This is a genomic window from Azospirillum halopraeferens DSM 3675, assembly GCF_000429625.1.
Classification (GTDB): Bacteria; Pseudomonadota; Alphaproteobacteria; order Azospirillales; family Azospirillaceae; genus Azospirillum; species Azospirillum halopraeferens.
The window spans coordinates 164,464-277,132 of sequence record NZ_KE386927.1 but is presented as its reverse complement, the minus strand read 5'-3'; the positions used below and the strand labels follow the sequence as shown (position 1 = coordinate 277,132).

Sequence of the window (112,669 nt, the reverse complement as noted above, 5' to 3'; positions counted from 1 at the left end):
GTCGGTGAACAGGGTGCCGCTGCGGATCAGGTCGGTGATGCGGCCCTGATGCTCGAACGCTTCGCGCGTCACCGTGGGATAATAGACCAGCTTCTCGCGCACCGCCTCGCCGAAGAACTCGTTCGCCGGCAGCACCTCGGTGATGACCCGGCGGTAGGCCAGTTCGGCCACCGTGCGGCAGGTGTGGGTCAGCACCACCCGCTCATAGCGCTCGTACACCTCGGGGTCCTTGATGACGCTGAGGAACGGGGCCAGCCCGGTGCCGGTGGACAGCAGATACAGGGTGCGCCCCGGCAGAAGGTTGTCCACCAGCAGGGTGCCGGTCGCCTTGCGGTTGACCAGCAGCGTGTCCCCTTCCTTCAGGTGCTGCAAGCGCGAGGTCAGCGGGCCGTTGGGCACCTTGATGGAGAAGAACTCCAGCGTGTCCTCGTAGTTCGCGCTGGCCATGGAATAGGCGCGCAGCAGCGGCTTGCCCTCGACCTCCAGCCCGATCATCGTGAACTGCCCGTTCAGGAAGCGGAAGGACGGGTCGCGCGTGGTGACGAAGCTGAACAGCGTATCCGTCCAGTGGTGGACGCGCAGGACTCGTTCCCGGAGGATGTTGCTCATGGCTCCTTGTCACCTTCGTTCGATCGCTTCATGCGGGGCGGCACCCCATCGATAAACCACAACAACAACGCAAGGCCAGAGAAAAATACCCACGTTGTCAGTGTGTGATTCTATCAGATAGACATGAACTAACTGTTGTATTTCCCCGTCTCAGCGGCCCTCGCCGGCCGGCGGGGCGAACAGATAGGGCGTCAGGCCGCGCAGATTCTCGTCCACGATCAAGCGGTTGTTGAGCGGCGGGAAGGCCCGCTGCGAGCAGTCGAGACGCGGGCACAGGCGGCAATTCACACCGATGGGCGTCGCCGCCTCGGTGTTGTCCAGGTCGACGCCGTCGGCATAGGTGATCTGCGCGGCGTGCGCGACCTCGCAGCCCAGCGCCATGGCGAACTGCTGCGGCGGGCTGCTGTAGCCGCCGCTGGCCTTCACCACCGTGCGGGCCAGCGAGAAATAGGTGGTGCCGTCCGGCATCCTGGCAAGCTGGGTGTGGATCTTGCCGGGCGTGCGGAACGCCTCGTAGACGATCCAGCGCGGGCAGGCGCCGCCGAAGCGGGCGAAGTGGAAGCCGGCGCCGCTGAAGCGCTTGGACACGTTGCCGGCGGCGTCGACGCGGATCAGGAAAAACGGCACGCCGCGCGCCCCCGGCCGTTGCAGCGTGGTCAGCCGGTGGCACACCTGTTCGAACGAGGCGTCGAAGCGGCGGCGCAGGATGTCGATGTCGTAGCGCACCTGGCGCGCCGATTCCAGGAACCGGTCGTAGGGCATCAGCACCGCGCCGGCGAAATAGTTGCACAGGCCGATGCGGGCCAGCCGTCGCGCCTCGTCCCCCGACAGGGCGGCGGCGTCGACGATCCGGTTCAGCAGGTCGCGGTGGCGCAGCAGCGCCAACTGGCAGGCGAGCTGGAAGGCGCGCCCCGACGGCGCCAGCATCTCCGACAGCAGGATGCGCCGGCCGTGCCGGTCGAAGCGCCGCACGGCGTAGCCCATGACGTCCGCCGGCATCAGGCGCACGCGCACGGCGTGCTGGGTCTGCAGCAGGTCGGCCAGGCCGCGGTAGATGTCGTTGCGGTCCAGCGCGCCGTCCTTCCACAGCGCCTCGGCCGCCGCCTCCAGCTCCGGGAAGTGGTTGTGGTGGGTGTGGAAGAGGTCGCGCACCTCCTCCAGCGGGAAGGTGGCGTTCTGCACCAGGTGCAGCTTTTCGCGGTCGGCCACCCGCTCCGACAGGGCTTCCAGGTCGGCGCGCGAGTCCCGGTAGGCCTGGTACAGCGTCACCACCGCCTGGCCCAGCGTCGGGGCCACCGCGGCCAGCTCCCGGAAGTCCTGGTTCTTGATGTCGGAGGCGTTGAACAGCGGGTCGGCGAACACCTCGCGCAGGCCGGCGACCAGGCGGCTCTCCTCGTCCTCGGCGAAGGACTGGATGTCGACGCCGAAGGCGTTGCCCAGCTTCAGCAGCAGCGGCACCGTCACGGGGCGCTGGTTGTGCTCGATCAGGTTCAGATAGCTGGCGGAGATGCCGAGCTGCTCCGCCATCTGGGCCTGGGTCAGCCCCTGTTCGCGGCGCAGGCGCCGCACCTTGGGGCCCAGCATCGCCTTCTTGTCCATGATCCGCCCGGCGTGCGTCCGGCAACCCCCGGACTTTACAAGGTTTACGGATTTACAGAAATCCCTGACCGAGAGTTTACAAACTTACCACTTTACAAACAAGCACTTATTGCAGCCGCGGGGAATCCGTCATAACTGTGAACCCGGTGCTGCGGTGCACATGCCGCCACGAGAAAAAGACCCAGCCGGGTGGGGGAGGACGCGCTCCACCCGGACGCCCAGTCGGACAAAGAGGATACCCATCATGGCTCCGATCGACGACACGACCAAGGCCGCCATCCACGCCAAGCGCTGGGAAGGCATCAAGCGCGATTACACCGATGCGGACGTCAAGCGCCTGAGCGGATCGGTCAGGATCGAGTACACCCTCGCCGAGATGGGTGCGAAGCGCCTGTGGGAGCTGCTGCACACCGAGCCCTACGTGCACACCCTGGGCGCGCTGACCGGCAACCAGGCGATGCAGGCGGTGAAGGCCGGCCTGAAGGCCATCTACCTGTCGGGCTGGCAGGTCGCCGGCGACGCCAACCTGGCCGGTCAGATGTACCCGGACCAGAGCCTGTACCCGGCCAACTCGGTGCCGGCGATCGTCGAGCGCATCAACAACACCTTCAAGCGCGCCGACGAGATCGACACCGCCGAGGGCAAGAGCGACACCTACTGGTTCGCCCCGATCATCGCCGACGCCGAGGCCGGATTCGGCGGCCCGCTGAACGCCTTCGAGCTGATGAAGGCCATGATCAAGGCCGGCGCCTCGGGCGTCCACTTCGAGGACCAGCTCGCGTCCGAGAAGAAGTGCGGCCATCTCGGCGGCAAGGTGCTGCTGCCCACCAAGCAGTTCATCCGCACCCTGAACGCCGCCCGTCTGGCGGCCGACACCTGCGGCACCTCCACCGTGCTGTTCGCCCGCACCGACGCGGAGAGCGCGCAGCTCATCACCTCCGACATCGACGAGCGTGACCACCCGTTCATCGATTTCGAGGAAGGCCGCACGCCGGAGGGCTTCTACCGCCTGAAGAAGGGTGTGGGCGTCGAGCACTGCATCGCCCGCGGCCTGGCCTACGCGCCCTACGCCGACGCGCTGTGGTGGGAGACCTCCAAGCCGAACCTGGAGGAGGCCCGCCGCTTCGCCGAGGCCATCCACAAGGAGTTCCCCGGCAAGCTGCTCGCCTACAACTGCTCGCCCTCCTTCAACTGGAAGGCCAACCTGGACGAGGCGACCATCGCCAAGTTCCAGGCCGAGCTGGGCGCCATGGGCTACAAGTACCAGTTCGTCACGCTGGCGGGCTTCCACTCGCTGAACTATTCGGCCTTCATGCTGGCCAAGGGCTACGCGGAGCGCGGCATGGCCGCCTACTCGGAGCTTCAGCAGGCCGAGTTCGAGGCCGAGCGCCTCGGCTACACCGCCACCAAGCACCAGCGCGAGGTGGGCACCGGCTACTTCGACGCCGTGTCGATGGCCGTCTCGGGCGGCATGTCCTCGACCACCGCGTACAAGGACTCCACCGAGGCCGATCAGTTCCATTGATCGGACGTGCGGTTTCCGTGAGGCTGACGTTTTGACTGGCGCGGCCGGAGGGGCACCTCCGGCCGCCTTTTTTCGTGCGCCTCCCCCGCTTGGGGGCATGCCGGCCGGCCGTTGCGCCCCCACATGGTTGGTCAACCATGCTTTCCGTGAAGGGAGGAGCGACGTGACCACCCGACGCAAGGCGGCCCTCATCTCCGACATCAACCCGATGGGCACCGACGGGTTCGAGTTCGTCGAGTACGCGGCCCCCGATCCCGCGCAACTGGAGACGCTGTTCGACACCATGGGCTTCCGCCCCGTGGCGCGGCACCGCCGCAAGCGGGTCACCCTGTGGCGCCAGGGCGGCGTGAACTTCATCGTCAACGCCGAGCCGGAGAGCTTCGCCCGCTCCTTCGCCCGCGTGCACGGGCCGGGGATCTGCGCCATCGCCTTCCGCGTCGCCGACGCCGCCCACGCCTACGAGCGGGCGCAGGCGCTGGGGGCGAAGGGCGTGCCGGGGACCGCCGGCCCCATGGAGCTGAACATCCCCGCCATCCAGGGCATCGGCGGCAGCCTGATCTATCTGGTCGACCGCTACGGCGACCGTTCCATCTACGACGTGGATTTCGAGTTCGAGGAGGCCGAGCCGGAGACCCCCGACGGCGTCGGGCTGTTCGAGATCGACCACCTCACCCACAACGTTCACCGCGGCCGCATGGAGGAGTGGGCGGACTTCTACACCCGGCTGTTCAATTTCCGGCAGATCCGCTACTTCGACATTGAGGGCAAGCTGACGGGCATCAAGTCCAAGGCGATGACCAGCCCCTGCGGCAAGATCCGCATCCCCATCAACGAATCGGCCGGCCACGGCGGCAAGGACCAGATCGAGGAGTATCTGGAAGCCTACCACGGCGAGGGCATCCAGCACGTGGCGCTGGGCACCCGCGACGCCTACGCCACGGTGGAGGCCATGCGGGCGCGCGGCAACGCCTTCATGCCGCCGCCGCCCGACGCCTATTACGAGATGCTGGCCGAACGCCTGCCGGGCCACGGCGAGGACGTGGCCCGCCTGAAGCGCGACGGGCTGCTGGTCGACGGCGCGCCGGGCGGCGGGCTGCTGCTGCAGATCTTCACCAAAACGGTGATCGGCCCGATCTTCTTCGAGGTGATCCAGCGCAAGGGCGACGAGGGCTTCGGCGAAGGCAACTTCCGGGCCCTGTTCGAGAGCATCGAGCGCGACCAGGTCGCGCGCGGCGTGCTGAAGGACGCCGGCTAAGCTGCGCCCCGCGCGCAGCCGCCATGCGCGCGGGATTGCTGGCAGGGCCAGCGGTTTGCGGTAGCGTGCCCCCGTCGTGAGCTGAACCGGGCGGGGGCACATGGGGCGGGAGACGCGCAACGTCGTGCTGTTGGCGGTGTGCATGGCGCTGGGGATGAGCGCCACGGCGCTGATCTTCACCGCCGCCGCCGTGGTCGGCACCATCATCGCCCCCGACCGCGGGCTCGCCACCCTGCCCATCGCGGTGATGTTCATCGGGCTGATGGCGACGACCCTGCCGGCGGCGTGGCTGGTGCGCCGGCTGGGGCGGCGCACCGCCTTCGTGTCGGGGGCGCTGGCCGGCATGGCCGGCGGGGCCATCGCCTTCCTGGCGGTGCTGTGGGGCTGGTTCACGCTGTTCTGCGCGGGCATGCTGCTGCTCGGCGTCTCCGCCGCCTTCACCCAGCAGTACCGATTCGCCGCGGCGGAGATGGCGGCGCCCGCCCGGCGGGCCCGCGCCATATCGTGGGTGACCGCCGGCGGGCTGCTGTCCGCCTTCCTGGGGCCGGGGGTCGCCGTCTGGACCTCGGACCTGTTCCTGCCGGCCCGGTTCGCCGGCACCTTCGCCGTTCTGGTGCCGTTGCAGGCGGCCGTGCTGGTGCTGCTGGCCTTCGTCGACCTGCCGCCCCGCACCGTCCCGGGGGCGGAGGGACCGGCACGGCCGCTGCGCCGCATCGCCGCCCAGCCCCTGTTCCTGGCCGCCGTGTCCGGCGGCGTGTTCGGCTATGTCGGCATGAACCTGGTGATGACGCCGACGCCGCTGGCGGTGATGGACTGCGGCTACGCCTTCGGCGACGCCGCCTTCATCCTGCAATGGCACATCGTCGGCATGTACCTGCCGGCCTTCTTCACGGGATCGCTGATCGCGCGCTTCGGCGCAATCCGGGTGATGCTGGCGGGGGCCGGCCTCTACGTCGCCTGCGGCGTCCTCAACGTCGCCGGCACCGACCTGATGCTGTCGTTCTGGCCGTCGCTGGTGGCGCTGGGGGTGGGGTGGGCGTTCCTGTTCGTCGGCGGCACGGCGCTGCTGACCGAGACCTACACCCCGGCGGAGCGGGCGCGGGTGCAGGGGATGAACGATTTCGTCGTGTTCACCGGCGTGGCGCTCAGCGCCCTGACGTCGGGTGGCGTCTACGCCGGGCTCGGCTGGGCCGCCAACAACCTTCTGTTGATCGCGCTGGCCCTCTCGGCCACGCTGATCCTGCTGTGGGCCATGCGGGCGGGCACCCCCGCCGCCGCCCCGGCGTGAACCGAACCGACGCAGCAAGGGAGAAGGGACGAGCCATGGCCGAACTGGAGGGCAAGGTCGCCATCGTGACCGGGGCGTCGCGCGGCATCGGGCTGGCTGCGGCGGCGGCGCTGGCCGGGGCCGGGGCGAGCGTGGCCGGGCTGGCGCGCGGGGCGGCGGAAGCCGACGCGCTGCGCCGCTGCCTGGCGGCGGCGGGCCGGCCGCACCGGCTGATCGCCTGCGACGTGTCCGACCGGGCGGCGGTGGAGGCGGCGGTGCGCGACGTCACCGACACGTTCGGCGGCATCGACATCCTGGTCAACAACGCCGGCGTCATCGACCCCATCGGCCGACTCGGCGACACCGATCCGGAGGCGTGGGCCCGCAACGTCGACGTCAACCTGACCGGCCCCTACCGGATGGTGCGCGCCGCCCTGCCGGCCCTGCTGGAGCGGCGCGGCACGGTGATCGCCATCAGCTCCGGCGCCGCCCACCGCGCCATCGAGGGCTGGTCGGCCTATTGCAGCGCCAAGGCCGGGCTGGCCATGCTGACGCAGGCCCTGGCGCTGGAGTACGGCGGCGAGGGGCTGCGGGTCTTCGGCTTCCAGCCCGGCGTGGTCGACACGCAGATGCAGGTGGCCATCCGCGCGTCCGGCATCAACGAGGTGAGCCGCCTGCGGCGCGAGGATCTGGCGAAGCCCGACGACCCCGCCCGCGCCATCGTCTATCTCTGCACGGCCGCCGCCGACGACCTGCGGGGGCAGGAACTGACCATCCGCGACCCGGCCCTGCGCACCCGCGTCGGCCTCGGCTGACGCCGCACCGCGCCGCCGGGGCTTGTCGCGGGCGCTTGACCCATAGGGCCAATGGACCGACCCTGAGTGGGTCGCAAGGGCAGCGGTGCCCGCCGATATCGCCGAGATGAAGGACATGCTCAAGGCGATGTCCCCCCTCCTGGTCGCGTCGAACGCCCGGGGGGAGGAGCAGTCCAGGCGGATCGACGATCTCAGCCGCATGGTGGCCTCGCTGATTCCGAGCAAAATCGCCGCGGTTGGATGACCCCCGCGGAATTCAGGCAGGCCCGGCGCAAGCCGGGCCTTTCGGCGCAGGGTCTTGCCGGCGCGGTCGGTGTCGCTGACGGGCGCACCGTGCGCCGCCGGGAATCGGGAGAGCGCGTATCCCCGGGCCCGTGCCCGTGCTCTTCGGCATCCGCCTCGATCCCCGTTGCCCCCGGTGGGTCAGGCCGACGGGGAAAGCGCTGGGAAAGCAACGGCGCCTGCGTATACTGCGCCGATGTCACGCATGCTGTTCCTACGCGACATAGACGGCGACGTCCGGCTGCGCTGCCTCTCGTGCGGGCACGAGGGGGTGCAGACGCGCGCCGCCTTGCTGCGCAGGTTCGGCCCCGGCTATCCCGTGCTGTCGCTGGCGCCGCACTTCCGCTGCTCGCGCTGCCGGTCGCGCGACGTCGAAAGCCGCCCCATCGTGGCCCCGCCCCCCGTCCCGCCGGTGCCGGACGGGGATGACGCGGACGCCGGCGCGCTGGCGGCCATCGCCGCCCTGCGCAGCTTTGCCGCCGCCGTGCGCGGCGATGTCGGCCCGGAGACGGACCGCGCGGCGATGGACCGCGGGGAGACGGCCGGCGCGGAGATGATCCGGGCGGACGAGGAGGCGGAACCCCGGGGACGTGCATCCACCGGCGGCTGGACCGCCGACGCCCTGCTGAACGACCTGCTGGACAGCATCGCCGAGGAGGACGCCGAGCCCGAGCCGGAACGGGATGCGGACCCGGAACCCGAGCCGGAACCGGTACCCGCCCCCGAGCCGGAGCCGGCGGACGAGTCCGGCGACGAGGCGGACCCGCTGGAGAACGCCCTGGCGGCCCTGCGCGCGCTCGGCGCCGACACCGGCCCCGGCGACGTGGACGAAGCCCCCCCGGCGATGCCGGAGGAGCCGGACACCCCCGAGGCGTTCTTCCGCGGCCTCGGCCGGTTCGACGCCGGCGCGCCGGTGGAGGATGAGGACGAGGTGGACGGGGATGACGATCCCCTCGACGAAACCATCGCCGCGCTGCGGGCCCTCGCCGGCCCGGCCGATGCCGGTTCCGATGCCGAAGAGGTGCGGGACGAGGACGACGAGGAGGAGGAGTTCTCCGACGAGGAGATCCTGAGCTTCGCCATCCGCGACCCCGAGGCGGAACCCGCGGCGGAGACCGGCGATGACGGGGACGACGACGTCCTGGACCTGGTCGACGTTGTGCCGGAGCCCGAGCCGGAGCCCGATGAGACGCCTGAGCCCGGCCCCGCGCCGCCGGCCGACGTGTTCGAGGAGACGCTGGCCGCCCTGCGCGGCCTGGTCGGCGTCGACGCTCCGCCCGCCCGCCCGGCCCCGCCGGAGCCCGAACCGGAGCCGGAGCCCGAAGCGGCGCCCGAACCGGAACCGGAGTCCGAATCCGAGCCGGAGCCCGGGGACGAGCCCGAAGACGCCGCGCCGGCCCCGGTCGTGCCGGTGGCGGCGCCGTCGCGTCCCCAGCCGATGTCGATGGAAGCCAGCCTCGCGGCCCTGCGCGAGATGGTGGAAAAGGCGGCCGCCGAGGAGGAGCCGCCGGCGCGGCCCAAGCGGCCGCACAAGGCGAAGCCGGCGCCCCATCCGCCCGAACGCCCCTTCAGCGAGACCCTCGCCGCGCTGCGCGGGATGCTCGATCTCGACAAGGACGGCAACGACCGGGACGGCAACGACCGGGGCGGGGGACCGCGGCGGTGAGGCCCTCCCCCGCAGCGGGAGAGGGCCGGACCGTCAGATCGACTGTTCGACCCACTGCTTGAGGGCGCCCTGGGGCAGCGCGCCGATCTTGGTGGCGGCGACGTTGCCGTCCTTGAACAGCATCAGGGTGGGGATGCCGCGCACGCCGTACTTGTTGGGGGTGGCGGGGTTGTCGTCGATGTTGAGCTTGGCGATCGTCACCTTGCCCTCGAACTCCGCCGCGAGGTTGTCCAGCGCGGGGGCGATCATTTTGCAGGGACCGCACCACTCCGCCCAGAAGTCGACGAGGACCGGGCCGGGCGCGTTCAACACGTCCTGCTCGAAGCTGTCGTCGGTGACCTTGATGGGGTTGCTCATGGGACCTCTTCGTGGGTTCAGGGCCCGTCGCCGGCGTGTCGGACCGGCGACCCCTCCCTGACGTGAAAGCGAAGGAAAAACTTATGGCGTTCTTTGCGCGCCGGTCAAGCCACCCGCGAGCAGGTCAGCCGGCAGTTCCATCAGGAAGGGCCCGTCGGTCCACACGAGAACGCAGCGCACGGGCCGACCGGGGAAGACCGACGCCAGCGCCTCCCGGTAGGCGGCCATCTGGCGCACATAGATCGCCGGCACCCCCGCGGGGTCGCGCGGCGGCGGGCGGTTGGTCTTGTAATCGGCGATCCACACGGCATCGCCGGTGACCGCCAGCCGGTCGATCCGGCCCGACAGGGCGCGGCCGGCGACCACGCCGACCACCGGCACCTCGGCCCGGCTGCCGGGGGCGAACAGGTGGGCGAAGGCGGGGTCGGCCAGCACCGCCAGCGTCTCCGCGGCGATGGCCGCCTGCTGCTCCGCCGTCAGCGTGTGCGCCGGCCGGGCCAGGTAGCGGCGGCAGGCCGGGGCGCGGGCGTCGGGCGGCAAGTCGGGCAGGGTCTGGAGCAGGCGGTGCACCAGCACGCCGCGGCGCATGTGCAGCCCGTCGTCCCCCCCGTCCAGCGGCGAGCGCACCGCCGGCTCCACCCCGTCGGGGCGGGAGGGGGCCAGGGGGCGCGACGGTTCCGGCTCCTGCGGGGCGGCGACGGTGACCCACGGGGGCGGGGCGTGCCCGCCGTCCTGCGCCGCGCCGGCGGTGCCGTCGTCGCGCGGCGGCGCCACCTGCGGGTCGGCCAGGCGCCAGCCCGGCCCGCTCCACCCGTCGGGGCACAGGGCGGTGAAATCGAAGTCGCAGGGGACGGCGACCTCGCGCAGCGCCTCCTCCACCAGCCGGTACCAGCTTCCCTCGGCGGGGTCGCGCTTGCCCTGCCAGCCGCACACGTACAGCCGATCCTCGGCGCGCGTCAGGGCGACGTACAGCAGGCGGCGGTACTCCTGGTCGCGGCGGCGGTGGGCGCGCCCGCGCACCTCGGCGCACAGGGCGTTCTCCTGGCCGCGGCGCGGCGCGTACAGCGGCACCGGGCAGGATTCGTCGGGCCACAGGATCGACGGCCCGCGGGTCGGTGTGCCGCAGGTGTCGGGCAGGAAGACGATGGGGGCCTGCAACCCCTTGGAACCGTGGACGGTCATGATCCGCACGTGGCCGCCGCCCTGCTCCAGCTCGCGCTTGATCTCCGCCTCGCTGGCCGCCAGCCAGGCGAGGAAGCGTTGGAGCGACGGCGCCTCGGTGCGCTCGTACGCCAGGCACACCGCCAGGAACTCGTCCAGCGGGTCGCGGGCGTCGGGCCCCAGGCGGCGCAGGATCGCCCGCCGGCCCGATCCGCCGTCGGCCGGGCAGGGGGCGCTGAGGACGCCGGCGAACAGCTCGTACGGCGGGACGAAGTCGGTGCGCGCCAGCAGGTCGCCCAGATAGCGCCGGGCCGGCCGGAAGGCCGCATCCTCCTCCGCCCGGCGCACCAGGGCCGCCCACAGGGTGCCGCGCCGGCGGTGGGCCAGGGCGAACAGCTCCTCCTCCGTCAGGCCGATCAGGGGGCCCTTCAGCACGGTGGCCAGCGTCAGGTCGTCCTCCGGCAGCAGCAGGAAGTCGGCCAGGGCCATCAGGTCCATCACGGCGAGCTGTTCGGTCAGCACCATGCGGTCGACGCCGGCCACGGGAACGTTGCGCTCCTTCAGCGCCCGCACCAGTTCGCCGACGAAGGCGGTGCGCCGGCGCACCAGCACCATGACGTCGCCGGGCTGCACCGGCCGGCCGCGGGCGGGCAGGGTCTCGCCGCGCTCCAGCCAGCCGCGCACCGTGTCGGCGATCACCGCCGCCAGCCGGGACGAGGGCGAATCGGCGGATTCGCGCGCCACCGGCGGTGCCCAGGCCGGCGGGTCCGGGCGTTCCTCGGGCTTCACCGGCGGCCACAGCTCCACCAGGCCGGCCTGGCCGCGTCGGAAGGCGCGGTGGCGGATGACCGGATGCGCGTCGGACACCACGCCGTCGCGGGCGTCGGGCAAGGCGAACACGGCGTCCACCGCCTGCAGCACCGCCGCGGTGGAGCGGAAGGAGATGTCCAGGTCCACCGGCGCCCACTGCCGCTCCGCCGCCTCCACCCGCTCGCGGAAATGGCGGTGCATGCGGGCGAACTCCGCGGGGTCGGCGCGCTGGAAGCTGAAGATCGACTGCTTCTCGTCGCCCACGGCGAAGACGGTGCGCACGGTGCCGTTGGCGTCGCGCGCGCCCAGGCCCGTGAAGAAGTCCTCGGCGATGGCGGCGACCGCCTGCCACTGCTCCGGGTTGGTGTCCTGCGCCTCGTCGATCAGGATGTGGTCCAGGCCGCCGTCCAGCTTGAACAGCACCCACGGCACCGCCGGCCGCTCCGGCGTGCCGCGCAGCAGCGTGTTGGCGCAGAGGATCAGGTCGTCGTAGTCGAGCAGGGCGCGCGCCCGCTTGCGCGCCGCGTAGGTCTGCACCAGCGCGTCGGCCAGCGTCAGCAGCGCGGCGGTCGAGGCGGCGACGCCCGCCGCCTTCACGCGCTCCATCAGCACCACCAGGCGCGCCGCCTCCTCCTCCAGCGCCCGCAGGGCGCCGGGGAAGGAGGTCGCCGGCTTTTTGGTCAGCAGCGTCCTGCGCGGCTCGCCCTCGGTGGTGAGGTAGAGGCGCACGTACGCGTGGAAGGCGTCGACCCGGCTCTCCGCCGCGTCCAGCCATTGCTGGATGCCGATGCCGCGCTCCCGGTCGGTGGCGCTGCCCGAGGCCAGGGCGGCGCAGGCTTCGCGCAGGGTCGGCACATCGAAGGCGCCGTCGTGGCAAGCCTCGGCCAGGATCGTCGCCTCGTTCGCCCCCGGCGGCACGCCCAGCATCCGGTGCACCTCGGCGATGGTGCCGTCCGGCCCGCCGTGGGCGCGGAACAGCCGCTCCAGCCGGCCGCGCTCGGCGGCCAGCTCGGCCATGATGCCGGCGAAGTCCTCGGCGTTGAGGTCGGCGGTGAGGCGGGAGAGGGCGATGCCCAGCGGCGTGTCCGGCGCCCGGCGCGCCTCCAGCAGCATGGCGTCGCGCGCCTCGTTCAGCAGCGCCGCGGCGGTGCGGTCGTCCATCACCTCGAAATGGGGGGCCAGTTGCGCCTCCAGCGGGAAGCGGCGCAGCAGCGACTGGCAGAAGGCGTGGATCGTCTGGATCTTCATGCCGCCGGGGCAGTCGACGACGCGGGCGAACAGCCGCCGGGCGGCGGTCAGCGTGTCGCGCGACGGCCGCTCGCCGCACAGGTCGTACAGGCGGTCCTCCAGCGCGGCGTCGGGCAGCGTCGCCCACAGGCCCAGCGTGCGGTTGACGCGGATGGCCATCTCCGCCGCCGCCGCCTTGGTGAAGGTCAGGCACAGGATGCGCGCCGGCGGCGTGCCGGCCAGCATCAGGCGCAGCACGCGGTCGGTCAGCACCTTGGTCTTGCCCGACCCGGCCGAGGCGCTGACCCACACCGAGGCCAGCGGGTCCGAGGCGCGGCGCTGCGCCACGTTGGGGTCGAGGGGCAGTTCGATCTGCGCCGGGAGGGTCACGCCGTTCACGTCGCTCATTCCCCGTCCCCCGCGGCACCCGCCGACCATTCCCGGACCCGCGCCAGGTGCGCGTAATCGGTGTAGCGCGGCGCCATGTCCGGCCGCGGGCGGGAGCGGTAGGGGGTGGCCGGGTCGTCGAAGGCGCGGATCAGCGCCTCCAGCCCGCCGCGCGCCGCCGCCGCCATCTCCGCCACGTCACCCCGGACCGGCCGCGCCTCCCCCGCGGGGTCGCCGCCGGACAGGCGCCAGAAGGCGATCTCCGCCACCGCCCCGGCGGCCACGCCGGCAAAGCCGCCGGCGGCGGCGATGGCGGCCTCCAGCGGCAACTGCGGCGCGAAGCCCAGCGCGATCTCCCGCGCCGACGGCGGGGTGCCGGTCTTGTAGTCGATGATGACCAGGCCGCCGTCCGGCCCCACCCCGCCGGTCCGGTCGATGCGGTCGGCCTTGGCGGTCAGCACGAAGGGGCCGGCCGGCCCGGCCAGTTCCAGCCGGCCGGACACCTCGGTCGCCAGGGGTTTGACGGTCAGGCGCCGCTCGCGCTCCAGCGCCACGAACCAGGCGGCGACCCGCTCGAACCGCGGCCACCAGAAGGCCCGGACGTCGGGCTGGGTGTCCAGCAGCGCCCCGAACGAGTCGCGCCCGCAGGCCAGCAGCCGCTGCACCGCGTCCGGCGGCAGCGGGCCGGGGTGGGCGCGCACGAAGGCGTCGAGGGCGGTGTGGATGAACTGCCCGCGCTCCGCCGCACCGGGATCGGCGGCGATGGGCTCCAGCTTGTGCAGCCTGAGGATGTGCCGGGCGTAGATGGCGTAGGGGTCGCGCATCCACGTTTCCACCTGCGTGACCGACAGTTTGCGCGGCCGTACGTCGACGGGCGGGCGCGGCTCCGGCGGGGCGACGGGGCGCACCGCGTCGGGCTCGTCCAGGGTGCGGGCGTAGGCCAGCCAGCGCCGCCCCTCGCCCTCGATGCGGTCCTCCAGGCCCAGCGCCTTCAGCACCGTCTCCAGCCGCAGCAGCCAGCGCGACGGCACGGTGGGCGTGCCGTCCACACGCTCGGCCCGCGTCAGCACCACGGCGGGGGCGCCGCACGCCTGGGCGAAGTCGTGGGCCGACAGGCCGATCATGCGCTCCGGGCCGGGCAGGCCGAAGTCGCGGCGCATGGGGCGCGACATCCAGGGGTCGGCGGCGGGGTCGGGCGGCCAGGTCCCTTCGTTGAGTCCGCCGAGGATCATCAGGTCGTAGTGCTGCAGCCGCGCCTCCAGCGGCCCCAGGATGGCCAGGCGCGGGTGCAGGCCGAAGCGCGGGCGCACCGCCCGGCCGTCCATCAGCGCCTCCAGCAGGGCCGGGTAGTCGGTGCCGGGCACCGCGGGGAAGTCCGCGGCGGCGCGGCGCAGCTCGTCGACGAAGGCGGCGGCCGCCTCGCCGTCGTCATGGCGCCACAGCCGGTCGGCGCCCGCCTCGCCGGCGCCGGCGGCCAGGTCCTCGGCGAAGCGGACATGGGCGTCGATCAGCCCCTTCAGCGGCGTCGTGCCGGCCAGGGCCGCCGCGAAGGGCGCGGCGCGGCGCTCCAGATCCTCCACCCACTCCGTCAGGATGGCGCGCTGCTGCGGGTGCTCGAACCGGTCGTCGTCGGCGGCGCGCAGGGCCGCGGCGATGCCGGCGAAGCCATCGCCGGGGCGGGGCCCGCGCAGCAGCGTGCGCTCCAGCGCCCGGGCGGCGTGGCGGAAGTCCGACGGGTCGCGGCCGCCGGCGGCCAGCGGGTGCTTGGCCAGGGCCAGCAGGGCCAGCGGGTGGGCGCGGCTGGCCGCCACCTCGGCGCACAGGCGCAGGTAGGTGCCGGCCGCCGTGTCGGCCAGCGGCCGGCCGGCCGAGTCGTTCACCTCCACGCCCCAGCGCCGCAGGGCCATGGCGACGCGGCGCGCCAGGTTGCGGTCGGGGGTGACCAGGGCGGCGGTGCGCTCCGGCGTTTCCAGGGCGTGGCGCATCAGCAGGGCGATGGCCGCCGCCTCCTCCTCCGGCCCGGCGGCGTCGATGCGGGTCAGCCCGTCCGTCGCCTCCGGTCCCACCCCGTCCAGCTCCCGCCAGCCCTCGGTGGTGGCGGCCGGGCGCATGGCCTCGGCGATCAGGCGGGCGCGCGGCGCGCGGCCGTCGCGGGCGTCCGTCCACGGCCGCACCGAGTCGCGGGCGACCCCCAGCCGGTCGAGCAGGCGGGCCAGCCCGTGCTGGGGATGGGCCTCGTCGTCCTTTACAGCCTCCCACGTGGTGTCGTCGCAGTCCCGGTCGAGGCCGGGAAGGACGACCGCGCCGTCGGGCAGCCCGGCCACCGCGGCCAGCAGGTCGGCGGTGGCGGGGATGGAGCCGGTGGTGCCCGCGGCGATGACCGGGCCGGCGGGCGGCCGCTCGGTCCACAGGCGGGCCTGCGCCTCCAGCACCCGGTTGCGCCGGTCGGCCGGGTCGACGCTGCCGCGGCCTTCGAGGATGGCCGGCCAGTGGGCGGTGACGATCTCCAGGAACTTCAGGGTGACCTGCCAGTGCTCGGCGTAATCCTCCGGCACCAGGCGGGTGAGGCCGTCGAAGCTCAGCCGCTCCGTCCACACCTGGTCGATGAACCGGCCGAGGTCGCCGGCCAGGCGCACCGCCTGCGCCGTGGTGGCGGACACACCCTCGGCCTTCAGGATCAGGCGGGCCAGCAGCAACTGGCGCTCGGCACCCGCCACCGGTTCCGGCAGCTCCAGCGCCGCCGGTCCCGGCAGCTCCTCCGCCCCCAGCACCAGCGCCTCGGCGTCGAGGTCGCCCAGCGGCATCATCCGCGGCAGCAGGGTGGGCTGCCCGCCGGAACGGCGCAGGAAAGCCTCCCGCAGGGCCCGGCAGGCGCGCCGGGTGGGCAGCAGGACGGTGACCCCGGCCAGGGCCAGCGGCTCGTCCCCCGTGCGCGCGGCGATGCCCTCCGCCAGCGCGTCCACGAAGGGCACGCCGGGCGCGATGGTGTGGATGCGGCCGGCGGCACCGGCGGGAGGGCGGTCACTCATGGGGCGGGCCGCGGCCATCGCGGGTTCACGGCCAGATCCAGCGGACGCCGCCGGCGTCCAGCAGCTCCTCGGCCTCGCGCAGGGCGTCGGGGGTGCCGATGTGGAACCAGGCGCCGTCGTGGGCCAGACCCCACAGGCGGCCGGCCTCGCGCGACCGGTCCCAGACCCGGTTGGTGGAGAAGGCGCCGTCCGGCCCGTCGGCGAACAGCTCCGGCCGGATGATCTGCACGCCGGCGTAGACGAAGGGCGCGATCTCCGATTCGCCGCGGCGTTCCAGCCGGCCCAGCGGGTCCATGTGGAAGTCGCCGCGCCCGTCGTAGCCCACCGCCCGGGTGGTCGCCATCAGCAGCAGCAGGGCGTCCATGCGCCCGGGGTCCCAGTGGGCGGCCATGCGCTTCAGGGCCGGCGTCGGGCCGTCCAGCCACAGGATGTCGGCGTTGACCGTCAGGATCGGCGCGCCACCCAGGTGCGGCAGCGCCTTGCGGATGCCGCCGCCGGTTTCCAGCGGCGTGTCCTCCATGGACAGCACGGTGGCCGGCAGCTCGGCGCGCTGCGCCAGGTGCGCCGCGATCATCTCGCGCTTGTAATGGGCGTTGACCACCGCCGTCTCCACCCCCGCCGCCGCCAGCCGGTCCAGCGCGTGGTCCAGCAGGGCGCGCCCGCCGACCGGGATCAGGGGCTTCGGCCGGTGCAGGGTCAGCGGGCGCATGCGCAGGCCCAGGCCCGCGGCCAGCACCATCGCCACCTTGGGCATGAACGGTGCGTCGGTCATTGTGTCGGCTCCGGAATGACGAAGTCCGCGCGCAGGTGCGGCGGCAGGTGGCGGTCGAACCAGTCGGCCACCGGGGCAAGCGCGGGCTGGCGCAGCCGGCGGTCCAGCAGGCGGCGGACGCGCGGCAGGTGGGCAAGGTAGGCGGGTTTGCCCTGCCCGGCCAGCCGCACGAAGATGGCCAGGACGCGGGCATGGCGCACCGCGCCGAGAACGGCGCACGAGCGGCGGAACGCGGCCGGGTCGCACTCCGGCCGGGCGGACAGGTAGCGGGCGATCATCCGCTCCGCCCGGTCGTCGGGAACGTCGCGCCGGGCGTCCTCCAGCAGCGACACCAGGTCGTAGGCCACCGGCCCCACCCCGGCGTTCTGGAAGTCGAGCAGCCCGGCCGCCCGCACCCCCGGCCGGTCGAGGCGCATCAGGTTGTCGGTGTGGTAGTCGCGCAGCAGCAGCGAGACCGGCCCGGCGCAGGCCGCCGGCAACACCGCCCGCCAAGCCGCCTCAAGGTCCCGGCGCGCCGTTTGCGACAGGGGGCACCCGACGGCGGCGGGGTAGACGTCGGCGAACAGCATGACCTGGTCCAGGAACAGGCCGGCGTCGTAGACGGGCAGGGCGAGGCCGGCGGCGTGCTCCGGCCGGAAACGGCCGTGCAACTCCGCCAGCACGTCGGTGGCCAGCGCGTACAGGGCCTCCGCGTCCTCGTCCCCCGCCCCGGCCAGGCGGGAGAAGGTGTCGTCGCCGAAATCCTCCAGCAGCGCCAGGCCGGTGGCCGTGTCGGCGACGAGCACCCGCGGCACCGAGAAGCCCAGCCGGTCGAGCAGGCCGCCGATGGCGATGAAGGGCACCAGATCTCCGGCCGGGTCGGGCGTGGCGACCAGGATGCGCGTCGTTCCGCCGGCGTCGCTCACCCGTTCATAGCGCCGCGCCGAGGCGTCGCCGGCCAGGGGCCGGCGCGCGGCGGTCCCGAGTCCGTGGCGCTCCAGGAACGACGCCGGGTCGGCGGCCGGGCCGGTCACGCCGGATCTCCCGCGGCCAGCCGCGCGGCGGCGGCGCCGAATCCGGCCAGTTCGGCCCGCCGGCTGCCGGGGGCGGGGCCGGCGGACAGGGTCAGCTCCAGCCGGTCGGCGGGCAGCAGCGGCCCCAGCCGGTCCGGCCATTCCACCAGCGCCACGCCGCCGGCCGCCTCGTCCCAGCCCAGCTCCTCCACCTCGTCGGGGCCGGAAAGGCGGTAGAGGTCGAAGTGCCACACCGCCAGGGCCGGCGTGTCGTAGACCTGCACCAGCGTGAAGGTGGGGGAGGGCACCTCGGCGTCCGCGTCGTCCAGCAGGGCGCGGATCATCGCCCGGGCGAAGGCGGTCTTGCCGGCCCCGAGGTCGCCGCGCAGCGCCAGCACGTCGCCCGGGCGCAGGCGGGGGGCGAGTCGCCGCGCGAGCGCCGCGGTGGCGGCCTCGTCGGGCAGGTCGAGGGTGTGGCGGACGGTGTCCGTGGGCGTGGTCGGCATGGTCGGCGATATTGTGCGAAGCGGCACGGGGGCCGCAAGGCCGTGTTGCACGCGGCCCCGGGACATCGCGGGGCGGCGTGCCACGGTTTCACCCCAATTGGGTGCTAGGGCCGCGCCCGTCCCGATGTACAGTGGGCCCCATGCGAATCCTTTCCCTGATCCTCGTGCTGGCCCTGGCCGGCCTCGCCCACCTCGCCGCCTGGTCCCTTCCCAACCGGCCGGTGCCCCTCGACCCGCTGCCGTCCGCCACGCTGAAGAGCGTGTCCTACGCCCCGTTCCGCGACGGACAGAGCCCGCTGACCGGCGAACTGGCGACGCCCGCGCAGATCGACGAGGATCTGGAGGTGCTGTCGCGCCAGGTCTCGGGCATCCGCACCTACACGTCGCTGGAGGGGTTGCAGGTGGTGCCGGAACTGGCGCGCCGGCACGGCCTTCAGGTCACCATGGGGGCGTGGCTGTCCAGCCGCACGGACAAGAACGAGGAGGAGATCGCCTCCCTCATCGAGCTGGCCAACCGCTACCCCGACGTCATCACCCGCGTCATCGTCGGCAATGAGGTGTTGCTGCGCGGCGAACTGACGCCGGAGCGGCTGTCCGGCTACATCCGCCGCGTCCGCGCCGCCATTGCCCAGCCCGTGTCCTACGCCGACGTCTGGGAATGGTGGCTGAAGTACCCGCAGATGGCCGACGAGGTGGACTACCTGACCATCCACCTGCTTCCCTACTGGGAGGACATCCCGGCCGGCGTGGAGAAGGCGGCGGAGCACATCGTATGGTCCTACCGCGCCATCGCCGAGCGCTTTCCCGGCAAGCCCATCCTGGTGGGCGAGACCGGCTGGCCCACCGCCGGGCGCGCCCGCGGGCCCGCCGCCCCGGGGTTGGTCGCCAAGGCGCGCTTCGTCAACCTGTTCGTCCGCCTGGCCGAGCGGGAGGGCTTCGACTACAACGTGATCGAGGCGTTCGACCAGAACTGGAAGCAGAAGCTGGAGGGCACCGTCGGCGGCCACTGGGGCCTCTACACCGTGGACCGCGCGCCGAAGTTCCCGCTGGCCGGCCCGGTGGTGGAGAACCCGCGCTGGCCGCTGCACGCCGGCATCGCCCTGGCCGCCGGCTTCGGCCTGATGGCCGTGCTGGCGGCGGCCGGTCCGCCGCTGTCGCTGCCGGCCTTCGCCGCGCTGGCGGTGCTGACGCAAGGCGTCGCCGGCGGCATGGTGCACGCCGCCGCCGTGGCCCTGCACTGGAACTATTACCCGCAGGACGTGGCGCTCGGTGCCGCGATGCTGGTGCTGTCCGGCGCGCTGGCGGCGGCTCTGCTGGCGGCGGCGCGGCGTCTGGTCGGCGGCGGCACGGCCGCGGGGGCGCTGGCCGGGCTCGGCCGCGGCACCGCCGCGCTGCTCGCCCTGGTGGCGGTGGTGTGGAGCCTGCTGATCGTCTTCGACGGCCGCTACCGCGACTTCCCCGCCGCCGACTACCCGGTGCCGGTGTTCGGCCTGCTGGCGCTGGGCCTGATCGGCATGGCGGTGCGGCCGGCCGGCACCGGCCGGGCCGCCGCCTTCGCCGCCGCGACCGGCTTCCGCGACCCGCGCACCGCCGCCGCCGGCTCCGGCCGGCTGGACGCCTGGCTGGCCCGCGGCCTCATCCTGGCGGCGGTGCTGATCGTGCTGGCGGAGGGGCTGCTGCCGGTGGACGCCCCCCTGCGGGGCTGGCTGCGCGGCACCGGCGCCGCCCCGCTCAGCGCCATCGACTGGACCGCTCCCAACCGGGAGGCGCTGACCTGGGCGCTCCTCCAGGGGCTGCTGGCGGTGCCCTTTGCCGTGCGCGCCCGCCTGGCCCGCCGCGCCCGCGGCGCCGAGGCCCCGCCCGACGCGGCGGCGGCCGCGGCCCGATAGGTCCGAAGCCCGGGTGGCGTTTGAACGCGGCGGTCAGAATGGTCCTGACCGCGCGTATGAGGCCCGCCCCTACGCCACTCCGTCCAGGGTGAACGGACGGTCGTGGGTGAGGGAGGGGACCATGCGCCGCGCCTCGGCCACCCGGTCGAGGTCGAGGTCGGCGGTCACGACGCCCACCGCCTCGCCGGCATCGGCCAGCACCTCGCCCCACGGGCTGATGATCAGGGAATGGCCGAAGGTCCGCCGGCCCTGGTCGTGGGCGCCCACCTGGGCGGGGGCGATCACGAAGCAGCCGGTTTCGATGGCGCGGGCGCGCAGCAGAACGTGCCAGTGGGCGCGCCCGGTCGGCACGGTGAACGCCGCCGGCACCGTCAGGATCGACGCCCCCGCCTTGGCCAGCGCCCGGTACAGGTGGGGAAACCGCACGTCGTAGCAGATGCTGAGCCCGATGCCGCCCCACGGCGACGGCGCCACCACCGCCCGGTCCCCCGGCCGGAAGGTCGAGGATTCGCGGTAGCTCTCGCCGCTCTCCAGGTCCACGTCGAACATGTGGATCTTGTCGTAGGTGGCGACCACGGCGCCGGCGTCGTCGAACAGGTAGCTGCGGTTGGCCACCCGCTCCCCGTCGTCGAGCAGGATGCCCAGCGACCCGGCGAGCAGCCACGCCCCGGTCTCGCGCGCGAGATCGGCGAAGAAGGGGATGCCGGGGTGATCCGCCTCCGGCCGCACGCGCTCCAGCACGGCGGCGCGGCCCTGCACGATCATCGAGACGTTCTCGGGCGTGGCGATGAACGTGGCGCCGCCGTCGCGGGCGCGGCGGATCAGATCGCCGGCGGCCTCCAGGTTGGGACCGATTTCGGTCCCGGCGGAGACCTGGACGCAGGCCGCCCTCAGCACCCCCGCCACCTCACCCGATCCCCAGCATGGGGTCCAGCTTGCCGGCGCGGTCCATCGCGTGGATGTCGTCGCAGCCGCCGACCGGCGTGCCGTCGATGAAGATCTGCGGCACCGTGCTGCGCCCCTCGGCCCGCTCGATCATCTCGTCGCGCCGGCCGGGATGCATGTAGAGGTCGATCTCCTCGTACGTCACCCCTTTGGAATCGAGCAGCCGCTTGGCGCGCATGCAGTAGGGGCAGAAGGGGGTGGTGTACATGACGACGTCGGCCATGGGGGCTGCTCTCCTTGGAAACCGGGGGAACTATATGACGCAAACCCGCGACCGCGCCAGACGTCACCCCTTGATGACGCGGGCCAGGGTCAGCACCTCCACCCGCGCCGCGCCGGCGCGCAGCAGGACGCGCGCGCATTCCGACAGGGTCGCCCCGGTGGTCAGCACGTCGTCCACCAGCACCACCGTGCGCCCGGCAACCCGGTCGGCGCGGCCGGGCCGCAGGGCGAAGGCGCCGGCGACGTTGCGCTGCCGGCCTGTGCGGTCCAGCCCGCCCTGGCTGCGGGTGCGGCGCCGGCGCACCAGCAGGTCGGGCGCCGCGGCCACCCCCGACAGGCGCGCCACCGCCAGGGCCAGCAGGGCCGACTGGTTGTAGCGGCGGGCGAACAGGCGCCAGCGGTGCAGCGGCACCGGCACCAGCAGGTCGGCCCCGGCCAGGACGTCCGCCCCGGCCCGCGCCATCCAGGCGCCGAACGGCCCGGCGGCGTGGGTGCGGTCGCCGTGCTTGAATCCCAGAACCAGCGGCCGGCTGGCGTCGTCATAGACCAGCACCGAGCGGGCGCGGGCGAACAGCGGGGGGTCGGCGATGCAGGCGCCGCACAGGGTCTCGCCGGGCACCGCGTACTCGAACGGCAGGCCGCAGCAGGCGCACAGAGGGGCTGCGATGAAGGTCAGCCCCGCCCAGCACGACGGGCACAGCCCTCCCTGGCGGTCGACGCCGGTGCCGCACGACAGGCAGCGCGGCGGCAGCAGCGCGTCCAGCGCCGCACCCGCCAGCCGCCTCAGCTCCGCCGCCGCCCCCATCTCGCGCCCGGTCCGTCAGTTGAGGTTGGCGATGCGGTCGAAGATCAGCATGGTGTAGTCGTGCAGCGCGATGTAGATCGCCGGCGCCGTCACGAACAGCACGGCGATGATCGAGAAAATCTTGAGCTGCTGCTGCAGGTTCGGGTCCTGGATGTGGGTCACCGCCTGGAACAGCGTCACCACCAGGCCGATGGCCGTGCTGACCACCAGGGCGGGCATGGAGATCTTGATGATGACGATCAGGGCCTCGTAAGAGGCGGCGATGGCCTCGGGCACACCCATGCCAGCAACTCCCGGATGACGACGGGGGCAGTGTAGCACGAACCCCCCGCCGGCGCGCGGCCGCGCCGCGCGGTCGCCGGGATGTCACCGGCGGCGATCAATACAAAGCACTGTTCTGTCGGGTTTCACGGCCGGAAACCAATGGAATGGATCTTTTTCCGGCCGTATCAGCGGCGGGGAACCGACCGCAACCGTGCCAGCTCCTCCGTCACCAGCTCGGGCGGCAGGGCGTAGAAGTCGAATCGCTCATAGACCGGCGCCAGCAGGGCGTGCACCAGCTCCGGCAACCGGTCGGCGATCGCCCCGGCGGGGCAGGAGACGGCGTGCGACGCCTCGCCGGTCCGGCAGCGGTGGATGCCGGGGACGTCGCGGTAGGGGTTGGCCCAGGACTTCAGCTCGCGGCCGGCCAGGCCGGCGCAGCGCACCCGCAACCGCACCTCCGCCCCGGCCGGCGCCCCCAGCGCCTCCGCCAGGTGGTGGGCATGCAGCAGCGCCTCGCCGGCCCGCCACACCGGCAGCGTCAGATCGAAGACGGCTGCCGGGGGCAGCACGTCCGTCGAGTCCTCCCGGTAGCCGCGGCGCAGGTACAGGCGGGCGTCGCGGGTGGCGCACCAGAAATCGTTGTGGGCGGCGTCCCGGTCATCCCGCTCCGTGTCGCGGCCGAGCCAGCATTCGATCCCGTCCTCCACCGGGTAGGGAGCGATGGCGCCGCGGGTGGGAACCCAAAAAGGCGGCCAGCCGGTGTGCCCGCGGTCGGCCCGGCGCAGGGCGTCGAGCAGCGCCCGGGCGGAACCGGCGGAGGCGCCGGCGATGGCATAGTCGACGGCGTAATGGCCGTGCGGCATCCGGATGGGCGAGTCGGCCGGCAGACCGCCCGTCAGCTCCTGCCAGCGCCGTTCGGCGGCGGTGGCGAAGGCGTCCTGCGGGTCGGCGTCCGTGCGCGCCGCGACCAGCCCGACGATGTCGAGGATGGCGAACGCCTTGGCAAGCGACAGGGTGGTTTCCTTGCGGTCGAACGCGATCACCGTGGGCACGCTGACGCCGGCCAGGGCCGCGTGCTCCTTCTGCGTCAGCCGTTCGGCGCGGCGGCGGCGCAACGCCTCGTCCACCAGGGCCGGCCAGTCGAGGGGCGGGATCACGGCCCCGGAAGTCGCGCGCATGCGGCCCTCACGATGTCGGCGTAGCGGTGGACGAAGCCGTCCGGCGATTCGGGACCGCAGGACCGAACTCAAGAATACCTGATCAATCGGTTCTGAACGAGTCGCCAGTTAAATCATAGCTTCGTTATCTCACCGAACCGGGCGCGTTGCACCATAACGGTAAGATATAATTGAGCAAGCCGGGGCGCCGCGCCGGCGGCCGTTGTGGCGGCGCGCAGACAGGGTATAGTCCCGGTCATGAGCGACTCCATGACCGTCTTCGACCGCACGCTCGTGCGCCGCCGCCGCGACCGTGCCGCCCCCGGCTTCGCCGGCCATGCCTTCCTGTTCGACGAGATCGCCGACCGACTCGCCGACCGGCTGGAGGACGTGACCCGCAGCTTCCCGCTGGCCCTGGACCTGGGGGCGCGCCACGGGGCTATGCGCCGGGCGCTGGCCGGGCGCAAGGGGATCGGCACGCTGGTGGCCTGCGACCTGTCGGAGCCTTTCGCGCGCCGCGCCGGCGCCCCCGCCGTCGTCGCCGACGAAGAGTTCCTGCCCTTCGCGGCGCAGAGCTTCGACCTCGTGGTGTCCAACCTGGCGCTGCACTGGGTCAACGACCTGCCCGGCGCGCTGATCCAGATCCGCCGGGCGCTGAAGCCGGACGGCTTCCTGTGCGCGGCCATGCTGGGCGGCGAGACGCTGAACGAGTTGCGGCGGTGCCTGTACGAGGCGGAGCAGACGGTGTCCGGCGGCGTCAGCCCGCGCGTCTCGCCCTTCGCCGAGGTGCGCGACGCCGGCGGACTGTTGCAGCGCGCCGGCTTCGCCCTGCCGGTGGTCGACAGCGACACGCTGACCGTCACCTATTCCGACGCGCTGGCGTTGATGCGCGATCTGCGCGGCATGGGGGAAACCAACGCCGTGCTGGCACGGCGCCGGGTGCCGGCGCGGCGCGACCTGATCCTGGAAGTTGCCCGCCTCTACGCCGAGCGCTACGCCGAACCCGATGGCCGCGTCCCCGCGACGTTCCAGGTGCTCTATCTGGCGGGCTGGGCGCCGCACGAGAGTCAGCAGCAGCCCCTGAAACCCGGCAGCGCCACCCACCGTCTGGGCGACGCCCTGAAGGGTGGCTGCGGCTGAGCGGTCAGACGCTGAGCGATCAGACCAGGCTCCAGGCCATCCAGCCGAGCACGCCGGCGTTGACGGCCATGATCAGGGGGGCGGCGTGGGCGACGGCGGTGCGCCAGGTGCGCGCCGCGAACTGGCCGGCAAGCCCCACCATCAGCAGGCTGGGCAGGGTGCCCAGGGCGAAGGCGGCCATGCCCGCGGCGCCGGTCAGGGCGCTGCCGCTGGCCGCCGCCGCGGCTACGGCGCCGTAGAGCAGGCCGCAGGGGATGAAGCCCAGCGCCAGACCCAGCCCATAGCCGCGCCACCCCGTGGGGTTGCCGAACAGCGGCCGGGCCAACCGCGCCACCGCGTCGCTCCAGCGGTTGTGCCAGGGCAGGTCGATCCGGGGCAGCAGGGCGACGACGCCGCGCAGGGCGTAGGCCAGGAAGAACAGGGCGGCGAAAGCCAGCAGCGCCACCGAAAACCATTTCAGCCCCGGCAGGGCGGCGACGTGGCCGGCCACCGCGGCGGCGGCGGCGCCGATGCCGGCGTAGGTGGTGGCGCGGCCGAGATGGTAGGGCAGCACCGCCGCCCCGGCCAGCCGATGGAACTCGCTCATCCGCGAGGCCGGCACCTGCTCCAGCCGGGCGCCGACCTGGGCCAGGACGAAGGGGCCGCACATGCCGACGCAATGGGTGGCCCCGCCGACCAGGCCGGCGGTCAGCAGCGCCAGCAGCAGCCCGCCGTCGCGGTCCACCACGACGGCGCAGTGGTTGAGCGCGGATTCGAGCAGGGTGAGCACGGACGGGGCGTCCACGGGTCAGGCCTCCGGGTGGGAACACCCGGAAGATGGCGCCCCGGACGCCCTCTGCCCATGACGTGCGTCAATCCCCCGCGGCCTGGGGCACCTCGTGCACCTCGACCGGGCGCGCGGCGTGGCGGGCCAGGATCTCCTTGGCCTTGCCCTCAAGGGACCCGTTGCTCAGGTTCACCCACAGCAGGATGCCGCCCTTGTCCAGGTGCTGGCGCAGCGGCTCGTTGCGCTTGTCTCCCAGCCACTGGGACAGGGCCGAGCCCACGGCACCGCCGCCCACCCCGGCCGCCGCCGCGGCCATGGCCGCCGCCACCGCCGTGCCGCCGGTGGCGACGACGGCGCCGGTGGCGATGATGGCCCCCACATAGGCGGGAAAGCCGATGGCCACGCCCTGGGCGTTGCCCAGCTCCTCCGGCGCCACATAGGATTGGCGCGGCACGTCGGGATCGTGCTTGGCCTCGTCCACCGTGCGCGGCACGTGGCCGAGCTGGCTCTCGATGGTCTGGTCGTTGGCCATCAGGCTGAGGTCGGAGCGCTCGAAGCCGGCGAGCGAAAGCTCGTCGACCGCACGCTGCAACGCCTCGGCGCTATCGAAGATTCCCACGGCCTCGCGGACCACACCGCGGGTGGTCCGGTTCACATCGCTCTGGTACGTCATTCCCGCCTCCGTTGTCCTTTCGGGAAACGGCGGCGACGGCGGGGTGGTTCCCCGGCGATGGCCGGTCAGCGCGTGGACGTCGGGGGCGGCAGCAGGCCGCGCGGCTCCGGCTGCGATGCCGTGAACCACCACAGGCCCAGCCCGATCAGCAGGGCCTTGGCGGCGAGAAACAGGGCCACGTGGCGGGCGAGCGGGTTGCGAAGCATGGCGGCCGTCTGGTCAGGATGGGGCGATGCGGCTACTATGCGCGCTCCATCCCGGCACCGTCCATCCGGCGCAGTGCCATCGCGGGCGAACGGCATACACCGAGGGGGAAACGACGTGAAACGATGGATTCTGGCCAGCCTCCTGGCGATCGGCCTGAGCGGGCCGGCGCTGGCGGAGATCTCGCTGTTCTCCGGGCCCAACCTGCTGAACGCCACCGCGTCCGGCGACCTGAAGGCGGTGCGCCAGCTCCTGGTGCGCGGCGAGAACCCCAACATCACCGATTTCGAGGGCAAGACCCCCCTGATCGTCGCCGTGCTGGCTGAACGCGCCGACATCGCGCGCGCCCTGCTGGAAGGCCGCGCCGCCGTCGACCGCGCCGACCGGGTCGGCAACACCGCCCTTCACTGGGCGGCCGAGCAGGGCAACGTGGATCTGATCGACCTGCTGGCCGGCGGCGGCGCCCGCATCGACGCCGAGAACCGCCAGGGCATGACGCCGCTGATGGCGGCGGCGCGGCGCGGCAACGTCGACGCGGTGGACCGGCTGCTGAAGCTGGGTGCCGGTGTTGACAAGGCCGACTTCACCGGGCGCACCGCCCTGACCTGGGCGGAGGAGGGGCGCAACGGCCGCGTCCTGTCCGCCCTGCGCAAGGCCGGCGCGCGCTGACGCCGGCCGCCATGGGATTCGACGTCGGCGTGTCCGGGGCCGGGCCGGGGCCGCTGTTCCTGCTGCTGATCGCGCTGGTGATCGACGCCGCCATCGGCGACAGGCTGGCCCGGCTGCTGCCCGATCCCGCCGGCCTGGCGGCGCGCCTGTGCGCCGTGCTCGACCGCCGCCTCAACCGGCCGCAGCGCGGTGCCGCGGTGCGGCTGGTGCGCGGCGCCCTGGTGGTCGGCGTGCTGATGCTCGCCGCCGTCCTCGCCGGGCTGGCCGTGGGGTGGGTGGGCACCGCCGCCCCCGGCGGGTGGCTGGTGGAACTGGTGGCGCTTCTGGCCGTCCTGCGCGGCGGGGCCGCCCGGGCGCGGGTGCAGGCGGTGCGGCGGGCTCTGGAGGGGCCGGGGCTGGAGGCGGCGCGCGGCGCCCTGACCGGCCTGACGCGGCGCCCCCTGCACGGGCTCGACGGCCACGCCGTCGCCCGCGCGGCCATGGAGCACCTGGCCAAGGCGTTCGACCGCAAGGTGGTTGCGCCGGCCTTCTGGTACGCGCTGCTGGGGGTTCCGGGATTGCTGGCCTGGGCGGTGGTGGACGGCGCCGATCAGGCGCTGGGCCGTCCCGGCGTCCGGCTGGAGCGGTTCGGCCTGACCGCGGCGCGCATGGACGACGCGCTGAACGCCCTGCCGGCGCGCCTCACCGGTCTGCTGCTGGCGCTGGCGGCGCCCTTCGCGGCCACCGCCAGCCCCCGCGGCGCCTTGCGCGCCCTGACGCGTGACACGCGCAAGCACGCCTCCTTCAACATGGGCTGGCCGATCGCCGCCATGGCCGGCGCCCTGGGGATCTCGCTGGTCGGCCCCTACCGCGACGGCGGCGTCACCGTCAACGAGCCGTGGCTGGGCGGCGGGCGCGCCCGCGCCCTGCCGGCCGACGTGGGGCGGGCCCTGACGCTGACCGGAGTGGCCGGCCTGCTGCTGGCCCTGCTGGTGGGGCTGCTGATGGCCGGCGTGGCGGCGCTGTAGACGCCCCGCGCCTCATACCGTCGGCATCTGAATGATGCCGACGGTATGACCCTATCGATCAATGCAACGCATTGATCTGTCGGGTTTCACGGCCGGAAACCAATGGAACGGATCTTTTTCCGGCCGTATCACTTCACCACCATCTGCTCGATGCGCACGGCGCGCACCACGTCGCGGCCGGTTTCGCGGCGCACGGCGCGGGAGACGGAGTCCTTCACCCTCTCGGCCGAGCCGGGACCGATCAGCCCTTCCATGTCCAGGTCGCGGATGTCGTCGTAGAGGCGGTCGCCGATGCGCTCCACCGCCCCGGTGACGAACCCCGGATCGGTGCGCGGCGCCAGTTCCAGCGACACTTTGAGGTCGAGGGAGCGGTGGCCGCTCAACGCGAACTCCCAGGCGGGCAGCGAGGCCGTGGGCGGTTTCGGCCCCATGCGGGCGACCACCTGGCGGTGCTCGACGAACCGGTTCACCGCGATCACCCCGCCATAGCCCAGCAGCGACAGCGTCGTCAGCACGCCGACGATGGCGATCGTCAGGCGCAGCGGCCCGTGGTCCTTGTGTCCGGCGGCAGCCATGGCGGTCATCCCGGTGATGGATGCTCCCCCATCCTACCGGCGAACGCCGGGTGCGGCGAGTCTTGCGGGGAGGGGCGAACCGGGCCATCGGGAGAATGGACAGGAGAGCCGAGGGAGGCCGGTACTTGTGAGTTGTGGCTCCGCTGCCGGCAACTCCGGCACGGATTGCACGGATTTCGGCACGGATGACACGGATTGATCGTCTCACCGCCACCGGCGCCGGCACCATTCGTGTGGCAATCGCCTGTTCAGTGCCCAGATACGGAAGGCGTCGACAACGATACCCTCCGCAGGCCATGACCGACACCACGATGACCGACAGCGGCCGGCCGCACCCGCTGCATCCGCTGCGCCTCGCCTGGATCGCGCGCACCCTCTGGCACCGGGTGGCGCGGCCGCTGACCATGGGGGTGCGGGCCATCGTCACGGAACCGCCGGAGGCGCCGGGCGGGGTGCCCCGGGTGCTGCTGATCCGCCACAGCTACGTCGGCGGCTGGCATCTGCCCGGCGGCGGTGTCGGCAAGGGGGAGACGCTGGTGACGGCGATGCGCCGCGAGGTGCGCGAGGAGGTGGGGCTGGAGGTGGAGTGCGCGCCGCAGCCGCTCGGCCTCTACGCCCGCTTCCGCCACGGGGCCAGCGACCACGTCGCCGTCTTCCTGGCCGAGCGGTGGAGCGGGACCCCGCGCGCCGACGGGATGGAGATCGTCGAAGCGGCCTTCTTTCCCCTGGACGCGCTGCCCCGCGACACCTCGCCGGCCACCCGGCGGCGTCTGGCGGAATTCCGCGACGGCACCCCGCCGGCGGAGCATTGGTGAGGGGGAATCGGAAACAACCGGTCGCGACGGTTGACAGATCGCGTCCGGCCCGGCTGAGATGTCGTCATGCCGTGCACCCTCGCCAAGATCGTCCGCTACCCCGTCAAGGGATTGAGCGCACAGGACCTGCCCGAAACCGTGCTGGAGCCGGGGCACCCCCTGCCCGGCGACCGCCGCTACGCCCTGCTGCACGGGCCGGCGTCGCTCGACATGGACCACGAAGGGTGGCGGCCGAAGTCCGACTTCCTGACGCTGATGCGCCACGAGAAGCTGGCCGCCCTCGACACCGAGTTCGACGAGGCGACCCAGACCCTGGTGGTGTTCCGTGGCGGCAAGCCGGTGGCCCGCGGCCGACTGGACCAGCCGACCGGTCGCATGCTGCTGGAACAGTTCTTCGCCGCCTACATGGCGGGAGCGTCCCCCGGCGCGCCGAAACTGGTGGAGGCCAAAGGCAGCGCCTTCACCGACGCGGAAGAGCCGCTGGTGTCGCTGCTCAACCTCGCCAGTGCCCGTGACCTGGAAAGGGTGACCAAGCAGCCGGTGCATCCCGGCCGCTTCCGGGCCAACCTGTGGCTGGACGGGCTGGAACCCTGGGAGATGCGCCACTGGATCGGGCGCTCGCTGACCATCGGCGCGGCGCGGCTGGAGGTGCGCAGCACCATCCCGCGCTGCGCGGCAACCGAGGTCAACCCCGACACCGGGGCGCGCGACATGGGCGTGCTGCAAGCCTTGCAGCGCGGCTACGGCCACGTCCAGTGCGGTGTCTATGCCCGGGTGGTGGAAGGCGGCCGGGTCGCGCCGGGCGACCCGGTGACCCTGCTGTAACGCGCTTACGCGTTGACCTGGGCGCGCTCGTCGGCGGACTCGGACGTCTCGTCGCCGTCCTGGTCGTCGTCGCCCCGCGCGTCGGCGCCCGGCCGGTCATGGCCGTTGCCGTTGTTGTTGCCGCCGGCGCGGTTGTCGCGCTGCCGATTCTCGGCTTCCTGGATCTGGTTGATGATGCGGAAGTAATGTTCCGCATGCTGAAGGTAGTTTTCCGCCATGATGCGGTCGCCGGACGAAGCCGCGTCGCGGGCCAGCGCCTGATACTTCTCGTGGACCTGCCACGCATTGCCGCGGATTCGCACATCCGGGCCGTTGCTGTCGAAGGTCTGGTGGCGCAACGGAACGTTCTGCCGGCGGGCACCGCCGCCACCGCCTCCGCCACCGCCGCCGCCGCCACCACTGCCGCCACGGCCGCGCGAACGCCTGTTGTTCGGTCCTTGTCTCATTCGGCTCTTGAGGCCCCATCTTCGAGAATCGCAATCCCCACAACGCCCCGGCGGCTCTCTCGGCCACCGGGCCCGCCGTGGGGACGCCACGGATCGGTTCGCGGGGAGTCATAAATCGACGTCGGGGCCGCATGCGGGCAAGCCGGGCTCAAGCGCGCGCCGGGTGCCTAACGGTTTCGGCTCCCAGAGTATCGTCGATGCGTTGCACCCTACCGGCTCAACGCCGCCAATCCAACTGTTTTCTTACGGACTCCCCCCGAATTACCGGTCGTTTCGCCCCCGGACGCACCGTTCGATCCCGCCGAGGTCACGAAAGATCCCGGTTACGGACAGACCATTGCCGGTCAGCAGTGCCGCCACGTCCGCGGCCTGGCCCGCCCCCACCTCCAGAGCCGCCGTGCCGCCGGGAACCAGCAGCCGGGGAAGCCGGGGGACGATGGCCCGGTAGGCGTCCAGCCCGTCCGGCCCGCCGTCCAGCGCCCGCAAGGGGTCATGGCGGCGCACCTCCGGCTCCAGCCCGGCGATGTCGCCGCCGGGGATGTAGGGCGGGTTGGAGACGACGAGGTCGAAGCGCTCCGCCGTCCCGGTGTCCCAGTCGCCGGTCCGGAAGGACGCCCGGTCCGCCAGCCCGTTGGCGGCGGCATTGGCGGCGGCGGCGGCCACCGCATCGGCGCTGATGTCGATGCCCAGCCCCGTGGCGGCCGGCAGCTCCGCCAGCAGCGCCAGCAGGATGCAGCCCGTGCCGGTGCCCAGGTCGAGAAGGCGCAACGGCGCCGACCGGTCGGTGACGGCGTCCAGGGCCGCTTCCACCACCGTCTCGGTGTCCGGGCGCGGGTCGAGGGTGGCGGGGGTGAGCGCCAGATCGAGCGTCCAGAAGCCGCGGCTGCCGATGATGCGCGACACCGGCTCGCGGCCGGCGCGGCGCTCCACCAGCGCCGCGAAGCGGGTGGCGGCGGCCTCGGGCACCGGATCGTCGGCGCGGGCGAAGAGCTGGTCGCGCGTCAGCCCCAGCGCGTGTTCCGCCAGCAGCCGCGCGTCCATCTCCGGTGTCTCCACCCCGGCGGCCCGCAGCCGCGCCTCGGCGGTGCGGCGCAGGGTGTGCAGCGTGGTCGTCATGATCGGTCCTTTCCGGCGCCTGCGCCGATCGGGTCCTCCTCGGACTCCGGCGGGGCCGGGGGAGGGCTGCCGTTCACGACCGCAATTCGCTGAGCCGCAGCGCCTCGTCCTCGGCGACCAGGGCGTCGACGACCTCGTCCAGGGCTTCGCCCAGCATCACCTTATCGATCTTGTAGAGCGTCAGGTTGATGCGGTGGTCGGTGACGCGGCCCTGGGGGAAGTTGTAGGTGCGGATGCGCTCCGACCGGTCGCCGGAGCCCACCTGGCTCTTGCGGTCGGCGGCGCGGGCGGCATCCCTGGCGGCGCGCTCCATCTCGTAGAGGCGGGCGCGCAGCACCTTCATGGCCTTGGCCTTGTTCTTGTGCTGGCTCTTCTCGTCCTGCTGGCTCACCACGATGCCGGTCGGCAGATGGGTGATGCGCACCGCGCTGTCGGTGGTGTTGACCGACTGGCCGCCGGGGCCGGAGGAGCGGAAGACGTCGATGCGCAGGTCCTTGTCGTCGATGTGGACGTCCACCTCCTCCGCCTCCGGCAGCACGGCGACGGTAGCGGCGGAGGTATGGATGCGCCCCTGCGCCTCGGTGGCGGGAACCCGCTGCACCCGGTGCACGCCCGACTCGAACTTCAGGCGGGCGAAGACGTTGCGCCCGGTGATGTTGGCGATGGCCTCCTTGTAGCCGCCGAGCCCGGTTTCCGACACCTCCATGGTCTCGAAGCGCCATCCGTGCAAACCGGCGTAGCGGCGGTACATCTCGAACAGCTCGGCGGCGAACAGGGCCGCCTCCTCGCCACCGGTGCCGGCCCGCACCTCCAGGATGGCGTTCTTCTCATCCGCCTCGTCGCGCGGCAGCAGAGCCACCTGCACCGTGCGCTCCAGGGCGGGCAGGCGGCCCTCCAGCTCCCGCAGCTCTTCGGCCGCCAGCGCCCGCATCTCCGCGTCGGCGGCGGGATCGGCGGCCATGGCGGCGAGGTCGGCGGTCTCGGCCCGCGCCTTCTTCAGGGCGCCGATGGCCTCGGCGACCGGGGTCAGTTCGGCGTATTCCCTGGACAGGCGGGCGAACTCGCCGGAATCGGCGGTGCCGGCGGACAGCGCGTCGCGCAGTTCGTCGTGGCGGGCCAGAACCCTGTCGAACGTCTCTTCCAGGCTCACGTGCGCTCTTCCTCAGCTTTGGCGTCGGGGCCGTCGCCCTCCGCCCCCTCGTCCAATCGGAACAGCCGGAACAGCAGCCGCTCCGCCGCCACCCGCTCGGGCAGCGCCTCGCCGTCGGTCGCCGCCAGCGCCCGCAGCATCTCCGACGGGCGGTGCAGCAGCCGGTTGACCAGCAGCCGGGTGGCCGCCGCCGCGTCCAGATCGCCGTGCTCGGCCAGCAGGCGCCGCCGCTCCGTCTCGAAATGGGCGCGCAGGGCCGCCACCGCCGGCACCGCCGCCCGCTCCGCGCGGTCGCGGACGAAGGCGCTCACCGCCCCGTCGACGATCGCGCGCGCCGCCTGCAACGCCCCCTGCCGGCCGACCCGCCCCTCCAGGGCCACCCGCTCCAGGTCGGCCAGGTCATAGACGTAGGCGTCGTCCAGCCCGCCCACCGCGGGCTCCACGTCGGCGGGAATGGCGGCATCGACCACGAACACCGGCCGGTAGCGCCGGCGCTTCAGCGCCGCCTCCACCGCCGCCGCCGACAGGATATAGCGCCCCTGACCCGCCGCGGTCACCACGATATCGGCCGACTCCAGGGCCGCGGCGCTGTCGGCCCAGGGGGTGAAGTGGCCGCCCAGGCGCCGCGCCGCCGCCTCGGCCCGCCGGTCGACGGGGGCGGCCACGGTCAGCCGCGCCAGCCCCGCCTCCTTCAGCCCGTCCAGCACCAGCGTGCCCATGTCGCCCAGCCCCAGCAGCAGCGCGGAGCAGCGCTTGAGGTTGCCGTGCAGATCGCGCGCCACCTGCACCGCCGCCGCGACGATGGAGGTGGCGCCCTCGGCGATGGTGGTCTCGCTGCGCACCCGCTTGGCGGCGGCATAGGCCGATTGCAGCAGCGCCTCCAGCTCCGGCCCCGTGGTCCCCGCCGCCACCGCCAGGCGGTGGGCGCCCTTGAGCTGGCCCAGGATGTGCGGCTCGCCGACGATCTGGCTGTCCAGGGACGCCGCCACCTCGAACACGTGGCGCACCGCCGCCTCGCCGGTCAGAGTGAAGAGCTGGCCGGCCAGCGACCCGGCGTCGGCCGCGTCCACGCCCAGGCGCGCGGTCAGCAGGTCGGCGATCGCCAGCGCCGCTTCCAGCGGCCGCGGGTGCACCCCCTGCACCTCCACCCGGTCGCAGGTGCTGAGCCACAGGCCCTGTTCGAAGCCGATCGTCTTGAGGCGGTCCAGAATGCCCGGCACCTCCGCCTCGTCGGTGGCGAGCCGGTCGCGCAGGGAACCCGAACAGGTCCGGTGGCTGGCGCCGATGACGAGGTAGGAGGCGATCACCGATGGCGTTTCCGATGTTGGCCCGGTCCCCCGACGCCGCGGCGGAGCGGCGGGCCGTTACTCCGCCGCTTCCGGCGCGGCGGTTTTGGCGGCTTCGATGGCGGCCGCCTTCGCCTCGACCATGGCGACCAGGTGGTCGACGATGTTGCGGTCCTTCAGGCGGTGGTCCGGCTGGCCGGCGACGTAGATCTGGTGGGTGTTGTTGCCGCCGCCGGTCAGGCCGATGTCGGTCTCGCGCGCCTCGCCGGGGCCGTTGACGACGCAGCCGATCACCGACACGGTCATCGGCGTGGTGATGTGGGCCAGCCGCTGCTCCAGCACCTCCACCGTCCGGATGACGTCGAAATTCTGGCGCGCGCAGCTCGGGCACGAGATCACGGTGACGCCGCGCCGGCGCAGGCCCAGCGACTTCAGCATCTCGTAGCCGACCAGCACCTCCTCCGCCGGCTCGGCCGACAGGGAGACGCGCAGGGTGTCGCCGATGCCGGCCCACAGCAGCATGCCCAGGCCGATGGAGGACTTCACCGTGCCGGCGCGCAGGCCGCCCGCCTCGGTGATGCCGATGTGCAGCGGGTAGTCGCACGCCTCCGCCAAACCCTGGTAGGCGGCCACCGCCAGGAACACGTCGGACGCCTTGACCGAGATCTTGAACTCCCGGAAGTCGTGGTCCTCCAGGATCTTCGCGTGGTTGAGCGCGCTCTCGACCATGGCTTCCGGGCAGGGCTCGCCGTACTTCTCCAGCAGGTCCTGCTCCAGCGATCCGGCGTTGACGCCGATGCGCATGGAGCAGCCGTGGTCCTTGGCCGCCTTCACCACCTCGCGCACCCGGTCGGCCGAGCCGATGTTGCCGGGGTTGATGCGCAGGCAGGCCGCACCGCTCTCCGCCGCCTCGATGGCGCGCTTGTAATGGAAATGGATGTCGGCGACCACCGGCACCTGCACCTGGCGCACGATCTCCTTCAGCGCCAGCGCCGACTCGCGGTCGGGGCAGGAGACGCGCACGATGTCGACGCCGACCCGCTCCATGCTGCGGATCTGCTCCACCGTCGCCCTGACGTCGGTGGTCGGCGTGTTGGTCATCGACTGCACCGAGATCGGCGCGTCACCCCCCACGAGCACGGAGCCCACGCGGATCTGGCGGGACGGACGGCGTTGGATCTGGCGGTAGGCGCGCACACTGCTCATCGCGACGGGCCCTGGATCTCTGGATGACGGGGAACGGGGCGGCAGCGCCCCTTATAGCGCACCCGCCGCTCCGCCTGAAGTGCGCACGCCTCCCACCGATTCAAGGGAGGCGCCGGGGTCAGCGCGCGGCCGGCGCGTCCAGCGCCACGTCGCGCAGGACCTGGCCGTTGCCGCCGAGCGGCTGGCCGGCCACACCGTCGACCACCAGCACCAGCCCGCCGGCGTTGCCGGTGCGCAGGCGCAGCCCCGGCCGGTCCGGCACCCGGTACACCTCGCCGGGGCGCAGCACGCGGGTGAACAGCAGCTCACCGCTACCGTCGCGCACCTGCACCCAGCTGTCGGCCGTAGCGCGGAGCTGGATGCGCGATGCCTGGTTCTGGCTGCCGTAGACACGGCCCGCCGCCTCGCCCTCGGCGGCGGCGGGCGCCGGGGGTGCCGCGGGAACGGCGGGAGGAACCGGTGCGGCGGGCCGCAGCGGCGTCGGTCCCTGCAGGGTGCCGTCGGAATCCTCCTCCTCCGCCTCCGGTGGCGGGACGGTCGGCAAGGCGGCGTTCGGCAACGTGGCGTTCGGCAGTGCGGCGACCCGCGACTCCGGCTCCGGCGCCGCCCTCACGGCGGGGGCCGGCGGTGCGGCGGGGGCCGGTGTTGCCGGCGGCGTGGCCGGGGACGGGGTGGTCGAGCCGCCGCCGGGGGCAGGCGCCGCCGGGCCGGCGGCCGGCGCCGGGGGTGTGGCGGGGGCGGCGGCAACCTCCCTGGCCGGGGCGGCCGGGCGCGGAGCGGCCTCGGGGATCGGTTCGGTCCGGGTGACGGTCGGCGGCTGGACGGCGGGCGGGCGGTCGTCCGCCGGGGCGGCGGGGACGGCAGCCGCGTCGTTGTCCGGCGCGGGATCGGCGGCCACCTCCGGCCCGGCGCCGACCGGCGGCGTCGCGGTCGAGGTGAAGGGCAGCCCGTCGAGCAGCGACACCAGACGGTCGGGCAGTGCCGGCACCAGGTCGACCATCGAGCGGTCGGTGGCCGACAGGTAGTACCAGCCGCCGTAGACCACGCCTGCCAGGACCAGCGCGCCCAGCAGCACGGCGCCGCCGGGCACCCGCTCCTCCGGCACCGGGGTGGGGAAGTAGAGTTCCTGCTTGCGGGCGCGCCCGGCCATCTCCTCCTTGAAGCGGCGGACGATGGAGTCGGCGTCGATCCCGAGGTATTCGGCGTACGAGCGCAGGAACCCCGCGGCGTAGGCGGTTCCGGGCAGGTCGCCGTAGCGGCCCTCCTCGATCGCCAGCAGGTAGACGTGGCGGATGCGCAGCGTCTCCGCCACGTCGCGCAGTTCCACGCCCCGGCGCTGGCGTGCCTCGCGCAGCGTGGTGCCGACGCCGGCCTGCGGCCGGGCGGCATCGGGGCCCCAGCCGGCGGAATGGGGGGAGGCATCCATGCCGTCGTTCACCTTGCGCTTGCGTTCGCCCATGGGATCAGCCGTGTCGTCGCTCCGGGCATCCGGAGGCGTACGGCCGGATTCCGTTCGGACGGACCCCGTACCTGCCCCCTCGTGCGGACGTTTTACACGTCCTTCGGCACGGCCCTTGTAACAAAGCCGCGCCTGACCGGGCAACCGCTCAAATCAAGACGCCGTGGTCCCTGGCGAAAGCGTGCAATTTGGTGCGCGCGCTGTGCTCCGACCGGTCGTAGAGTCCGTTCATGTATTGGCGCAGGGCGGCCACGTCGAGGGACCGCAGCATCATCTTCACCGGCCCGACCGCCGGCGGCGCCATCGACAGGGTGCGGAAACCCAGCCCGATCAGCGCCATGGCGTCCAGCGGCCGGCCCGCCATCTCGCCGCAGATCGACAGCGGCACGCCGGCCCCGTCGCAGGCTTCGACCAGCCGCTTCAGCAGCGACAGCATGGGCGGCGACAGCGGGTCGTAGCGGGTGGCGGTGCGCGGGTTGCCGCGATCGCAGGCGAACACGTACTGCATCAGGTCGTTGGAGCCGACCGACAGGAAATCGACCCGCGGCAGCAGGGCGGGAAGCTGGAACAGCAGCGACGGCACCTCGATCATGGCGCCGACCCGCAGGTCGCCGGGCAGGGCGTAGCCGTCGGCCTCGGCGCGGGCGCACTCCATCCGCAGCAGGCGGCGGGCGGCTTCGAACTCCGCCACCTCGGCGATCATGGGGAACATCACCGACAGCGACGGCCGCCCCCCGGCGGCGCGCAGCAGGGCGCGGATCTGCTGGCGCAGCAGCATGGGGTGGTCCAGCCCGATGCGGATGGCCCGCCATCCCAGCGCCGGGTTCTCCTCTTCGCCCGCGGCGATGTAGGGCAGAATCTTGTCGCCGCCGGCGTCCAGGGTGCGGAACACCACGGGGCGGGCTTCCGCCTCGTCGAGGATGCGGGCGTACAGCTCGGTCTGCGCCGCCACGTCGGGATAGGTGGAGCGCACCATGAAGGGGATCTCGGTGCGGTAGAGGCCGATCCCCTCCGCCCCGCTGGCCTTCAGGTGCGGCAGGTCCATCAGCAGGCCGCAGTTGAGCCGGATCGAGATGGGCACGCCGTCGGCCGTCACCGACGGCAGGGAGCGCACCTCGGCGTACATCTGCTCCTTGCGGGTGCGCAGCGCCACGCTCTCCGCGAACGCCATCTGGATGTCTTCGGCCGGGCGGACGAAGACGGTGCCGTGGTCGCCGTCAACGATCAGGGGATCCAGCGGCTCGATCCGGTTCATGGCATCGGCGATCTGCACCACCGGGATGTTCAGGGCGCGGGCGACGATGCAGACGTGGGAGGAGGGGGAGCCTTCCTCCAGTATCAGCGCGCGCAGCCGGCGCTGGTCGTAGTCCAGCAGCTCCGCCGGTCCCATGGTGCGGGCCACCAGAACGGTGTCATCGGGCAGGGTGCCGCCGTCGCCCTCCGACCGCTTGCCGGCCAGGTGCTGGAGAAGCCGGTTGGTCAGGTCCTCCAGGTCCATCAGCCGTTCGCGGATGTAGGGATCGGTGAGATGGCTCATGCGGGCGCGGGTGTCGTTCTGCACCTGCTGCACCGCCGCCTCCGCCGTCAGTCCCTTGCGGATCGCCTCGCGGATGCGCGACAGCCAGCCGCGATCCTCGGCGAACATGCGGTAGGTTTCCAGGATGTCGCGCGGCTCGCCCAGGGCCGCCAGGGACGGCGAGGCCAGCAGATCGTCGATGGCGCTGTGCATGGTCGCGAGCGCGTCGGCCAGGCGCTGCTGCTCGCGGTCGGCGTCCTCCGCCACCATCTGGCGGATGGTGAGCTGGGGGCGGTGCACCACCGCCAGGCCGGTGGCCAGGCCGCCGCTGAGCGACACGCCGGACAGCCGTGCCGGCATCAGCGCGGCGTCGCCGGTGGAGAACACCTCCTGCGGGTTGATCAGCTCGCCCGCCGCCACCAGCTCGGCGACGACCATGGCGATGGTCTGCAGGGTCTCCACCTCCTCCTCGGCGTAGTGGCGCCGGGCCGCATGCTGGATGACCAGCACGCCGCGCACCTTGCCGCCGCGCAGGATGGGCACGCCCATCAGGGACTGGTACGGGTCCTCCCCCGTTTCCGGCCGGTAGGCGAAGTTGGGATAGGCGTGGACGTCGTCCAGCGCCACCGGCCGCGCCTGGGCGGCGACGTCGCCGACGATGCCCTCGCCGACCCGCAGGCGCGTCTTATGCACCGCCGTCTTGTTCAGCCCCTCGGTGGCGAACAGCTCCAGCACCTCGCCGGCGCGCATGACGTAGCAGGAGCAGACGTCGGCCCCCATCTCCGCGCCGATCAGCGTGACGATCTTGTCCAGCCGGTCCTGGCCGGTGCCGGACCCCGCCATGATGTCGCGCAGGCGCGCCAGCAGGCGCCGCGAGGCGCGGCCATCGAAGGGGGCGGTGTGCTGCTTGACGCTGTCCATGGCGCGCTCAATTCCACGCGGGGGCCGGAAATGCAAGGGCGGAGAGGGAGGGTTCAGGACATCGGGCGTACGCGACTCTCGAATGCGCCATGACCGGCATCGGACTCTCGAACAGCATGACGGTCCCGCGCGAATGGGCAGCCTGCCCGACAATGTGGTATGCCGAAGCCGCGCTCAACAGGGGGTGGCGTTTGCGTTATCCCTGAGCCGCGCCGGTTTCCAGGGAGCGGGCGCGCAGCGGCAGCGAGGCGAAACGGCGGAGCAGGGCGGCCTCCGCCTGGTCCGCAAGCTCGGCGATGATCTCCGCCGTCGGCTGCTCGCGGGTCACCATGCCCACGCTCTGGCCGGCCATCAGCGAGCCGGTCTCCACGTCGCCGTCGATGACCGCACGGCGGAGCGCGCCGGCCCAGAAATGCTCGATCTCCAACTGGGCGGCGTCGCGCGTGATCTCGCCGGCCCCGAGGCGGGCGATCAGCGCGCGCTGGGTCTCCATGAAGCGCTTGGTGCCCTCGTTGACCAGCGCGCGCACGGGGATCACCGGCAGGCGGGGGTCGAGCTGCACCGACGCCTGGGCGTCGCGGGCCGAGGCGCGGATGAACGCCTTCTTGAAGTTGGGGTGCGCGATCGATTCCGTGGCGCAGACGAAGCGGGTGCCGATCTGCACGCCGGCCGCCCCCACCTCCAGGGCCGAGACGATGGCCTCGCCGCGGCCGATGCCGCCGGCGACGAAGACCGGCACCTCCCGCACCTCCGGCAGGATCTCCTGCGCCAGCACCGAGGTGGCGACCGGCCCGATGTGGCCGCCGGCCTCCGACCCCTCGATGATCAGCGCGTCGACGCCCATGCGCACCAGGCGCCGGGCGATCACCAGCGCCGGGGCGAAGGCCATGACTTTGGCGCCGCCGTCCTTGATGCGCTTGACGGTGCCGGCCGCCGGCAGGCCGCCGGCGATGACCACGTGGCCCACCCGGTGCTCGACGCAGACCTCGACCAGCCGGTCCAGATCCGGGTGCAGGTTGATCAGGTTGACGCCGAAGGGCCGGTCGGTCAGGGCGCGGGTGCCCGCGATCTCCGCCGCCAGCCGGTCGGGGCTCATGGAGCCGCAGGCCAGCACGCCGAAACCGCCGGCGTTGGAGATGGCGGAGACCAGGGTGCGCTCCGACACCCAGGTCATGGCCCCGCCCATGATGGCGGTGGGCGAGCCGAGGAAGGCGCACCCCCGGCTCCACAGCCGGTCGAGCCGCAGACGCGCCGTGCCGGGGGGCCTCGTGCTGACGGTCATCACCGGTGTCCCTTCGGTTCGGCGCGAATGACGGCGGACGCGGCCGCTCAGGCCGCGTCGAGGCCGTAGACGGTGTGCAGGGAACGCAGGGCCAGCTCGGTGTACTCCTCGGCGATCAGGACGCTGATCTTGATCTCGGAGGTCGAGATGACCTGGATGTTGATGCCCTTGTCGGCCAGCGCCCTGAACATGCGCTGGGCGACGCCGGCGTGGCTGCGCATGCCGACGCCGATGACCGACACCTTCACCACGTTGGGATCGGACACGATGCGCTGATAGTTCAGCGCCTCCTTGTTGTCCTCCAGCACCTTCACGGCGCGGTCGATGTCCGCCTTGCCAACGGTGAAGGTCAGGTCGGTGGACTTGCCATCCTCCGACACGTTCTGGACGATCATGTCCACGTTGATCGCGGCGTCCGACAGCGGCCCGAAGATGCCGGCGGCGACGCCGGGGCGGTCGGCCACGCCGATCAGGGTGATCTTCGCCTCGTCGCGGCTGTAGGCGATGCCGCTCACCACTTCCTTTTCCACGATCTCGTCCTCGTCAACAACCAGGGTTCCGGGAAGTTCGCTGCCGGGGGCCGGCTCGAAGCTGGACAGCACCTGCACGCGCACCCGGTGGTTCATCGCCATTTCGACCGAGCGGGTCTGGAGCACCTTCGCCCCCTGCGACGCCAGCTCCAGCATCTCTTCATAGGTGATGCGCGACAGCTTGCGCGCCTTGGTGACGATGCGCGGGTCGGTGGTGTAGACGCCGTCCACGTCGGTGTAGATGTCGCAGCGCTCCGCCTTCAGCGCGGCGGCCAGGGCCACCGCCGAGGTGTCGGAGCCGCCGCGGCCCAGCGTGGCGATGCGCCCGTTCGGCGACACGCCCTGGAAGCCGGCGACCACGGCCACCTCGCCGGTCGACATGCGCTTTTCCAGCTCGGTCGTGTCGATGGAGACGATGCGCGCCTTGGCGTGGGTGTCGTCGGTGACGATGGGGATCTGCCAGCCCTGCCACGAGCGGGCCGGGATGCCGATGGACTGCAGCGCGATGGCCAGGAGGCCGGTGGTCACCTGCTCGCCCGAAGCCACCACCGCATCGTACTCGCGCGCGTCGTGCAACTTGTCGATGTCGGTGCAGTGTTTGACGAGCTGGTTGGTCACGCCGGACATGGCCGACACCACGACGGCCACCTGGTGGCCCGCCTTGACCTCCTGCTCGACCTTGCGAGCCACGTTCTTGATCCGCTCGACGTCGCCGACCGAGGTCCCGCCGAACTTGAGGACGATCCGCGCCATTTCCTCACACCATCCGAAGCCGCCCTCGCTCCACCGTTGCCGGCGCGGGGCGGCGTATCCATACTCTGTCGGCCGGGACGAAGGCAAGAACGCCCCGCATAGGATTCATGACGAACAATTTATGGGATTTGTCAGATGAGCGCGACCGCCGGCACCGTCGACCCGGACGAAATCGCCCGCTTCTCGGCCATTGCCGCCGAATGGTGGGACCCGTCGGGCAAGTTCCGGCCGCTGCACAAGCTGAACCCGCTGCGCCTGACCTACATCCGCGACACCGTCTGCCGCCGCCTGGGGCGGGAGCCCCACGCCGCCGGCGCGCTGCACGGGCTGACCCTGGTGGACATCGGCTGCGGCGGCGGCCTGCTGTCGGAGCCGCTGGCCCGGATGGGCGCCGAGGTGCTGGGCGTCGACGCGTCGGAACGCAACGTCGGGACCGCCGCCGCCCACGCGGCCGAGAGCGGCACCGCCGTCACCTACCGCGCCGCCACGGCCGAGACGCTGGCGGCCGAAGGGCGCCGCTTCGACGTGGTGGTGGCCATGGAGGTGGTGGAGCATGTGGCCGACGTGCCGCTGTTCCTGAAATCCTGCACCGACCTGCTCGCCCCCGGCGGCGTGCTGTTCCTGTCCACCCTGAACCGCACGCCCAAGAGCTTCGCCCTGGCCATCGTCGGGGCGGAATACATCCTGCGCTGGCTGCCCCGCGGCACCCACGACTGGCGCAAGTTCCTGCGCCCCTCCGAACTCGCCGCCGGCCTGCGCCCGCACGGCGTGGTGATGAAGGACCTGACCGGCGTCACCTACAACCCGCTGACCGACGAGTTCCGCCTGAACCCCCGCGACCTGGACGTCAACTACATGGGCTGGGCGGAGCGGGCATAGGGCGGCCGGGGGCGGCGGTCATCGGTACAGCGCGTCTACCGCGAAAGCCGTGTCGAGCGCGGTCAGCGTCACCGATCCGTCGCTGACCGCCTCGTGCTCCCAACCGTCGGCGGTGCGGCGGTGGATCTCGACGCGCGGCTCGTCCTGCGCGATCAGGACGTATTCCCGCAGGGAGGGGATGGTCCGGTATGCGGCCCGCCTTTCCAGCCGGTCGGTGCGCTCGGTCGAGTCCGACAGAACCTCGACGATCAGCGCCGGCGCGCGCACCACGTACGGGTCGTCGTCCGCCGGGTCGCAGGCCACGACGATGTCGGGATAGTAGTAGGCGTTCGCCGCCTCCACATGCACTTTGACGTCGGATGCCGTGATCTCGCATCCGCGCCGGTCGGCCTGCGGTGCGAGGAGCGTGAGGAGCCGCATCACGATCCGGCCGTGCCGGCGGCTCGAACCAACCATGGCGAAGACCTCGCCGTCGACGTACTCGTGCCGCACCTCGGCGGTGCGTTCGAGCGCCAGATACTCGTCCGGCGACAGACGGGGTTTGCGCAGGGCGTTGGCCATGGTTCCACCATAGAGCAATTCGGACCGCTCCGCCACGGCCCCCGACGGGGCAGGGGTGTCACCGTCTGTTCTCGGAACCGTCAAACGTCCGTCACACTGCCGCGGCTACAAGTCCTCCTTCCCGATAAGAAGTAGGAGAGGGGATCATGCGCACCCGCGTTTCGCGCGCGCGGCCGGCGTCGGCCGTGACGGCCGCCCTGGCCGCCGCCCTGGCCACCGCCGCCGCCGCGTCCGCCACCGCATCGGCGGCGTCGTTCCAGCGCGTCGCCACCTGGCCGGTCTACACAAGCCTGCCCGCCGGCACGCCGGAGGGAACGAAGACCGCCGCGGAGATCCTGGCGCGCGGCAAGGATGGCACCCTTCTGCTGTTCACCGATTCCCCCTTCGGGTCCCTCGGCTTCGTCGACATCACCGATCCCGCCGCGCCGAAGCCGCTGGGCCGCCTGAACCTCGGCGGCGAGCCCACCAGCGTCGCCGTGGCCGGCAACCGCGCCCTGGTGGCGGTCAACACCTCGCCGTCCTTCACCGCGCCGTCGGGCCACGTGGCCGTGGTCGGCCTGGACGACCGCACCGTCGCCGCCACCTGCGACGTCAAGGGCCAGCCGGATTCGGTGGCGCTCAGCCCCGACGGCCGCTTCCTCGCCGTGGCCGTGGAAAACGAGCGCGACGAGTCCCTCAACAAGGGCGCTCTGCCCCAGCTTCCGGGCGGCCATCTCGCCATCCTGACGCTGGGCGCCGACGGCATGCCCGCCAACTGCGACGCCGCGACCATCGTGCCGCTGACCGGCCTCGCCGCCATCGCCCCCGAGGACCCGGAGCCCGAATACGTCGCCATCAACGGCCGCAACATCGCCGCCGTGACGTTGCAGGAGAACAACCACATCGTCCTGGTGGACCTCGCCACCGCCACGGTCACCGGCCATTTCCCGGCCGGAACGGCCGACCTCGCCATGGTGGACGTCACCACCGACAAGGTGGTCCGCCCCGACGGCAGCCTGAAGGGCGTGAAGCGCGAGCCCGACGCCATCGCCTGGCTGGACGACGACCGGCTGGTCACCGCCGACGAGGGCGACTACGAAGGCGGCTCGCGGGGGTTCACCATCTTCGACACCGGGGGCTCCGTGCTGTTCGAGGCCGGGTCCGCCCCGGAGCATCTGGCGACCCGCGTCGGCCACTACCCGGAGAAGCGCGCGGGCAAGAAGGGCACCGAGCCGGAGGGCGTCGCCGTCGCCACCTACGGCAGCGACCGTTTCCTGTTCGTCGGCCTGGAGCGCGCCAATCTGGTGGCGGTCTACCGTGACCGCGGCCCCGGCGCCGAGCCGGAGTTCGTGCAGGTGCTGCCCACCGGGATCGCGCCGGAAGGCATCCTGCCGATTCCCGAGCGCGGCCTGCTGGCCGTCGCCAACGAGGCGGACGACCCCGGGAAGGCGGTGCGCTCCACCGTCACCTTGTACCGGCTGACCGACGCCCCGCCGGTCTACCCGACGATCGTGTCGGCGGACGTGGACAGCGCGCCGATCGGCTGGGGTGCCCTGTCGGGTCTTGCCGCCGACCCCAGGGCGGCCGGCATGCTCTACGCCGTGCCCGACAGCGCCTACGCGCAGTCGCGCGTCTTCACCATCGACGCCACGGCCACCCCGGCCCGCATCACCGCGGCGACGGTGCTGATGAAGGATGGCAAGACCGTCGATTACGACCTGGAGGGCGTCGCGGTGGCCGCCGACGGCGGCTTCTGGCTGGTGTCGGAGGGCAACCCCGAGAAGGGGCTGCACAACCTGCTGATCAGGGCGAAGGCCGACGGCACGGTGGACCGCGAGATCGCCCTGCCGGCCGAGGTGGCGGCCGGGGCCGGCAGGTTCGGCTTCGAAGGGGTCGCCGCCGTCGGCAGCGGCGCCGACGAGCGGGTCTACGCGGTGATCCAGCGGGAATGGAAGGACGACGGCAAGGGCCGGGTGCGCATCGGCCGCTACAGCCCGGCCGACGGTCGCTGGGACTTCGTGCGCTACCCGCTCGACGCCGTCGCCTCGCCGGCCGGCGGCTGGATCGGCCTCAGCGACATCGCCCCCATGGCCGATGGCCGCTTCGCCATCCTGGAGCGCGACAACCAGGGCGGCCCCAACGCGGCGGTCAAGCGCATCTACGCGGTCGACCTTGCCGGGGCCGCCTTCGCCCCCGCCGGGACGGAGCCGCCCGTGGTGGAGAAGACGCTGATCCTGGACGTGCTGCCCCACCTGACGGCCCCGGCGGGCTGGACCCCCGACAAGGTGGAAGGGCTGACCGTCGGCCCCGACGGCACCGCCTATCTGGTGACCGACAACGACGGCGTCGACGACGCCAGCGGCGAGACGCAGTTCATCGTTCTCGGCCCGCTGGTGAAGTGATACGACGCCATCGGCCGGGAATACACAAAGCCCGGGGACGGACAGGGGGGTGGCGGCGGGTGACGAACCCGACCGCCACCCCGGTGCCGTCCACCTCATCCTCGACGTCGAACCTCGGTCCCGCACGCCCAACGGCAGTCTCAACGACCGTTGGCCCTGAATCGGGGGATATCAACGGCTTGGCCGAATCCCCCGGCGCGCTCCGCGGACGCGGACACTATGTCAGTGCGGCGGAGCGAACCGAATGAGCACGAACGCCGCCCCGAAGATGGCGAAGTTCAACCCGGCAATCTGCCAGAGGGTGGGGGGCTGCGACACGCGGCCATCGAGACGGGCGACGTTCTCCTCCACCTTGCGCAGCCGGTCATCCATCTTGGCGATGTCATCCCGCGACGCGAGGCGTGCGAGTGCCGGCTCGATCCGCCGCAGGATGTCGAGCGCTTCGTCATTGCTGCCGGCCGGGGGCTTGGGTGAGGGGCTCACCATGCCAATAAGGTGCCTACGGGCCGGGCCGGTGTCAATCCGGAGGGACGAGCCGACGTCGACCCCACGAGATGAAAGGGTGTGCCGACCACCGGCGCACCGTAGCGTAGCACACACCTCTTCACAGCGCCGCCGGAGACGTGCAACATCGCTTCCTCTTGATCCCGGGAGGAAGCGATGCGCGTGTCCGTGCTCATGCAGCTGGCGATGCTGTCACTGTCCGCGCGGACGGCTGCCGACGAGCCATTGGTATCATTCGGATGCCGCCGGTAAGAGCGGCACGCCCCCTCCGGCCCGTGCGCGGTCCGAAGGACGCCGGCTCATTCGTGGATGGCGTCCGGGTCCGGCGCGGTGTCGATGCCGGCACCACCGCTCCCTTGTTCACCACCCCGTGCACCCATCCCGACGCCTCGCGGCGGTGGACGCCGACACGGCGTTCGTCCGGCGCGACCAGCCGATAGTCGCGCAGGGACGCAAGGGACAGGCCGTTCGCCCGCTTCCGGCGAAGACCTCGCCATCGACCTACGCGTGCCGCACCCCGGCGGTGCGTTCGGCATGTCCCCACCGCAGCGCGAGGGGCCGCCGGCCCTCCGGCCTATGCCGCGTGGCTGGCTTCCTGCTGGGTCAGCAGGGCGTAGATGGCATCGGCACTGTCGGTGCCGCGCAGCTTCTCGCACATGGCCTGATCGCGCAGCAGCCGCGACACCCGGGCCAGCGCCTTCAAATGGTCGGCTCCGGCGTGCTCGGGGGCGATCAGCAGGAAGATCAGGTCGACCGGCTGGTCGTCGATGGCGTCGAAGTCGATGGGACGCTCCAGCCGGGCGAAGACGCCGTAGACCCGCTCCAGACTCGGCAGCTTGCCGTGGGGGATGGCGATGCCATGCCCCACGCCGGTGGTGCCGAGCCGTTCGCGTTCCAGCAGGACGTCGAAGATCGCGCGTTCGTGCTGGCCCGTCAGCTCGGCCGCCTTGCGCGCCATGTCCTGAAGCGCCTGCTTCTTGCTCCCTGCCTTGAGGTTCGGGAGGATGGCGTGCGGTGTGATGAGATCGAGCATGACAGCGTCAACCGTTTTGCAAACACCGACCGGGGCTCACGCCCCGGCCGTCGCCGTACCCTGAGGGTCCACCCAGCCGATGTTGCCATCGGACCGCCGGTACACCAGGTTCAGCCCGCCGTGTGCGCGGTTGCGGAACATCAGCGCGGGCCGTTCCGCCAGCTCCATGCGCATCACCGCCTCGCTGACCGTCAGGGTCTCGACGGAGGTCTGCATCTCGGCCACGACGATGGGATGGTGGGCATCGTCGGCGCCCGCAGCCTCCTCGCCATCCACATGGTGTTCTTCGCGCTCCGCTTCCAGGATCTGATAGCGCGCCGGCAGGGCTTCGGCGGTATCCCCGACCGGATGATGGCCCCGCAGCCGGCTCTTGTAGCGGCGCAGGCGCTTGGCGATCTTGTCGCAGGCGGTGTCGAAGGCCGGGTAGGGCTCCGTCGCTTCCGAGGCGCTCTGCAGGACGATGCCGCGGCCGATGTGGACCTGGATGTCCGCCTTGAAGAGATGGGCCTCGCGCGAGAAGACGACGTCGGCTTCCATCGGGTTGGTGAAGTACTTGCCGACGGTGGAATTCAGGCTGTCGGCGACGTGGGTGCGCAGGGCATCGCCGACGTCAAGCTGCTTGCCTTTGACGGTGAGTTGCATTGTGTGAGGATTCCGAAATTGGCCCGCGTAAAGATCAGGTGCGTAAGGCGCCGCCACGTGCGGACGAGCACCATAGTGGTGGTGGACGGGACTGTCAACGACACCCGGCCGGAGCCACCGGACTACATGCGTGACATCTTGGCACGGCGGCGCTGCACCGACGAGGGGATGCGCATCGCCTCACGATACTTCGCCACCGTGCGCCGCGCAATGTCGATCCCCTCCTTTTGGAGAATCTCAACGATCTTATCGTCGGACAGCACGTCGGTCGGCGGTTCGGCGTCGATCATCTGCTTGATACGGTGGCGCACCGCCTCGGCCGAATGGGACGCCTGCCCGTCGGACCCGGCGATGGCGGAGGTGAAGAAGTACTTCAGTTCGAACACGCCGCGCGGCGTGTTCATGAACTTGTTCGTGGTCACCCGGCTGACGGTGCTTTCGTGCATGCCGATCGCCTCGGCGATGTCGCGCAGGATCAGCGGCCGCAGGTGCGACACGCCGTGGATGAAGAAGGCGTCCTGCTGGCGCACGATCTCGGCCGCGACCTTGAGGATCGTGGTGGCGCGCTGGTGCAGCGACTTGACCAGCCAGTTGGCGGAATGGAACCGCTCGGCCAGGTATTCCTTTTCCGCCTTGTTGCGCACCTCGCCGGACACCCGGGCGAAATAGCGCTGGTTGACCAGCACCCGCGGCAGCGTGTCGGGGTTCAGGTCGATCAGCCAGCCGCCGCCGGGGCTGGCGCGCATCAGGATGTCGGGGGTGACGAGCTGCGCCGGGGTGTGGTCGAAGGCCAGCGCCGGCTTGGGGTTGAGCGTGCGGATCTCCGCCACCATGTCGGCGATGTCCTCGGCGTCGACGCCGCACACCTTCATCAGCCCCGGCAGGTTGCGGGCCGCCAGAAGCTCCAGGTTGTCCAGCAGGGCCTGCATCGCCGGGTCCAGCCGGTTGCGTTCGCGCAACTGGATCGCCAGGCATTCTTTCAGCGACCGGGCGAACACACCGGCGGGGTCGAAGCGCTGCATGGCCGCCAGCACGCGCTCCACATGGGCCAATTCGGTGCCGAGCTGGTCGGCCAGCGCCGCCAGGTCGGCGGTGATGTAGCCGGCCTCGTCCACCAGGTCGATGAGCGCCAGGCCGATCAGCCGGTCGGCGGGGTCGGTCAGGTCGATGTTGAGCTGTTCGGTCAGGTGGTCGCGCAGGCTCTTGTCGCCCGACAGGGTGGCCTCGAGATTGGCCTCCCCGTCCTCGAAGCCGCGCCCGCCGCGCTCGTTCCACGATCCGTAGACGTCGCCCGCCCCGTCGCCGCCGTCGGAAAAGCGGTCGTCGCCGTAGACGTTCTCGAAATCGGTGTCGAGGGGCGCGTCGGCGGCGGAGCCCATGGTGTCGGAGGAGGTCAGCTCCACCGTGTCGCGGGTGCGCCCATCGGCGGCAGGCGGCGGCGCTGCGTCCGGCCCCTCGCCGCCACCGTCACCGGCCGTGCCGCGCTCGTTGCCGGCCTCGCCGCCGCCGCCATGCTCGCCGTGCTCACCCTCGTCGCGTTCCAGCAGGGGGTTCTGTTCGATCTCGCGGTCGACGAAATCGGACAGTTCCAGGTTCGACAGTTGCAGCAGCTTGATCGCCTGCTGCAACTGCGGCGTCATCACCAGGGTCTGGGCTTGCCGGAGATCGAGACGTTGCGTGAGCGCCATGAGCCTGCGGTGGTGTGCTGGAGGGTCTAAAGACTGAAGCGGTCCCCCAGGTAAACCCGGCGCACATCCTCGTGCGCCACGATCTCCTGCGGGTCGCCCTCCATTAGTACCACACCATCGTGCAAAATGTATGCCCGATCGACGAGGTCCAACGTTTCTCTCACGTTGTGATCGGTGATCAGCACCCCGATGCCGCGGTCGCGCAGGTGGCCGACCAGCTCGCGGATGTCGCTGACGGCGATGGGGTCGATGCCGGCCAGCGGCTCGTCCAGCAGGATGAAGTGGGGCTGCGAGGCCAGCGCGCGGGCGATCTCCACGCGCCGCCGCTCGCCGCCCGAAAGGGCCAGCGCCGGGGCGCGGCGCAGGTGGGTGATGGAGAATTCGGCCAGCAGCTCGTCCAGCATCGCCTCGCGGGCGTCGCGGTCGGTCTCCACCACCTCCAGCACGGCGCGGATGTTGTTCTCCACCGTCATGCCGCGGAAGATCGAGGATTCCTGCGGCAGGTAGCCGATGCCCAGGCGCGCGCGCCGGTACATGGGCAGGCCGGTGATGTCCTGCCCGTCCAGCAGGATGGACCCCACGTCGGCGGTGATCAGGCCGGTGATCATGTAGAAGCAGGTGGTCTTGCCCGCACCGTTGGGGCCCAGCAGCCCCACCGCCTCGCCGCGCCGGACGCTGACCGAGACGTCGCGCACCACCGGTCGCCGCTTGAACGACTTGCCCAGGTTGAGCGCCACCAGCCCTTCGGCCGGCGGGGTCCGCTCCTCCGGGACACCGCTGTCCCTGTCGGCGGGCGCGGCCGCCCGCGGATCGAGATCGATGGCCATGGGCGGCGGTGCGGTCCGTCTCACCGCGCCGTCCCCGAACCGGCCGGCGCGCCGGTCGGTTCGGAGCCGGGGATGAGCAGGCCCCTGACGCGCCCGGCGCCCTCGCGCCCGGAGATGACCCGGTTGATGCGGGTCCGCATGTTCATCTCGGCGGCCTCGCCGTTCAACTGGTTGTCGCCGCGGGTGAGCCGCACGTTGCCCAGCAGCACCGCCACCTCGTCGGCGGCGGAATAGATCAGCTTCTCCGACCGCGCCACGTCGGTCGGGGTGGTGATGACGACGCTGCCCGACCCGTCGATGCGGTTCAGGCGCGTGGCGCCGTCGGCACCGCCGACCAGCAGGCCAACCAGCACGTCGGCCCGCATGCGGTCGTCGCCGCGCACCGCCACGGCGTTGCCGCGCGCCACCGCCAGGCCGCGGTCCTCGTAATACTCCAGGCTGTCCTCGGCGGTGACGAGGTGATCGGACGTCACCAGGCGCAGGTTGCCGCCGGTGACCACCAGAACGCGGCGGTCGGCGTCGTAGATGGCCTGGCCGCCGAGCACCTGTCGACCCGGCCCGACGATCCGCACGTTGCCGTTGGCGACGAGCTGGAAGACCTCGTTCCCCTTCCCCGGAATCTCGCGGTAGTAGGCGGTCAGCACGTCGCCGTGCACCGTCGTGCCGCCCCGCTCGGCCGAGGCGCGGCCGCGGGCCACGTAGGCCTTGCGGTCCTGGTGCCATTCGATGGCCTGGTCGGCGTCGATGGCCACCGGCAGGCCGTCGGCCCCGTCGGGCACGAGCTGCGCCGCGGCCGGCCCGGCGGCCAGCCCCCACAGGCCGAACGCCAGCGCCACCGCGACCGCGGGTGCGGCCGACCGCACCGGCCGGCGGGAATTGGTCAGGGTCACCGCTTTCCTCCGCCCGACTCGGCCGACTGGACGCTGGCCTTGGACTGGTTGATGAAGACCACGTTCTTGCCGCGGTCGGTCATGCGGAAGCCTTCCGCCAGGATGACCCCCTGCGGCCCCTGGCCGGCGACCGAGACGTCGCCCCAGGCCGTGCCGGCTTTGACGTCGGCGAAGGCTTCGTCGGTGGTGAACTCGTTGCCATCGTCGCGCATCACCCGCACGGCGCCGCGCATCTTCAGGATGCCGGTGTGCTGATCGTACCAGCCGCGGTCGGAGCGCAGGGTCACCCAGGTGCCGTCCAGCTCGGTCATCTCCGCCTCGGGCTGGTCGAGCACGACCACGTCGGGCTCCAGCTCCGACCGCTCGGCCCGGTCGGCGATCACCGAGAAGGGCTGGTTCTTCTCGTCGGCGCTGAAATAGCGCGGCCGGATCATCTCCAGCTGCCCGTTGTCGGCGTCGATGCGGGGCTGCGGCGGCTCGGTCAGCGACGGCCAGGCGGCGATCAGCGCCAGCATCATCAGCGCCAGCGCCGGCAGCGCCACCTTCAGCAGGGCGACCAGCCGGCTGCGGGCGTGGCTGGCCGGGCGCGTGGCGCGCCGCCGGTGCACGTCGGTGTTGGGGTGCGCGTTGGCGTTGGACTGCTGCCGGGCCATGCTCGACCTCCCGTTTCCGCCTCAGACCACGCCGGCGCGCAGGCAGTCGTGAATGTGCACCACGCCGACCGGACGGCCGGAGGGGCTCTCGACGTCCAGCACGAACAGCGTGGTGATCTGCCGATCGCTCATCACACGCACCGCCTCGGCGGCCAGGGCCTTGGGGCGGATGGTCTTGGGACTCTCCGACATGATGTCGCCGGCACGCTGTGACAACAGGGCCGGCTCCAGATGGCGGCGCAGGTCGCCGTCGGTGATGATCCCCACCAGCCGGCCGGCGGCGTCGGTGATGCCGACGCAGCCCAGCCGCTTGCGCGTCATCTCCAGGATGACCTCGGACAACGGCGTCTCGGTGGTGCACAGGGGCACGTCGGCACCCTTGTGCATCAGGTCCTGCACCGTCAGCAGCGCCCGCCCGAGCTGGCCGCCGGGGTGGAGCTGGTGGAAATCCGACGCCGAGAAGCCGCGCCGCTCCAGCAGCGCGATGGCGATGGCGTCGCCCAGCGCCAGCATCATGGTAGTGGAGGTGGTGGGGGCAAGCCCCAGCGGGCACGCCTCCGGGGCCGAGGGCAGCACCAGCGCCACGTCCGCCTGCTCCGCCAGCGACGAGCCGGGGCGCCGCGTCACCCCGATCAGGGGGATGGCGAAGCGGCGGGTGTAGGCGATGATGTCGCTGAGTTCGTGCGTCTCGCCCGAGTTGGACAGGGCGATCACCGCGTCGGTGCGGGCGATCATGCCGAGGTCGCCGTGGCTGGCTTCGCCGGGGTGGACGAACAGGGCGGGCGTGCCGGTGGAGGCCAGGGTCGCCGCGATCTTGCGCGCCACGTGGCCGCTCTTGCCCATGCCGGTGACGACGATGCGGCCGGCGATGCCGGCCAGCCGGTCGAGTGCGGCGACGAAGGTGCCGTCCAGCCCCTCGGCCAGGGTGATCAGCGCCTCGGCCTCCATGCGCAGCACGCGGGTGGCGCTGAGGCGGTCGCGATCGGGGGCGGCGGGTGCCGCCGGGGCGGTGAGCGCGTCCTCGGGCTCAGCGGCGGGGCGGCGGTCGATCAGGCTGGTCAAGGCTGCATCCCGTGCCGTTCGTATGTGTCGCCGCACCCGGCGTGCGGATGCGGATCGCCGGGCGGCAGTATGCCGACCGGAGGGGCGCCGGTCAAACCGTGCCCGGTGCCCGATGGATCAGTGCGCCAGTATGTCCGGCTCGTCCCAGCCGCCGAGGTCGAGGGCGGCGCGCGCCGGCAGGAAGCGGAAGCAGGCGTCGGCCAGCTCCGTGCGCTCCTCGCGCGCCAGCAGCGCGTCGAGCTTCGCCCGCAGGTCGTGCAGGTGCAGCACGTCGGACGCGGCGTAGCGCATCTGGTCCGGCGTCAGGTCCGCCGCACCCCAGTCGGACGACTGCTGCTGCTTGGACAGCTCCACCCCCAGCAGGTCCTTGCACAGGTCCTTCAGCCCGTGCTTGTCGGTGAAGGTGCGCACCAGCTTGGCGGCGACCTTGGTGCAATAGACCGGCTGGCAGGTGACGCCGAGGAAGGCCCGCATCACCGCCAGGTCGAAGCGGGCGAAGTGGAACAGCTTCACCACGCCGGGATCGGTCAGCAGGCGCGTCAGGTTGGGGGCGTCGTAGACGCCGCGGCGGAACTGCACCAGATGGACGGTGCCGTCGCCGGCGCTGAGCTGCACCAGGCAGAGCCGGTCGCGCGCCGGGTTCAGGCCCATGGTTTCGGTGTCGATGGCCACGGCGCCGTCGCGCGCGCCGGCCGTGAGATCCAGCCCGTCGGGCAGGTCGCCCTCGTGCAACTCGATGGGCATCGCCGCCCTCCCCGCATCAACACGGGCCCCGGCCGCAAGCCCCGGAAACGACGAACGCCGCGGTGCACTTCCCTCCCCATCGGGAGGGCCTAGCACGCGGCGCGGCCGGATAGAAGAGATGGTGCCCAGGAGAAGACTCGAACTTCCACGACATTTCTGCCACAGGTACCTGAAACCTGCGCGTCTACCAATTCCGCCACCTGGGCTCTCGGTGGGCCGCTTATGTATCGCCGCCGGGGGTGGCTGTCAACGCCCTTTTTTGCACCGTCGCATTTTCCCGCGCCGGGTTCGTGCCGGCGGTTTCCGGGTGGCGGAAATCGCCGCACCACCGCGCCGCGGGCTGGCCCCGGCGGATGGCTTTGGCTATAAGCAGCCACCGGCCGGCGGCGACGGCGGTTCACGGTTTCTGGTCTGGATCGGCACGGGAGAAGGTCGATGTCCTATCGCAACAAGATCGTCACGGTGTTCGGTGGCTCGGGGTTCATCGGCCGGCACCTGATCCGCCGCCTGGCGCGCACCGGCGCCGTCATCCGCGTGGCCGTCCGCCGGCCCGCCGGCGCCAACTTCCTGAAGACGGCGGGCGCGGTCGGCCAGATCGTTCCCATCGCCTGCGACATCCGCAAGGACGAGTCGGTGGCGCTGGCGCTGAAGGGCGCCGACCTTGTGGTCAACCTGACCGGCACGCTGTACGAGCGCGAGCCCTGGACCTTCCGCACCGTCCACGTCGACGGCCCGGCCCGCATCGCCCGCCTGGCCAAGGCGGCGGGCGTGCAGCGGCTGGTGCACATCTCGGCCATCGGCGCCGACGCCAGGGGGGCGGCCGGCTACGCCCGCTCCAAGGCGGCCGGCGAGGCGGCGGTGCTGGAGGCGTTCCCCGAGGCGACGATCCTGCGCCCCTCCATCGTCTTCGGCCCCGAGGACCAGTTCTTCAACCGCTTCGCCGCCATGGCGCAGGTGTCGCCGGTGCTGCCGCTGATCGGCGGCGGCAAGACGCGCTTCCAGCCGGTCTATGTGGGCGACGTGGCCGATGCCATCGTCGGCGCGCTGACGGCCGACGACGCCGCAGGCCGCACCTACGAGCTGGGCGGGCCGGGCGTCTACACCTTCCGCCAGCTCATGGAGCGCATGCTGGGCGAGATCCGCCGCAAGCGGCTGCTGGTGCCGGTGCCGTGGGGTGCCGCCGGGACGCTGGGCGGCATCCTGGAGAAGGTGCCGCTGGGGGCGCCGCTGCTGACCCGCGATCAGGTGGAGATGCTGCGGCACGACAACGTCGTCGCCGCCGACGCGCCGGGGCTGAAGGAACTGGGCGTGACGCCGACGGCGCTGGAGGTGATCCTGCCCACCTACCTGTTCCGCTTCATCGTCGGCGGCCGCTCGCCTATGTCCAACCCGGTCGAACTGCGCCAGCGGTACCCGGAGTGAGGCAGCGCCAGGGCGTCCGATCGCGCGGGCGCCCCGCGGCCTTCCTCATCCCGCCGGCCGGTCGCTGCGCCACCACACCCGGGGCACCGCCGACGGTGCCGTGACCTGCCGCCCGCCGGAACGCGGCGCGCCGGTCGAGCCGGTGGCGGTGATCGAGATCCTCTTGCCGTCCAACCGGGGCGAGACGCTGGCGAAGCTGCCCTTCTACGGCGCCTTCGAGTCGGTGTGCGAGATTGTCCCGGTGGAGAGCGAGGCCGCGGCGATCCGCGGCCGCGGTGCTCGGCGCCGGCGACACGCTCACTCTGGACGCGGTGAGCGTCACGTTGGCCGTCACGGACATCTACCGCAACGTGCCGCTGTGACGCCTCCCGGCATCATACCGTCGGCATCGGACTGATGCCGACCAACGGAACGGATCTTTTTTCCGGCCGTGTCAGAGATACAGGAACGCCAGCATCAGCGAGCCCAGCGCGATGCGGTACCAGCCGAAGGGCGCAAAGCCGTAGCGGCCGACGAAGTCCACCAGCGTGCGCACCACCACCGCGGCGGCCAGGAAGGCGGTGACGAAGCCGACGCCGATCAGCAGGGCGTCGTCGGTGTTCAGATGCTCCCAGTTCTTGTAGAGATCCAGCACGGTGGCCCCCAGCATGGTGGGGATCGCCAGGAAGAACGAGAACTCCGCGGCGGTGCGGCGGTCCACGCCCATCAGCAGGGCACCCAGGATGGTGGCGCCGGAGCGCGACACGCCGGGGATCATGGCGATGCTCTGGAACAGGCCGATCTTCAGGGCCAGGCTTGCCGGGAACCGCTCGATCTCGTGATAGCGGGGGTGCGACAGGAAGCGCTCGATCACCAGGATGGCGATTCCGCCGAGAATGAGGGCGACGCACACCACGGTGGGGTGGAACAGCACGGCCTTGATGAAGCCGTGCAGCAGCACGCCCAGCACCGCCGCGGGCAGGAAGCCCAGCAGGATGGCGAGGACGAACCGCCAGGCCCGCGGGTCGCCGCCGCCGAGGCCCATGGTGACCCGCCACAGCCGGCCGAAGTAGATGAGGCACACGGCGAGGATCGCGCCGAGCTGGATCGCCACCTCGAAGACCCTGCCGGGCGGGCCGGCGAAGCCGAGGATCTCGATCACCAGGATCAGGTGCCCGGTGGAGGAGACGGGGATGAACTCGGTCAATCCCTCGACGATCCCGAGAAGGGCGGCTTGCAGGAGCTGTTCTGCCATGGCGTCTTTGCTGGAGAGTGGCGGGGATGCGGCGGGACGGGGGGCTTATAGCAGCGCACTATCGATTTGGCGACGGGCCATGGGGGATGCCACCGAAGAGCGCGATAGGTCCGGTTTGGGACTAAATTTTTCGCAATGCGGCGGCAATCGGTCGCGGGTGCCGCCGGGTGTTGAGACCCATTGTCACGGTTCGGTCAGTCATTGTGACCTATCGGCATTTTTTTGCTCGCAAGCCTCCCGGCGTTGCGTTATATGACACGGCGTGGCCGTGCCCCGGTGCGGCCTTTCCCTGACCCTGCGGCGGCGGCACCGGCCGCGCCCGCATGCAGACCCGCCCGGTGCGGGCCACGACCGAGGAGTTGGCGAGATGGCGCAAAAGCAGAAGATGCTGGGCTTCGTGCACACCACGCAGCGCATGCCCGACAAGCGCACCGCCGACGAGCGCCGCCGGGACTTCCGCGAGATTTACGCCCGCTTCACCGACGAGCGCGCGACCGAACAGGCAAACCGCTGCTCCCAGTGCGGCGTTCCCTTCTGTCAGGTCCACTGCCCGGTGCAGAACAACATCCCCGACTGGCTGAAGCTGACCGCCGAGGACCGGCTGGAGGAGGCGTACGAGGTCTCCCAGGCCACCAACAATTTTCCCGAGATCTGCGGCCGCATCTGCCCCCAGGACCGCCTGTGCGAGGGCAACTGCGTGATCGAGCAGTCGACCCACGGCGCCGTCACCATCGGCTCGGTGGAGCGCTACATCACCGACACCGCCTGGGAAAAGGGCTGGGTGAAGCCGCGCACCCCGGTGCGGGAGCTGGGGGCGTCCGTCGGCGTCATCGGTGCCGGCCCGGGCGGCCTGGCCGCCGCCGAGGAGCTGCGCGCCAAGGGCTACGAGGTGCATGTCTACGACCGCTACGACCGCGTCGGCGGCCTGCTGGTCTACGGCATCCCCGGTTTCAAGCTGGAGAAGGACGTGGTCGCCCGCCGCCACCGGCTGCTGGCCGACGCCGGCGTGGTCTTCCACTGCAATTTCGAGGTGGGCCGCGACGCCTCGCTGGCCGAGCTGCGCCGCCGCCACGCCGCCGTGCTGATCGCCACCGGCGTCTACAAGGCGCGCGACATGGAGGCGCCGGGCGCCGACCTCGGCAACATCGTGCCGGCGCTCTCGTACCTCACCGCGTCGAACCGCGTCGACCTGGGCGACGACGTGCCGGAGTTCACGGACGGCTCGCTGAACGCCGCGGGCAAGAGCGTGGTCGTGGTCGGCGGCGGCGACACCGCCATGGACTGCGTGCGCACCGCCGTGCGCCAGGGCGCCACCTCGGTGAAGTGCCTCTACCGCCGCGACCGCAAGAACATGCCGGGCTCGCAGCGCGAGGTGGCGCACGCCGAGGAGGAGGGCGTGGAGTTCGTCTGGCAGGCGGCACCCGAGGCGTTCCTCGGCCAGGGCACGGTGAAGGCGGTGCGCGCCGTGCGCATCCACCTGGGCGTGGCCGACGCCACCGGCCGCCAGACCCCGCAGGTGATGGAGGGGTCCGGGTTCGAGATCCCCGCCGACCTGGTGATCAAGGCGCTGGGCTTCGAGCCCGAGGACCTGCCCGGCCTGTTCGGCGAGCCGGACCTGAAGGTGACCCGCTGGGGCACCGTCACCACCGACCCGCGCACCCGCATGACCAGCGTCGACGGCGTGTTCGCCGCCGGCGACATCGTCCGCGGCGCCAGCCTGGTGGTGTGGGCCATCCGCGACGGCCGCGACGCGGCGGAGTCCATGCACCGCTACATCAAGGCGAAGACCGCCGCCGGCATCCTGGCGGTGGCGGCGGAGTAGGGAGTATAACGCGTGAGCCGGAAACCTAGACCATGGGAACGGATATCTATCCGAACTAAGGAGGAGGTTGAACCGGCTCTTGCGAGCATTGGTCTTACTGTCCCGTCACGAAAAAAAGGGACGAGGAAGCAATGGCAAAAAGAAGACTGGTGCTTGCGTCGATATATCTTAACACTGGCAAGCGGCAATCTTCTGGATTACCCAATCGAAATTATGGCATCTGAGTCTCCGGACTATTTGCTTATGTTTCCGAATCGCTTGCCGACAGAAGCAAGCATTCAGGGTATTGAGGTTACCGAAGCAACAACGAACGCTTATCAGAAATGGCTAAACGATGTAGACAATGACGTAATAATCCCGCTTCCAAATGGATTGCTTCCCGACTGTCCGGAGAAGCACAATGTCGGATCATACATAAACAAGTTATGGGTTGAAGCAGTCAACAAAGCAGCGATTCGTAAGTTTAGCAAACTTGCAAGCGGCGAATTTGATAGAGTTTCAGCCTGTGATATTCTGATTTACGACAACATGGCTAGTAGACCCCTTGGTGATTGGGGGTGGAGTGAAGTTTTAAGGATGCTTAAGGGGCTCGATGTTCAAGAGAACAAAAACTCATGCAGGTGTGGAAGCGTAAATGTGATTTCAGGTGACTTACTGTTGTGCGATATTTTTGGAGATATCAGAATGATGCGATTGATGGGTGTTGATTAACTTGATAGGGTTGCCGCGTGGTTTGAAGAGAGTGGTGGACAGGATTCTGGAGTTCTGCTGTTAACAATGTACGGAATCGCCGACGCAACGCCGCATCGCGACTTCACCGTCACCATCCGATGGAAGCACGGTGCGGTGACGACGGTCGACTTCAAGCCGACCATCGCCAAGGGCGGGGTCTTCACGCCCATGGCGGATCCGGCGTTCTTTGAAAGCAGGATGTACGTTGCCGAAGACGGCTACTATCTCGGCTGGCCCGAGGAGATCGACTTCAGTGCCGACAGCCTGTGGTACCGCACGCATCCGGATGACCTGAAGCGCGACTATCCGGACGCCGCGGCGGAGTGATACGGCCGGAACATGATCACGTGCATCATTTTCCGGCCGTGACACCCGACCGATCAATGCCATGGCATTGATCGGTATGACTGGGACCCGGGGGCCTGTGGCCTCCGGCGGGGGTCGGGTGGGCGGTGTTCACCCGGAAACGACATGACCATCGAAAGGGTCGACCGATGACCGAGATGCTGAACCAGGGTGAGCAGTTCGTCGCCGAATACCGCGCCAACGTGGAGCGGCTGACCGCTGCCAACGCCTACGATCCGACGGATGAGCGCGACAACTGCGGCGTCGGCTTCATCGCCGCGATCGATGGCAAACCCCGCCGTTCGGTGGTCGAGAAAGGCATCGAGGCCCTGAAGGCCGTGTGGCACCGCGGTGCCGTCGACGCCGACGGCAAGACCGGCGACGGTGCGGGCATCCATGTGCAGGTGCCGCAGAAGTTCTTCAAGGACCACGTCCGCGTCATCGGCCACACGCCGCCCGACAACAACCTCGCCGTCGGCCAGGTCTTCCTGCCGCGCATCAGCCTGGATGCGCAGGAAGCCTGCCGCTGCATCGTCGAGACCGAGATCCTCAACTTCGGCTACTACATCTATGGCTGGCGCCAAGTGCCGATCAACGTCGACATCATCGGCGAGAAGGCCAACGCCACGCGGCCGGAGATCGAGCAGATCATCGTCGGCAACTCGCGCGGCGTGTCGGACGAGCAGTTCGAGCTGGACCTCTACATCATCCGCCGCCGCATCGAGAAGGCGGTGGCGGCGGAGCAGATCACCGATTTCTACATCTGCACCCTTTCGTCCCGCTCGATCGTCTACAAGGGCATGTTCCTGGCGGAGCAGCTCACCTCCTTCTACCCCGACCTGCTGGACGAGCGGTTCGAGTCGAACTTCGCCCTGTACCACCAGCGCTATTCCACCAACACCTTCCCGACCTGGCCGCTCGCCCAGCCTTTCCGCATGCTCGCCCACAACGGCGAGATCAACACGCTGAAGGGCAACGTCAACTGGATGAAGGCGCACGAGACGCGCATGGAGCATGCGGTCTTCGGCGCCCACGTCGCCGACGTGAAGCCGGTGATCGGCGTCGGCCTGTCGGACAGCGGCGCACTGGACGCCGTGTTCGAGGTGCTGACGCGCGCCGGCAGGCCGGCCCCCATGGTCAAGATGATGCTGGTGCCCGAGGCGCTGACCAAGTCGGTGACCATGCCGGAGAGCCACCGCTCGCTGATCCAGTACTGCAACGCCGTGATGGAGCCGTGGGACGGCCCGGCGGCGCTGGCCATGTACGACGGGCGCTGGGTGGTCGGCGGCATGGACCGCAACGGCCTGCGCCCGATGCGCTACACCATCACCACCGACGGGCTGATCATCGGCGGTTCCGAGACCGGCATGGTCAAGATCGACGAGAGCGCGGTGGTCGAGAAGGGCCGCCTCGGCCCCGGGGCGATGATCGCCATCGACCTGGCGGAGGGGAAGCTCTACCGCGACGACGAGGTCAAGGACCTGCTGGCGGCCCAGAAGCCGTGGGGCGCCTGGGTGCGCAGCACCACGCAGCTCGACACGCTGGTCAAGCAGGCGTCGATCCAGGGTGAGCCGGCCGAGATGGAGAAGGCCGCCCTGCGCCGCGGCCAGATGGCGTTCGGCATCACCATGGAAGACATGGAGCTGATCCTCCACCCCATGGTGGAGGACGCCAAGGAGGCCGTCGGCTCCATGGGCGACGACAGCCCCATCGCCGTGCTGTCGGAGAAGTACCGCGGCCTGCACCACTTCTTCCGCCAGAACTTCAGCCAGGTCACCAACCCGCCCATCGACAGCCTGCGCGAGCGGCGGGTGATGAGCCTGAAGACGCGCCTGGGCAACCTCGGCAACATCCTCGACGAGAGCGAGACGCAGTGCAAACTGCTCCAGCTCGAATCGCCGGTGCTGACGACGGCCGAGTTCCGCGCCATGCGCGCCTACATGGGCGACACCGCGGCGGAGATCGACGCCACCTTCCCGGTGGACGGCGGTCCCGACGCCCTGCGCGACGCGCTGCGGCGCATCCGCCAGGAGGCGGAGGACGCCGTGCGCGGCGGGGCCGAGCACGTCATCCTGACCGACGAGCGCATGGGGCCGGACCGCGCCGCCATCCCGATGATCCTGGGCACCGGCGCGGTGCACACCCATCTGGTGCGCAACAACCTGCGCACCTTCACCTCGCTGAACGTGCGTTCGGCCGAGTGCCTGGACGTGCACTACTTCGCGGTGCTGATCGGCGTCGGTGCCACCACGGTCAACGCCTATCTGGCGCAGGAGGCCATCGCCGACCGCCAGCGCCGCGGCCTGTTCGGCGCCCTGTCGGTCGAGGACGGGGTGCAGCGCTTCAAGAAGGCCATCGACGAGGGCCTGCTGAAGATCATGTCCAAGATGGGCATCTCGATCATCAGCTCCTACCGCGGCGGCTGCAACTTCGAGGCGGTGGGCCTGTCGCGCGCCCTGGTGGCCGAGCATTTCCCGGCCATGGTCAGCCGCATCTCCGGCATCGGCCTGAACGGCATCCAGAAGAAGGTGCTGGAGCAGCACGCCGTAGCCTTCGCCGAGGACGTGGTCGCCCTGCCGGTCGGCGGCTTCTACAAGTTCCGCAAGTCGGGCGACCGCCACGGCTGGGAGGGCGGCATCATGCACACCCTCCAGCAGGCGGTGACCGAGGACAGCTACACCCTGTTCAAGAAGTATTCCGAGCAGGTGCACGGCCGCCCGCCGATGCAGTTGCGCGATCTGCTGGCCTTCCGCTCGCTCAAGAGCGCGGTGCCGATCGACGAGGTCGAGTCGATCACCGCCATCCGCAAGCGCTTCGTGACGCCGGGCATGTCGCTGGGCGCCCTGTCGCCGGAGGCCCACGGCACGCTGAACGTCGCCATGAACCGCATCGGCGCCAAGTCCGACTCGGGCGAGGGCGGCGAGGACCCGGCGCGCTTCCGCCCCGACAAGAACGGCGACAACTGGAACTCCGCCATCAAGCAGGTGGCGTCCGGCCGCTTCGGCGTGACCGCGGAGTACCTGAACCAGTGCCGCGAGCTGGAGATCAAGGTGGCCCAGGGCGCCAAGCCCGGCGAGGGCGGCCAGCTCCCCGGCTTCAAGGTGACGGAGATGATCGCGCGTCTGCGCCATGCGACGCCGGGCGTGACGCTCATCAGCCCGCCGCCGCACCATGACATCTACTCCATCGAGGATCTGGCGCAGCTCATCTACGACCTGAAGCAGATCAACCCGGAAGCCAGGGTCTGCGTGAAGCTGGTGGCGCGCTCCGGCATCGGCACCATCGCCGCCGGCGTGGCCAAGGCCAACGCCGACGTGATCCTGATCTCCGGCGGCTCCGGCGGCACCGGCGCCAGCCCGCAGACCTCGATCAAGTACGCCGGCCTGCCCTGGGAGATGGGCCTGTCCGAGGTGCACCAGGTGCTGACGCTGAACCGTCTGCGCCACCGCGTGCGGCTGCGCACCGACGGCGGCCTGAAGACCGGCCGCGACATCGTCATCGCCGCCATGCTGGGCGCGGAGGAGTACGGCATCGGCACCGCCAGCCTGATCGCCATGGGCTGCATCATGGTGCGCCAGTGCCACTCCAACACCTGCCCGGTCGGCGTCTGCGTGCAGGACCCCAAGCTGCGCGAGAAGTTCACCGGCACGCCGGAGCAGGTGGTCAACCTCATCTCCTTCCTGGCGGAGGAGGTGCGCGAGATCCTGGCCCAGCTCGGCGTGCGCTCGCTGAACGAGGTGATCGGCCGCACCGACCTGTTGCACCAGGTCAGCCGCGGCGCCGAGCACCTGGACGACCTGGACCTCAACCCGCTGCTGGCCCAGGTGGACCCCGGCGAGAACGCGCGCTACTGCACCATGCAGGGCCGCAACGAGGTGCCGGACACGCTGGACGCCCGCGTCGTCGCCGACGCCCGGCCGCTGTTCGAGGAGGGCGAGAAGATGCAGCTCTCCTACACCATCCGGAACACGCACCGGGCCATCGGCACGCGCCTGTCGTCGATGATCACGCGCAAGTACGGCATGTTCGGCCTGCAGCCCGGCCACATCACCGTGCGCCTGCGCGGCACGGCCGGCCAGTCGCTGGGCGCCTTCGCCGTCCAGGGCATCAAGCTGGAGGTGTTCGGCGACGCCAACGACTATGTGGGCAAGGGCCTGTCGGGCGGCACCATCGTGGTGCGGCCGACCACCTCGTCGCCGCTGAAGACCAACGAGAACACCATCATCGGCAACACGGTGCTGTACGGCGCCACCGCCGGCAAACTGTTCGCCGCCGGCCAGGCGGGCGAGCGGTTCGCGGTGCGCAACTCCGGCGCGCTGGTGGTGGTGGAGGGCTGCGGCTCCAACGGCTGCGAGTACATGACCGGCGGCACGGCGGTCATCCTGGGGCCGGTCGGCGACAACTTCGCCGCCGGCATGACCGGCGGCATGGCCTTCGTCTATGACGAGGAGGACGCCTTCGCCCGCCGCGTCAACGACGAGAGCGTGATCTACCAGCGCATCGAGGTGGCCCACTACGAGGACATCGTGAAGCGCCTGATCGAGGAGCACGTGGAGGAGACCCAGAGCCGCTTCGCCGAGCAGCTCCTGAACGATTGGGAGCGGGTGCGCGGCAAGTTCTGGCAGGTCGTTCCGCGGGAGATGCTGACCCGTCTGGAGGTGCCCGTCACCGTGCCCCGGGCCATTCCGGCGGAATAACGGCCGGCACGCCCACAAGGCTCTGCACGACCCGAGCGGCGGTCCGGACCATCCGGGCCGCCGTTTTTTCGTGCGCCCCGTGCGTCGGCCGGACCGCCGGCTCCCCCGGCCAATGGGCAGCCGGCCAATCGGCACATTGTGCGGTCGCGAGCCCATGGGGTAAAGTCGCGCCGCATGCGCACGCTTTACCATTACCCGCTGTCCCCGCTGTCGCGCCTGGCGCGCGTGGTGCTGGCCGAGAAGGGGTTGCCCTTCGAGGCGGTGATCGAGAAGCCGTGGGAACGGCGCGAGGAGCTGCTGGCCCTGACGCCGGCGGCTGAGGTGCCGGTGCTGGTCGAGGACGACGGCACCGTGATCGCCGACGGCTTCGCGCTGCTGGAGTACCTGGAGGAAGCCTACCCCGACCAGCCGCTGATGCCGCCGGAGGTGGCGGCGCGGGCCGAGGTGCGGCGCCTCGTCCACTGGTTCATGCGCAAGTTCGACCGCGAGGTGACCGAGAACCTGGTCGGCGAGAAGCTGATCAAGCGCGTGTCCGCCCAGGGCCAGCCCTTCGCCCCGGCGATCCGCGCCGGGCTGGCCAACATCCACTATCACCTGGACTACATCGCCTTCCTGGCGGAGCGGCGGACGTGGCTGGCCGGGTCCTTCTTCTCCCTGGCCGATCTGGCGGCGGCGGTGGAGCTGAGCTGCGTCGATTACATCGGCGACGTCCCGTGGGACGAGAACGAGGACGCCAAGGACTGGTACGTCCGTCTGAAATGCCGCCCCGGCTTCCGTGCCATCCTCGCCGACACCATCCCCGGCTGCCCCCCGCCGCGCCATTACGCCGATCTGGATTTCTAGAAATACGGCTCCGCCAGCCCCTCGATGCGGAAGACCTCGCGCACCGCCGGGCGGTCCATGACGCGGGCCAGGAACGGGCCGAGGTGCGGCAGGTCGCGCGCCTTGCGCGGCATGTGGCGGGTCCAGCGTGCCAGCATGAAGAGGTAGGCGTCGGCGATGGAGAACCGGTCGCCCACCAGCCATGGCCGGTCGGCCAGGGCGTCGTCGGCGCGGGCGAACTGGTCCGCCAGCCGGTCGACGATCACCGCCTTCAGCCGGTCGGCGTCGTCCGCCGTGACGTAGCGTCCGGGGTAGAAATAGAGCATGGCATCCGCCTGCACCGTGTTGGTCAGGAACGCCATCCACTGGTACAGCCGGGCCCGCTCGGGGTCGCCGACCGGCGGGGCCAGCCCGGCCTCGGGGTGGCGGTCGGCCAGGTGCAGGCAGATGGCCGCCGATTCCCAGACCGCCCGGTCGCCGTCCACCAGCGTCGGCACCCGGCCGTTGGGGTTGAGGCGGCGGTACTCCGGCGAGGCCAGCACGCCCGAGTCGCGGTCGTGCAGGACCAGCTCGTGCGCGGCGCCGATCTCCCGCAGCACGATGTGCGGCGCCATGCCGGCGGTGCTGGGAAGGGTGTGGAGGCGGTACATGGGGCGGTGGTCTCCTTGTCGGACGGCGATCGCAGGCCCGCCCTGCGCGGTTGACACGGTGCAGGCTGTTTGTCCGCGGCGGCGCGGCGGTGTAGCATCGCCCCGGTGGCTATTTTTTTAAACACCCTTTGGGCAGAACAGCGGTCGGGGATGAAACGATGACGGCGATGGGCAACTCCGCGGCGAGCCGCGACAAGGCGTATGTCCTGCACCCCTACACGAACCTGAAGGTGCACGAAACCGCGGGTCCGCTGATCGTGGAGCGGGGCCGGGGCGTGCGCGTGTGGGACGACGCGGGCAAGGAGTACATCGAGGGGCTCGCCAGCCTGTGGTGCGTGTCGCTGGGCTTCGACGAGGAGCGCCTGATCGACGCCGCGGTGCGGCAGATGCGCAAGCTGCCCACCTATCACACCTTCGGGCACAAGTCGCACGACCCCGGCATCGACCTGGCCGAGGCGCTGATCGGCATGTCGCCGGTGCCCATGTCCAAGGTGTTCTTCGCCAATTCGGGGTCGGAGGCGAACGACACGGCGGTCAAGCTGATCTGGTACTACAACAACGCCCTGGACCGGCCGGAGAAGAAGAAGATCATCTCCCGCCGCAAAGCCTATCACGGCGTCACCGTGGCCACCGCCAGCCTGACCGGCCTGCCCAACAACCACCGTGATTTCGACCTGCCGATCGCCCGCATCCTGCACACCGACTGCCCGCACCACTACCGCTTCGCCGAGCCGGGCGAGAGCGAGGAGGATTTCGCCACCCGGCTGGCCGCCAGCCTGGAAGCCCTGATCCTGGCCGAAGGGCCGGAGACGGTGGCCGCCTTCTTCGCCGAGCCGCTGATGGGGGCGGGCGGCGTCATCGTTCCCCCCGCCACCTATTTTCCCAAGATCCAGGCGGTGCTGAAGAAGTATGACGTGCTGCTGGTCGCCGACGAGGTGATCTGCGGCTTCGGGCGCACCGGCAACCTGTGGGGGACGCAGACCTTCGGTATGGAGCCGGACATCCTGACCTGCGCCAAGGCCCTGTCGTCGGGCTACCTGCCGATCTCCGCCGTGATGGTGTCGGAGGCCATCTACCGCGCCTGCGTGGCCGAGAGCGAAAAGATCGGCACCTTCGGCCACGGCTACACCTACTCCGCCCACCCCGTCTCGGCGGCGGTGGCGCTGGAGACCCTGAAGATCTACGAGGAGCGTGACATCGTCGGCCGTGTCCGCGCCGTCACCCCCCGCTTCCAGGAGGGGCTGCGCCGTTTCGCCGACCACCCGCTGGTGGGCGAGGTGCGCGGCGTCGGCCTGATCGGCGCGCTGGAGCTGGTGGCCGACAAGGCGGACAAGACCCCCTTCGACCCGGCCGTCGGCGCCGGCGCCCGGGTCAACGCGCTGAACCAGGAGAACGGACTGATCACCCGCGCCATGGGCGACACCATCGCCTTCTGCCCGCCGCTGATCATCGACGAGGTCGACATCGACGCCATGTTCGAGCGCATGGCGAAGACCCTGGATGCGGCGGTGCCGCTGCTGAAGGGGTGATCGCCTCTCCGGCCCTTCCGCCCTCCCGGCCCTGCGGACGGGAGGGCGCTCTTGACGGCGTCCTATCGGCAGGATACAGCACTATCGCCTAGCCGCTGGATACCCCTTCGTGGTCGGCATCGATCTTCGCCCCGTCCTCTACATCGTCGGCGCCCTCGTCAGCATCGTGGCCCTGGCCATGCTGGTGCCGATGGTGGTCGACTTCGCCGTCGGGAACCCCGACTGGATGGTCTTCGCCACCACGTCGGCGCTGACGCTGTTCTTCGGCGTGCTGCTGATCCTGACCAACCGGACGTCGGAGATCGCCCTGTCGCTGCGCCAGGCGTTCCTGCTGACCACCCTTGCCTGGGTGGTCGTCTGCGCCTTCGCCGCGGCGCCGTTCGTCGTGTCGCAGACGCGGCTGTCGGTGACCGATGCCTTCTTCGAGGCCATGTCCGGCCTGACGACGACGGGGTCCACGGTGATCGCCGGGCTGGAGGGGCTGCCGCCGGGGCTGCTGCTGTGGCGGTCCCTGCTCCAGTGGCTGGGCGGCATCGGCATCATCGGCATGGGCATCGTCATCCTGCCCTTCCTGCGCGTCGGCGGCATGCAGCTCTTCCGCTCCGAGTCGTCGGATCGCTCGGACAAGGTGGTGCCGCGCGCCGGCGATCTCGCCATCGCCGTGGCCTGGGTCTACATGACCATGACGCTGATGTGCGTCGCCGGGCTGGCGCTGGCCGGCATGTCCCTGTTCGACGCGGTCAACCACGCCATGACCGCGGTGTCCACCGGCGGCTACTCCACCCGCGACGCTTCCATTGCCGGCTGGGACAACCCGGCCGTCGAATGGGTGCTGGTGGTGTTCATGATGGCCGGAGGCATGCCCTTCGTCCGCTTCATCAGCCTGGCGCGCGGCGACGCCGGGCCCCTGTGGCGCGACACGCAGGTGCGCTGGTACGTCGGCTTCCTGGTGGTCGTCTCGGTGGCGCTCGGACTGTGGCTGGCGCACACCGCCGACATCGACCTTCACGACGCGTTCCGCCTGACGTTCTTCAACGTCGTGTCGGTGGTGACGACCACCGGCTACGCGTCGGCGGACTACGGCCTCTGGGGGCCGCTGGCGGTCGCTGCCTTCTTCACCCTGACGCTGGTCGGCGGCTGCACCGGCTCCACCGCCGGCGGCATCAAGATCTTCCGCTTCGAGATCCTGTTCATGGTGCTGCGGGTGCTGATGGTGCGGCTGTTCAGCCGCCACCGCGTCCTGCCGCTGCACTACAACAACAAGCCGGTTGATGCCGACACCATGGTGTCGGTGATGAGCTTCGGTTTCGTCTACATCGCGCTGATCTTCATCCTGATGGTGCTGCTGGCGGCCCTGGGGCTCGACCTGGTGACGGCGCTGACCGGTGCTGCCACCGCCATCAGCAACGTGGGTCCCGGCCTGGGCCCGATCATCGGCCCGGTCGGCAACTTCGCGCCGCTGCCCGATGCCGCCAAATGGCTTCTGTCATTGGGCATGCTGCTGGGCCGGCTGGAGTTCTTCACGGTGCTGATCCTCTTCAACCCGGCGTTCTGGCGGCAGTGACCGGAGTGGCCGGGACGGGAGGCGGGAAGGGTGGCGCAACCGATCCGCATGGCGTATAGTAGCATACGCTGATGAGATCCGGTCATTCCGGCCTTGATCAAGGTCAATGCTGAGTGGCAGGTCTATGACGAACATGCCATTCTCTGTGGCACCCGAGGGCCGGCGCGCGAACGGCGCCCTTCCCGGCCCGGCGCCGAAGATGTCGAACGGATATGCCCGATGGACTATGAGAGCTTCTTCCGCACCCAGATCGACGCCCTGAAGCAGGAGGGGCGGTACCGTGTCTTCGCCGACCTCGCGCGGCACGCCGGGGAGTTCCCGCGGGCGACCTTCCGCGACGCGGCAGACCGGGAGCGCACGGTGACGGTGTGGTGCTCCAACGACTATCTCGGCATGGGGCAGCACCCCAAGGTCCTGGCCGCCATGCACGCCGCCCTGGACGAGTGCGGTGCGGGTGCCGGCGGGACGCGCAACATCTCCGGCACCAACCGCTACCACGTCCTGCTGGAGCGCGAGCTGGCCGACCTGCACGGCAAGGAGGCGGCGCTCCTCTTCACGTCGGGCTATGTGTCCAACGACGCGACGCTGCAGACGCTGGGCCGCATCCTGCCCGGCTGCATCATCTTCTCCGACGCGCTGAACCACAACTCGATGATCACCGGCATCCGCAACTCGGGCGCCGAAAAGCACATCTTCCGCCACAACGACCCGGACCACCTGGAGGAGCTGCTGGCCACGGCGGACCCCCGGCGTCCGAAGGTGGTGGCGTTCGAGTCCGTCTACTCCATGGACGGCGACATCGCGCCCATCCACGCGATCATCGACGTCGCCGACAAGTACGGCGCCATGACCTACATCGACGAGGTGCACGCGGTGGGCATGTACGGCCCGCGCGGCGCCGGGGTGGCGGAGCGCGACGGCGCCATGGACCGCCTGACCATCATCGAGGGCACGCTGGGCAAGGCGTTCGGCGTGCAGGGCGGCTACATCACCGGCTCGGCGGCGCTGATCGACTGCGTGCGTTCCTACGCCAACGGCTTCATCTTCTCCACCTCGCTGGCCCCGGTGCTGGCCGCCGGCGCGCTGGCCTCCATCCGCCACCTGAAGCAGAGCCAGGCGGAACGCGACCGCCACCAGGAGCGGGCCGCCACCCTGAAGCGCATGATGAGCGAGGCCGGCCTGCCGGTGATGGACAGCGCCAGCCACATCGTCCCGGTCATGGTCGGCGACGCCAAGCGCTGCAAGCGCGCCTCCGATCTGCTGATGGAGCGCCATTCCATCTACGTCCAGCCCATCAACTACCCCACCGTGCCGCGCGGCACCGAGCGTCTGCGCTTCACGCCCACGCCGCTGCACGACGACGCCATGATGGGCCAGCTCGTGGACTCCCTGCGCGACGTCTGGGACCTGCTGGAGCTGAAGCTGGCGGCCTGAGGCGAGCGCTCACCGGCCGTCCCACGACAGCCGCCAGGCAGCGGCCCGCCAGTCGCTCCCCGACGCCGGGTCGACGGGCGGCAGGGGGCGGTCCGGCGGCGGATGGCCGGGGGGCAGGGCCAGCGCGTTCACCGCCACCAGGCCGGGGAACGGGTTGACGGAGTGAGCCAGCCGGTTGGCCGGGTCGAACACGGTGGCGAGATGCCACCACAGGCCGTAGCCCAGGGCGCGCAACCGGGCGAACACGCCGGCGGCGGCCGCGTCGTCCTCGACCCGCAGATAGAGGATCGGACGGCGATCCGCCGGCGCCGCGGCGAGCGGATCGACCAGCGGGTCGGCGCCGTCCGTCACCGCCGCGCGCACCAGCCGCGGCGGCGCCCCGCCCTCCTGAACTCCGGCGAGCAGGGCACCGCGGCGGTCCGCCGGGTCGTGGCGGACCGTCAGGTTGCTCCGGCCGTTGGCGGCGGCGGTGCGGCGCAACAGGTCGAACAGGCCCGCTGACCGCTCCGTCGCCACCACCCGCCCGGCCGCGCCGACGGCGCGGGCGAAGGCCAGGGCGTGGGCACCGACGCCGGCGTCGGCATCCACCACCGTGTCGCCGGCCGTCAGGAAGCCGGCGCAGAACGCGGCTTCGATCTCCAGCCAGTCCCCCAGCAGGGCCAATGAGCGGCCGATGTGAGGGTCGCCGGCGGGATGGACGATCATCCCGTGCCGTCCCTCGGCCATGGCCGCGCCGTCCGGCCCGTCGGGGGCGGCGATCGGCGGCAGGCGGGTGAGGTGGAACAGCTTGGCGCCGACGTGCCGGTCGCCGGGGCGGTCGGGCACCGCCGGCAGCGGGTGGCCCGCCCCGGAGTGAACCCCGTCGTGGATGAGCACGCGGTGCGCGATGCGCGGCCACAGCCACTCCGCCAGGAAATGCTGGTCGTTCCAGCGGCCGGGGCGGGCGGCGGTGAAGCGGTCGATGGCCGGGCCGACCGGCGGCAGCAGGCCGGCGGTCCCGCCCCACAGCCCGCCCATCACCGGCTCCATGTGCATGACGTGGTCGCGCAGGACGTGGAACGGCGTGCCCGACGCGGTCCATTCCGCCACCGCCGCGATCTCCCGCGCCGTCGGCCGGGAATCGGCGTCCCGGCACAGGAAGCGGCGCACGCCCGGATCATCGGCGACGAGGAAGCGCCAGAACATGCCGCGACGGCCGGCGGTGCCCGGCGGCATGGCCACCAGTTCCGCCCCCAGCGCCGCCAGTTCGGCCAGCACGTGCCGGGGCGTGGTGTCGTCGTGGTAGAAGCGGCAGCGCCAGCCGGGCAGCAGGTCGGGGATCGTCCGGGCGTTGGCGATGGCGCCGCCGCAATAGACCTCCAGCCCGCCCCACAGGCTGAAGCTGACCACGTCGCGGGTCCGTTCGCCGCCTCCGGCCGTGCCGGGAACCTCACCGCCGAGCGGTTCGGCGGGCGCGGCGCAATGCCGCAGCTTGATCGCCAGCGCCGCGGTGGACCATTGCAGCGCCTGCGACGGGTCGCGCTCCTGCAGGGCTTCGGCCAGTCCCTCGCAGGGGTCGGGGTTGTCGGGATCGGCAAGGGTGGCGCGCCGCAGCACGGTGACGGCTGCCTCCGCCGCGCCGGCGCGCAGGTGCGCCACGCCGGCGTTGTGGAGAAGCCGGCTTCCGTCCGGGTTCAGCGCCAGCACGCGCCGGTGCAGCGCCAGCGCTTCGGCCGGCCGGCCCGCCTCGGTCAGCGCCGTGGCCAGGGCGAAGGCGAGGTCCGGGTCGAACGGCAGCAGGGCCGCCGCGGCGGACAGATCGGCCAGCGCCGCCGCGGTGTGCCGGTCTTCCAGCCGGCGGCAGCCGCGCTCGTGCAGCAGCAGGCCCAGCTTGCCGGCGATGTCCGCGTCACCGGGCGCAAGGTCGCGGGCGCGGCGCAGTGCCGCCACGGCACCCTCCGTCGCCCCTGTCCGGCGCAGCCCGGTGCCCAGCAGCGCCCATGCCCCGGCCTCGCCGGGGGCGAGGGTCAGCGCCCGCCGGCTGCGCTCCGCCGCCGCGGCCCCGTCGCCTGCCGCGGCGTCGATCTGCGCCAGCATCAGGCGCAACGCCGGCTGGTCCGGCAGCAGGCGCGCCGCCCGCTCCAGCCGGCCGCGCGCCTCGGTGAAGCGGCCGGACCGGCAGCCCAACGTGCCCGCGAGATAGAGCGCCTGCGGGTTGTCGGGGTCCACGTCGAGAATGCGGTCGCACAGGGCAAGAGCCTCGGCCCCGCGCCCTGCCGCGTCCAGATCCAGCACAATCCGCAACGCGTCGGCGACACTGGCCATGGGAGCGGTCCTTACCGGCGATGTCCCGTGCAGCGGCCACTATAACGCCGGCACCGCGCCGCGGAAACACAACCGTGGGCGCCCGCCGGTGTCACCGCGGCGCGGACCGGTGGCGGTCCCAGGGCGGTGGCGGGGTGAGTTCCCGCACCAGGGCATCGACGAAGACCCTGGTCTTGGCCGGCACCAGACGCCCCGGCGGCAGCACGACCTGCACGGCGCCGCTGTGGTCGAACCGCCAGCCGTCCAGGATGCGGACCAGCCGTCCCTCCGCCAGTTCCCGGCCGATCAGCCATTCGGGAGCCGGCAGGATGCCGGCGCCGCCCAGGCAGGCCACCAGCAGCCCCTCGCCGTCGTCGGACAGGATGTGAGGGGACACCCGCCGGGTGACGCGCTCATCCCCCCGCCGCAGCCGCCAGTCCGGCCAGAACCGCTCCTTGGGAAAGCTCAGGCAGGTGTGCCGGTCGAGGTCTTCGGGCCGGGCCGGGGCGCCCCGGTCGGCGAGGTAGGCGGGGGCGGCGCAGAGCACCGTCTCGAACGCCGCGAGGTGGCGGGCGACCAGGCTGCTGTCCGCCGGCTCGCCGATGCGCACGGCCGCGTCGAAGCCTTCGGCCACGATGTCCACGAAACGGTCCGCGTGCAGGAGTTCCAGGCGCAGGGCCGGGTGCGCCGTGACGAACCCCGGCAGCCACGGGGCGATCCAGCGCTGGGTGAACGCCGCCGGCAGCGACAGGCGCAGGACGCCCCGCGGCGCGGCGGCACCCTCGGCGGCTTCCGTGTCGGCCGCCGACAGCTCGCCCAGGATGGCGCGGACGCGGTGAAGATAGGCCGCGCCGGCCTCGGTGAGGGTGATCCGCCGCGTCGTGCGGGACAGCAGCCGCACGCCCAGCCGCGCTTCCAGCGCGTCGAGGCGGCGTGAGATCACCGACGGATCGCGGCCGATGGAACGCGCCGCGGCGGCGATGCCGAGATGCTCCGCCACGGCGGCGAAGGCTTCGATCTGCTCCAGGTGGGCGCCGGTCCGTTCCTGCATCGGATGCACGGGTCTTTTGTCTGCGGCCGGGATTATCGACCACACACCCACGAACTACCATGGGTTCAGCGCGCAGGGAACGGTCATCACGTTTTTCGGGCCATCATCGGCACCCTGCGGCACGCCGATGATCGGGCCTTACCGGAGCACACGTTCATGACACGCGAAGCCATCTTCCCCGCCCGCCGGCACGCCCTCTACGATGCGCACCGGTACTCGGCGGCGATCCGATCGGGCGACCTGCTGTTCGTCTCGGGCCAGGTCGGCAGCCGCGAGGACGGTTCCGCCGAGCCGGACTTCGCCGCCCAGGTCCGGCTCGCCTTCGCCAACCTCGCCGCGGTGCTGGAGGCCGCGGGCTGCACGTTCGACGACGTGGTGGACGTCACCACCTTCCACACCGACCCCGAGGCGCAGATCGAAACGGTCATGGCCGTCCGCAGCGCGGTCATCGGCGCGCCGCCCTACCCGAACTGGACGGCGGTCGGCGTCCAATGGCTGGCGGGCTTCGACTTCGAGATCAAGGTGATCGCGCGGATACCTTAAACGCGGTCACGCCGCGCAGGCTTCGGCCCCATCGGGCAGCGGCCGCCGTCGCGGCCGATACCGGGTTCGGATCAAGACGTACCGAACCCGGTATCAAAGCAGATCCCGCAGCATGGCCACCAGCGGCACGTCGGCCGGCGGCATGGGGTAGGCGCCCATGCGGTTGGGGTGCACCCAGGCCAGTTCCTGTCCTTCCAGCGCCCTGACCGTGCCGTCCCACACCCGGCAGACGTAGAGCGGCATCAGCAGGTGGAAGCTCTCGTAGCGGTGGGAGGCGAAGGTGAAGGGGGCGAGGCAGCTCGCCGCGGTATCGACGTCCAGCTCCTCCTTCAGCTCGCGCACCAGGGCGGCCTCGGGGGTTTCGTCGGCGTGCACCTTGCCGCCGGGAAACTCCCACAGGCCGGCCAGCGGCTTGCCCGGCGGGCGCCGCGCCAGCAGGACGCGCCCGTCCGGGTCGACCAGCGCAACCGCGGCGACCAGCAGCACCGGGACGGAGCCGGCCGGCGGCGTGGAGTTGGGGTCGAAGCAGGCGCTGTCCATGACGTTCCGTCTCCCGCCGGCGGCGGCGCCGTCAGCTCCGGTAGCTGCCGTTGATGTCGATGTAGCCGTGGGTCAGGTCGCAGGTCCACACGGTGGCGCGGCCGCTGCCCAGGCCGAGGTCGACGGCGATGTCGATCTCCTTGCCCTTCATGTGGGCGGCGACGGGCGCCTCGTCATAGCCCGGCATCTCCATCCCCTCGGCGCAGATCAGCGTGCCGCCGATGGAGATCTTCAGGCGGTCGCGGTCGGCCCGCTCGCCCGCCTTGCCCACGGCCATGACGATGCGGCCCCAGTTGGCGTCCTCGCCGGCGATGGCGGTCTTGACCAGCGGCGAATTGGCGATGGTCAGGCCGATGCGCTTGGCCGCGGCGTCGCTCTCGGCCCCGCTGACGCGGATGGCAACGAACTTGGTGGCCCCCTCGCCGTCGCGCACGATCTGGTGCGCCAGGTCCATCATGAGGTCTTCCAGGGCCGCCCGGAACTCGATCAGCCCGGCCTCGTCGGCCTGGCTCACCGGGGCGTTGCCGGCCCGCCCGGTGGCGAACAGCAGCACCGTGTCGGAGGTGGAGGTGTCGCTGTCCACGGTGATGGCGTTGAAGGTCTTCTCGGTCAGGGCCGACAGCATGCCCTGCAGCGCCGGGGCCGGGATGGCGGCGTCGGTGAAGATGAAGCCCAGCATGGTCGCCATGTCCGGTGCGATCATGCCCGAGCCCTTGCAGAAGCCGTTCAGCGTCACCGTGGTGCCGCCGATCTTCGCGGTGCGGGTCGCCCCCTTGGCGAAGGTGTCGGTGGTCATGATGGCGCGCGCCGCCGCCTCCCACGCCGCCGCGGTGGCGGGGGCGTCGCCGGGGACGGGCAGGACGCGGGCGATGGCGTCGGGCGCCAGGGGCTGGCCGATGACCCCGGTGGAGGCCACGTACACCTCCTCCGGCGCGCAGCCGGCGATCTGCGCCGCCGCCCGCACGGTGGCCTGCACCGTGGCGTCGCCCGCCTTGCCGGTGAAGGCGTTGGCGTTGCCGGCGTTGACCACCAGCGCGCGGCCCAGCCCGTGGGGCAGCGCCATGCGGCACCATTCCACCGGCGCGGAGGCGGCGAGCGACCGGGTCAGCACCCCCGCCACGGTGGTGCCGGGATCGAGCACCGCGACCAGCAGATCGTCGCGCCCCTTATAGCGGATGCCGCTGTTGGCCGTGGCCAGGCGCACGCCGGCCAGCGGCGGCAGCGTCGGGAACGCGGAAGGGGCGAGCGGGGAAACGGGGAGTGCCATCGGAGGTGTTCCCTGAAACCGGATCGTTGCCGTTGCGTCGGGCCGCACCGTCGTGCCGCCCGCCCGCAACCGGCGCTGGGATGGGCGGGCGGGCGACAAGATAGACAGGGGTCCGGCGGATGCAAACGGTTTTCACGGACCGCCGCCGAAATGGCGCCGTTCCCATCCGCCGGGTGGCGCGTTACGGCTTCGGCGCCGCGCCGTTGGCGGCGCCGGCGGGCGGGGCCGCCGGAGCCGCCGGAGCCGCCGGGGCGGCCGGCATCGGCGACCCGTCGAGCTGGAAGGTCTCGATCCGGGCGGTGGTGCGCAGTTCGTCCACCAGGCCGGTGATGATCTCGCGCGACAGCTCGCGCTCCAGTTCCGGCTTCACCTCGTCCAGTGCCGGCGGTTCGGGCTGGCGGCGGTCCTCCACCTTGATGACGTGCCAGCCGAACTGGGTCTGCACCGGGTCGGTGCTGACGTCGCCCGGCTTCATGGCGAAGGCGGCCTCGGCGAAGGGCTCCACCATGGTGTCTTTGGTGAAGTAGCCGAGATCCCCGCCCTGCGCGGCGGCGGCGGTGTCCTTCGACTTGTCGCGGGCGATGGCGGCGAAATCGCCGCCGGCCTTCAGCGACTCGATGATCGCCCGGGCCTCGGCCTCGCTCTCCACCAGGATGTGGGCGGCCTTCACCTCTTCCTGGGGCGGATTCTCCCGCAGGTACTCCTTGTACGCCTCGTCCAGGGCTTCGGGGGTGATGCGCTCGCCCACCTGCCGGTCGATGTAGGCGCGCTGCACGGCGCGCTCCTCGGCGGCCTTCAGCTCCTCCTTCACCGCCGGGCTGTCCTGCAGGCCGGCCTTGTAGCCGGCGGCGGCAATGAGCTTCTGGTTGACGAGCTGCTCCAGGATCGCCGGATAGATCATCTCCAGCGGCATCTGGCGCACCTGGGGCGGAAGCTGGGCGGCCAGACGCATCAGGTCGGAGGCATGGATCTCCTGCCCGTCGACGCGGGCGATGACCGGGTCCGCAGGCTGTTCGGGGGCAGCGGCCCCCGCCTGCGCCGGAGCGGTTTGCTGCGCGGCCGGCGCGGCGTCGCCGGCGAAAGCGGTCGTGGGGCCCGCCAGGGCCACGCCGCCGGCGGCCAGCGACAGGAAGGCGGCGCGAAGCACTCGGTTCATGACTGGGGTCTCCATCCTTCCGGCGGACGTCGGACGTTCATAAGGAAAGGGCCGGGGCCGCCCGCCGGCACCCCGGACCCGTATCCCGCTTTGGCATTAAGCATGGGACGCCCGCTCTGGCAAGCGAGCGTCGGCGGCGCCGTACACCGCGGCGGCCCGTGGCCGGCGAACCGCCGGTCTCGTTGACTTGGAAGCCCAACGGTCCTATGTCAGAGCGGTCCGGGGGCCGCCCCCGGCTTTCCGTTTCCGTCCGGGGTTTTTTTCATGTTCGGTGCTCTCGCCCGCAAGATCTTCGGCAACGCGAACACGCGCGTGGTCAAGGCTCTTCAAAAGCCGGTCCAACAGATCAACGCGCTGGAGCCCGAGCTGGTCACGCTGAGCGACGACCAGTTGCGCGACCGCACCCGCCTCCTGCGCGAGCGGCTGAACAACGGGGAGACCCTCGACGCCATCCTGCCCGACGCCTTCGCCACCGTGCGCGAGGCGGCCAAGCGCGTGCTGGGCCAGCGGCACTTCGACGTCCAGCTCATGGGCGGCATGGTCCTGCACCAGGGCCGCATCGCCGAGATGAAGACGGGTGAAGGCAAGACGCTGGTGGCCACCCTGGCCGTCTACCTGAACGCCCTGCAGGGCAAGGGCGTCCACGTGGTGACGGTGAACGACTATCTGGCCAAGCGCGACAGCGACTGGATGGGGCGTGTCTACCGCTTCCTCGGCCTGACGGTCGGCTGCATCGTCCACGGTCTCAGCGACGACGAGCGGCGGGCGGCCTACGACAGCGACATCACCTACGGCACCAACAACGAGTTCGGCTTCGACTATCTGCGCGACAACATGAAGTTCCGCGCCGAGGATCTGGTGCAGCGGCCCTTCAACTACGCCATCGTCGACGAGGTGGACTCGATCCTGATCGACGAGGCGCGCACGCCGCTGATCATCTCCGGCCCCTCGACCGACTCGTCGGAGATGTACACCCAGGTGGACGCGCTGATGCAGCACCTGGTGCCGGAGGATTACGAGAAGGACGAGAAGCACCGCGCCGTCTCGCTGACCGAGGCCGGGCAGGAGCACATCGAGCAGCTTCTCAAGGACTCCGGCCTGCTGAAGACGGGCGGCCTGTACGACATCCAGAACGTGGCGCTGGTCCACCACGCCCAGCAGGCCCTGCGCGCCCACACCCTGTTCCAGCGCGACAAGGACTACATCGTCAAGGACGGCAAGGTCGTCATCATCGACGAGTTCACCGGCCGCATGATGGAGGGCCGGCGCTATTCCGAGGGCCTGCACCAGGCGCTGGAGGCCAAGGAGAAGGTGGAGATCCAGCGCGAGAACCAGACGCTGGCGTCCATCACCTTCCAGAACTACTTCCGCCTGTACCCCAAGCTGTCGGGCATGACCGGCACGGCGATGACCGAGGCGCCGGAGTTTGCCGAGATCTACGGGCTGGAGGTGGTGGAGATCCCCACCAACGTGACCGTCCAGCGCAAGGACGAGGACGACGAGGTCTACCGGACGGCGGAGGAGAAGTACAACGCCATCGTCGAGCTGATCGACGAGTGCCGGAACCGTCAGCAGCCGATCCTGGTGGGCACCACCTCGATCGAGAAGTCGGAAATGCTGTCCGCCTTCCTGAAGAAGAAGAAGATCCCGCACAACGTCCTGAACGCCCGCCACCACGAGCAGGAAGCCTACATCGTCGCCCAGGCCGGCCGGCCCGGCGCGGTGACGGTCGCCACCAACATGGCCGGCCGCGGCACCGACATCCAGCTCGGCGGCAACGTCGACATGCGCGTGCGCATGGAACTGGCCGACCTGCCCGAGGGGCCGGAGCGCGAGGCGCGCATCGCCCGCATCAAGGAGGAGGTCGAGGCGGCCCGCGACGTGGTGAAGAAGGCCGGCGGCCTCTACGTCATCGCCACGGAACGGCACGAGAGCCGGCGCATCGACAACCAGCTCCGCGGCCGCTCCGGCCGCCAGGGCGACCCCGGCGCGTCCAAGTTCTTCCTGTCCCTGCAGGACGACCTGATGCGCATCTTCGGGTCCGACCGCATGGACGGCATGCTCCAGCGCCTCGGCCTGAAGGACGGCGAGGCCATCGTCCACCCCTGGATCAACAAGGCGCTGGAGAAGGCGCAGCAGAAGGTCGAAGCCCACCACTTCGAGATCCGCAAGAACCTGCTCAAGTTCGACAACGTGATGAACGACCAGCGCAAGGTCGTGTACGAGCAGCGCCGCGAGATCATGGAGTCCGAGGACATCGGCGACTCGATCAAGGCCATGCGCCACCAGGTGGTCCAGGAGATGGTGACGGCGCGCATCCCGCCCAACTCCTATCCCGAGCAGTGGGACACCGCCGGCCTGCACGAGGAGGTGAACCGCATCCTCGGCCTCGACCTGCCGGTCGCCGACTGGGCCAAGGAAGAGGGCATCGCCGAGCCGGAGATCGAGGAGCGCATCCGCGAGGCCGCCGACCACAAGTACGCCCGCAAGGCGGCCGACTACGGGCCGGAGATGATGCGGCACGTGGAAAAGAGCCTGCTGTTGCAGATCCTCGACCAGGAATGGAAGGACCATCTGCTCCAGCTCGACCACCTGCGCCAGGGCATCTCGCTGCGCGCCTATGCCCAGCGCGACCCGCTGAACGAGTACAAGCGCGAGGCGTTCGAGCTGTTCGAGACGATGCTGACGCAGTTGCGCGAGCAGACCACCGCCGTGCTGATGCACGTGGAGGTGCGCGTCGCCCCGCAGCCCGAGGAGATGTTCGCCCGCTCCCTGCCCGAGATGCACGAGGGCCGCGAGGATCCGGCGCTGGCCCTGGCCGGTGCCGGCGCGGCAGCGCAGGACGCCGCCGGCGCCCCGCTGCCCGACGGCATGGTCCGCCGCGCCGCGACGGGCGCCGGGGCCGGTGTCGCCGCCGACGTGCCGGCCGAGTGGGCCAGGACCCCGCGCAACGCCCCGTGCCCCTGCGGCTCGGGCAAGAAGTACAAGCACTGCCACGGCAAGATGGAGTAAGCCCCGGCCGGGAACCCCCGCATCCCTCCCCCGTTTGCAAGCGTGAGCGTGGGAGGGGCGCATGTGGCAGGAGTTCCGGGCGTTCATCAGCCGCGGCAACGTGATCGACCTGGCGGTCGGCATCGTCATCGGCGCGGCGTTCACCGGCATCGTCAACTCGCTGGTCAACGACATCCTGACGCCGCCCATCGGCTGGATCATGGGCGGGCTCGACTTCTCCAACCATTTCCTGAACCTGTCCGGCGGCACCTACGACAGCCTGGCGGCGGCGCAGGCGGCGGGGGCGGCGACGATCAACTACGGCCGCTTCCTCAACGCCATCCTGCATTTCCTCATCGTCGCCGGCGCGCTGTTCCTGCTGGTGCGCAAGATCAACCGCTTCCGCCGCAGCGAACCGGCCGAGCCGGATGAACCGCCGGCCCCGCCGCGCCAGGAGACGCTGCTGGAAGAGATCCGCGACCTGCTGCGCGACCCCCCGTCCACCCGCCCGCCGGCGTGATCGGGGGCGGGATCGCGGACGGGAGGTGTCGAAGGTGAAGAATGCGCGTGTCGCGGGAAGATCCATCTGGCATGCAGCGGGGCGGGTGATTAGGATCGTGACCATCTCATCCTGATCAGGTCTTCCGCAGCCCATGCAGAACAGCCGTCGGCCGGGGGATGGCCATCGCTTCGCCCGCACCGCCGCCGCGCGCGCCGTGTGCGACAATTTCCGCTTCGAGGAGCGGGTGACCGACGACCGCTGGGCCGCCTACGACACCCACGATTTCGAGCCACCGCCGACGCGGCCGCGCCGGACCATGGCGGTGAAGCACGCCGACTACGTTGCCAACCGGTTGAACGCCCCGCCGGATGGGGTGCCCGCCACCTTCACGGCGGACAATGCGGACGCGCTGATCGCCACCCTGGCGCCGCGTGACATCATCCGGGTGGAGTGCATCGACTGGCTGTTCGATCGAGTCGGACGATTCACCAAGCCCAACGTCCTGAACGCCTTCCGGATGGCGAAGAACCGGGGCCGTGCCCCGACCGATCCGGTGCGGCTGACGCAGAACCGCTTGCTGGAGGCATTCGTCGAGCGCTGGAACCGCCGGCGCGACAACCGCCCCGGCTTCGCCGCCTTCCGCGACGAGGTGAAGGATGACCTGGAGGACCGAAACTGGTTCCTGCGCCTGCGCGACCGTCTCGGCCTCGGCCATTTCCATGTGCCGAACCACGCCAAAGAGTACACGGTGGTCGCCATGGCCTACACGGTGGCCGAGGTGCTGGAGGCCACGCCGCGGGCGGAGCGGCAGCGCGCCTTCGCGGTGCCCACGGTGCTGGACGGGCCGCTCAACCCCTTCTACGTCCCGGCGCCGACCGAACTGCCCTACGGCCGGACGCTCGACCTGCGCGAGGATGCGGCGTGCAATCGGCTGGTTGCGGAAATCCTGCACCGGCGTATAGATTATTCGGTGGCGCATATGGAGAAAATGGCGTCCATCGCCGCGCCGATGCCGGAGCCATCCTTGAAACGCCTGCGCAACGCCCATCTCAGGTGTCTGAGGGAATACCGGAGCGACTTCGGGGAGCCGATGCCCGACCATGTCCGCGATTGACCCACGGCGCCCCCGGCCCGACCACCCCTGGCTCGATGCCTTCGAAAAGGCGCCGGCGGAGCGGTTCGACGACCTGATCCGCGGCATTGCGCTGCCGTTCCCCTATGGCCGAGGCCGCCCGTCCGACGTTCTGGACACTCTGTTCGGCAATCTCGGCGCCAACGACCCCCTGCTCCGGCTGCTGGACCATACCGTGGACGCGTGGCTGGCTGCCCGTCCAGCCGACCCGCCCGCGTTCCGCCTGCGCTACGGCCCGGCCCGCTACGCCGGCGAAGTGGCGGATGCCCTGTCCCTGGTGCCCCGCCTGGACCTGCGGGACAGCGCGGCCCGACTGCACGCCGCGGTGAACGCGCTGGAGCCCTGGGCCGCCGGCCTGGTGGTGGATTCGGCCCACGACCCGCGGGCGGAGCTGTGGCGCACGCTGGCGCAGACCCAGACCGACGACACCTATCAGGCGGATTGGTTCGGGTTCTGCGATCGCGCCGGGCGGGGCGAGCCCGACTATTTCCTCGACATCGGCCTGCTGGGCTTGCTCGGACTGCCGAAGCCGCCGGCGCCGGTGTCCGAAGCCGTGCTCGCCGGCTTTGCCCGTTGGGCCTGTCATCTCGGCCCGCAAGACCGGGACGACTTCCTGCTCCAGTGGTACTCGCTGAAGGCGCTCTATCCCTCCTCCCCGCCGGCGTGGCGGCACCGCCTGGAGCCCTTGTTCAAGGAGCACGCCCGGCGCCCGTTCGTCGCGTGGTGGAAGGAGGATGTGAAGGGCGGGACGGCTGCCGGAGGGGCGAAACCGCCGCGCGTTATCAAAACGCCGCCGCGTGAGCGGCGCGAGAAGATCGAATTACGGTTGGCGAAAGAACCGGTAGCCGCTGTTCGATCCGATATCGAAGCGCTGATTGCCGACCAGCTTTGTTACGCCGAGGCCACGGGCGAGAGCCATTTTGTGGTCCGCACTGCCTGCAACATCGGCGATCTGGTCCTCGACCAGGCGCCCGACCTCGCCCATGACCTTGCCCGCATCGGCGTCCGCTGGGAGCCGGGCCACATGTACGGCTGGACTCTCTGGGCGCGATCGCTCGCCGCGCTGGGGCAGGAGGATCTCGCCGAGATCGTCTTCTGGGAAACCCTGCGCCGCTTCCCCGACGACGTTGTCAGCCTCAGCGCCCTGGCGGAGCTGTTGGCGCGGACGGGGCGGGCGGGTGAGGCGGAGGCGCTGTACCGGGAGACGGCCCGCCGCTTCCCCGGCGACGCGGTGTGCCGCGGCGGCTTGGCCACGCTGCTGATCCGCCAGGGACGGCTGGACGGGGTGCCGGCCATCCTGGCGGAGATCGCGCGCGTCGATCGGGCGTCGGCCGGCTCTCTCTCCGCCGCCCTCGCCCGGGCGCGCCGCGGCGAGGAGCCGTTTCCCGGGCACGACGCTCCGCCGGCCCCGCCGCCGGCGGTGGCGGAGGACGCCGAGGCGCGGGCGCTGGGTGATGACGGGCGGGTGCAGCGGGCGGACTTCCGGCTGGGGCCGGCGCTGGACGGGCTGCCCGACGAGGTGCAAGCGCTGTTGCGGCAGGCGGCCCGCGACGATCTGGATGCGGTGCTGGCGGCGCGGCCGAACCACGCCGGGGCGATCCTGGTGGCCATGGAACGGCTGGACGATCCGGCGGAGCGCTGGGCGGGGCTGGAGCCGGCCTTTCCCAACAATTACGGGCTGCGCCTGGCGTTCGCCCGCGCCTCGCGGGACGCGGCGGCGCGCGAGGCCATCCTCGCCCGCTTCCCCGGCCGCGCGCCGGTGACCCGGCTGGCGGTGGGGCTCGGGGACGGCGGTGCGGCGGCGGTGGCCGGCTGGCTGGCCGGGCCGGCGCCGCAGGACGATCCGGTGACGGCCTTCGTCCATCGCCGCCTGCACACGCGGCTGGGCGGCGAGCCCACGGCCGACGCGGTGCGGGCGCTGGTCGACGGCGGCGACGCGGACCTGGCGGCCACCCTCACCGCCGCCACGCGCATGGCGGTCAACGAACAGGCGCCGGTGCTGCGGTCCTGACCCGCGTTTTGCGCAGCGCGCCGATGCAAAACCACGAAACGCCGGTGGTCTTGCAACCGGGGGCCGCGTTCCCAACATCTCGCCTGAGCATCCTCCTGGATCGCACGAATGGTGGGTCAAGGCCGAGCGCGCTGCCTGGCGGGCGGTCGGCCGCAGTTGGGAGACGGTCATGGATTTCGAGAAGTACACCGAGCGCAGCCGCGGCTTCGTCCAGGCTGCGCAGACGCTGGCCCTGCGCCGCGGCCACCAGCGCCTGACGCCCGAGCATCTGCTGAAGACGCTGCTGGACGACAAGGAAGGGCTGGCCGCCAACCTGATCCGCGCCGCCGGCGGCGACCCGGCGCGCGCCCTGGCCGCCGTCGAGGCGGAACTGGACAAGCAGCCGAAGGTCGAGGGCGCCGGCGCCGGGCAGGTGTACCTGTCCCCCGAACTGGCGCGCGTCTTCGAACAGGCGGAGAAGGTGGCCGCCAAGGCCGGCGACAGCTACGTCACCGCCGAACGGCTGCTGCTGGCCCTGGCCCTGGCGGAGGGCACGCCGTCCGCCCGCGCCCTGCACCAGGCGAACGTCTCCGCCCAGGCGCTGAACGGCGCCATCGAGGAGGTGCGCAAGGGCCGCACCGCCGACAGCCCCTCGGCCGAGCAGGGCTACGACGCGCTGAAGAAGTACGCCCGCGACCTGACCGCCGCGGCGCGCGACGGCAAGCTGGACCCCGTCATCGGCCGCGACGAGGAGATCCGCCGCACCATCCAGGTGCTGGCCCGGCGCACAAAGAACAACCCCGTCCTGATCGGCGAGCCCGGCGTGGGCAAGACCGCCATCGTCGAGGGGCTGGCCCAGCGCATCATCAAGGGCGACGTGCCCGAGGGGCTGAAGAACAAGCGCCTGCTGGCCCTCGACCTCGGCGCCATGGTCGCCGGCGCCAAGTTCCGCGGCGAGTTCGAGGAGCGCCTGAAGGCCGTCCTGGAAGAGATTCAGGCCGCCGCCGGCGAGATCGTCGTCTTCATCGACGAGATGCACACCCTGATCGGGGCCGGCAAGGCGGAAGGCGCCATGGACGCCTCCAACATGCTGAAGCCGGCGCTGGCGCGCGGCGAGCTGCACTGCGTCGGCGCCACCACGCTGGACGAGTACCGCAAGCATGTGGAGAAGGACGCCGCCCTGGCCCGGCGCTTCCAGCCCGTCTTCGTGGCGGAGCCGACGGTGGAGGACACCATCTCCATCCTGCGCGGCCTGAAGGAGCGCTACGAGGTGCACCACGGCGTGCGCATCGCCGACGGCGCCATCGTCGCGGCGGCCATGCTGTCCAACCGCTACATCACCGACCGCTTCCTGCCCGACAAGGCCATCGACCTGGTGGACGAGGCGGCGAGCCGCCTGCGCATGGCCGTCGACTCCAAGCCCGAGGAGATCGACGAGCTGGACCGCCGCATCATCCAGTTGAAGATCGAGCGCGAGGCGCTGAAGCGCGAGACCGACCCCGCGTCCCGGGACCGGCTGGCCGATCTGGAAAGCGAACTGGCCGAGCTGGAGCAGCAGTCGGCCGAGCTGACCGCCCGCTGGCAGGCCGAGAAGGACAAGCTGAACAGCGCCCAGAAGCTGAAGGAAGACCTGGACCACGCCCGCGTGGAGCTGGACAACGCCCAGCGCCAGGGCAACTGGGCGCGCGCGGGCGAGCTGACCTACGGCGTCATCCCCGAGCTGGAGCGCCGGCTGAAGGAGGCCGAACAGGCCTCCCACTCGCGCATGCTGAACGAGGAGGTGCGCGACACCGACATCGCCGCCGTGGTCAGCCGCTGGACCGGCATCCCCGTGGACAGGATGCTGGCCGGCGAGCGCGAAAAGCTGCTGGGCATGGAATCGACGCTGCGCGGCCGGGTGATCGGCCAGGAGGAGGCGATCGTCGCCGTCGCCAACGCGGTGCGCCGGGCGCGGGCCGGGTTGCAGGACCCCAACCGCCCCATCGGCTCCTTCCTGTTCCTCGGCCCCACCGGCGTGGGCAAGACGGAGCTGACCAAGGCGCTGGCGGAGTTCCTGTTCGACGACGAGACCGCCATGGTCCGCCTCGATATGTCGGAGTACATGGAGAAGCACTCCGTCGCCCGCATGATCGGCGCGCCACCGGGCTATGTGGGCTATGAGGAGGGCGGGGCGCTGACCGAGGCGGTGCGGCGCCGGCCCTACCAGGTGGTGCTGTTCGACGAGATCGAGAAGGCCCACCCGGACGTCTTCAACGTGCTGCTCCAGGTGCTGGACGACGGTCGCCTGACCGACGGCCAGGGCCGCACGGTGGACTTCCGCAACACGCTGATCATCATGACCTCGAACATGGGGGCCGACGTCATCGCCTCGGTGCCCGAAGGGCAGGACGTGGACGTGGTGCGCGACGCGGTGATGGAGGTGGTGCGGGCCAACTTCCGGCCGGAGTTCCTGAACCGGCTGGACGAGATCCTGCTGTTCCACCGCCTGACCCGGCAGCACATGGGCGGCATCGTGCAGATCCAGCTCGGCCGTCTGACGCGGATGCTGGCCGACCGGGACATCACCCTGGAGGTCGACCCCGCGGCTACGGAGTGGCTGGCCGAGGCCGGCTACGACCCGGTGTACGGCGCCCGCCCCCTGAAGCGGGTGATCCAGCGCGCGTTGCAGAACCCGCTGGCCACCCTGATCCTGGAAGGCAAGGTGGCCGACGGCCAGACGGTGACCGTGTCGGCCGAAGCCGGCCGGCTCACCATCAACGGCCTGCCCGCCCCCGCCGGCGCCGGCTGAGGGCGGTGATACCTCCCCTCGCGCGCACCGCGGGGGGAGTGCGGGCGGCCTACGTAACCGGCAAGCAGCCCACGAAAAACCCCGCGGCGGGTGCCGCGGGGTTTCTTGCGTGAAAGCGGAGTGCGATCAGCGGCTCTGCTGGATCGCCGAGAGCATCCAGATGCCGCCGGAGGGGCGGCGGAAGGTCCACAGTTCGATCACCTCGATGGGTTGGTCGGCGTTGCCCTCCACGACGCGGCCGGAGTCGCGCTCCACCGTCACGTCCACCAGCGCGTAGCGCATGGCCACGGTGGCGTACTCGTACGCGCCCTCGCGCCACGCCTCGGCCAGATCGCCCTGCAGCAGGCGGACGTCGGAGATGCGGTTGGCGACGCCGCGGGCGGCGTTCTGCTCGATCTCCTCCTGGAAGTAGGAGGCCATCTCCGGCGTGACGATGGAGCGCAGGGCGTTCATGTCCTCGCGGGCGTAGGCGTCCTGGACCGAGCCCAGCAGCCGCTCGAACGATTCGTAGTCGTCCGGCTTCACGCCCAGCTCGTCGGTGGGGCCGGTGCGCCGGCGCGGGGCCGCGGCAGCCGCCGCGCCGCCGGACATGCCACCCCCGACACCGCCGCCGAGCGGACCCATGGAGGACGGTGCCGCTTCCCGGTAGCTCGGGGTGGCACCGGCGTAGGCCGGGCGGTTGCGGCTCTTGAACCAGCGCACGGCGAAGTACACCAGCAGCGCCACAAGGCCGATCTGCAGCAGGAAGCCCAGCATGCCGGCCAGCGAGCCCAGGCCGCTGAAGAAGCCGCCGCCCATCAGCATGCCGATCAGGCCGGCGCCGATCAGGCCGCCCATCATGCCGCCCATGAACCCGCCGCGCGAGAAGAAGCCGCCCGTCGCCGGGGCCGCGGCGCCGGGGCGCGGGGCCGCGGTCTGGGCCGCGCCGGGCTGGGTGCCGGGCTGGGTGGCCGAACGCTGCACGGGGGCCGCGGTGGAGGGCGCCGTGGTCGTCGGAGGCGGCGCCTGGTAGGTGCGGTCGCCGCGGCTGCCGAGGTTGGAGCTGCGGCCGGCGCGGGCATCGGCAACGCCGGCGGCCAGCGCCACCACGAGGGCAGCGGCCGCGGCGGAAATCGCACGGGTGCGTTTGGAACGGGTCTGAAGCATGATCTTCCGTCGTGTCTGAAGGCCAGTCGGCGGGCGGACCAACCATATGGGGACGCGACGGTCGGGCTTTTAGGGGTATCCGCGCCGCATTCGGCTTGGCAATCGCCGACCGGGCGTGTCCGGTTCGCGATTCCCCTTGGCAATCGCCGACCGTCCGGCCCGCCTTGGCGATCGCCGACCGGACCGGCTGTGCAACAGTCTTGGCAATCGCCGACCGTTGCGCAGCCGGTCCGGTTACCGTGCGGCGATCATCCGTTCCGGAATCGGGGGCGGGGAGGGGCGCAGCAGCACGCCGGCGTCGGACACCTCGACCCGCGCCGCCTCGTAGACGGCCAGCGCCAGATCCAGCGCCTCGCGGAACTCCGGCTTGAAGTGCTTCAGGGCCTTGTAGCCGCCGCCGAACTGGTTGAACAGGGCGGCCCAGGTCACCGGCGTCGGCTCGCGCAGCACATGCAGCCGGTAGGCCAGCCAGACATAGACGTCGATGGCCATGGAGCAACCGCCGATGTGGCGGATCGCCGGCTCCCAGATCGGCACGGGGGAGCGCTTCAGCGCGGCGAAGAACGTCTCGGACAACTGCACCGTCTCGCGCCACAGGGTGCCCTGGCCGTCGTCGTCGCGCAGCCGGATGCCGCCCGACACGATGCTCTCCTTGGCGAAGCCCTCCGCGCCGTTCTTGTCCCAGAAGAAGGTCAGGCGGCAGAGGTTGATGCGCGTCGCCTGCTCCTGCACCGCCTTGTAGGTGGAGCCGCCGGCCGATACCCCCATGCGGTCCAGCCAGTCGTTCATGGAGCGGCCCAGTTCGATCTCCCGGCTGTTGTCCTGGATGGCGCGGGTCTGGAGATAGAGCAGGATCAGGCGCGCCTTGGCGCCGTAGGGCACCCCCACATGGGCCAGCGTGCCGTCGCGCCGCCGCTCCTTTCCCGGTTCCACCAGCAGCGTCACGCGCCCCTGGTCGCGCCGCCACTCCGCCTCGGGCGGCAGCCGCCGGTGGGGCAGGCTGGTCAGGCAAAACCCGGAATAGGTGATGCCCAGGGCGTTCGACTCCTCCTCCAGCACCGAGGCCGCGACGTCGACGACGCTGGCCCGGCGCGGGTCCACGAGGTTGCGCGCCTCCTGCCGGCCGTGCGCGATGATGAGCTGGTGTACGTCACCCATGGGTCCCCTCCGTTGCCGGCATCCCATCACGCAGGGGCCGCGGGAGTCCATTTGGCGATCGCCGACCGGGCTATTTGTGAGTCTATTTGCCAGGAGTCTATTTGTATGGTCGGCGATTGCCAGGGGACACCCCGAGTCGCGGTCGGCGATCGCCAAGCCGGCGGTCGGCGATTGCCGGAGCCGGCGGTGGAAAACCCGGCGACTCGGGAGGTGGTCGGCGATTGCCAAGGGCACAGGATGGTCGGCGATCGCCAAACCCCGCAGCCGGGCGGCGACTCGGCACGGATCAGAAGATCAGGGCCAGGAGGCCGATGACCACCAGAAGCCCGATCAGAAAGATGACGCCCACGGCGCCGCCGAGAAACTTCAGGAAACCCATGATGGTTCTCCTCGCTGCAACAACGGCCCCGGCACGCGGGCGACGGCGTCCGTCCGGCGCCGCGGACCGGCACCGGACGGACACCGCCGCCCGTGGAACGGGGATGGCTTACGGGTTCGGCTGCACGGTGCCGGGGCTGCCGGTGTCGTCGTCCATGGTGCCGGTCGTGCCGCCGGTGGTGGTGCCGGTGGTGCCGGTGGCACCCGCCGGGGCATCGTTGATGCCGGTGCCCGTCGCGCCCGTGCCGCCCGCCGTCGTGCCGTCGGTCCGCAGCGCGGCCATGGTGTCACGGTCGACCCGGCCGGTGGCGTCCATGCCGTTGGTTTCCTGGAAACGGCGCACGGCGTCGCGGGTGTTGGGACCCCAGATGCCGTCCACCTGCAGGTCGTAGCCGCGCTCGTTCAGCGCCTGCTGGACCTGACGGATCTCGGACGAGCTGAGCCCGCCGCTGCCGCCGCCCGCCGTGGCGCCGGAGCCCGTCGCGCCGGACGCGGCGGCCGTGCGGCCGTCCTCGCTTCCCGTCCACTCGCCGACCTTCTCGTCGATCGGCGCATCCAGGGTCGAGCTGGCGGCGGCGCCGCCCAGGCCGCCGACCACGGCGCCCACCGGCCCGGCCACCACCGCACCGGCCGCCGCACCGCCGACCCCGCCGGTGGCGGCGCGCTGTTCGGTCGAGCTGCCGCAGGCGGCGAGCGCCAGCACCAGGCCGGAAGCGGCCATCATCATCGGAAGTTTACGCATGGTCTTCCCCTTCGCTGTCGCCCCGAACCGGCGCTGCCGTCGTCATACGGCAGAGGTTGGGGTTCGCGAAGTCAACACCGGCACTTCCGCCCCGTTCCCGTCCTTCGCCGAATGCGCCGTTGCCCCGCACCAAGTCCGTTTCGGGGCCGATGCCTGAGCGCTCCCGGCCCGCACCTTCCTCCCGTCCCGCCGCGGCGAGTACCCGGCGGTCCGGCGGGGCCCGTTACTTCGGTCGATGCCGGCGAGTGCGGTGCCGCGGCAGGACCCCACTTGAATTGCGGCCATTCCGGCGCACATCCAAAGAGCAGACATCCTCATTGTGCATCGACCGCGCCATGAGCAACCCCTACGACATTCTGGGCGTGCCGAAGACCGCCACGGCGGACGAGATCCGCAAGGCCTACCGCACGCTGGCCAAGACCCATCACCCCGATCTCAACCCCGGAAACGCCGACGCCGAACGGCGCTTCAAGGAGGTGACGGCCGCCTACGACCTGCTGTCGGATGCCGACAAGCGGGCCCGCTTCGATCGCGGGGAGATCGACGCCGCGGGGCAGGAGCAGCCGCAGCGCCGCTACTACCGCGATTTCGCCGAGGGACCGGGCGGCGCCCGCTACCGCGGCAGCGAGGGCTTCGCCGCCGACGACCTGGAGCACATCTTCGCCGACCTGTTCGGCGAGCGCGGTTTCGCCGGGGCCGGCGTGCGCCTGAAGGGCGGCAATCTCAGCCTGACGCTGCCGCTGGATTTCCTCGACGCCGTGCGCGGCGGCAAGCGGCGGGTGACCATGCCCGACGGCCGCACCCTCGACGTCGACCTGCCCGCCGGGCTGGAGGATGGCGGCACCGTGCGCCTGAAGGGGCTGGGGCTGCCCGGAACCGGCGGCGGCCCGCCGGGCGACGCCCTGATCACCGTCAGGGTGCGCCCGCACCCCTGGTTGCGCCGCGACGGTGACGACATCCGTCTCGACCTGCCGGTCACCCTGGCCGAGGCGGTGCTGGGGGCGCGGGTGCGCGTGCCGACCGTCGACGGTCCGGTCATGCTGACCGTGCCCAAGGGGGCCAACAACGGCACCGTCCTGCGCCTCAAGGGCAAGGGCGTTGCGGACCCGCACCGCGGCACCCGCGGCGACCAGTACGTTACCCTGCGCATCACCCTCCCGGACCGGCCCGATGCGGAGCTGGAGCGCTTCGTACGGTCCTGGTCCCCCGACGGCTACGAGCCGCGGCGCGCCATGGAGGAGCCGGCATGACCGTCATCGGCTTCGACGCGGCGCTGGCGACGTGCCGGCGCGTGTCATCCGACGAACTGACGCTGTGGATCGAGCGCCGCTGGGTGCGGCCGCAGCACGCCGGTACGGGCTGGGGCTTCAGCGCCGCCGACGTCGCCCGCATCGAGCTGATCTGCGACCTGCGCCACGACCTGGCCATCGACGACGAGACGGTGCCGGTGGTGCTGTCGCTGCTCGACACGGTGCACGGGCTGCGCCACCGCCTGGCCCTGCTGGCCGAGGCGGTAGCCCGCCTGCCGCCGGAGAGCCGCGCGGCCCTGGCCGGGGAGTTGCGGCGGCTGGAGCGGGAGCGGGACGGTTGACCCGTCGGCGTCGCTACACCTCGATCAGCGCGTAGGCGCGGCCGCCCTCCTTCTCGATGGTGCGGGCGACGTTGTAGACGGGGGTGCCGCGCGGCGTGGCACCGGCGTAGCGGCCGTGGTGGGCGTGGCCGTGGACGACGGCGCGGACCTGGCCGTGGAAGCGGTCGATGGTTTCGGCCAGGCGGGAGGAGCCGAGGAAGGGGTAGATCTCCGGCGGTTCCCCCTGCACGGTCCCGGCGATGGGGGCGTAGTGCAGCACGACGAAGGAGCGTTCCGCCTCCACCTGGCGCAGGGCGCTTTCCAGGTGCATCGCCTCCTGCACCGCCTCGCTGACGAACTGCTTGATGGCCGGCTCGCCGAACGCATCCAGCATCATGCGCTCGAACCCGCCGCCGAAGCCCTTCACGCCGACGAAGCCGACGCCTTTGATCTCGCAGGGGTTCTCGTCCAGGAAATGGACGCCGGCGCGGACCAGCACCTCCTTCATGGCGGCGACCTCGCCGCACTCCAGGTCGTGGTTGCCGAGCACCGCCAGCACCGGCACCGACAGGCCCCGCAGGTCCTCCGCCAGGACCGCCGCTTCCGCCGGCTTGCCGTGGTTGGTGAGGTCGCCGGCCAGCACCAGCACGTCGGCGCGTTCCGCCATCTCGGCGAACAGGTCGCGGTAGGGATGCACCGCCGTCTCGGCCACGTGGATGTCGCCGATCGCGGCGACGCGCACGATGTCGGCGGTGGTGCGCTCCTCAGTCATTCTTCGTCCCTTCCCCGGCCATGTCGGCGAATCCCCATTGGGTGACGTCGATCAGGTAATCCTCGCGCGAGAACAGACGGCCGCGGCAGATGCGGGTCTGCGGCACCGGCAGGCGGGTGCGTTCGGACAGGCGCGTCAGCAGCTCGTCCATCAGCCATTGCGGCACCAGGTCGCGCTCCGACGGGTAGATGAACCGGAAGTTCAGAAGATGGATCAGAAGCACTTCCCAATACTGCTCCATGTAGGACAGCAGCCGCTTCCAGTCGATACGGTCGTGCTGGCGCAGGATCAGGTGGGCGACGTCGGCGCCGTCGTACTTGTGGCGGATCTGCACGAAGGCCTTGGAGTAGATCAGCTCGGTCGGCGGCGTCACCTGCACCTCGCGGCCGAAGAGGGTGACGGTGTGGGATTCCTTGAACCAGCGTTCGGTCACCGGGTTGACGGAGACCGCGGAGTTGAAGATCACGTCGAAGAACAGCTCACCCTGCAACACCTTGCCCAGCCAGCGCTCGTCCTCGATCGCCGTGCCGTAGCCTCGGTCCTGGAAATAGGACAGGATGCGCGGGAAGTCCCCCGCCTTGCAGAAGACGTCGATGTCCTTGGTGGGCCGGCTGATCCCGGTGTAGGCGCACACCGCATAGGTCCCGCCCAACAGGAAGGGGATGCCGGACTCGGTGAGCAGCCGCAGGCTTTCGGCATAGAAGGCCTCGGCCTCGGGGGATGCGGTGGCGGCGATCTGCCGGATCGTTTCGGTCATGATCATCGGTCGTTGTGGGGGCCCGCGGGCCGTCACGGGTGGCTGCCCGCCCCCGGATAACAGCCGCGGGGACGGAATGGCGCTACCGCCGGCGTGTTACGCCACCCGGTCCAGCAGATCGTGAAGCTCCTCCAGCACGGCGGCGATGCGGCGAAGGGTGTCGCCGTCGCGGCAATGGGGCAGGAGGGCCAGGGCCTGCTCCACCTCCGGCAGGGCGCGCACGAGCGAGGCGGCGCCGTCCGCCGGCACCTCGTTCCAGCCCGGCTTGGCCCTGGCCCGGCGGATCTGCGCCAGCGCCTCCAGGATCCGCCGCTCACCCTCCGCGACGCGCTCCCCGGCAGCGGACCCGGCCGCCGGCTCCTCATCGGGTGGCGTCAGCAGGACGAGGGCGGTGGCGACGCGGTGGCGGGCCAGCCACAGGTCCTGGCGCGCGGTGGTGGCGGGCGGGCCGCCGGACCCGGACTCCCGCGCCGCGGCGCCGAACGACACCACCAGGATCAGGGCGGCCAGACCGGCAAGCGCCACGGGGTTGAGCATTGCGGGGTGAAGACCGGCTTCCATGGCTCCTCCGGACGGAACCGCTGCGTCGGCACAACGTCGGCTTGGCGGAACATGTTCCGCGGGAACCGCCGCGCCCATGGGGGCGTTGGAGTCGGTGGATGATCAGACCGAGGACCGGACGATGACGCGCTTCACGGGATTTGCCCTTCCGCTCATGGCCCTGGCCGTTTCGGCGGTGGCGGCGTCCGCCGCTTCGGCGCAGACCTGCCGCGACATGGTCGAGCAGTTCGCCGCCGCCCACGACCTGTCGGCCGAACCGCCGCCGCAGGCCCCGCCGTCGGTGGGCTCCGGCCTGCCGCCGGCCCTGTCGGGCAGCACGGGCGAGGGCGACGGGACGATCACCAGCGAGGAGCTGGCCGAATCGGGCGGCGTCATCCAGCCTCCCGACGTGGGCGCCCCGGCGGTGATCCAGCCGCCGCCCCCCGCCGCCAACGGCATGCCCACCGCACCGGCGATCCGCCCCGATCCCGGCGTCGCCGGGTCACCGCCGTCCAGCGACGACTTCGGGCAGGCCGCACACCGCGCCCAGCTCGACTCCCTGATCACCGGCGCGCTCGCCGCGGCCGACGAGGGCGACGAGGCGCGCTGCCTGGACAGCCTGGCGCAGGCCCACGAGGTGGCGGAAAGCGCCGTCGGGACCGGCGAATCGCCGCGCATGGACGCGCAATGATCGACCGCGGCATGATGAGGGCGGCGGCACTGGCCGGACCGCAACCGATTCCGCCGGTTCCGCAGCCCGGCGGCCCGCCGCCGGCGCCACCGGACGTTCCCGGCGATCCCGCCCGCCCGCCCCTGGGCGAGCCGCCGGCTCCCATACCCGTGCCGCCGGCGGAGCCGCCGCCGGTGCCGGACCGGCTGGCGGCGGGCGCCGCCTGAACGGCAGGGCGGGCTCCGCCTGAACGGATAGGTGCGGGTTTTTCGGCGGTGCCGTCCGACACGCGCGACCCGGGTTCCCTTCGGGTGTGATAGAACGGACGGCACCGCCGTCCTCCGTCACGCCCGAGCCCGGTCCGCCCATGCGCCAGAACCCTCCCCGCCACATCTACCGCCAGCAGTCCGTCATCGCCACCGGGGCCGAGGGCACGGTGAAATGGTTCGACCCCGTCCGCGGCTTCGGCTTCGTCAAGATGAGCGACGGCTCCTCCGACGCCCTCCTGCCGGGGGCGGTGGTGCAGGCGGCCGGCCATGCGACGCTGCCCGAGGGCGCCACCGTCACCGTCGACTTGGTCGAAGGCCGCAAGGGGGCGCAGGTCAGCGCGCTGCACGGGGTTGATCGGTCCACGGCCGCGCCGCCGCCGGCCCCCCGCGCGCCCCGTCCCGGCCGGCCGGAGCGGGCACCCTACGGCGCCGACCGGTCCCCGCGCCGGAACGACCGCCCCGCCGCGGCACCCGTCGGCGCCGCGCGACCGCGCCCGGCACCCCGCGACGTCCCCGCCGGCCCCACCACCGAGGTGGACGGAACGGTGAAGTGGTACAACACCGCCAAGGGCTTCGGCTTCGTCGGCCCCGACGACGGCGGCCGCGACGTCTTCGTGCACGTCAGCGCCCTGGAGCGGGCCGGCCTGCGCACGCTGGCCGAGAACCAGCGCGTCCGCCTCACCGTCCGCCAGGGCCAGAAGGGGCCGGAGGCGGTGTCGGTGGCCGTTCTCTGATGCCGCTGTCCGCCGGTGCCCTCCGTCCGGAGCCATGATGTTCAAGCGCTACAAGATTCATTTCGGCCGCACCGCCGTCCGCCCCGGCCGGCCGGAGCGGGACGCCCTGGTGGCCCTGCTCAAGCGCTTCGTGTCGGAGAACGGGATGGTGGGCGACCTGCACGCGGTCCATCCCTCCGGCGCCTTCGGCATCGTCGAGGTGCGCTGCACCGAACGCCTGGCACGCCGCCTGTCGGACATGCCGGAGGTGGAGACGATCCTGGAAGCCTGATCCCCGTGCCGGGGGGCGTCGGTCGAGACTACCCGTCAGCAGCGGCAGTTCCTATGTCTATCCCCACGCCCCGACCGCGGGACGTGGCAAGCCTTACGGGCGCACCGATCCCCCGCGGGATACAAACACAGCGATCGGGAGGATGGACGTGAGCAAATTCGAGGACCGGGCGTTCCGGGTCGGCAAGCGGCGCAGCGGCCTGGCGGAGATGAAGGGCCAACTGGTCCGGCTGCGCCAGGATCTGGAACAGATCGCCGCCCGCAACCCCGCGGGCGCAGTGGTCGCCCCCCTGCGCCAGCGCATCCGCGCCCTGGAGGCCGAGATCGCCGAAGCCGAGGCGGAGCGTGCCCGGTCCCGTCCGCCGTCCCGCGACGAGGCCGACGCGGGCGACGAGGGCGGCCCGCGCGGCGGTGTGCGCTCCACCGCCGGCCGGTTCCCGCCCCGCGGCCGGCCGGGGTAAGCCGGGCCTTCCGCGTTGGCGTTCGGAACCGGCGCCTGCCCGCGGCGTTGGGGTGCGTCGGCGGGTCCGGAGCGACGGGCGGCGGAACGCGGACGGAGGGACACGGCATGACCGGCAACTCGGATGATCCGCCGGCGGGCGGGCCGCCCGGCGGCTCCGCCCGGCGGGCGCTTCTGCTGGTCAACCGTCACGCGCGCAACGGCACCGCCGATCTGGACGCCGTGCGCGCCGCGCTCGCCGCCGCCGGCGTGGCCGTGGAGGAGCGGGACACCGCGCGCAAACAGCCCATTCCCGATCTGATCCGCCGGCACGGCCCCGGCTATGATTGTGTCATCGTCGGCGGCGGTGACGGCACGCTGAACGCCGTTGCGCCGGCCCTGCGGGAGACGGGATTGACGCTCGGCGTGCTGCCGCTCGGCACCGCCAACGACCTGGCACGCTCGCTGGGCATTCCCGCCGACCCGCTGGCGGCGGCGCGCATCATCGCCCACGGGCACGTCCACACCGTCGACCTGGGCGAGGTGAACGGCCACCTGTTCTGGAACGTCGCCAGCCTGGGCATGAGCGTGGATCTGGCGCGCACCCTGTCGACCCACCTGAAGAAGCGCTGGGGACGTCTGGGCTACGCCCTGGCCGGGCTGCGCATCCTGCGCCGCATGCGCCCCTTCTCGGCCGAGATCGTTACCCCCGAGGGCACCCGGCGCGTGCGTACGGTGCAGATCGCCGTCGGCAACGGCCGCCATTACGGCGGCGGCCTGACGGTGGAGGAGAACGCCAGCCTCGACGACGGGTTGCTGCACGTCTACAGCCTGGAAATTGCCCATTGGTGGGAACTGCTGCGGCTGCTGCCGGCCTTCCGCAACGGCCGTCATGGCACCCACCGCGGTGTGCGCGCCTTTGCCTGCGACGCGGTGGAGATCCGCACCCGTCGCCCGCAACGCGTCAACACCGACGGCGAGGTGTCGACCACCACCCCTGCCCGCTTCCGTGTGCTGCGCGGCGCGGTGCGTGTGTACACCCCGGCGGCGGGACCACCCGGCGGCCCCGAGGGGTAATCGCCGGCGGTCGGCGGTATGGTTAGGAAGCGTTAACCATCTTGTGCGCCTATGGGCTCCGGTTCACGGATCTGCAACAGGAGCCCGAGAGCATGACCGCTCCGCTCGTTCCCGCGTCCACCGACGCCGCCGCCGCCCGCCTGACCGCGCTGCGCAGCGGCCCCGGCCGCCGCCCGTCGCTGGCGCTGCCCATCGTGCGCGAGCTGGCCGCCCGCGCCATCGCCGGCCGCGTCGCCGCGGTTCTGCGCACGCCTGACGGCGGGCCGGCCGACCCGGATACGGTCACCGGCCGGCTGGTCGCCGTCACCCGCCATCACCGCGACCCCCAGGCCATCGCCGAGGCGCTGGCGCGTCACCACGACCATCCGGTGGATGATGCGCTGATGGAGGTTCTGGACGATTTCGCGCTGGAGATGCTGCGCGCCCACGACCGGCTGGTCGCCGCCTGGGTGACCGCCCACGCGGTGCGGCCGGCCCTGGCCGTGGGGGACGCGGTGCGGATCACCACCAACGACCGTGCCTGGCACCGTGTGACGGTGGACGGGGAGATCGTCGGCATCGACGCCGTGCACGCCCGCTACCTGGTCACGTCCGAGGCGCTGGGCCACGGCGCCGGCCCCGCCGCACCGCACGCCCGCGCCATTCCCTTCGAGGACGTCCTCGCGGCCGACGCTGCTCCGCTGTCCGTCGCGGCGTGATGCGCGGCTGCCCCCGATGATAGCGACGATGCCCGCCCGATCGGATGGAGATCGGGCGGGCATCGCACGAGGCGCCGCAGCGACGGCCGGTCGGTCGGTGCGGCGCGCTTTTCGGGGCGGAAGTCCCGGTCGGCACCCGATCGACGTGATCCGGTGCCGGCCCTGATCAGAAGTTCGCCGACAGGGTCAGGAACACCCGGCGCTCTTCCGGATAGCCCGAGGTCAGCCGCTGCTGGTCCTGGGTGATGTTCATGCCGGTGAGTGCCAGATTGATGTTTTCCGTCACCTGATAGCCGATCTTGCCGGCCAGCGTGAACGAGGCCGGGACATCCCTCAGGCTGGCGGTCATGCCGTTGGACCGCAGCATCTCCGTCTCCGACACGTACTGGCCGAAGAGGTTAAAGTCCCAGGGGCCGCGGATGTAGGTCAGCTCGGCATTGATCTTGTGGCGGGGCGTCGCGTTCTCGAACTCCAGCGCCGAGGCCGCATAGCCTTCGAAATCGTCGTTCACCGCCTCGAAGGCGTAGCCGACCTTCCAGCGCCAGTTGTCACCGACCGTACCGCGCAGCGAGGTATCGATGCCGACCGCTTTGGAATCGCCGACGTTGTCGTAGATGGCGGTGGTGGGGCTGATGTAGCGCGACACCGACTTCATCGCGGTGTTGGTCTGGTAATAGAGCGCCGTGCGCAGGCCGCCGCCGATCGAGGCGATGGCGCGGTCATAGCCGATCTCGTAGTTGGTGACGACGGTCGGATCGAGGTTCGGGTTGCCGTAGAAGCCGAAGGCGCCGAACGCCATCATCTGCCCGTATTCGAACAGGCTGGGGACCTGGATGCCGCGCGAGAAGCTGAGCCGGACGGTGTCGAGGTCCGTCACCTTGTAGACCAGGCCGCTGTTGACGCTCCATTCCGTCAGCTTGCGGTCATAGTCGGCGTTGGTGAAGGGCGACGCGGTGCCGACGAACGGGCCCGAACGTTCCAGGCGCAGGTGATCGACTCGCAGCGCGTTGACCAGGTTGAGCGACTCGTTGATCGACCAGTCCCACATGCCGCCGCCGGAATAGACGTCGTAGGCGACCTTCGCCGAGGTTCCGGAGATGCGCTCGAACTCGTTGCGGCGGTATTCGGCCGAGATCCGGAAGCTGTGGTCGGTCCCGATCTTGAACAGGTCCTGAATCTTGGCGACCCGCACGGTGTTGTCGAACCGGATGTCGAAGTTGGTGTCGATGTCCGCGACGTTCTGGTAGGCCATCGCCTCGATCAGGCCGATCCCGGTGTTCGCCGACAGCGACACCTTGCCGGACCACAGGTGATAGTCGCCGTCGAAGTAGGAATAGGAGTTCACGAACTCCGACAGCTTCGACTCGACGTTGGAGCCTTCGATGCCCACCTGCACGCCGGGGGCGAGCTGGAACAGGCCGGAGGCGTTGATGGCGCGACGAGACGGCTGGCGCGAGCGGGCCGCCGCATCGCCGGGCGCCACGGCGGTGTCGAACTCATCGGCGTTGTAGCCACCGGCGGAGATGCGCAGACCCCCCGCCTCGCCGAGCTTCACGGTCGCCACGCCGGACAACTCCCGGTGCTTCTGGGTGCCGACGCGCGTGGTGACGTTGTTCACGGAATCGTACAACGGGTTGTACGTGACGATGTTGACCACGCCGCCGACGGCGTTAAAGCCGAACAGGGCGGTGTTCGGCCCCTTCACCACCTCGATCTGGCGGATTTCGGCGAGCTGGATCGGCAGGGCGTTCCAGTTCGTCATCCCGAAATGGTCGAGGTAGATCTGCCGCCCGTCCACGAGCACCAGCAGGCGGGGGCTGAACGGCGCCCTGTAGCCGCGCACGGAGACGTCGGCCTGGGCGTAGCCGAAGCGCGCGACGTCGAGCCCGACCACCCGCTGGAGGATGTCGGGGATGGAGTGGGCGCCGCTTTGCCGGATCTCTTCGGCCGTGATGATCTCCATGGTCACCGGCGCGTCGCTGGCGCGCTGCGGCTTGCCGGTGGCGCTGGTGGTGACGGGCTCACCGAAGAGCTGTTCGAGCGAGCCGTAGTCCATGGTCTGGGCCGCGGCGGGAACAGCGAGCGCCAGGCTGGCGGCCGCGCCGAACGCGGCGGCGCGCAGGGTCGGTTTCATCGGGAATCTCCGGATGCCAAGGATGCGATGTTTTCTGTTTTGAGGGCGTCGTAACGGGCGCCGGGAGCGGGAGATCGTCAGGCGCGCACGCGCGCCAGGAAGGCGTCGACCTCCGATTCCAGAGAGGAGGAGTGCCGCGTCAGGGTGTCCGCGGCGCCCAGCACCTCGTCGGCGCTGGTGCCGACCGTGCGGGCGGCGTCACGGACGTCGGCGATGTTGTGGGACACCGCCCCGGTGCCGATGGCCGCCTGCTGGATGTTGCGGCTGATCTCGCGCGTCGCGGAGGCCTGCTGTTCCACCGCCGCGGCGATGCCGCCGGCAATGCCATCCATGCGCTCGATGGTCTCCCCGATGCGGCGGATCGCCTCCACCGAATCCCGGGTGCGGGACTGGATGGCGGTGATCTGGGCGCTGATCTCGTCGGTGGCGCGGCCGGTCTGGTTGGCCAGGCTCTTGACCTCGCTGGCTACCACCGCGAAACCCTTGCCGTACTCGCCGGCGCGCGCCGCCTCGATGGTGGCGTTCAGGGCAAGCAGGTTGGTCTGCCCGGCGATGCCATGGATCAGCGCCACGATCGTGCCGATGCGCTCCGCCGTATCGGCCAGTTCGGTGATCACGCCGTCGGTCTGACGGGCGCGCTCCACCGCGTCGCGGGCGATGGACGCCGCACTCTCGACCTGGCGGGCGATCTCGTTGATGGACGCCGACATCTCCTCCACCGCCGTCGCCACCGTGGCGACGTTGGCGTTCACCTCCTCGCCGGCGCTGGCGACGTCGCTGGATTGACGGTAGGCGCTGTCGGCGCTCTCGCGCATGCTGGTGGCGCTCGCCTTCAGACCGCCCGATGCCTCCGCCACCGCATGGACGACGCGGCGCACGCTGGCCTCGAAGCTGTCGGCGAGGCTCGCCATGGAGCGCCGCTTCTCCTCCTCGCTGTCGTGCCGGATACGGTCCTGGTCGGCCTGCATCTCCCGGACCTTCAGGATGTTGGCGCGGAAGACGGCCAGGGAGTCGACGATGGCGCCCAGCTCGTCGCGCCGCCGCAGCGGCTCCAGCTCCACGTCGGTGTCGGAATCGGCCAGACGCAGCGTGGCGTCGGCGATGCGCCGGATGGAACGGGCGGTGCTGCGCCCGGTCAGCCACGCCGCCAGGGCCACGATCAGGGTCGCCGCGACCACCACGCTCAGGAAGACCGTCTCGGTCTGCCGGGCGTCGACGGCCGCAGCGGCCGCGAGATGGCGAGAATCGACGGCCGCCTCGGCCACCACCCCGCCGATCAACCCGGACAGCTCAGCGAAATTGGCCTCGAACGGGGTCATGAACGACACGACGCTGGCGAAGTCGAGTTCCAGCATCGACGCGACGAAGGCCGTCGCGTCCTTGTACTTGTTCAGTTCCTCGACGACCCTGAGGATCTTTGCCGCCTGTTCGGGCGTGGCGAAGCCATCGCGATAAGCGTTGAGATCGGTGATGATGACATCGAGTTTGGTTTGCAGGGTGCCGATCGCCGCCGTCACGTCGATCCCGTCATGGGCCGCCTGACGGGTCATGACTCGCAGCAGCTCGCCGTTCGCCGCCTGCACGCGCACCGCCACATCGGACAGCCGTATGGCGCCTTCCAGGTTGCGTTCGACGATGGTCTGCGTGCTGGCCACCTGGCTGCTGAGACCGACCGCACCGGACCACGCCAGCACGCACATCAACGCCACGGCCACGCCCGGCGCGATCAGGAACTTCAGCGCGAAGCCGAGGTTGGAGAGTTTCAGTCGATTCAAAGCCATGTTCCGCTCCGATTGCGGCGCCGGAACGGACGCGCGCCCGGCGGCGGCGTCCGGCGCCGGGCGCCCGTCAGAGTTCCGAGATCATCATGCGGAAGGCCGGCGCGAAGGAGACGGACGACGCCTCCGCGGCTGCCTTGTTCACCAGGATCTCCACCTTGGGCTCGCTCTTGACGCCCATGACGCACCGCGCGCTCTGCACGCAGCTCGTGTCGGCCGAGACGCTGAGCAGCTTCTTCGCCTTGGTCGCCGCGAAGATGCGCTCGTGGTGGGCCGACAGGCCGCCGGTCAGGAAGGCGACGTTGGCGCCGTCGAGCCCGCCGTCGAGCTGGGCGACGGGGACCAGCACCGGCACCAGCGTGGCGGTGCCGACGGCCAGACCGGACCCCAGGATGGTTTTGAGCTGGTCGGCGTCGGCCTGCGACGCCGGGACGCCGGGGTCGAAGACGACGGCGACCGTTACGGTGCCGGTCAGCGGCGGGACCGTGAAGCCGAAAGTCTTGGCGGCGACCTGGACGTCCTTGGCGCCGACGTCGGCCAGTGCCGGAAGGCCGGTCCCCAGGGTGACGGCGGCGGCAATGGCGCCGGCAATGATCGAACGAATCATCGTACTCGCGATCCTCTTTGGTTGGCCGAAGCGATGCCGCGCCGCAGGGCGGCGCGGCAGCGGCATCAGAAGCTGGCGGACAGCGTCAGGAACACGCGGCGCTCCTCGGCCGCGAACGGCGACAGCCGGGCGGTGTCCTGCGTGATGTTCTGCCCCGTCAGGGCGACGCGGACGGTCTCGGTCACGTCATAGCCGACGCTGCCGGACAGCAGGAAATAGTTGGGCACGTCGACCACCCGCGTGCCGGTGTCCGTCCCGCGCAGCCCCTTGGCCGCCGTCGCATAGAGGCCGAACAGGTTGGCCGACCACTGGCCGTACCGGTAGTTGAGTTCGGCCGACAGCTTGTGCTGCGGCGTGGCATCCTCGAAGCGGAAGCTGGTGACCCCCGCCGTGAGATCGTCGTCGATGGCCTGGAAGGCGTAGCCGAGCTTCCAGCCCAGATCCTCGCCGATCCGCCCCTTCAGCGACGTCTCCAGGCCGATGGCGCTGGAATCGCCCATATTGTCGAAGACGGCTACCGGACGACGGTTCAGCAGGAACGTCCGGGTGCGGAACAGCATGTCCTCGTTGGTCTGGTAGAAGACCGAGGCCCGGAAGCCGCCGCCGATGGCGTCGATGGTGCGGTCGTAACCGATTTCGTAGTTGGTCACGATGGTGGGGTCGAGCGAGGGGCTGCCGTAGACGCTCGCCACACCGGCGGACTGCATCAGGCCGAAATCGATCATGCTCGGCACCTGGACGCCGCGCCCGATCATGAAGCGCACCGTATCGACGTCCGTCGCCTTGAAGACGATGCCGCTGTTGAAGCTGGGCTCCGTCAGCTTCCGGTCGTAGCTGTCGTTGGTGTAGGGGGTGTTGCCGGTGAAGGTGCCGGTGCGGCCGAGGCGCAGATGATCCAGCCGCAGGGCGTTGACCAGGGACAGCCGGTCGGTGATCGACCAGTCCCACATGCCGCCCACGGAGTAGACATCGTAGTGCAGGTCGGCGCCGCGGTCCGGCGTGCTGTTCATCTCGTTGCGCCGGAACTCGGCCGTCAGCCGGACGCTGTGGTTGGTGCCGATCTTGAACAGGTCCTGCAGCCGGGCGACCGTCACCGTGTTGTTGATGTCGTAGTTCGGCGCCAGATCGATGTTGGCGCCGTTGCGGTAGAGCGACGCTTCGACGAGGCCGATCGGAGTGTTGCCGGTGTAGGCCACCTTGGCGGACCAGGTGTCGTATTCGGTGCGGCTGTAGCGGTTCTGACCGGCCACAGGCTCGAAGCGCTCCAGATTGGACTTGGTCAGTTCCAGTGCCATCTGGTGGCCGGGCGCGATCTCGCTCAGACCGTTCACCGCGACCGACCGGCGCCGCGGGTTCAGGCGCAGGCTTTCTTCGCTGCGGTTGACGGCGGTGTCGAACTCGTGGGCGTTGAAGCCGCCGGCCGATACCCGCAGGCCCGTCTTCTCACCCAGCTTCATCGACGCGACGCCGGACAATTCGCGGAAGTTCTGCGTCCCGTAGCGGGCGGTGACGTTGTTCACGGAGTCGTACAAAGGATTGTACGTGACGATGTTGACGACGCCGCCCACGGCGTTGAAGCCGAACAGCGCGGTGTTGGGGCCCTTGACCACCTCGATCTGACGGATCTCCGCCAGCTCGACGGGAATCGCGCTCCACGCCGTCATCCCGTAATGGTCGAGATAGACCTGTCGCCCGTTGACCAGGACCAGCAGGCGCGGGCTGTAGGGCTGGTTGTAGCCGCGCACGCTGACGTCCGCCGCATCCATGCCCGAACGCATGACGTCCAATCCCACCACGCGCTGCAGGATGTCGGGTAGCGTGGCGAGCCCCGACTGGCGGATCTCTCCGGCGGAGATGATCTCCATGGCCGCCGGCACCTCGCTGGCGCGCTGCGGCTTGCCCGTCGCGCTGGTGGTGACCGGCTCCCCGAAGAGTTGCTCAAGAGATCCGTAGTCGATGGTCTGGGCACCGGCCGGCGCCGCCAAAGGAAGGGTGGCGACGCCGCACAGGAGGACGGCGAAGAACTTCTTGATCATGGCTGCCTCGGCATCCGCCCGGATCGATAAGGGGATGCCCGTGCTGCGGGTATCCTGATCCGGTCGGAAATTGGGAAAGGACACGGTGGGTACCAATGACACGCTGTTCAGGAGAGGTACATGGCTGGGCTGGCTGAATGCCGCATATACCGCGTGAACCGCATATGACTGTATGTCTAATGCCGTGTGGGGAGAATGTCAATAAGTTGTGATAGAGAAATCGTAGTTAAGGTCTGTTCATTTTTGTCAATAAACATAAACCGGTTCGGGTATAACAGCGTGAATGTTTGTTTGTATTCTTACATCAACAACAAACAATACAAGAGAAAGATCGGAAATTACACGGTGCACATGCGATCGTATGGCAGCGGCGGGGTGGCGCCGGGGGTGCGCAGCCGTGGCAGATCGGCCCCGGTGCCCCGTCGCGCGCTTGTGCACCGTGGCGCGGCGGCGGCATGATGGCGCCCGCACCGCCGTGAGAAGGACGCACCGCCATGACCACCCCGCCGCCGGCCCCCGCCTCCGCCGACTGGCGCGCCCGCGCCAGGGGGCTGCGCATCCGCAGCCGCGCCTTCATCGACGGGCGGTTCGTCGACGCCGTATCCGGGCGCACCTTCGCGGCCATGAGCCCGATCGACGGGCGCACGCTGGCCGAGGTGGCGGAGTGCGCGGAGGAGGACGTGGATGCGGCGGTGCACGCCGCCCGCGCCGCCTTCGCGGACGGGCGCTGGCGCGCCCTGGCGCCGGCCCGGCGCAAGGCGCTGATGCTGGCCTTCGCCGAACGGATCGAAGCGCACGCAGAGGAGCTGGCACTGCTGGAAACTCTGGACATGGGCAAGCCCATCGCCGACAGCCTGGCGGTGGACGTGCCGGCGACGGTGCGCTGCTATCGCTGGTACGCGGAGGCCATAGATAAGGTGTACGGCGAGATCGCCCCCACCGCGCCCGACTCGCTGGCCCTGGTGACGCGCGAACCGCTGGGGGTGGTGGGCGCGGTGGTGCCCTGGAATTTCCCCATGATCATGGCCGCCTGGAAGGTCGCTCCGGCCCTGGCCGCCGGCAACTCCGTGGTGCTGAAGCCGGCGGAGCAGTCGCCCCTGACCGCGCTCCGCCTGGCCGAGCTGGCGGCCGAGGCCGGCATCCCCGACGGCGTCTTCAACGTGGTGCCCGGCTTCGGCCCCGTCGCCGGCAAGGCGCTGGGCCTGCACCCCGACGTGGACGGGGTGTTCTTCACCGGCTCCACCGAAACCGGCAAGCTGTTCCTGCAGTACTCCGGCCAGTCCAACATGAAGCGGGTGGGGCTGGAGTGCGGCGGCAAGACGCCGCACATCGTGCTGGACGGCTGCGGCGATCCGGAGGCGGCGGCCGACGCGGCGGCCTCCGGCATCTTCTTCAACCAGGGCCAGATGTGCACCGCCGGGTCCCGCCTGATCCTGCACCGGGCGGTCAGGGACCGGGTGATGGAGCGCCTGCTGGGGCACGCCGCCGCCTATCAGCCGGGCGACCCGCTGGACCCGGCCACCCGCATGGGGGCGATGGTGGACGAGACGCACACCATGCGCGTGCTCGGCTACATCCACGTCGGCCGGGAGGAGGGAGCGGCGCTGCTGACCGGCGGCGAGCGGGTGCGCCGCGAGACCGGCGGCTGCTACGTCCAGCCCACCGTGTTCGACGGCGTCGACAACACCATGCGCATCGCGCGCGAGGAGATCTTCGGCCCCGTCCTGGCGGTGATCACCGTCGACAGCGCCGAGGAGGCGGTGGCGGTGGCCAACGACAGCCCGTTCGGTCTGGCGGCGGCGGTGTGGAGCGACGACGTCAACACCGTCCACCGCGTGGCGCGGTCGCTGCGTGCCGGAGTCGTGTACGTGAACTGCTTCGACGCCGACGACATCACCACCCCGTTCGGCGGCTTCAAGCAGTCCGGCATCGGCCGCGACAAGTCGCTGCACGCGCTGGACAAGTACACCGAGCTGAAAACCACCTGGATGCGCCTGCGCTAGACACGCCCCTCCATGACCTTCGATTCGGTAATGCTCGCCAACCTGGGCGGGCTGGGTGCCGCGCTGTGCTGGGCGGTCAGCGGCCTGATCGCCATCGGGCCGGTGCGCGCCATCGGCTCCGTCGCCTTCAACCGCGTGCGGCTGTCCATCGTCTTCGTCCTGCTGGCGGCGGCGGTGACGGTGCTGGGCGGCTGGGAGACGCTGACCGCCCGCGACGCCGCGCTGCTGGCCCTGTCGGGCGTGGTCGGCATCGTCATGGGCGACGTCGCGCTGTTCTGGTCGCTCAGCCGCCTGGGGCCGCGGCGCAACGCCGTGGTCTACGCCACCAACGCGCCGATGACGGCGCTGCTGGGCTGGGCGGCGCTGGGCGAGGGGTTCGCGGTGACGACGCTGGCGGGCATCGCCCTGGTGACCGCCGGGGTCATGCTGGCCGTGTTCTACCGCGCCCGCGAACCGGCCACCCACCGGTGGGAGGCGGTGCAGGGCGGCATCGGCATCGGCGTGGCGGTGTGCCTGGTGGCGGCGCTGTGCCAGGCCGCCGGGTCGGTGATCGCCAAGCCGGCCATGGCGGACGGCACCGACCCCGTGGCGGCGGCGGCGGTGCGCGTCGGCACGGCGGCGGCCCTGCTGCTGGCGTACGGGCTGCGGCCGTCGCAGCGCGCGGGCATCGCCGCGGCGCTGAAGCCGGCGGTGCTGGGGCCGGTGGTCGTCAACGGCATCATCGGCATCGGGCTGGGCATGACGCTGCTGATGATCGGGCTGGCGCACGGGCGGGCCGGCGTGGTCGCCACCCTGTCGGCCACCAGCCCGGTGCTGATCCTGCCACTGCTGTGGATCGTCACCCGCCGCCCCGCCGCCGCCGGCGCCTGGATCGGCGCCGGGCTGGCGGTGGCCGGCGTGATGCTGATCGTCAACCGCTGAAGCCCGTCGCGTGTCCCCGTGATGCGCAGGGTGGACAGCAAAAGAGCCCGCCGGTGAGGGCGGGCTCCTGCCGATCAACCACCAGCGGAACAACCAAAAACCGTGCTTGCCGGCCCCCGGTGGGGCCGGTCCGGTCAGGCGGCGTGCGCGGTGCCGGGTCCCGTTACCGCGGGGACATGACCATGACCATTTGGCGGCCTTCGAGCTTCGGCATCTGCTCGACCTTTGCCAGTTCGTCCAGTTGGTCGCGCACGCGCATCAGCACGTTCATGCCCAGGTCCTGGTGCGCCATCTCGCGTCCGCGGAAGCGCATGGTCACCTTGACCTTGTCGCCCTCTTCAAGGAAACGCCGGGCGGCGCGCATCTTCACGTCATAGTCGTTGTCATCGATGTTGGGACGGAGCTTGATCTCCTTCACCTCGATGATCTTCTGACGCTTGCGCGCTTCGGCAGCCTTCTTCTGGGCTTCGAACTTGAACTTGCCGTAATCGAGGATCTTGCACACCGGAGGCTCGGCCTGCGGCGCCACCTCGACCAGGTCGAGATTGGCGTCTTCGGCGGCCATAAGTGCGTCGCGCAGCGAAACAACGCCCACCATCTCGCCATCAGCGCCGACGAGACGGACGGAACGCGCCGTGATCTCACGATTCACCCGCGGCCCTTCGCGGGTCGGAGCGGCTTCGGTCGGTATCCTGGCTATGGACTCTTCTCCCTTAGCTGGTTGCAGCCCGCGCAGGCCGCCGCCCCATGCGGTGGCCCGTTCGCAGGCTGGTTCTCAGAACGGCAAATCGGGCGCGGCATCGCCGGCGGGCGAACGCGCGCTGAGTGACAGTTTATCGAGTGCGGCGTCCAGGGCAAGCACTTCCTGATCCTTCCCGCCGAGGTACCTCAAGGCGACCGTGCGCTCCTCCGCCTCGCGCTTGCCCACCACCATCAGGACCGGGACCTTTTGCAAGCTGTGCTCGCGGACCTTCAGGTTGATCTTCTCGTTGCGGGTGTCGAGCACGGCGCGGATGCCGCGGGCCTTCAGGGCCGCCAGCACCTCGGCGGCGTAGCCGTCGGCCTCGTTGGTGATGGTCGCCACCACCGCCTGGGTCGGGGCCAGCCACAGCGGGAAGCGGCCGGCGTAATGCTCGATCAGGATGCCGATGAACCGCTCGAACGAGCCGAGGACGGCGCGGTGCAGCATCACCGGCCGGTGGCGCTGCCCGTCCTCGCCGATGTAGGAGGCGTCGAGGCGCTCCGGCAGCACGAAGTCGAGCTGCAGGGTGCCGCACTGCCACTGCCGGCCGATGGCGTCGACCAGGGTGAACTCCAGCTTCGGGCCGTAGAAGGCGCCCTCCCCGGGGTTCAGCTCGTAGGCCAGGCCGGCGGCGTCGCAGGCGGCCTTCAGGCCGGCCTCCGCCTTGTCCCAGGTGGCGTCGGACCCGGCACGCTTGGCCGGCCGGTCGGAGAACTTCACCAGCACGTTCCCGAACCCGAAGTCCTTGTAGATCGCCAGCAGCAGGTTGCAGAAGGCGATGCTCTCGGACGTGATCTGGTCCTCGGTGCAGAAGATGTGCGCGTCGTCCTGGGTGAAGGCGCGCACGCGCATGATCCCGTGCAGCGCGCCCGACGGCTCGTTGCGGTGGCAGGCGCCGAACTCCGCCATGCGCATGGGCAGGTCGCGGTAGCTCTTCAGCCCCTGGCGGAAAATCTGGACATGGCCGGGGCAGTTCATGGGCTTGACGGCGAGGGTCTTGTCCTCGTCGGCCTGCACCGTGAACATGTTCTCGCGGAACTTCTCCCAGTGGCCCGACTGCTCCCACAGGGTGCGGTCGATGAGCTGGGGGGTCTTCACCTCGATGTAGCCGGCGCGCTCCAGCCGGGTGCGCATGTAGGTCTCCAGGGAGCGCCAGAGCTGCCAGCCCTTGGCGTGCCAGAAGACGGAGCCGGCGGCCTCCTCCTGCAGATGGAACAGGTCCATCTCGCGGCCCAGGCGGCGGTGGTCGCGCTTCTCCGCCTCCTCGAGCTGGGTGAGGTAGGCCTTCAGCTCCTTCTCGTCGCGCCAGGCGGTGCCGTAGATGCGCTGGAGCATGGCGTTGCGGTGGTCGCCGCGCCAGTAGGCACCGGCCACCTTCATCAGCTTGAAGGCGGTGCCGACCTTCGCCGTGGACGGCGCGTGCGGGCCGCGGCAGAGGTCCAGCCACGCGCCCTGGCGGTAGACGGAGATGGTCTCGCTCTCCGGCAGGTCGGCGATGATCTCCGCCTTGTACTTCTCGCCGATGTCCCTGAAGTAGCGGATCGCCTGATCGCGGTCCCACTCCTCGCGGACGATGGGGACGTCGCCGGCGACGATCTCGCGCATCTTCGCCTCGATCCGCTCCAGATCGTCGGGCGTGAACGGTTCGTCGCGGGCGAAGTCGTAATAGAAGCCGTTGGCGATGGACGGGCCGATGGTCACCTGGGTGCCGGGGTAGAGGGCCTGCACCGCCTCCGCCAGCACGTGGGCGGCATCGTGGCGGATCACCTCCAGCGCGTCGGGGTGGCTGCGGGTGACGATCTCGATGCGGGCGTTGCCGGTGATCGGCGCGGTGAGGTCGCGGATGGTGCCGTCGACCTTGACGGCAAGCGCATCTTTGGCGAGGCGCGGCCCGATCGAGGCGGCGACGTCCGCCCCCGTGACCGGACGGTCGAATTCGCGCACGCTGCCGTCGGGCAGCGTGATGGCAATGTTGGACGACACCGGTACCACCGTAATCACGTTGCAACGCGTCCCGGCCATGGGCGCCGGGACGCGGAACTCTAAAGGCGTTGCGCGGGGTGTCAAGCGCAGCGCCATGGTTTCGCCCGTGCCGGCACGGTCGGAAAGGCGGTATGTAGGCGCTTGCGCCGCCGGATGCCAGCCCGCGGGGGTGCGGCACCCGGTCGCCGGGGCGCCTTACCGCCGCGCCGTGTCCAGCAGTTCGGCGTAGACCGCCAGGGTGTCGGCGCACATGCGCTGGCGGGTGTAGCGTTCGGCGACGAAGGCGCGGGCGCGCTCGCCGATGGCCTCGCGCTGCTCATCGGTGAGGGCCAGGATCTCGCCCAGCGCCCCGGCCAGGGCGCCGGCGTCGTCGGGCGGCACCACCCGGGCGGTTTCGCCGGGCAGCACGGTTTCCCGGTAGGCGCCGATGGCCGTGACGATGACCGGCTTGCCCATGGCCTGCGCCTCGACGATGACGCGGCCGAAGGCTTCCGGCTCGCGCGAGGCGGAGACCACGACGGTGGCCAGCCGGTAGGCGGCGGCCATGTCGCTGCAATGGTCGGTGATGTGCACCTGCCCGTCGAGCCCGAGGCGCCTGGCCTGCTCCTCCAGCTCGCGGCGGTAGCCGATGCGGCCCTGGTCGGCCCCCACCAGCAGGCAATGGACGTCGCGCCGGCCCAGCGCCGCCAGGGCGTCCAGCAGCACCGTCTGCCCCTTCCAGCGGGTGAGCCGGCCGGGCAGCAGGACCACCGGCCGGTCCTCGGGCAGGCGCCAGCGGGTGGCAAGCTGGACCATGCGGGCGGTGGCCACCCGCTCCGGCGCGAAGACGGCGGGGTCGATGCCGCGGTGGATGACGCGGATGACCGCGGGATCGACGGCGTAGGACGCCAGGATGTGGTCGCGCACGAACTCCGATATGGCAATGATCCGCTCGCCCCGCGCCATGACGGAATTGTACCAGCGCTTCAGCCCGTTGGAGAAGTTGTAGGGGGCGTGGAAGGTGGTCATGAAGCGCGCGCCGGTGCGCCGGCAGGCCAGCCAGGCGCTCCACGCCGGGGCGCGCGACCGGGCGTGCACGATGTCGACGCCGAAGTCGGCGATGATGCGCTCCAGCCGGCGGGCGTTGCGGCGGATCACCAGCGGGTTCTTCGACGCCAGCGGCAGCACCAGGTGGGCGATGCCGGCGCGGTCCAGCTCGTGCGCCATGGGGCCGCCCTGTGACGCCACCAGGGGCGTCGCCCCGGCCTCCGCCAGGGCCAGGGCCACATCGATGCAGCCGCGCTCGGCGCCGCCGGTGACCAGGGTGGGCAGGACCTGGAGCACCACCGGCGGGCGCCGGCCGGGGCCGCCGAACACGGGGTCCGGGTTGCGCCCCTGCGGGCCGGTGCTAAGGTGGCTGTCCGATTCCATGGGCGCGCTCCGCGTCTCCTGACCCTCCGGGACCTCCGACCATGACCCGATCCGCCACGGCCGTTCCGGAAGACGGCGCGCACCATAGCCTGAGGCGCGGCGCCGCCACCATAGCCTATCGTCACACCCCCGGCCGCCCCGGCGACGGCCGGCCGGGGGTGATGTTCCTCGGTGGTTTCATGTCCGATATGACCGGCACCAAGGCCCGCGCCCTGGAGGCTCGGGCGGTGGCGGAGGGGATCGCCTTCACCCGCTTCGACTACGGCGGCCACGGCGCCTCGAGCGGCCGTTTCGAGGATGGAACGATCGGCGCATGGCTGGACGACGCGCTGGCCGTGCTGGACGCGGTGCCGCGCGGGCCGCAGGTGCTGGTCGGTTCTTCCATGGGCGGCTGGATGATGCTGCTGGTGGCGCGGCAGCGGCCGGAGCGGGTGGCCGGCCTGGTGGGCATCGCTTCGGCGCCCGACTTCACCGAGGACCTGATCTGGGCGCGCCTGGACGAGGCCACCCGCGCCACCATCCTGCGCGAGGGCCGCTGGCACCGGCCCTCCGCCTATTTCGACACACCGAAGCCGGTGACCCGCACCCTGATCGAGGAGGGGCGCAACCACCTGCTGCTGCGCGCGCCCGTGCCCTTTGCCGGCCCGGTGCGCCTGCTGCACGGCATGCGCGACGAGGACGTGCCGTGGCAGACCAGCGTGCGCCTGGCCGAGGCCCTCACCACGGCCGACGTGCGCCTGACCCTGGTGAAGGACGGCGACCACCGCCTGTCCCGCGACTCCGACCTGGACCTCATCGCCCGCGCGGTCGGCGAACTGGTGCGATAGGGAGGAGTTATTGAAACGGTTGGAACAATCGATTGGACCGTTGACGTGACGGGTGGCTAGATTCGCTGCATCGCCAAACCGGACAGGGTGGGAGATCCGGCCATGACCAAGACCTTCAGCTTCGCCTGCGTGCACTTTACCGTCGCCTTCACGGTCGCCTATGCGCTGACCGGCAGCGTCGCCATCGGCGGCCTGGTGGCGCTGGTCGAGCCGATGGTCAACACGGTGGCCTATCACCTGCATGAGAAGGCCTGGGCCAATTGGACCGCCCGCCGCGCCGGCCCGGGCCGTTCCGCCGCCCCCGCGCCGGCCGGCGGGATGCACGCGGCGGCCGCGTGATGTGATGCGCAAACGGCTGACAAAACCCCTTGCGCGGGTCGAACCGGATCGTTATGGTCCGGGCTCCGCGGAGGGGTGGCCGAGTGGTCGAAGGCGCTCGCCTGGAAAGTGAGTATACCCCAAAAGGGTATCGAGGGTTCGAATCCCTCTCCCTCCGCCATACATCTTCCGGCCAGGATTCCGGCCGCTTTCAGCCGGCGTCGGGAACGGCGTCCAGGCCCAATGTGGATCGGGTTTGTGTATCGGCGCAAGCCCGTTTGCGGAGCGGTGTTTTTCGCCGGCCGGTTGCGGCGCGAATCGGCTCTGTGCCCTGGAGTCCTCTGCCACTTTCGAGTTGATTGACCCCGCGTGGTCGCGCAGCGACTTCAAAAAATGCGGGTCACTGGTCATATCGGCTTGCATCTGATGGCGAGATGACGGTGTGGTGACGT

At 71.1% G+C, this 112,669-nt stretch carries 99 protein-coding genes, 2 tRNA genes and 1 pseudogene (1 of these 102 cut by a window edge); 43 read left to right on the top strand and 59 right to left on the bottom strand.

The annotated features are described in order from the left end of the window. Positions 1-609, bottom strand: partial view of a ferredoxin--NADP reductase gene (locus G472_RS0125875; RefSeq protein WP_029010698.1) — the 5' portion only. Its footprint begins 165 nt before the window's first position; the window shows 609 of its 774 coding nt (coding positions 1-609); it begins with the start codon at positions 607-609; its stop codon lies off the left edge, out of view. Between the two features lie 150 nt (positions 610-759). Then, positions 760-2,208, bottom strand: coding sequence for a helix-turn-helix domain-containing protein (locus tag G472_RS0125870; RefSeq protein ID WP_035693732.1), 1,449 nt, complete (start codon positions 2,206-2,208; stop codon positions 760-762). A gap of 244 nt (positions 2,209-2,452) precedes the next feature. On the opposite strand from G472_RS0125870, the gene aceA reads away from it, so the two are divergent. The 6 genes from aceA to G472_RS0125840 all read left to right on the top strand — a co-directional run bounded on the left by aceA (position 2,453) and on the right by G472_RS0125840 (position 9,018). Further along, a complete protein-coding gene (aceA, locus tag G472_RS0125865; RefSeq protein WP_035693730.1) occupies positions 2,453-3,733 on the top strand; it encodes an isocitrate lyase in 1,281 nt (426 codons plus the stop codon). Between the two features lie 208 nt (positions 3,734-3,941). Next, positions 3,942-4,988: a 4-hydroxyphenylpyruvate dioxygenase gene (gene hppD / locus G472_RS0125860; RefSeq protein ID WP_051341400.1), complete on the top strand. Its 1,047-nt coding sequence runs from the start codon at positions 3,942-3,944 to the stop codon at positions 4,986-4,988. 100 nt (positions 4,989-5,088) lie between these two features. Continuing rightward, entirely contained in the window at positions 5,089-6,276 is a 1,188-nt protein-coding gene (locus tag G472_RS35690; protein WP_035693729.1) for an MFS transporter, read from the top strand. Positions 6,277-6,311: 35 nt separating this feature from the next. After that, on the top strand, positions 6,312-7,070 hold the full coding sequence (locus tag G472_RS0125850; protein WP_029010694.1) for an SDR family NAD(P)-dependent oxidoreductase: 759 nt from the start codon (positions 6,312-6,314) through the stop codon (positions 7,068-7,070). A gap of 106 nt (positions 7,071-7,176) precedes the next feature. Further along, entirely contained in the window at positions 7,177-7,314 is a 138-nt protein-coding gene (locus G472_RS39190; protein ID WP_156927259.1) for a hypothetical protein, read from the top strand. 243 nt (positions 7,315-7,557) lie between these two features. Further along, complete coding sequence (locus G472_RS0125840; protein ID WP_029010693.1) at positions 7,558-9,018, top strand: hypothetical protein; 1,461 nt, start codon at positions 7,558-7,560, stop codon at positions 9,016-9,018. A 33-nt stretch (positions 9,019-9,051) separates the two neighbouring features. Here G472_RS0125840 and trxA read toward each other — a convergent pair whose 3' ends face one another. The 6 genes from trxA to tsaE form a co-directional block, all read right to left on the bottom strand. Then, the gene (trxA, locus tag G472_RS0125835) at positions 9,052-9,375 is read right to left on the bottom strand and encodes a thioredoxin TrxA (protein WP_029010692.1); all 324 of its coding nucleotides are present in this window, start codon (positions 9,373-9,375) and stop codon (positions 9,052-9,054) included. Positions 9,376-9,456: 81 nt separating this feature from the next. Then, entirely contained in the window at positions 9,457-12,981 is a 3,525-nt protein-coding gene (addA, locus tag G472_RS0125830) for a double-strand break repair helicase AddA (RefSeq protein ID WP_029010691.1), read from the bottom strand. After that, positions 12,978-15,989 (bottom strand): double-strand break repair protein AddB, encoded by a 3,012-nt coding sequence (gene addB, locus G472_RS0125825; RefSeq protein ID WP_051341398.1) that lies wholly within the window; start codon positions 15,987-15,989, stop codon positions 12,978-12,980. Before addB ends, addA begins: the two co-directional genes overlap by 4 nt. A gap of 25 nt (positions 15,990-16,014) precedes the next feature. Continuing rightward, on the bottom strand, positions 16,015-16,761 hold the full coding sequence (locus G472_RS0125820; protein ID WP_029010689.1) for a nucleotidyltransferase family protein: 747 nt from the start codon (positions 16,759-16,761) through the stop codon (positions 16,015-16,017). Then, the gene (locus G472_RS0125815; protein WP_029010688.1) at positions 16,758-17,774 is read right to left on the bottom strand and encodes an aminoglycoside phosphotransferase family protein; all 1,017 of its coding nucleotides are present in this window, start codon (positions 17,772-17,774) and stop codon (positions 16,758-16,760) included. Before G472_RS0125815 ends, G472_RS0125820 begins: the two co-directional genes overlap by 4 nt. Further along, complete coding sequence (tsaE, locus tag G472_RS35685; RefSeq protein ID WP_029010687.1) at positions 17,771-18,259, bottom strand: tRNA (adenosine(37)-N6)-threonylcarbamoyltransferase complex ATPase subunit type 1 TsaE; 489 nt, start codon at positions 18,257-18,259, stop codon at positions 17,771-17,773. Before tsaE ends, G472_RS0125815 begins: the two co-directional genes overlap by 4 nt. A gap of 140 nt (positions 18,260-18,399) precedes the next feature. On the opposite strand from tsaE, the gene G472_RS35680 reads away from it, so the two are divergent. After that, entirely contained in the window at positions 18,400-20,148 is a 1,749-nt protein-coding gene (locus G472_RS35680) for a glycoside hydrolase family 17 protein (protein WP_211100256.1), read from the top strand. 69 nt (positions 20,149-20,217) lie between these two features. On the opposite strand, the gene G472_RS0125800 is transcribed toward G472_RS35680, so the two are convergent. The 5 genes from G472_RS0125800 to G472_RS35675 form a co-directional block, all read right to left on the bottom strand. Continuing rightward, positions 20,218-21,054, bottom strand: a complete 837-nt coding sequence (locus G472_RS0125800; RefSeq protein ID WP_029010686.1) for a carbon-nitrogen hydrolase family protein — start codon at positions 21,052-21,054, stop codon at positions 20,218-20,220. A 1-nt stretch (position 21,055) separates the two neighbouring features. Then, a complete protein-coding gene (gene grxC / locus G472_RS0125795; RefSeq protein ID WP_029010685.1) occupies positions 21,056-21,316 on the bottom strand; it encodes a glutaredoxin 3 in 261 nt (86 codons plus the stop codon). Positions 21,317-21,379: 63 nt separating this feature from the next. Further along, positions 21,380-22,120, bottom strand: coding sequence for a ComF family protein (locus G472_RS0125790; RefSeq protein WP_029010684.1), 741 nt, complete (start codon positions 22,118-22,120; stop codon positions 21,380-21,382). A gap of 15 nt (positions 22,121-22,135) precedes the next feature. Then, the gene (locus G472_RS0125785) at positions 22,136-22,402 is read right to left on the bottom strand and encodes an EscS/YscS/HrcS family type III secretion system export apparatus protein (protein WP_029010683.1); all 267 of its coding nucleotides are present in this window, start codon (positions 22,400-22,402) and stop codon (positions 22,136-22,138) included. Between the two features lie 167 nt (positions 22,403-22,569). After that, entirely contained in the window at positions 22,570-23,562 is a 993-nt protein-coding gene (locus G472_RS35675) for a hypothetical protein (protein ID WP_051341310.1), read from the bottom strand. A gap of 237 nt (positions 23,563-23,799) precedes the next feature. Here G472_RS35675 and G472_RS0125775 point away from each other — a divergent pair, with 237 nt between their 5' ends. Beyond that, positions 23,800-24,681 (top strand): methyltransferase domain-containing protein, encoded by an 882-nt coding sequence (locus tag G472_RS0125775; protein ID WP_029010682.1) that lies wholly within the window; start codon positions 23,800-23,802, stop codon positions 24,679-24,681. A gap of 19 nt (positions 24,682-24,700) precedes the next feature. Here the strand turns inward: G472_RS0125775 and G472_RS0125770 are convergent, their stop codons facing one another. From G472_RS0125770 to G472_RS39585, 3 genes are all read right to left on the bottom strand, one after another. Beyond that, positions 24,701-25,465, bottom strand: coding sequence for a sulfite exporter TauE/SafE family protein (locus G472_RS0125770; RefSeq protein ID WP_029010681.1), 765 nt, complete (start codon positions 25,463-25,465; stop codon positions 24,701-24,703). A gap of 67 nt (positions 25,466-25,532) precedes the next feature. After that, on the bottom strand, positions 25,533-26,120 hold the full coding sequence (locus tag G472_RS0125765; RefSeq protein ID WP_029010680.1) for a hypothetical protein: 588 nt from the start codon (positions 26,118-26,120) through the stop codon (positions 25,533-25,535). A 65-nt stretch (positions 26,121-26,185) separates the two neighbouring features. Further along, the gene (locus tag G472_RS39585) at positions 26,186-26,326 is read right to left on the bottom strand and encodes a hypothetical protein (RefSeq protein WP_169732855.1); all 141 of its coding nucleotides are present in this window, start codon (positions 26,324-26,326) and stop codon (positions 26,186-26,188) included. Positions 26,327-26,441: 115 nt separating this feature from the next. Between G472_RS39585 and G472_RS0125755 the strand changes: the two genes are divergently transcribed. Together G472_RS0125755 and G472_RS0125750 are read left to right on the top strand one after the other, a co-directional pair. Beyond that, on the top strand, positions 26,442-26,993 hold the full coding sequence (locus G472_RS0125755) for an ankyrin repeat domain-containing protein (protein WP_029010679.1): 552 nt from the start codon (positions 26,442-26,444) through the stop codon (positions 26,991-26,993). Positions 26,994-27,004: 11 nt separating this feature from the next. Then, on the top strand, positions 27,005-28,000 hold the full coding sequence (locus tag G472_RS0125750; RefSeq protein ID WP_051341308.1) for a cobalamin biosynthesis protein CobD/CbiB: 996 nt from the start codon (positions 27,005-27,007) through the stop codon (positions 27,998-28,000). Between the two features lie 128 nt (positions 28,001-28,128). Here the strand turns inward: G472_RS0125750 and G472_RS35670 are convergent, their stop codons facing one another. Then, positions 28,129-28,575: a hypothetical protein gene (locus G472_RS35670; protein ID WP_156927258.1), complete on the bottom strand. Its 447-nt coding sequence runs from the start codon at positions 28,573-28,575 to the stop codon at positions 28,129-28,131. Between the two features lie 296 nt (positions 28,576-28,871). Here G472_RS35670 and G472_RS0125740 point away from each other — a divergent pair, with 296 nt between their 5' ends. Both G472_RS0125740 and G472_RS0125735 read left to right on the top strand, forming a co-directional pair. Next, positions 28,872-29,390 (top strand): NUDIX domain-containing protein, encoded by a 519-nt coding sequence (locus G472_RS0125740; RefSeq protein WP_051341304.1) that lies wholly within the window; start codon positions 28,872-28,874, stop codon positions 29,388-29,390. Between the two features lie 66 nt (positions 29,391-29,456). Continuing rightward, on the top strand, positions 29,457-30,215 hold the full coding sequence (locus G472_RS0125735) for an MOSC domain-containing protein (protein WP_029010676.1): 759 nt from the start codon (positions 29,457-29,459) through the stop codon (positions 30,213-30,215). A gap of 5 nt (positions 30,216-30,220) precedes the next feature. Here G472_RS0125735 and G472_RS0125730 read toward each other — a convergent pair whose 3' ends face one another. The 10 genes and pseudogenes from G472_RS0125730 to G472_RS0125690 all read right to left on the bottom strand — a co-directional run bounded on the left by G472_RS0125730 (position 30,221) and on the right by G472_RS0125690 (position 41,880). Then, positions 30,221-30,553, bottom strand: a complete 333-nt coding sequence (locus G472_RS0125730; RefSeq protein ID WP_425388008.1) for a DUF4167 domain-containing protein — start codon at positions 30,551-30,553, stop codon at positions 30,221-30,223. 369 nt (positions 30,554-30,922) lie between these two features. Next, on the bottom strand, positions 30,923-31,777 hold the full coding sequence (prmC, locus tag G472_RS0125725; protein ID WP_029010674.1) for a peptide chain release factor N(5)-glutamine methyltransferase: 855 nt from the start codon (positions 31,775-31,777) through the stop codon (positions 30,923-30,925). Positions 31,778-31,850: 73 nt separating this feature from the next. After that, a complete protein-coding gene (prfA, locus tag G472_RS0125720) occupies positions 31,851-32,927 on the bottom strand; it encodes a peptide chain release factor 1 (protein ID WP_029010673.1) in 1,077 nt (358 codons plus the stop codon). Continuing rightward, positions 32,924-34,234 carry a glutamyl-tRNA reductase gene (gene hemA, locus G472_RS0125715; RefSeq protein ID WP_029010672.1) on the bottom strand — a complete coding sequence of 437 codons (1,311 nt, stop codon included), beginning with the start codon at positions 34,232-34,234 and terminating at the stop codon, positions 32,924-32,926. Before hemA (G472_RS0125715) ends, prfA begins: the two co-directional genes overlap by 4 nt. 57 nt (positions 34,235-34,291) lie before the next feature. Then, positions 34,292-35,419: a flavodoxin-dependent (E)-4-hydroxy-3-methylbut-2-enyl-diphosphate synthase gene (gene ispG, locus G472_RS0125710; RefSeq protein WP_029010671.1), complete on the bottom strand. Its 1,128-nt coding sequence runs from the start codon at positions 35,417-35,419 to the stop codon at positions 34,292-34,294. Between the two features lie 118 nt (positions 35,420-35,537). After that, the gene (locus G472_RS35665) at positions 35,538-36,419 is read right to left on the bottom strand and encodes a DUF4115 domain-containing protein (RefSeq protein WP_425388015.1); all 882 of its coding nucleotides are present in this window, start codon (positions 36,417-36,419) and stop codon (positions 35,538-35,540) included. A gap of 183 nt (positions 36,420-36,602) precedes the next feature. Further along, positions 36,603-36,845, bottom strand: a pseudogene (locus G472_RS40850) (helix-turn-helix domain-containing protein); the annotation flags it as partial. A 181-nt stretch (positions 36,846-37,026) separates the two neighbouring features. Continuing rightward, entirely contained in the window at positions 37,027-39,315 is a 2,289-nt protein-coding gene (ptsP, locus tag G472_RS0125700) for a phosphoenolpyruvate--protein phosphotransferase (protein WP_029010670.1), read from the bottom strand. A 196-nt stretch (positions 39,316-39,511) separates the two neighbouring features. After that, positions 39,512-40,597 carry an NAD(P)H-dependent flavin oxidoreductase gene (locus G472_RS35660; protein WP_035693727.1) on the bottom strand — a complete coding sequence of 362 codons (1,086 nt, stop codon included), beginning with the start codon at positions 40,595-40,597 and terminating at the stop codon, positions 39,512-39,514. Positions 40,598-40,644: 47 nt separating this feature from the next. Beyond that, complete coding sequence (locus tag G472_RS0125690) at positions 40,645-41,880, bottom strand: aspartate kinase (protein ID WP_029010669.1); 1,236 nt, start codon at positions 41,878-41,880, stop codon at positions 40,645-40,647. 135 nt (positions 41,881-42,015) lie between these two features. Between G472_RS0125690 and ubiG the strand changes: the two genes are divergently transcribed. Continuing rightward, positions 42,016-42,759, top strand: a complete 744-nt coding sequence (gene ubiG / locus G472_RS0125685) for a bifunctional 2-polyprenyl-6-hydroxyphenol methylase/3-demethylubiquinol 3-O-methyltransferase UbiG (RefSeq protein ID WP_029010668.1) — start codon at positions 42,016-42,018, stop codon at positions 42,757-42,759. Positions 42,760-42,777: 18 nt separating this feature from the next. On the opposite strand, the gene G472_RS0125680 is transcribed toward ubiG, so the two are convergent. Beyond that, positions 42,778-43,320: a Uma2 family endonuclease gene (locus G472_RS0125680; protein WP_029010667.1), complete on the bottom strand. Its 543-nt coding sequence runs from the start codon at positions 43,318-43,320 to the stop codon at positions 42,778-42,780. Positions 43,321-43,466: 146 nt separating this feature from the next. Here G472_RS0125680 and G472_RS0125675 point away from each other — a divergent pair, with 146 nt between their 5' ends. After that, the gene (locus G472_RS0125675; protein ID WP_051341301.1) at positions 43,467-45,701 is read left to right on the top strand and encodes an esterase-like activity of phytase family protein; all 2,235 of its coding nucleotides are present in this window, start codon (positions 43,467-43,469) and stop codon (positions 45,699-45,701) included. Between the two features lie 222 nt (positions 45,702-45,923). On the opposite strand, the gene G472_RS0125670 is transcribed toward G472_RS0125675, so the two are convergent. The 10 genes from G472_RS0125670 to G472_RS0125620 form a co-directional block, all read right to left on the bottom strand. Continuing rightward, the gene (locus G472_RS0125670) at positions 45,924-46,187 is read right to left on the bottom strand and encodes a hypothetical protein (RefSeq protein WP_029010665.1); all 264 of its coding nucleotides are present in this window, start codon (positions 46,185-46,187) and stop codon (positions 45,924-45,926) included. A gap of 592 nt (positions 46,188-46,779) precedes the next feature. Further along, on the bottom strand, positions 46,780-47,238 hold the full coding sequence (gene ptsN, locus G472_RS0125660; RefSeq protein ID WP_029010664.1) for a PTS IIA-like nitrogen regulatory protein PtsN: 459 nt from the start codon (positions 47,236-47,238) through the stop codon (positions 46,780-46,782). A 36-nt stretch (positions 47,239-47,274) separates the two neighbouring features. Further along, positions 47,275-47,880: a ribosome hibernation-promoting factor, HPF/YfiA family gene (gene hpf, locus G472_RS0125655; protein ID WP_029010663.1), complete on the bottom strand. Its 606-nt coding sequence runs from the start codon at positions 47,878-47,880 to the stop codon at positions 47,275-47,277. 122 nt (positions 47,881-48,002) lie between these two features. Next, complete coding sequence (rpoN, locus tag G472_RS0125650; protein WP_029010662.1) at positions 48,003-49,568, bottom strand: RNA polymerase factor sigma-54; 1,566 nt, start codon at positions 49,566-49,568, stop codon at positions 48,003-48,005. A gap of 26 nt (positions 49,569-49,594) precedes the next feature. After that, positions 49,595-50,395 carry an LPS export ABC transporter ATP-binding protein gene (gene lptB / locus G472_RS0125645; protein WP_029010661.1) on the bottom strand — a complete coding sequence of 267 codons (801 nt, stop codon included), beginning with the start codon at positions 50,393-50,395 and terminating at the stop codon, positions 49,595-49,597. Between the two features lie 20 nt (positions 50,396-50,415). After that, positions 50,416-51,285 carry an LptA/OstA family protein gene (locus G472_RS0125640; RefSeq protein ID WP_245593581.1) on the bottom strand — a complete coding sequence of 290 codons (870 nt, stop codon included), beginning with the start codon at positions 51,283-51,285 and terminating at the stop codon, positions 50,416-50,418. Further along, on the bottom strand, positions 51,282-51,938 hold the full coding sequence (gene lptC / locus G472_RS0125635) for an LPS export ABC transporter periplasmic protein LptC (protein WP_084536907.1): 657 nt from the start codon (positions 51,936-51,938) through the stop codon (positions 51,282-51,284). Before lptC ends, G472_RS0125640 begins: the two co-directional genes overlap by 4 nt. Before the next feature lie 21 nt (positions 51,939-51,959). Further along, the gene (locus G472_RS0125630) at positions 51,960-52,886 is read right to left on the bottom strand and encodes a KpsF/GutQ family sugar-phosphate isomerase (protein WP_051341396.1); all 927 of its coding nucleotides are present in this window, start codon (positions 52,884-52,886) and stop codon (positions 51,960-51,962) included. A gap of 231 nt (positions 52,887-53,117) precedes the next feature. Beyond that, on the bottom strand, positions 53,118-53,744 hold the full coding sequence (locus G472_RS0125625; protein ID WP_029010657.1) for a ribonuclease D: 627 nt from the start codon (positions 53,742-53,744) through the stop codon (positions 53,118-53,120). Between the two features lie 119 nt (positions 53,745-53,863). Continuing rightward, positions 53,864-53,950 (bottom strand) — tRNA-Leu (locus G472_RS0125620). 229 nt (positions 53,951-54,179) lie between these two features. On the opposite strand from G472_RS0125620, the gene G472_RS35655 reads away from it, so the two are divergent. After that, positions 54,180-55,166, top strand: a complete 987-nt coding sequence (locus G472_RS35655; RefSeq protein WP_051341298.1) for a complex I NDUFA9 subunit family protein — start codon at positions 54,180-54,182, stop codon at positions 55,164-55,166. A 433-nt stretch (positions 55,167-55,599) separates the two neighbouring features. Here the strand turns inward: G472_RS35655 and G472_RS0125605 are convergent, their stop codons facing one another. After that, positions 55,600-56,400 (bottom strand): undecaprenyl-diphosphate phosphatase, encoded by an 801-nt coding sequence (locus G472_RS0125605; protein ID WP_029010656.1) that lies wholly within the window; start codon positions 56,398-56,400, stop codon positions 55,600-55,602. A gap of 367 nt (positions 56,401-56,767) precedes the next feature. On the opposite strand from G472_RS0125605, the gene G472_RS0125600 reads away from it, so the two are divergent. From G472_RS0125600 to G472_RS0125585, 5 genes are all read left to right on the top strand, one after another. Next, positions 56,768-58,222: an NAD(P)-dependent oxidoreductase gene (locus G472_RS0125600; RefSeq protein WP_029010655.1), complete on the top strand. Its 1,455-nt coding sequence runs from the start codon at positions 56,768-56,770 to the stop codon at positions 58,220-58,222. A 12-nt stretch (positions 58,223-58,234) separates the two neighbouring features. Beyond that, positions 58,235-58,933, top strand: coding sequence for a hypothetical protein (locus G472_RS39185; RefSeq protein ID WP_156927257.1), 699 nt, complete (start codon positions 58,235-58,237; stop codon positions 58,931-58,933). 66 nt (positions 58,934-58,999) lie between these two features. Continuing rightward, on the top strand, positions 59,000-59,281 hold the full coding sequence (locus tag G472_RS35650; RefSeq protein WP_035693725.1) for a DUF2442 domain-containing protein: 282 nt from the start codon (positions 59,000-59,002) through the stop codon (positions 59,279-59,281). Between the two features lie 167 nt (positions 59,282-59,448). After that, the gene (gene gltB / locus G472_RS0125590; RefSeq protein ID WP_029010654.1) at positions 59,449-63,996 is read left to right on the top strand and encodes a glutamate synthase large subunit; all 4,548 of its coding nucleotides are present in this window, start codon (positions 59,449-59,451) and stop codon (positions 63,994-63,996) included. Between the two features lie 174 nt (positions 63,997-64,170). Beyond that, complete coding sequence (locus G472_RS0125585; protein ID WP_029010653.1) at positions 64,171-64,839, top strand: glutathione S-transferase family protein; 669 nt, start codon at positions 64,171-64,173, stop codon at positions 64,837-64,839. Here G472_RS0125585 and G472_RS0125580 read toward each other — a convergent pair. Next, positions 64,836-65,468 carry a glutathione S-transferase family protein gene (locus G472_RS0125580; protein ID WP_029010652.1) on the bottom strand — a complete coding sequence of 211 codons (633 nt, stop codon included), beginning with the start codon at positions 65,466-65,468 and terminating at the stop codon, positions 64,836-64,838. The genes G472_RS0125585 and G472_RS0125580 overlap by 4 nt on opposite strands. Positions 65,469-65,626: 158 nt before the next feature. Here G472_RS0125580 and G472_RS0125575 point away from each other — a divergent pair, with 158 nt between their 5' ends. The 3 genes from G472_RS0125575 to hemA (G472_RS0125565) all read left to right on the top strand — a co-directional run bounded on the left by G472_RS0125575 (position 65,627) and on the right by hemA (G472_RS0125565) (position 69,995). Then, on the top strand, positions 65,627-66,997 hold the full coding sequence (locus tag G472_RS0125575; RefSeq protein WP_029010651.1) for an aspartate aminotransferase family protein: 1,371 nt from the start codon (positions 65,627-65,629) through the stop codon (positions 66,995-66,997). Positions 66,998-67,106: 109 nt separating this feature from the next. Next, positions 67,107-68,561, top strand: a complete 1,455-nt coding sequence (locus G472_RS0125570) for a TrkH family potassium uptake protein (RefSeq protein WP_029010650.1) — start codon at positions 67,107-67,109, stop codon at positions 68,559-68,561. A gap of 219 nt (positions 68,562-68,780) precedes the next feature. Next, positions 68,781-69,995, top strand: a complete 1,215-nt coding sequence (hemA, locus tag G472_RS0125565) for a 5-aminolevulinate synthase (protein WP_029010649.1) — start codon at positions 68,781-68,783, stop codon at positions 69,993-69,995. Positions 69,996-70,004: 9 nt separating this feature from the next. Here the strand turns inward: hemA (G472_RS0125565) and G472_RS37640 are convergent, their stop codons facing one another. After that, positions 70,005-72,299, bottom strand: coding sequence for a tetratricopeptide repeat protein (locus G472_RS37640; RefSeq protein ID WP_051341297.1), 2,295 nt, complete (start codon positions 72,297-72,299; stop codon positions 70,005-70,007). Between the two features lie 91 nt (positions 72,300-72,390). After that, entirely contained in the window at positions 72,391-73,329 is a 939-nt protein-coding gene (locus G472_RS35640) for a LysR family transcriptional regulator (protein WP_035693724.1), read from the bottom strand. A gap of 156 nt (positions 73,330-73,485) precedes the next feature. On the opposite strand from G472_RS35640, the gene G472_RS0125550 reads away from it, so the two are divergent. Then, positions 73,486-73,872 carry a RidA family protein gene (locus G472_RS0125550; protein ID WP_029010648.1) on the top strand — a complete coding sequence of 129 codons (387 nt, stop codon included), beginning with the start codon at positions 73,486-73,488 and terminating at the stop codon, positions 73,870-73,872. A 93-nt stretch (positions 73,873-73,965) separates the two neighbouring features. Here the strand turns inward: G472_RS0125550 and G472_RS0125545 are convergent, their stop codons facing one another. From G472_RS0125545 to G472_RS35635, 3 genes are all read right to left on the bottom strand, one after another. Next, positions 73,966-74,412: a (deoxy)nucleoside triphosphate pyrophosphohydrolase gene (locus G472_RS0125545; protein WP_029010647.1), complete on the bottom strand. Its 447-nt coding sequence runs from the start codon at positions 74,410-74,412 to the stop codon at positions 73,966-73,968. 31 nt (positions 74,413-74,443) lie between these two features. After that, positions 74,444-75,679, bottom strand: coding sequence for a bifunctional glutamate N-acetyltransferase/amino-acid acetyltransferase ArgJ (gene argJ, locus G472_RS0125540; RefSeq protein WP_029010646.1), 1,236 nt, complete (start codon positions 75,677-75,679; stop codon positions 74,444-74,446). Between the two features lie 181 nt (positions 75,680-75,860). Next, a complete protein-coding gene (locus tag G472_RS35635) occupies positions 75,861-76,835 on the bottom strand; it encodes a peptidylprolyl isomerase (RefSeq protein ID WP_245593580.1) in 975 nt (324 codons plus the stop codon). A 264-nt stretch (positions 76,836-77,099) separates the two neighbouring features. On the opposite strand from G472_RS35635, the gene secA reads away from it, so the two are divergent. The 5 genes from secA to clpB all read left to right on the top strand — a co-directional run bounded on the left by secA (position 77,100) and on the right by clpB (position 86,238). Beyond that, entirely contained in the window at positions 77,100-79,847 is a 2,748-nt protein-coding gene (gene secA, locus G472_RS0125530; protein WP_029010645.1) for a preprotein translocase subunit SecA, read from the top strand. A 61-nt stretch (positions 79,848-79,908) separates the two neighbouring features. Further along, positions 79,909-80,346: a large conductance mechanosensitive channel protein MscL gene (gene mscL, locus G472_RS0125525; RefSeq protein WP_029010644.1), complete on the top strand. Its 438-nt coding sequence runs from the start codon at positions 79,909-79,911 to the stop codon at positions 80,344-80,346. Positions 80,347-80,479: 133 nt separating this feature from the next. Then, positions 80,480-81,442: a hypothetical protein gene (locus G472_RS0125520; RefSeq protein ID WP_029010643.1), complete on the top strand. Its 963-nt coding sequence runs from the start codon at positions 80,480-80,482 to the stop codon at positions 81,440-81,442. Next, on the top strand, positions 81,429-83,471 hold the full coding sequence (locus G472_RS0125515; RefSeq protein ID WP_029010642.1) for a tetratricopeptide repeat protein: 2,043 nt from the start codon (positions 81,429-81,431) through the stop codon (positions 83,469-83,471). The genes G472_RS0125520 and G472_RS0125515 overlap by 14 nt, the downstream gene beginning before the upstream one ends. A 169-nt stretch (positions 83,472-83,640) precedes the next feature. After that, positions 83,641-86,238, top strand: coding sequence for an ATP-dependent chaperone ClpB (clpB, locus tag G472_RS0125510; protein ID WP_029010641.1), 2,598 nt, complete (start codon positions 83,641-83,643; stop codon positions 86,236-86,238). 126 nt (positions 86,239-86,364) lie between these two features. Here clpB and G472_RS0125505 read toward each other — a convergent pair whose 3' ends face one another. From G472_RS0125505 to G472_RS39580, 4 genes are all read right to left on the bottom strand, one after another. Next, entirely contained in the window at positions 86,365-87,384 is a 1,020-nt protein-coding gene (locus tag G472_RS0125505; RefSeq protein WP_029010640.1) for a Tim44 domain-containing protein, read from the bottom strand. A gap of 234 nt (positions 87,385-87,618) precedes the next feature. After that, positions 87,619-88,542: a replication protein RepA gene (locus G472_RS0125500; RefSeq protein ID WP_029010639.1), complete on the bottom strand. Its 924-nt coding sequence runs from the start codon at positions 88,540-88,542 to the stop codon at positions 87,619-87,621. A 286-nt stretch (positions 88,543-88,828) separates the two neighbouring features. Next, complete coding sequence (locus tag G472_RS40885) at positions 88,829-88,921, bottom strand: small membrane protein YohP (RefSeq protein WP_156927256.1); 93 nt, start codon at positions 88,919-88,921, stop codon at positions 88,829-88,831. 108 nt (positions 88,922-89,029) lie between these two features. After that, positions 89,030-89,662: a peptidoglycan-binding domain-containing protein gene (locus G472_RS39580; RefSeq protein WP_035693721.1), complete on the bottom strand. Its 633-nt coding sequence runs from the start codon at positions 89,660-89,662 to the stop codon at positions 89,030-89,032. 335 nt (positions 89,663-89,997) lie between these two features. Here G472_RS39580 and G472_RS0125485 point away from each other — a divergent pair, with 335 nt between their 5' ends. Together G472_RS0125485 and G472_RS0125480 are read left to right on the top strand one after the other, a co-directional pair. Next, positions 89,998-90,912 carry a DnaJ C-terminal domain-containing protein gene (locus tag G472_RS0125485; RefSeq protein WP_029010638.1) on the top strand — a complete coding sequence of 305 codons (915 nt, stop codon included), beginning with the start codon at positions 89,998-90,000 and terminating at the stop codon, positions 90,910-90,912. Continuing rightward, positions 90,909-91,253, top strand: coding sequence for a chaperone modulator CbpM (locus G472_RS0125480; RefSeq protein ID WP_035693720.1), 345 nt, complete (start codon positions 90,909-90,911; stop codon positions 91,251-91,253). The genes G472_RS0125485 and G472_RS0125480 overlap by 4 nt, the downstream gene beginning before the upstream one ends. A 13-nt stretch (positions 91,254-91,266) precedes the next feature. Here the strand turns inward: G472_RS0125480 and G472_RS0125475 are convergent, their stop codons facing one another. The 3 genes from G472_RS0125475 to G472_RS0125465 all read right to left on the bottom strand — a co-directional run bounded on the left by G472_RS0125475 (position 91,267) and on the right by G472_RS0125465 (position 93,322). Next, positions 91,267-92,004 (bottom strand): metallophosphoesterase family protein, encoded by a 738-nt coding sequence (locus G472_RS0125475; protein WP_029010636.1) that lies wholly within the window; start codon positions 92,002-92,004, stop codon positions 91,267-91,269. Continuing rightward, positions 91,997-92,761, bottom strand: coding sequence for a nucleotidyltransferase family protein (locus tag G472_RS0125470; protein ID WP_029010635.1), 765 nt, complete (start codon positions 92,759-92,761; stop codon positions 91,997-91,999). Before G472_RS0125470 ends, G472_RS0125475 begins: the two co-directional genes overlap by 8 nt. 96 nt (positions 92,762-92,857) lie before the next feature. After that, positions 92,858-93,322, bottom strand: coding sequence for a hypothetical protein (locus G472_RS0125465; protein WP_156927255.1), 465 nt, complete (start codon positions 93,320-93,322; stop codon positions 92,858-92,860). A 76-nt stretch (positions 93,323-93,398) separates the two neighbouring features. Here G472_RS0125465 and G472_RS0125460 point away from each other — a divergent pair, with 76 nt between their 5' ends. From G472_RS0125460 to G472_RS0125430, 7 genes are all read left to right on the top strand, one after another. Further along, on the top strand, positions 93,399-93,992 hold the full coding sequence (locus tag G472_RS0125460; protein ID WP_051341292.1) for a hypothetical protein: 594 nt from the start codon (positions 93,399-93,401) through the stop codon (positions 93,990-93,992). Further along, complete coding sequence (locus tag G472_RS40705) at positions 93,989-94,198, top strand: hypothetical protein (protein ID WP_281173369.1); 210 nt, start codon at positions 93,989-93,991, stop codon at positions 94,196-94,198. Before G472_RS0125460 ends, G472_RS40705 begins: the two co-directional genes overlap by 4 nt. A 140-nt stretch (positions 94,199-94,338) precedes the next feature. Next, positions 94,339-94,974 (top strand): cold-shock protein, encoded by a 636-nt coding sequence (locus G472_RS40700; protein ID WP_029010631.1) that lies wholly within the window; start codon positions 94,339-94,341, stop codon positions 94,972-94,974. 37 nt (positions 94,975-95,011) lie between these two features. Next, a complete protein-coding gene (locus G472_RS0125445; RefSeq protein ID WP_245593579.1) occupies positions 95,012-95,245 on the top strand; it encodes a hypothetical protein in 234 nt (77 codons plus the stop codon). A 148-nt stretch (positions 95,246-95,393) separates the two neighbouring features. Next, entirely contained in the window at positions 95,394-95,705 is a 312-nt protein-coding gene (locus tag G472_RS0125440) for a Gas vesicle protein V (RefSeq protein WP_156927254.1), read from the top strand. 107 nt (positions 95,706-95,812) lie between these two features. Further along, entirely contained in the window at positions 95,813-96,760 is a 948-nt protein-coding gene (locus G472_RS35625) for a lipid kinase (RefSeq protein WP_051341290.1), read from the top strand. A gap of 92 nt (positions 96,761-96,852) precedes the next feature. Beyond that, positions 96,853-97,458, top strand: coding sequence for a hypothetical protein (locus tag G472_RS0125430; RefSeq protein ID WP_029010628.1), 606 nt, complete (start codon positions 96,853-96,855; stop codon positions 97,456-97,458). 166 nt (positions 97,459-97,624) lie between these two features. Here G472_RS0125430 and G472_RS0125425 read toward each other — a convergent pair whose 3' ends face one another. The 4 genes from G472_RS0125425 to G472_RS35615 form a co-directional block, all read right to left on the bottom strand. Then, positions 97,625-99,592: a TonB-dependent receptor plug domain-containing protein gene (locus G472_RS0125425; protein ID WP_051341289.1), complete on the bottom strand. Its 1,968-nt coding sequence runs from the start codon at positions 99,590-99,592 to the stop codon at positions 97,625-97,627. A gap of 77 nt (positions 99,593-99,669) precedes the next feature. Beyond that, positions 99,670-101,373 (bottom strand): methyl-accepting chemotaxis protein, encoded by a 1,704-nt coding sequence (locus G472_RS35620; protein ID WP_084536904.1) that lies wholly within the window; start codon positions 101,371-101,373, stop codon positions 99,670-99,672. A gap of 67 nt (positions 101,374-101,440) precedes the next feature. Continuing rightward, positions 101,441-101,977, bottom strand: coding sequence for a hypothetical protein (locus G472_RS0125415; protein ID WP_035693716.1), 537 nt, complete (start codon positions 101,975-101,977; stop codon positions 101,441-101,443). Positions 101,978-102,042: 65 nt separating this feature from the next. Further along, a complete protein-coding gene (locus G472_RS35615; RefSeq protein ID WP_051341284.1) occupies positions 102,043-104,013 on the bottom strand; it encodes a TonB-dependent receptor plug domain-containing protein in 1,971 nt (656 codons plus the stop codon). 494 nt (positions 104,014-104,507) lie between these two features. On the opposite strand from G472_RS35615, the gene G472_RS0125405 reads away from it, so the two are divergent. Then, positions 104,508-106,016, top strand: coding sequence for an aldehyde dehydrogenase (locus G472_RS0125405; RefSeq protein WP_029010625.1), 1,509 nt, complete (start codon positions 104,508-104,510; stop codon positions 106,014-106,016). Between the two features lie 12 nt (positions 106,017-106,028). Further along, positions 106,029-106,937 (top strand): DMT family transporter, encoded by a 909-nt coding sequence (locus tag G472_RS0125400; protein WP_245593578.1) that lies wholly within the window; start codon positions 106,029-106,031, stop codon positions 106,935-106,937. A gap of 163 nt (positions 106,938-107,100) precedes the next feature. Here G472_RS0125400 and infC read toward each other — a convergent pair whose 3' ends face one another. The 3 genes from infC to G472_RS0125385 all read right to left on the bottom strand — a co-directional run bounded on the left by infC (position 107,101) and on the right by G472_RS0125385 (position 111,072). Further along, positions 107,101-107,589, bottom strand: coding sequence for a translation initiation factor IF-3 (gene infC, locus G472_RS0125395; protein ID WP_425388007.1), 489 nt, complete (start codon positions 107,587-107,589; stop codon positions 107,101-107,103). A 123-nt stretch (positions 107,590-107,712) separates the two neighbouring features. Next, positions 107,713-109,671 (bottom strand): threonine--tRNA ligase, encoded by a 1,959-nt coding sequence (gene thrS / locus G472_RS0125390; RefSeq protein ID WP_245593599.1) that lies wholly within the window; start codon positions 109,669-109,671, stop codon positions 107,713-107,715. Positions 109,672-109,857: 186 nt separating this feature from the next. Continuing rightward, positions 109,858-111,072: a glycosyltransferase family 4 protein gene (locus G472_RS0125385; protein ID WP_029010621.1), complete on the bottom strand. Its 1,215-nt coding sequence runs from the start codon at positions 111,070-111,072 to the stop codon at positions 109,858-109,860. A gap of 41 nt (positions 111,073-111,113) precedes the next feature. Here G472_RS0125385 and G472_RS0125380 point away from each other — a divergent pair, with 41 nt between their 5' ends. From G472_RS0125380 to G472_RS0125370, 3 genes are all read left to right on the top strand, one after another. Next, entirely contained in the window at positions 111,114-111,899 is a 786-nt protein-coding gene (locus G472_RS0125380; RefSeq protein WP_029010620.1) for an alpha/beta hydrolase, read from the top strand. 102 nt (positions 111,900-112,001) lie between these two features. Continuing rightward, a complete protein-coding gene (locus G472_RS35610) occupies positions 112,002-112,238 on the top strand; it encodes a DUF2061 domain-containing protein (RefSeq protein ID WP_051341280.1) in 237 nt (78 codons plus the stop codon). A 69-nt stretch (positions 112,239-112,307) separates the two neighbouring features. Further along, a tRNA-Ser gene (locus tag G472_RS0125370) sits at positions 112,308-112,398 on the top strand. Positions 112,399-112,669: the final 271 nt, after the last annotated feature.

What these genes read in the sequence shown, in the direction of transcription:
- G472_RS0125870 (WP_035693732.1), bottom strand. Translation starts at nt 2,208, where the DNA reads ATGGACAAGAAGGCGATGCTGGGCCCCAAGGTGCGGCGCCTGCGCCGC.
- aceA (WP_035693730.1), top strand. Translation starts at nt 2,453, where the DNA reads ATGGCTCCGATCGACGACACGACCAAGGCCGCCATCCACGCCAAGCGC.
- hppD (WP_051341400.1), top strand. Translation starts at nt 3,942, where the DNA reads ATGGGCACCGACGGGTTCGAGTTCGTCGAGTACGCGGCCCCCGATCCC.
- G472_RS35690 (WP_035693729.1), top strand. Translation starts at nt 5,089, where the DNA reads ATGGGGCGGGAGACGCGCAACGTCGTGCTGTTGGCGGTGTGCATGGCG.
- G472_RS0125850 (WP_029010694.1), top strand. Translation starts at nt 6,312, where the DNA reads ATGGCCGAACTGGAGGGCAAGGTCGCCATCGTGACCGGGGCGTCGCGC.
- G472_RS39190 (WP_156927259.1), top strand. Translation starts at nt 7,177, where the DNA reads ATGAAGGACATGCTCAAGGCGATGTCCCCCCTCCTGGTCGCGTCGAAC.
- G472_RS0125840 (WP_029010693.1), top strand. Translation starts at nt 7,558, where the DNA reads ATGCTGTTCCTACGCGACATAGACGGCGACGTCCGGCTGCGCTGCCTC.
- trxA (WP_029010692.1), bottom strand. Translation starts at nt 9,375, where the DNA reads ATGAGCAACCCCATCAAGGTCACCGACGACAGCTTCGAGCAGGACGTG.
- addA (WP_029010691.1), bottom strand. Translation starts at nt 12,981, where the DNA reads ATGAGCGACGTGAACGGCGTGACCCTCCCGGCGCAGATCGAACTGCCC.
- addB (WP_051341398.1), bottom strand. Translation starts at nt 15,989, where the DNA reads ATGAGTGACCGCCCTCCCGCCGGTGCCGCCGGCCGCATCCACACCATC.
- G472_RS0125820 (WP_029010689.1), bottom strand. Translation starts at nt 16,761, where the DNA reads ATGACCGACGCACCGTTCATGCCCAAGGTGGCGATGGTGCTGGCCGCG.
- tsaE (WP_029010687.1), bottom strand. Translation starts at nt 18,259, where the DNA reads ATGCCGACCACGCCCACGGACACCGTCCGCCACACCCTCGACCTGCCC.
- G472_RS35680 (WP_211100256.1), top strand. Translation starts at nt 18,400, where the DNA reads ATGCGAATCCTTTCCCTGATCCTCGTGCTGGCCCTGGCCGGCCTCGCC.
- grxC (WP_029010685.1), bottom strand. Translation starts at nt 21,316, where the DNA reads ATGGCCGACGTCGTCATGTACACCACCCCCTTCTGCCCCTACTGCATG.
- G472_RS0125790 (WP_029010684.1), bottom strand. Translation starts at nt 22,120, where the DNA reads ATGGGGGCGGCGGCGGAGCTGAGGCGGCTGGCGGGTGCGGCGCTGGAC.
- G472_RS0125785 (WP_029010683.1), bottom strand. Translation starts at nt 22,402, where the DNA reads ATGGGTGTGCCCGAGGCCATCGCCGCCTCTTACGAGGCCCTGATCGTC.
- G472_RS35675 (WP_051341310.1), bottom strand. Translation starts at nt 23,562, where the DNA reads ATGCGCGCGACTTCCGGGGCCGTGATCCCGCCCCTCGACTGGCCGGCC.
- G472_RS0125775 (WP_029010682.1), top strand. Translation starts at nt 23,800, where the DNA reads ATGAGCGACTCCATGACCGTCTTCGACCGCACGCTCGTGCGCCGCCGC.
- G472_RS0125765 (WP_029010680.1), bottom strand. Translation starts at nt 26,120, where the DNA reads ATGACGTACCAGAGCGATGTGAACCGGACCACCCGCGGTGTGGTCCGC.
- G472_RS39585 (WP_169732855.1), bottom strand. Translation starts at nt 26,326, where the DNA reads ATGCTTCGCAACCCGCTCGCCCGCCACGTGGCCCTGTTTCTCGCCGCC.
- G472_RS0125750 (WP_051341308.1), top strand. Translation starts at nt 27,005, where the DNA reads ATGGGATTCGACGTCGGCGTGTCCGGGGCCGGGCCGGGGCCGCTGTTC.
- G472_RS35670 (WP_156927258.1), bottom strand. Translation starts at nt 28,575, where the DNA reads ATGGCTGCCGCCGGACACAAGGACCACGGGCCGCTGCGCCTGACGATC.
- G472_RS0125740 (WP_051341304.1), top strand. Translation starts at nt 28,872, where the DNA reads ATGACCGACACCACGATGACCGACAGCGGCCGGCCGCACCCGCTGCAT.
- G472_RS0125735 (WP_029010676.1), top strand. Translation starts at nt 29,457, where the DNA reads ATGCCGTGCACCCTCGCCAAGATCGTCCGCTACCCCGTCAAGGGATTG.
- prmC (WP_029010674.1), bottom strand. Translation starts at nt 31,777, where the DNA reads ATGACGACCACGCTGCACACCCTGCGCCGCACCGCCGAGGCGCGGCTG.
- ispG (WP_029010671.1), bottom strand. Translation starts at nt 35,419, where the DNA reads ATGAGCAGTGTGCGCGCCTACCGCCAGATCCAACGCCGTCCGTCCCGC.
- G472_RS35665 (WP_425388015.1), bottom strand. Translation starts at nt 36,419, where the DNA reads ATGGTCGACCTGGTGCCGGCACTGCCCGACCGTCTGGTGTCGCTGCTC.
- ptsP (WP_029010670.1), bottom strand. Translation starts at nt 39,315, where the DNA reads ATGGACAGCGTCAAGCAGCACACCGCCCCCTTCGATGGCCGCGCCTCG.
- G472_RS35660 (WP_035693727.1), bottom strand. Translation starts at nt 40,597, where the DNA reads ATGACCGTCAGCACGAGGCCCCCCGGCACGGCGCGTCTGCGGCTCGAC.
- G472_RS0125690 (WP_029010669.1), bottom strand. Translation starts at nt 41,880, where the DNA reads ATGGCGCGGATCGTCCTCAAGTTCGGCGGGACCTCGGTCGGCGACGTC.
- ubiG (WP_029010668.1), top strand. Translation starts at nt 42,016, where the DNA reads ATGAGCGCGACCGCCGGCACCGTCGACCCGGACGAAATCGCCCGCTTC.
- G472_RS0125680 (WP_029010667.1), bottom strand. Translation starts at nt 43,320, where the DNA reads ATGGCCAACGCCCTGCGCAAACCCCGTCTGTCGCCGGACGAGTATCTG.
- G472_RS0125675 (WP_051341301.1), top strand. Translation starts at nt 43,467, where the DNA reads ATGCGCACCCGCGTTTCGCGCGCGCGGCCGGCGTCGGCCGTGACGGCC.
- G472_RS0125670 (WP_029010665.1), bottom strand. Translation starts at nt 46,187, where the DNA reads ATGGTGAGCCCCTCACCCAAGCCCCCGGCCGGCAGCAATGACGAAGCG.
- ptsN (WP_029010664.1), bottom strand. Translation starts at nt 47,238, where the DNA reads ATGCTCGATCTCATCACACCGCACGCCATCCTCCCGAACCTCAAGGCA.
- hpf (WP_029010663.1), bottom strand. Translation starts at nt 47,880, where the DNA reads ATGCAACTCACCGTCAAAGGCAAGCAGCTTGACGTCGGCGATGCCCTG.
- rpoN (WP_029010662.1), bottom strand. Translation starts at nt 49,568, where the DNA reads ATGGCGCTCACGCAACGTCTCGATCTCCGGCAAGCCCAGACCCTGGTG.
- lptB (WP_029010661.1), bottom strand. Translation starts at nt 50,395, where the DNA reads ATGGCCATCGATCTCGATCCGCGGGCGGCCGCGCCCGCCGACAGGGAC.
- lptC (WP_084536907.1), bottom strand. Translation starts at nt 51,938, where the DNA reads ATGGCCCGGCAGCAGTCCAACGCCAACGCGCACCCCAACACCGACGTG.
- G472_RS0125630 (WP_051341396.1), bottom strand. Translation starts at nt 52,886, where the DNA reads ATGGAGGCCGAGGCGCTGATCACCCTGGCCGAGGGGCTGGACGGCACC.
- G472_RS0125625 (WP_029010657.1), bottom strand. Translation starts at nt 53,744, where the DNA reads ATGCCCATCGAGTTGCACGAGGGCGACCTGCCCGACGGGCTGGATCTC.
- G472_RS35655 (WP_051341298.1), top strand. Translation starts at nt 54,180, where the DNA reads ATGTCCTATCGCAACAAGATCGTCACGGTGTTCGGTGGCTCGGGGTTC.
- G472_RS0125605 (WP_029010656.1), bottom strand. Translation starts at nt 56,400, where the DNA reads ATGGCAGAACAGCTCCTGCAAGCCGCCCTTCTCGGGATCGTCGAGGGA.
- G472_RS0125600 (WP_029010655.1), top strand. Translation starts at nt 56,768, where the DNA reads ATGGCGCAAAAGCAGAAGATGCTGGGCTTCGTGCACACCACGCAGCGC.
- G472_RS35650 (WP_035693725.1), top strand. Translation starts at nt 59,000, where the DNA reads ATGTACGGAATCGCCGACGCAACGCCGCATCGCGACTTCACCGTCACC.
- gltB (WP_029010654.1), top strand. Translation starts at nt 59,449, where the DNA reads ATGACCGAGATGCTGAACCAGGGTGAGCAGTTCGTCGCCGAATACCGC.
- G472_RS0125585 (WP_029010653.1), top strand. Translation starts at nt 64,171, where the DNA reads ATGCGCACGCTTTACCATTACCCGCTGTCCCCGCTGTCGCGCCTGGCG.
- G472_RS0125580 (WP_029010652.1), bottom strand. Translation starts at nt 65,468, where the DNA reads ATGTACCGCCTCCACACCCTTCCCAGCACCGCCGGCATGGCGCCGCAC.
- G472_RS0125575 (WP_029010651.1), top strand. Translation starts at nt 65,627, where the DNA reads ATGACGGCGATGGGCAACTCCGCGGCGAGCCGCGACAAGGCGTATGTC.
- hemA (WP_029010649.1), top strand. Translation starts at nt 68,781, where the DNA reads ATGGACTATGAGAGCTTCTTCCGCACCCAGATCGACGCCCTGAAGCAG.
- G472_RS37640 (WP_051341297.1), bottom strand. Translation starts at nt 72,299, where the DNA reads ATGGCCAGTGTCGCCGACGCGTTGCGGATTGTGCTGGATCTGGACGCG.
- G472_RS35640 (WP_035693724.1), bottom strand. Translation starts at nt 73,329, where the DNA reads ATGCAGGAACGGACCGGCGCCCACCTGGAGCAGATCGAAGCCTTCGCC.
- G472_RS0125550 (WP_029010648.1), top strand. Translation starts at nt 73,486, where the DNA reads ATGACACGCGAAGCCATCTTCCCCGCCCGCCGGCACGCCCTCTACGAT.
- G472_RS0125545 (WP_029010647.1), bottom strand. Translation starts at nt 74,412, where the DNA reads ATGGACAGCGCCTGCTTCGACCCCAACTCCACGCCGCCGGCCGGCTCC.
- argJ (WP_029010646.1), bottom strand. Translation starts at nt 75,679, where the DNA reads ATGGCACTCCCCGTTTCCCCGCTCGCCCCTTCCGCGTTCCCGACGCTG.
- G472_RS35635 (WP_245593580.1), bottom strand. Translation starts at nt 76,835, where the DNA reads ATGAACCGAGTGCTTCGCGCCGCCTTCCTGTCGCTGGCCGCCGGCGGC.
- secA (WP_029010645.1), top strand. Translation starts at nt 77,100, where the DNA reads ATGTTCGGTGCTCTCGCCCGCAAGATCTTCGGCAACGCGAACACGCGC.
- mscL (WP_029010644.1), top strand. Translation starts at nt 79,909, where the DNA reads ATGTGGCAGGAGTTCCGGGCGTTCATCAGCCGCGGCAACGTGATCGAC.
- G472_RS0125520 (WP_029010643.1), top strand. Translation starts at nt 80,480, where the DNA reads ATGCAGAACAGCCGTCGGCCGGGGGATGGCCATCGCTTCGCCCGCACC.
- G472_RS0125515 (WP_029010642.1), top strand. Translation starts at nt 81,429, where the DNA reads ATGTCCGCGATTGACCCACGGCGCCCCCGGCCCGACCACCCCTGGCTC.
- clpB (WP_029010641.1), top strand. Translation starts at nt 83,641, where the DNA reads ATGGATTTCGAGAAGTACACCGAGCGCAGCCGCGGCTTCGTCCAGGCT.
- G472_RS0125505 (WP_029010640.1), bottom strand. Translation starts at nt 87,384, where the DNA reads ATGCTTCAGACCCGTTCCAAACGCACCCGTGCGATTTCCGCCGCGGCC.
- G472_RS0125500 (WP_029010639.1), bottom strand. Translation starts at nt 88,542, where the DNA reads ATGGGTGACGTACACCAGCTCATCATCGCGCACGGCCGGCAGGAGGCG.
- G472_RS40885 (WP_156927256.1), bottom strand. Translation starts at nt 88,921, where the DNA reads ATGGGTTTCCTGAAGTTTCTCGGCGGCGCCGTGGGCGTCATCTTTCTG.
- G472_RS39580 (WP_035693721.1), bottom strand. Translation starts at nt 89,662, where the DNA reads ATGCGTAAACTTCCGATGATGATGGCCGCTTCCGGCCTGGTGCTGGCG.
- G472_RS0125485 (WP_029010638.1), top strand. Translation starts at nt 89,998, where the DNA reads ATGAGCAACCCCTACGACATTCTGGGCGTGCCGAAGACCGCCACGGCG.
- G472_RS0125480 (WP_035693720.1), top strand. Translation starts at nt 90,909, where the DNA reads ATGACCGTCATCGGCTTCGACGCGGCGCTGGCGACGTGCCGGCGCGTG.
- G472_RS0125475 (WP_029010636.1), bottom strand. Translation starts at nt 92,004, where the DNA reads ATGACTGAGGAGCGCACCACCGCCGACATCGTGCGCGTCGCCGCGATC.
- G472_RS0125470 (WP_029010635.1), bottom strand. Translation starts at nt 92,761, where the DNA reads ATGACCGAAACGATCCGGCAGATCGCCGCCACCGCATCCCCCGAGGCC.
- G472_RS0125465 (WP_156927255.1), bottom strand. Translation starts at nt 93,322, where the DNA reads ATGGAAGCCGGTCTTCACCCCGCAATGCTCAACCCCGTGGCGCTTGCC.
- G472_RS0125460 (WP_051341292.1), top strand. Translation starts at nt 93,399, where the DNA reads ATGGGGGCGTTGGAGTCGGTGGATGATCAGACCGAGGACCGGACGATG.
- G472_RS40705 (WP_281173369.1), top strand. Translation starts at nt 93,989, where the DNA reads ATGATCGACCGCGGCATGATGAGGGCGGCGGCACTGGCCGGACCGCAA.
- G472_RS40700 (WP_029010631.1), top strand. Translation starts at nt 94,339, where the DNA reads ATGCGCCAGAACCCTCCCCGCCACATCTACCGCCAGCAGTCCGTCATC.
- G472_RS0125445 (WP_245593579.1), top strand. Translation starts at nt 95,012, where the DNA reads ATGTTCAAGCGCTACAAGATTCATTTCGGCCGCACCGCCGTCCGCCCC.
- G472_RS35625 (WP_051341290.1), top strand. Translation starts at nt 95,813, where the DNA reads ATGACCGGCAACTCGGATGATCCGCCGGCGGGCGGGCCGCCCGGCGGC.
- G472_RS0125430 (WP_029010628.1), top strand. Translation starts at nt 96,853, where the DNA reads ATGACCGCTCCGCTCGTTCCCGCGTCCACCGACGCCGCCGCCGCCCGC.
- G472_RS0125425 (WP_051341289.1), bottom strand. Translation starts at nt 99,592, where the DNA reads ATGAAACCGACCCTGCGCGCCGCCGCGTTCGGCGCGGCCGCCAGCCTG.
- G472_RS35620 (WP_084536904.1), bottom strand. Translation starts at nt 101,373, where the DNA reads ATGGCTTTGAATCGACTGAAACTCTCCAACCTCGGCTTCGCGCTGAAG.
- G472_RS0125415 (WP_035693716.1), bottom strand. Translation starts at nt 101,977, where the DNA reads ATGATTCGTTCGATCATTGCCGGCGCCATTGCCGCCGCCGTCACCCTG.
- G472_RS35615 (WP_051341284.1), bottom strand. Translation starts at nt 104,013, where the DNA reads ATGATCAAGAAGTTCTTCGCCGTCCTCCTGTGCGGCGTCGCCACCCTT.
- G472_RS0125405 (WP_029010625.1), top strand. Translation starts at nt 104,508, where the DNA reads ATGACCACCCCGCCGCCGGCCCCCGCCTCCGCCGACTGGCGCGCCCGC.
- G472_RS0125400 (WP_245593578.1), top strand. Translation starts at nt 106,029, where the DNA reads ATGACCTTCGATTCGGTAATGCTCGCCAACCTGGGCGGGCTGGGTGCC.
- G472_RS0125385 (WP_029010621.1), bottom strand. Translation starts at nt 111,072, where the DNA reads ATGGAATCGGACAGCCACCTTAGCACCGGCCCGCAGGGGCGCAACCCG.
- G472_RS0125380 (WP_029010620.1), top strand. Translation starts at nt 111,114, where the DNA reads ATGACCCGATCCGCCACGGCCGTTCCGGAAGACGGCGCGCACCATAGC.
- G472_RS35610 (WP_051341280.1), top strand. Translation starts at nt 112,002, where the DNA reads ATGACCAAGACCTTCAGCTTCGCCTGCGTGCACTTTACCGTCGCCTTC.